Origin of the sequence: Caballeronia sp. dw_19 (assembly GCF_018449515.1) — a bacterium.
Classification (GTDB): domain Bacteria; phylum Pseudomonadota; class Gammaproteobacteria; order Burkholderiales; family Burkholderiaceae; genus Caballeronia.
Genome location: NZ_JAAVUQ010000006.1, coordinates 228,640 through 343,982, shown reverse-complemented (window position 1 = coordinate 343,982; position 115,343 = coordinate 228,640). Strand labels below are relative to the sequence as shown.

96 protein-coding genes and 3 pseudogenes (2 of these 99 only partly in view) are annotated in these 115,343 nt (G+C 60.3%); 54 read left to right on the top strand and 45 right to left on the bottom strand.

Annotated features, from left to right (window positions below):
* The 4 genes in view from HB376_RS11705 to HB376_RS11690 are tightly spaced (at most 52 nt apart) and all read right to left on the bottom strand, a layout consistent with a single transcriptional unit that may run on beyond the window.
* Positions 1 to 1,342, bottom strand: partial view of an ABC transporter ATP-binding protein gene (locus HB376_RS11705; protein ID WP_213763810.1) — the 5' portion only. 392 nt of this gene lie to the left of the window's left edge; the window shows 1,342 of its 1,734 coding nt (coding positions 1-1,342); it begins with the start codon at positions 1,340 to 1,342; its stop codon lies beyond the left edge, outside the window.
* Between the two features lie 52 nt (positions 1,343 to 1,394).
* The gene (locus HB376_RS11700) at positions 1,395 to 2,303 is read right to left on the bottom strand and encodes an ABC transporter permease (RefSeq protein ID WP_213763809.1); all 909 of its coding nucleotides are present in this window, start codon (positions 2,301 to 2,303) and stop codon (positions 1,395 to 1,397) included.
* A gap of 26 nt (positions 2,304 to 2,329) precedes the next feature.
* Positions 2,330 to 3,277, bottom strand: a complete 948-nt coding sequence (locus tag HB376_RS11695; RefSeq protein WP_213763808.1) for an ABC transporter permease — start codon at positions 3,275 to 3,277, stop codon at positions 2,330 to 2,332.
* The gene (locus HB376_RS11690; RefSeq protein ID WP_213763807.1) at positions 3,274 to 4,950 is read right to left on the bottom strand and encodes an ABC transporter substrate-binding protein; all 1,677 of its coding nucleotides are present in this window, start codon (positions 4,948 to 4,950) and stop codon (positions 3,274 to 3,276) included. The genes HB376_RS11695 and HB376_RS11690 overlap by 4 nt, the downstream gene beginning before the upstream one ends.
* A gap of 309 nt (positions 4,951 to 5,259) precedes the next feature.
* On the opposite strand from HB376_RS11690, the gene HB376_RS11685 reads away from it, so the two are divergent.
* The 14 genes from HB376_RS11685 to HB376_RS11620 all read left to right on the top strand — a co-directional run bounded on the left by HB376_RS11685 (position 5,260) and on the right by HB376_RS11620 (position 19,941).
* Entirely contained in the window at positions 5,260 to 6,036 is a 777-nt protein-coding gene (locus HB376_RS11685; protein WP_213763806.1) for a GntR family transcriptional regulator, read from the top strand.
* Positions 6,033 to 7,784 (top strand): fumarate reductase/succinate dehydrogenase flavoprotein subunit, encoded by a 1,752-nt coding sequence (locus HB376_RS11680; RefSeq protein ID WP_213763805.1) that lies wholly within the window; start codon positions 6,033 to 6,035, stop codon positions 7,782 to 7,784. The genes HB376_RS11685 and HB376_RS11680 overlap by 4 nt, the downstream gene beginning before the upstream one ends.
* An 11-nt stretch (positions 7,785 to 7,795) precedes the next feature.
* Complete coding sequence (locus tag HB376_RS11675; protein WP_213763804.1) at positions 7,796 to 8,041, top strand: ferredoxin family protein; 246 nt, start codon at positions 7,796 to 7,798, stop codon at positions 8,039 to 8,041.
* Between the two features lie 49 nt (positions 8,042 to 8,090).
* Entirely contained in the window at positions 8,091 to 9,527 is a 1,437-nt protein-coding gene (locus tag HB376_RS11670) for an ABC transporter substrate-binding protein (protein ID WP_213763803.1), read from the top strand.
* Between the two features lie 38 nt (positions 9,528 to 9,565).
* Positions 9,566 to 10,426: an ABC transporter permease gene (locus HB376_RS11665; RefSeq protein WP_213763802.1), complete on the top strand. Its 861-nt coding sequence runs from the start codon at positions 9,566 to 9,568 to the stop codon at positions 10,424 to 10,426.
* Positions 10,423 to 11,220 (top strand): ABC transporter ATP-binding protein, encoded by a 798-nt coding sequence (locus tag HB376_RS11660; protein ID WP_213763801.1) that lies wholly within the window; start codon positions 10,423 to 10,425, stop codon positions 11,218 to 11,220. Before HB376_RS11665 ends, HB376_RS11660 begins: the two co-directional genes overlap by 4 nt.
* Positions 11,221 to 11,285: 65 nt before the next feature.
* Positions 11,286 to 12,281 carry a HEAT repeat domain-containing protein gene (locus HB376_RS11655; RefSeq protein ID WP_213763800.1) on the top strand — a complete coding sequence of 332 codons (996 nt, stop codon included), beginning with the start codon at positions 11,286 to 11,288 and terminating at the stop codon, positions 12,279 to 12,281.
* Entirely contained in the window at positions 12,278 to 12,568 is a 291-nt protein-coding gene (locus HB376_RS11650) for a gamma-butyrobetaine hydroxylase-like domain-containing protein (RefSeq protein WP_213763799.1), read from the top strand. Before HB376_RS11655 ends, HB376_RS11650 begins: the two co-directional genes overlap by 4 nt.
* Entirely contained in the window at positions 12,565 to 13,464 is a 900-nt protein-coding gene (locus tag HB376_RS11645; RefSeq protein ID WP_213763798.1) for an ABC transporter ATP-binding protein, read from the top strand. Before HB376_RS11650 ends, HB376_RS11645 begins: the two co-directional genes overlap by 4 nt.
* A 91-nt stretch (positions 13,465 to 13,555) precedes the next feature.
* Positions 13,556 to 14,539 carry an NrtA/SsuA/CpmA family ABC transporter substrate-binding protein gene (locus HB376_RS11640; RefSeq protein ID WP_255631282.1) on the top strand — a complete coding sequence of 328 codons (984 nt, stop codon included), beginning with the start codon at positions 13,556 to 13,558 and terminating at the stop codon, positions 14,537 to 14,539.
* A gap of 16 nt (positions 14,540 to 14,555) precedes the next feature.
* A complete protein-coding gene (locus tag HB376_RS11635; RefSeq protein WP_213763797.1) occupies positions 14,556 to 15,305 on the top strand; it encodes an ABC transporter permease in 750 nt (249 codons plus the stop codon).
* Positions 15,306 to 15,326: 21 nt separating this feature from the next.
* Entirely contained in the window at positions 15,327 to 16,724 is a 1,398-nt protein-coding gene (locus HB376_RS11630; RefSeq protein WP_213763796.1) for an allophanate hydrolase, read from the top strand.
* A gap of 282 nt (positions 16,725 to 17,006) precedes the next feature.
* A complete protein-coding gene (locus tag HB376_RS11625) occupies positions 17,007 to 17,933 on the top strand; it encodes a family 2A encapsulin nanocompartment shell protein (protein ID WP_213763795.1) in 927 nt (308 codons plus the stop codon).
* Positions 17,908 to 19,941: a family 2A encapsulin nanocompartment cargo protein cysteine desulfurase gene (locus HB376_RS11620; protein ID WP_213763794.1), complete on the top strand. Its 2,034-nt coding sequence runs from the start codon at positions 17,908 to 17,910 to the stop codon at positions 19,939 to 19,941. Before HB376_RS11625 ends, HB376_RS11620 begins: the two co-directional genes overlap by 26 nt.
* An 84-nt stretch (positions 19,942 to 20,025) precedes the next feature.
* On the opposite strand, the gene HB376_RS11615 is transcribed toward HB376_RS11620, so the two are convergent.
* From HB376_RS11615 to HB376_RS11605, 3 genes are all read right to left on the bottom strand, one after another.
* The gene (locus tag HB376_RS11615) at positions 20,026 to 20,814 is read right to left on the bottom strand and encodes a MetQ/NlpA family ABC transporter substrate-binding protein (RefSeq protein WP_255631295.1); all 789 of its coding nucleotides are present in this window, start codon (positions 20,812 to 20,814) and stop codon (positions 20,026 to 20,028) included.
* A gap of 186 nt (positions 20,815 to 21,000) precedes the next feature.
* Positions 21,001 to 21,210: a dodecin gene (locus tag HB376_RS11610; RefSeq protein ID WP_213763793.1), complete on the bottom strand. Its 210-nt coding sequence runs from the start codon at positions 21,208 to 21,210 to the stop codon at positions 21,001 to 21,003.
* Between the two features lie 35 nt (positions 21,211 to 21,245).
* Positions 21,246 to 21,842 (bottom strand): nitroreductase family protein, encoded by a 597-nt coding sequence (locus HB376_RS11605; RefSeq protein WP_213763792.1) that lies wholly within the window; start codon positions 21,840 to 21,842, stop codon positions 21,246 to 21,248.
* A gap of 386 nt (positions 21,843 to 22,228) precedes the next feature.
* Between HB376_RS11605 and HB376_RS11600 the strand changes: the two genes are divergently transcribed.
* Positions 22,229 to 23,293, top strand: a complete 1,065-nt coding sequence (locus HB376_RS11600) for an LLM class flavin-dependent oxidoreductase (protein WP_213763791.1) — start codon at positions 22,229 to 22,231, stop codon at positions 23,291 to 23,293.
* A gap of 53 nt (positions 23,294 to 23,346) precedes the next feature.
* Here the strand turns inward: HB376_RS11600 and HB376_RS11595 are convergent, their stop codons facing one another.
* The 4 genes from HB376_RS11595 to HB376_RS11580 are packed head-to-tail and all read right to left on the bottom strand — an operon-like array spanning position 23,347 to position 27,748.
* Positions 23,347 to 23,991 (bottom strand): DUF2894 domain-containing protein, encoded by a 645-nt coding sequence (locus HB376_RS11595; protein WP_213763790.1) that lies wholly within the window; start codon positions 23,989 to 23,991, stop codon positions 23,347 to 23,349.
* A complete protein-coding gene (locus HB376_RS11590) occupies positions 23,984 to 24,631 on the bottom strand; it encodes an OmpA family protein (protein ID WP_213763789.1) in 648 nt (215 codons plus the stop codon). Before HB376_RS11590 ends, HB376_RS11595 begins: the two co-directional genes overlap by 8 nt.
* On the bottom strand, positions 24,628 to 26,994 hold the full coding sequence (locus HB376_RS11585) for a DUF802 domain-containing protein (RefSeq protein ID WP_213763788.1): 2,367 nt from the start codon (positions 26,992 to 26,994) through the stop codon (positions 24,628 to 24,630). The genes HB376_RS11590 and HB376_RS11585 overlap by 4 nt, the downstream gene beginning before the upstream one ends.
* A gap of 10 nt (positions 26,995 to 27,004) precedes the next feature.
* A complete protein-coding gene (locus HB376_RS11580) occupies positions 27,005 to 27,748 on the bottom strand; it encodes a DUF3348 domain-containing protein (RefSeq protein ID WP_213763787.1) in 744 nt (247 codons plus the stop codon).
* A gap of 296 nt (positions 27,749 to 28,044) precedes the next feature.
* Between HB376_RS11580 and HB376_RS11575 the strand changes: the two genes are divergently transcribed.
* Positions 28,045 to 29,967 (top strand): PAS domain-containing sensor histidine kinase, encoded by a 1,923-nt coding sequence (locus HB376_RS11575; RefSeq protein ID WP_213763786.1) that lies wholly within the window; start codon positions 28,045 to 28,047, stop codon positions 29,965 to 29,967.
* A 63-nt stretch (positions 29,968 to 30,030) separates the two neighbouring features.
* On the opposite strand, the gene HB376_RS11570 is transcribed toward HB376_RS11575, so the two are convergent.
* From HB376_RS11570 to HB376_RS11560, 3 genes are all read right to left on the bottom strand, one after another.
* Entirely contained in the window at positions 30,031 to 31,779 is a 1,749-nt protein-coding gene (locus HB376_RS11570; protein ID WP_213763865.1) for a PQQ-binding-like beta-propeller repeat protein, read from the bottom strand.
* A gap of 645 nt (positions 31,780 to 32,424) precedes the next feature.
* Positions 32,425 to 33,288 (bottom strand): hypothetical protein, encoded by an 864-nt coding sequence (locus HB376_RS11565; RefSeq protein WP_255631281.1) that lies wholly within the window; start codon positions 33,286 to 33,288, stop codon positions 32,425 to 32,427.
* A gap of 55 nt (positions 33,289 to 33,343) precedes the next feature.
* On the bottom strand, positions 33,344 to 35,617 hold the full coding sequence (locus tag HB376_RS11560; RefSeq protein ID WP_213763785.1) for an alpha/beta hydrolase domain-containing protein: 2,274 nt from the start codon (positions 35,615 to 35,617) through the stop codon (positions 33,344 to 33,346).
* A 349-nt stretch (positions 35,618 to 35,966) separates the two neighbouring features.
* On the opposite strand from HB376_RS11560, the gene HB376_RS11555 reads away from it, so the two are divergent.
* Positions 35,967 to 36,632 (top strand): GntR family transcriptional regulator, encoded by a 666-nt coding sequence (locus HB376_RS11555; RefSeq protein ID WP_213763784.1) that lies wholly within the window; start codon positions 35,967 to 35,969, stop codon positions 36,630 to 36,632.
* 315 nt (positions 36,633 to 36,947) lie between these two features.
* On the opposite strand, the gene HB376_RS11550 is transcribed toward HB376_RS11555, so the two are convergent.
* The 3 genes from HB376_RS11550 to HB376_RS11540 all read right to left on the bottom strand — a co-directional run bounded on the left by HB376_RS11550 (position 36,948) and on the right by HB376_RS11540 (position 39,408).
* Complete coding sequence (locus HB376_RS11550; RefSeq protein WP_213763783.1) at positions 36,948 to 37,889, bottom strand: alpha/beta hydrolase; 942 nt, start codon at positions 37,887 to 37,889, stop codon at positions 36,948 to 36,950.
* A gap of 139 nt (positions 37,890 to 38,028) precedes the next feature.
* Positions 38,029 to 38,586, bottom strand: a complete 558-nt coding sequence (locus HB376_RS11545) for a TetR/AcrR family transcriptional regulator (RefSeq protein WP_213763782.1) — start codon at positions 38,584 to 38,586, stop codon at positions 38,029 to 38,031.
* Positions 38,587 to 38,808: 222 nt separating this feature from the next.
* Entirely contained in the window at positions 38,809 to 39,408 is a 600-nt protein-coding gene (locus HB376_RS11540) for a LysE family transporter (RefSeq protein WP_213763781.1), read from the bottom strand.
* Positions 39,409 to 40,271: 863 nt separating this feature from the next.
* Here HB376_RS11540 and HB376_RS11535 point away from each other — a divergent pair.
* Both HB376_RS11535 and HB376_RS11530 read left to right on the top strand, forming a co-directional pair.
* Positions 40,272 to 42,335, top strand: a complete 2,064-nt coding sequence (locus HB376_RS11535; protein ID WP_255631280.1) for a TonB-dependent siderophore receptor — start codon at positions 40,272 to 40,274, stop codon at positions 42,333 to 42,335.
* 38 nt (positions 42,336 to 42,373) lie between these two features.
* A complete protein-coding gene (locus HB376_RS11530) occupies positions 42,374 to 43,063 on the top strand; it encodes a PepSY-associated TM helix domain-containing protein (RefSeq protein ID WP_213763779.1) in 690 nt (229 codons plus the stop codon).
* A gap of 17 nt (positions 43,064 to 43,080) precedes the next feature.
* Here the strand turns inward: HB376_RS11530 and HB376_RS11525 are convergent, their stop codons facing one another.
* On the bottom strand, positions 43,081 to 43,764 hold the full coding sequence (locus HB376_RS11525) for a methyltransferase domain-containing protein (RefSeq protein WP_218627226.1): 684 nt from the start codon (positions 43,762 to 43,764) through the stop codon (positions 43,081 to 43,083).
* 259 nt (positions 43,765 to 44,023) lie between these two features.
* On the opposite strand from HB376_RS11525, the gene HB376_RS11520 reads away from it, so the two are divergent.
* From HB376_RS11520 to HB376_RS11455, 14 genes are all read left to right on the top strand, one after another.
* Positions 44,024 to 45,001 carry a sugar-binding transcriptional regulator gene (locus HB376_RS11520; RefSeq protein WP_213763778.1) on the top strand — a complete coding sequence of 326 codons (978 nt, stop codon included), beginning with the start codon at positions 44,024 to 44,026 and terminating at the stop codon, positions 44,999 to 45,001.
* Positions 45,001 to 46,629, top strand: a complete 1,629-nt coding sequence (locus tag HB376_RS11515) for an FGGY-family carbohydrate kinase (RefSeq protein WP_213763777.1) — start codon at positions 45,001 to 45,003, stop codon at positions 46,627 to 46,629. Before HB376_RS11520 ends, HB376_RS11515 begins: the two co-directional genes overlap by 1 nt.
* Entirely contained in the window at positions 46,626 to 48,137 is a 1,512-nt protein-coding gene (locus HB376_RS11510) for a glycerol-3-phosphate dehydrogenase (RefSeq protein ID WP_213763776.1), read from the top strand. The genes HB376_RS11515 and HB376_RS11510 overlap by 4 nt, the downstream gene beginning before the upstream one ends.
* Positions 48,138 to 48,186: 49 nt before the next feature.
* A complete protein-coding gene (locus tag HB376_RS11505; protein WP_213763775.1) occupies positions 48,187 to 49,119 on the top strand; it encodes a TIM barrel protein in 933 nt (310 codons plus the stop codon).
* A 26-nt stretch (positions 49,120 to 49,145) separates the two neighbouring features.
* The gene (locus tag HB376_RS11500; protein WP_213763774.1) at positions 49,146 to 50,171 is read left to right on the top strand and encodes a dihydroxyacetone kinase subunit DhaK; all 1,026 of its coding nucleotides are present in this window, start codon (positions 49,146 to 49,148) and stop codon (positions 50,169 to 50,171) included.
* The gene (dhaL, locus tag HB376_RS11495) at positions 50,155 to 50,799 is read left to right on the top strand and encodes a dihydroxyacetone kinase subunit DhaL (protein ID WP_213763773.1); all 645 of its coding nucleotides are present in this window, start codon (positions 50,155 to 50,157) and stop codon (positions 50,797 to 50,799) included. Before HB376_RS11500 ends, dhaL begins: the two co-directional genes overlap by 17 nt.
* Positions 50,800 to 50,916: 117 nt before the next feature.
* Positions 50,917 to 51,573 (top strand): DUF2291 domain-containing protein, encoded by a 657-nt coding sequence (locus HB376_RS11490; RefSeq protein WP_213763772.1) that lies wholly within the window; start codon positions 50,917 to 50,919, stop codon positions 51,571 to 51,573.
* Complete coding sequence (locus HB376_RS11485) at positions 51,570 to 53,120, top strand: sugar ABC transporter ATP-binding protein (RefSeq protein ID WP_213763771.1); 1,551 nt, start codon at positions 51,570 to 51,572, stop codon at positions 53,118 to 53,120. Before HB376_RS11490 ends, HB376_RS11485 begins: the two co-directional genes overlap by 4 nt.
* A 26-nt stretch (positions 53,121 to 53,146) precedes the next feature.
* On the top strand, positions 53,147 to 54,244 hold the full coding sequence (locus HB376_RS11480; protein ID WP_213763770.1) for an ABC transporter permease: 1,098 nt from the start codon (positions 53,147 to 53,149) through the stop codon (positions 54,242 to 54,244).
* A 25-nt stretch (positions 54,245 to 54,269) separates the two neighbouring features.
* Positions 54,270 to 55,271, top strand: coding sequence for a D-ribose ABC transporter substrate-binding protein (locus HB376_RS11475; protein WP_255631279.1), 1,002 nt, complete (start codon positions 54,270 to 54,272; stop codon positions 55,269 to 55,271).
* Between the two features lie 130 nt (positions 55,272 to 55,401).
* Entirely contained in the window at positions 55,402 to 56,163 is a 762-nt protein-coding gene (locus HB376_RS11470; protein ID WP_213763769.1) for a triose-phosphate isomerase, read from the top strand.
* A gap of 41 nt (positions 56,164 to 56,204) precedes the next feature.
* A complete protein-coding gene (locus tag HB376_RS11465) occupies positions 56,205 to 56,657 on the top strand; it encodes an RpiB/LacA/LacB family sugar-phosphate isomerase (RefSeq protein WP_213763768.1) in 453 nt (150 codons plus the stop codon).
* A gap of 1,202 nt (positions 56,658 to 57,859) precedes the next feature.
* Entirely contained in the window at positions 57,860 to 59,383 is a 1,524-nt protein-coding gene (locus HB376_RS11460; RefSeq protein WP_213763767.1) for an FGGY-family carbohydrate kinase, read from the top strand.
* 26 nt (positions 59,384 to 59,409) lie between these two features.
* Positions 59,410 to 61,137 (top strand): glycerol-3-phosphate dehydrogenase/oxidase, encoded by a 1,728-nt coding sequence (locus HB376_RS11455; RefSeq protein WP_213763766.1) that lies wholly within the window; start codon positions 59,410 to 59,412, stop codon positions 61,135 to 61,137.
* A gap of 151 nt (positions 61,138 to 61,288) precedes the next feature.
* On the opposite strand, the gene HB376_RS11450 is transcribed toward HB376_RS11455, so the two are convergent.
* On the bottom strand, positions 61,289 to 61,975 hold the full coding sequence (locus tag HB376_RS11450) for a PQQ-binding-like beta-propeller repeat protein (RefSeq protein ID WP_213763765.1): 687 nt from the start codon (positions 61,973 to 61,975) through the stop codon (positions 61,289 to 61,291).
* Positions 61,976 to 61,984: 9 nt separating this feature from the next.
* A complete protein-coding gene (locus HB376_RS11445; protein ID WP_213763764.1) occupies positions 61,985 to 63,205 on the bottom strand; it encodes a helix-turn-helix domain-containing protein in 1,221 nt (406 codons plus the stop codon).
* A 162-nt stretch (positions 63,206 to 63,367) separates the two neighbouring features.
* On the opposite strand from HB376_RS11445, the pseudogene HB376_RS11440 reads away from it, so the two are divergent.
* A pseudogene (locus HB376_RS11440) lies at positions 63,368 to 63,460 on the top strand (DUF899 domain-containing protein); the annotation flags it as partial.
* A 62-nt stretch (positions 63,461 to 63,522) separates the two neighbouring features.
* Entirely contained in the window at positions 63,523 to 64,335 is an 813-nt protein-coding gene (locus tag HB376_RS11435; RefSeq protein WP_213763763.1) for a DUF2182 domain-containing protein, read from the top strand.
* 50 nt (positions 64,336 to 64,385) lie between these two features.
* On the opposite strand, the gene HB376_RS11430 is transcribed toward HB376_RS11435, so the two are convergent.
* Together HB376_RS11430 and HB376_RS11425 are read right to left on the bottom strand one after the other, a co-directional pair.
* Complete coding sequence (locus tag HB376_RS11430) at positions 64,386 to 65,009, bottom strand: ATP-binding cassette domain-containing protein (RefSeq protein ID WP_213763762.1); 624 nt, start codon at positions 65,007 to 65,009, stop codon at positions 64,386 to 64,388.
* 181 nt (positions 65,010 to 65,190) lie between these two features.
* Positions 65,191 to 65,943 (bottom strand): SDR family oxidoreductase, encoded by a 753-nt coding sequence (locus tag HB376_RS11425; RefSeq protein ID WP_213763761.1) that lies wholly within the window; start codon positions 65,941 to 65,943, stop codon positions 65,191 to 65,193.
* A gap of 150 nt (positions 65,944 to 66,093) precedes the next feature.
* Here HB376_RS11425 and HB376_RS11420 point away from each other — a divergent pair, with 150 nt between their 5' ends.
* Positions 66,094 to 67,020 carry a LysR substrate-binding domain-containing protein gene (locus HB376_RS11420; protein WP_213763760.1) on the top strand — a complete coding sequence of 309 codons (927 nt, stop codon included), beginning with the start codon at positions 66,094 to 66,096 and terminating at the stop codon, positions 67,018 to 67,020.
* 131 nt (positions 67,021 to 67,151) lie between these two features.
* On the opposite strand, the gene HB376_RS11415 is transcribed toward HB376_RS11420, so the two are convergent.
* Positions 67,152 to 67,865, bottom strand: coding sequence for a ProQ/FinO family protein (locus HB376_RS11415; protein ID WP_255631278.1), 714 nt, complete (start codon positions 67,863 to 67,865; stop codon positions 67,152 to 67,154).
* 169 nt (positions 67,866 to 68,034) lie between these two features.
* Complete coding sequence (locus HB376_RS11410) at positions 68,035 to 68,616, bottom strand: DJ-1/PfpI family protein (RefSeq protein ID WP_213763759.1); 582 nt, start codon at positions 68,614 to 68,616, stop codon at positions 68,035 to 68,037.
* Between the two features lie 286 nt (positions 68,617 to 68,902).
* On the opposite strand from HB376_RS11410, the pseudogene mnmD reads away from it, so the two are divergent.
* The 3 genes and pseudogenes from mnmD to HB376_RS11395 all read left to right on the top strand — a co-directional run.
* A pseudogene (gene mnmD / locus HB376_RS11405) lies at positions 68,903 to 69,607 on the top strand (tRNA (5-methylaminomethyl-2-thiouridine)(34)-methyltransferase MnmD); the annotation flags it as partial.
* Positions 69,608 to 69,670: 63 nt separating this feature from the next.
* Positions 69,671 to 69,856, top strand: coding sequence for a hypothetical protein (locus tag HB376_RS11400; protein ID WP_213763757.1), 186 nt, complete (start codon positions 69,671 to 69,673; stop codon positions 69,854 to 69,856).
* A gap of 157 nt (positions 69,857 to 70,013) precedes the next feature.
* Positions 70,014 to 71,741: an IlvD/Edd family dehydratase gene (locus HB376_RS11395; RefSeq protein WP_213763860.1), complete on the top strand. Its 1,728-nt coding sequence runs from the start codon at positions 70,014 to 70,016 to the stop codon at positions 71,739 to 71,741.
* Here HB376_RS11395 and HB376_RS40920 read toward each other — a convergent pair.
* From HB376_RS40920 to HB376_RS11385, 3 genes and pseudogenes are all read right to left on the bottom strand, one after another.
* Positions 71,704 to 71,820 (bottom strand): annotated as a pseudogene (locus HB376_RS40920) (LysR family transcriptional regulator); the annotation flags it as partial. The gene HB376_RS11395 and the pseudogene HB376_RS40920 overlap by 38 nt on opposite strands.
* Positions 71,821 to 71,930: 110 nt before the next feature.
* Positions 71,931 to 73,313, bottom strand: coding sequence for a sigma-54 dependent transcriptional regulator (locus HB376_RS11390; RefSeq protein WP_213763756.1), 1,383 nt, complete (start codon positions 73,311 to 73,313; stop codon positions 71,931 to 71,933).
* Between the two features lie 729 nt (positions 73,314 to 74,042).
* Entirely contained in the window at positions 74,043 to 74,966 is a 924-nt protein-coding gene (locus tag HB376_RS11385) for a LysR family transcriptional regulator (protein WP_213763755.1), read from the bottom strand.
* 138 nt (positions 74,967 to 75,104) lie between these two features.
* Between HB376_RS11385 and HB376_RS11380 the strand changes: the two genes are divergently transcribed.
* A complete protein-coding gene (locus HB376_RS11380; protein WP_213763754.1) occupies positions 75,105 to 75,860 on the top strand; it encodes an SDR family oxidoreductase in 756 nt (251 codons plus the stop codon).
* A gap of 82 nt (positions 75,861 to 75,942) precedes the next feature.
* Here the strand turns inward: HB376_RS11380 and HB376_RS11375 are convergent, their stop codons facing one another.
* The 4 genes from HB376_RS11375 to HB376_RS11360 form a co-directional block, all read right to left on the bottom strand.
* Entirely contained in the window at positions 75,943 to 77,208 is a 1,266-nt protein-coding gene (locus HB376_RS11375) for an FAD-binding oxidoreductase (RefSeq protein ID WP_213763753.1), read from the bottom strand.
* 32 nt (positions 77,209 to 77,240) lie between these two features.
* Entirely contained in the window at positions 77,241 to 78,539 is a 1,299-nt protein-coding gene (locus HB376_RS11370) for an MFS transporter (RefSeq protein WP_213763752.1), read from the bottom strand.
* Between the two features lie 96 nt (positions 78,540 to 78,635).
* Complete coding sequence (locus HB376_RS11365; protein WP_213763751.1) at positions 78,636 to 79,247, bottom strand: XRE family transcriptional regulator; 612 nt, start codon at positions 79,245 to 79,247, stop codon at positions 78,636 to 78,638.
* Between the two features lie 479 nt (positions 79,248 to 79,726).
* Complete coding sequence (locus HB376_RS11360; protein ID WP_213763750.1) at positions 79,727 to 80,872, bottom strand: porin; 1,146 nt, start codon at positions 80,870 to 80,872, stop codon at positions 79,727 to 79,729.
* Between the two features lie 733 nt (positions 80,873 to 81,605).
* Between HB376_RS11360 and HB376_RS11355 the strand changes: the two genes are divergently transcribed.
* The 5 genes from HB376_RS11355 (at position 81,606) to HB376_RS11335 (ending at position 85,427) form a co-directional block, all read left to right on the top strand.
* Positions 81,606 to 81,917 (top strand): DUF4148 domain-containing protein, encoded by a 312-nt coding sequence (locus HB376_RS11355; RefSeq protein ID WP_213763749.1) that lies wholly within the window; start codon positions 81,606 to 81,608, stop codon positions 81,915 to 81,917.
* Between the two features lie 249 nt (positions 81,918 to 82,166).
* Positions 82,167 to 82,379: a DUF4148 domain-containing protein gene (locus HB376_RS11350; RefSeq protein ID WP_213763748.1), complete on the top strand. Its 213-nt coding sequence runs from the start codon at positions 82,167 to 82,169 to the stop codon at positions 82,377 to 82,379.
* A 134-nt stretch (positions 82,380 to 82,513) separates the two neighbouring features.
* The gene (locus HB376_RS11345; protein ID WP_213763747.1) at positions 82,514 to 83,194 is read left to right on the top strand and encodes a response regulator transcription factor; all 681 of its coding nucleotides are present in this window, start codon (positions 82,514 to 82,516) and stop codon (positions 83,192 to 83,194) included.
* Positions 83,195 to 83,251: 57 nt separating this feature from the next.
* Complete coding sequence (locus HB376_RS11340) at positions 83,252 to 84,631, top strand: HAMP domain-containing sensor histidine kinase (protein WP_213763859.1); 1,380 nt, start codon at positions 83,252 to 83,254, stop codon at positions 84,629 to 84,631.
* A 64-nt stretch (positions 84,632 to 84,695) separates the two neighbouring features.
* The gene (locus tag HB376_RS11335) at positions 84,696 to 85,427 is read left to right on the top strand and encodes a response regulator transcription factor (protein WP_213763746.1); all 732 of its coding nucleotides are present in this window, start codon (positions 84,696 to 84,698) and stop codon (positions 85,425 to 85,427) included.
* A 412-nt stretch (positions 85,428 to 85,839) separates the two neighbouring features.
* On the opposite strand, the gene HB376_RS11330 is transcribed toward HB376_RS11335, so the two are convergent.
* Positions 85,840 to 86,097, bottom strand: coding sequence for a DUF4148 domain-containing protein (locus tag HB376_RS11330; protein WP_213763745.1), 258 nt, complete (start codon positions 86,095 to 86,097; stop codon positions 85,840 to 85,842).
* A 372-nt stretch (positions 86,098 to 86,469) separates the two neighbouring features.
* Between HB376_RS11330 and HB376_RS11325 the strand changes: the two genes are divergently transcribed.
* Entirely contained in the window at positions 86,470 to 87,648 is a 1,179-nt protein-coding gene (locus tag HB376_RS11325; protein WP_213763744.1) for a porin, read from the top strand.
* A gap of 89 nt (positions 87,649 to 87,737) precedes the next feature.
* Here the strand turns inward: HB376_RS11325 and HB376_RS11320 are convergent, their stop codons facing one another.
* The 5 genes from HB376_RS11320 to HB376_RS11300 all read right to left on the bottom strand — a co-directional run bounded on the left by HB376_RS11320 (position 87,738) and on the right by HB376_RS11300 (position 95,447).
* A complete protein-coding gene (locus tag HB376_RS11320; RefSeq protein ID WP_213763743.1) occupies positions 87,738 to 89,153 on the bottom strand; it encodes an efflux transporter outer membrane subunit in 1,416 nt (471 codons plus the stop codon).
* Positions 89,146 to 90,345, bottom strand: a complete 1,200-nt coding sequence (locus HB376_RS11315; RefSeq protein ID WP_213763742.1) for an efflux RND transporter periplasmic adaptor subunit — start codon at positions 90,343 to 90,345, stop codon at positions 89,146 to 89,148. The genes HB376_RS11320 and HB376_RS11315 overlap by 8 nt, the downstream gene beginning before the upstream one ends.
* Positions 90,335 to 93,565 carry an efflux RND transporter permease subunit gene (locus HB376_RS11310; protein ID WP_213763741.1) on the bottom strand — a complete coding sequence of 1,077 codons (3,231 nt, stop codon included), beginning with the start codon at positions 93,563 to 93,565 and terminating at the stop codon, positions 90,335 to 90,337. The genes HB376_RS11315 and HB376_RS11310 overlap by 11 nt, the downstream gene beginning before the upstream one ends.
* 253 nt (positions 93,566 to 93,818) lie before the next feature.
* Complete coding sequence (locus HB376_RS11305) at positions 93,819 to 94,493, bottom strand: response regulator transcription factor (RefSeq protein ID WP_213763740.1); 675 nt, start codon at positions 94,491 to 94,493, stop codon at positions 93,819 to 93,821.
* A gap of 30 nt (positions 94,494 to 94,523) precedes the next feature.
* Positions 94,524 to 95,447, bottom strand: a complete 924-nt coding sequence (locus HB376_RS11300; RefSeq protein ID WP_213763739.1) for a LysR family transcriptional regulator — start codon at positions 95,445 to 95,447, stop codon at positions 94,524 to 94,526.
* 446 nt (positions 95,448 to 95,893) lie between these two features.
* On the opposite strand from HB376_RS11300, the gene HB376_RS11295 reads away from it, so the two are divergent.
* Positions 95,894 to 97,060, top strand: a complete 1,167-nt coding sequence (locus tag HB376_RS11295; protein ID WP_213763738.1) for a porin — start codon at positions 95,894 to 95,896, stop codon at positions 97,058 to 97,060.
* A gap of 440 nt (positions 97,061 to 97,500) precedes the next feature.
* Here HB376_RS11295 and HB376_RS11285 read toward each other — a convergent pair whose 3' ends face one another.
* On the bottom strand, positions 97,501 to 97,875 hold the full coding sequence (locus HB376_RS11285; RefSeq protein WP_213763736.1) for a hypothetical protein: 375 nt from the start codon (positions 97,873 to 97,875) through the stop codon (positions 97,501 to 97,503).
* 746 nt (positions 97,876 to 98,621) lie between these two features.
* On the opposite strand from HB376_RS11285, the gene HB376_RS11280 reads away from it, so the two are divergent.
* Positions 98,622 to 100,184 carry an NADH-quinone oxidoreductase subunit M gene (locus HB376_RS11280; protein WP_213763735.1) on the top strand — a complete coding sequence of 521 codons (1,563 nt, stop codon included), beginning with the start codon at positions 98,622 to 98,624 and terminating at the stop codon, positions 100,182 to 100,184.
* A 139-nt stretch (positions 100,185 to 100,323) separates the two neighbouring features.
* Here the strand turns inward: HB376_RS11280 and HB376_RS11275 are convergent, their stop codons facing one another.
* From HB376_RS11275 to HB376_RS11265, 3 genes are all read right to left on the bottom strand, one after another.
* Positions 100,324 to 102,201 carry an ABC transporter ATP-binding protein gene (locus HB376_RS11275; RefSeq protein ID WP_213763734.1) on the bottom strand — a complete coding sequence of 626 codons (1,878 nt, stop codon included), beginning with the start codon at positions 102,199 to 102,201 and terminating at the stop codon, positions 100,324 to 100,326.
* A gap of 452 nt (positions 102,202 to 102,653) precedes the next feature.
* On the bottom strand, positions 102,654 to 103,475 hold the full coding sequence (locus tag HB376_RS11270) for an isocitrate lyase/phosphoenolpyruvate mutase family protein (RefSeq protein ID WP_213763733.1): 822 nt from the start codon (positions 103,473 to 103,475) through the stop codon (positions 102,654 to 102,656).
* 289 nt (positions 103,476 to 103,764) lie between these two features.
* A complete protein-coding gene (locus HB376_RS11265) occupies positions 103,765 to 104,610 on the bottom strand; it encodes an oxidoreductase (protein WP_213763732.1) in 846 nt (281 codons plus the stop codon).
* A 276-nt stretch (positions 104,611 to 104,886) separates the two neighbouring features.
* Between HB376_RS11265 and HB376_RS11260 the strand changes: the two genes are divergently transcribed.
* Both HB376_RS11260 and HB376_RS11255 read left to right on the top strand, forming a co-directional pair.
* Positions 104,887 to 105,795, top strand: coding sequence for an AraC family transcriptional regulator (locus tag HB376_RS11260; RefSeq protein WP_213763858.1), 909 nt, complete (start codon positions 104,887 to 104,889; stop codon positions 105,793 to 105,795).
* A gap of 539 nt (positions 105,796 to 106,334) precedes the next feature.
* Complete coding sequence (locus HB376_RS11255) at positions 106,335 to 107,396, top strand: NAD(P)-dependent alcohol dehydrogenase (RefSeq protein WP_213763731.1); 1,062 nt, start codon at positions 106,335 to 106,337, stop codon at positions 107,394 to 107,396.
* A 281-nt stretch (positions 107,397 to 107,677) separates the two neighbouring features.
* Here the strand turns inward: HB376_RS11255 and HB376_RS11250 are convergent, their stop codons facing one another.
* The gene (locus HB376_RS11250) at positions 107,678 to 109,459 is read right to left on the bottom strand and encodes an NAD(P)/FAD-dependent oxidoreductase (protein ID WP_213763730.1); all 1,782 of its coding nucleotides are present in this window, start codon (positions 109,457 to 109,459) and stop codon (positions 107,678 to 107,680) included.
* Between the two features lie 313 nt (positions 109,460 to 109,772).
* Here HB376_RS11250 and HB376_RS11245 point away from each other — a divergent pair, with 313 nt between their 5' ends.
* Complete coding sequence (locus HB376_RS11245) at positions 109,773 to 110,537, top strand: LuxR C-terminal-related transcriptional regulator (RefSeq protein WP_213763729.1); 765 nt, start codon at positions 109,773 to 109,775, stop codon at positions 110,535 to 110,537.
* 395 nt (positions 110,538 to 110,932) lie between these two features.
* Positions 110,933 to 111,166, top strand: a complete 234-nt coding sequence (locus HB376_RS11240) for a hypothetical protein (RefSeq protein ID WP_213763728.1) — start codon at positions 110,933 to 110,935, stop codon at positions 111,164 to 111,166.
* A 596-nt stretch (positions 111,167 to 111,762) separates the two neighbouring features.
* Here the strand turns inward: HB376_RS11240 and HB376_RS11235 are convergent.
* Together HB376_RS11235 and HB376_RS11230 are read right to left on the bottom strand one after the other, a co-directional pair.
* Positions 111,763 to 111,942: a hypothetical protein gene (locus HB376_RS11235; protein ID WP_213763727.1), complete on the bottom strand. Its 180-nt coding sequence runs from the start codon at positions 111,940 to 111,942 to the stop codon at positions 111,763 to 111,765.
* A 64-nt stretch (positions 111,943 to 112,006) separates the two neighbouring features.
* Positions 112,007 to 112,918 (bottom strand): LysR family transcriptional regulator, encoded by a 912-nt coding sequence (locus tag HB376_RS11230; RefSeq protein WP_213763726.1) that lies wholly within the window; start codon positions 112,916 to 112,918, stop codon positions 112,007 to 112,009.
* Between the two features lie 135 nt (positions 112,919 to 113,053).
* Here HB376_RS11230 and HB376_RS11225 point away from each other — a divergent pair, with 135 nt between their 5' ends.
* Complete coding sequence (locus HB376_RS11225) at positions 113,054 to 113,989, top strand: alpha/beta hydrolase (RefSeq protein WP_213763725.1); 936 nt, start codon at positions 113,054 to 113,056, stop codon at positions 113,987 to 113,989.
* A 116-nt stretch (positions 113,990 to 114,105) separates the two neighbouring features.
* Here HB376_RS11225 and HB376_RS11220 read toward each other — a convergent pair whose 3' ends face one another.
* Entirely contained in the window at positions 114,106 to 114,972 is an 867-nt protein-coding gene (locus tag HB376_RS11220) for a LysR family transcriptional regulator (protein ID WP_213763724.1), read from the bottom strand.
* Between the two features lie 215 nt (positions 114,973 to 115,187).
* On the opposite strand from HB376_RS11220, the gene HB376_RS11215 reads away from it, so the two are divergent.
* Positions 115,188 to 115,343 carry the beginning of a VOC family protein gene (locus tag HB376_RS11215; protein WP_213763723.1) on the top strand. Its footprint extends 279 nt past the window's final position, so 156 of the gene's 435 nt are visible here — the first part of the coding sequence; its start codon is at positions 115,188 to 115,190; its stop codon lies off the right edge, out of view.

Sequence of the window (115,343 nt, the reverse complement as noted above, 5' to 3'; positions counted from 1 at the left end):
CGGAAAACGCGTGGGGAAAGCGCCGGAGATGCTCGGCTTTCAGGCCGACGCGCTCAATGGCTTCAACGGCAAGTTCGTAAGCGTGAGCCTGGTCGCGGGCCGCGCCGAGCCGCAGCGCCGGGTCGCAAAGTTGCTCGCCGATCGTGCGGCGCGGATTGAGCGATGACGTACTGTCCTGGAACACGAACTGAAAGCGTTGACGGAAGCGCCGTAGTGCGACGGCGTCGAACTGTGCCAGGTCAGCGCCCGCAAAGTGCACGCTGCCGCCAGTCGATGCAAGCAGGTGCGCGACCAGGCGCGCCAGTGTCGACTTGCCGGAACCCGATGTCCCGATCAGGCCAAAGATCTCGCCACGGCGGACTTCGAAATGGACGTCGCTTACAGCATCGAGTGTGCGCACACGCGAACGCAGCCATGATTTTTCAATAACAAATGTTTTGGACAATCCCTCGACTCTCAGCAACGTCTCAGAGGTGCGTGGTTTCGAAACAGTCGATGCCGAGGCTTCGCTACCAGCGCTTTCCCCAAGCCGTCGTGTAGGCGATGGGTCCAGGCGCCGCAGCCCCAGTTCCGGCACCGCTGCAATAAGTTTTGCCGTATACGGATGGCGAGGCGCTGTCAGCACTTGCGCAGTTGGCCCATGTTCAACGATGCGCCCGGCCTTCATTACGGCCACCCGATCGCTCAGGTATGACACCACACCGAAGTCATGCGTGATGATAAGAATGGCCATTCCGAACTCACGGTTCAGGCTCTTCAGCAGCGCGAGGATTTCCTTCTGAAGCGTGGCGTCGAGCGCGGTAGTCGGTTCGTCGGCAATCAGCAGGCGGGGTTGACCCATCGCCGCCATCGCGATCATCACGCGCTGCCGCATCCCGCCGCTCAGCTCATGGGGCCATGCGTGCAAGACCCGTTTTGTATCGGCGATACCCACGCGCTGGAGCCACGTGGCCGCTTGCTCAAGCGCCTCAGCCTGGCTGACATGGCGACGATGCCGTGCGACCTCCTGAAGCTGCGCGCCCACCCTGAACGACGGATCGAGCGAACTGAGCGGGTTTTGAAAGACCATCGCGATGCCGTTGCCACGAACTTGTTCGAGTGCGGCTTCCGGCATGCCCAACAGCGCGCTCCCTTCGAACTCAACCGTTCCGCGCACGCTCGCCTCACGCGGTAACAGGCCGGCAATGGCTGCCGCCGTGACGCTCTTGCCCGAACCGGATTCCCCGACCAGCGCGACGATTTCTCCCGCTTCGATACTCAGGTCCAGACCGCGTACGGCGCTTTCAAGGCCGCGTCGTCCAGTAAAATCCACCTTCAGTTGTTCAATCTTCAGCAGTGGCACATGGATCTCCGCAAGGGCGTGTGACGGTTAAGCGGGGTCGTTCAAGGACCGGTCAATCGCGTGGATCGAGCACATCGCGCAGACCGTCCCCGAACCAGTTGAACGCAAGCGCGAAGGCGACGATCACCAGCGCGGGCAGAGTGGCCACATGACCGCCGCCGAGCAGCATCACCCGGGCGCCTTCGCCAACCATGCGGCCCCAATCGGCCGTAGGCGGCTGTACGCCAAGCCCTAGAAAGCTCAGGCCCGCGAGGAACACGATCATTCCGCCGATCAGCGTCGTGCCATACACCACTACCGACGTCAGCACGTTCGGCAGGATCTCTCGCGAGACGATCTCGAAGGACGATGCACCCAGCGCACGCGCAGCCTCCACATACTCCTTATCCCGCTCTGCCCGGACCTCGGCATAGACCACCCGCGTGACGTAGGGCAGTGCGCAGAACAGCACGGTCGCGGTCACCGTAAAGATGCCCGGTCCGAACGTCGTGGCGAGATTGATCGCAAACAGGATCATCGGAAACGCAAACAGGATGTCGATGAAGCGCATGACGACCGCACTCGCACGGCTTCGTGAATAGCCGGCGTACAGACCAAGCAGGAGACTGAGCACGCAGGCTCCGAGCACGGCGGGGATCACCACGACGAGCGACGTCCTGCCGCCCCAGATCAGGCGGCTCAGCATGTCGCGTCCTTGAGCGTCGAGGCCAAGGAGGTGCCCCGGTGTGCCGATGCCGCCAAGGCGCAGCACCGGGTCGGCGGCGTTCGGGTCATAGGGCGCGAGCCAGGGTGCAGCTGCCGAAACGGCGAAGACCAGCAGGATGAAAATCAGTCCACCGAACGCAAGTCCATTCGATGCCAGTCGCGTGGCGGCTTCGCTCATGCGCGACGGCGCGAGCCGCTCGCACGCGCTGCAGCTCTCGGCGTATGCTTTTTCCCGAACCAGTTCTGACGGTGGCATCGAGGAGTTCCTATGGAAGAGCTGCGTTAAGCGCCAAGGCGCGGGTTGAGCAGGTCGAGCGCGATGTCGGTCACAAGATTCACGCCCACAAAACATGCTGCGATCAGCATCACGCCAGCTTGCGTCATTGGATAGTCCCGGCCGGCTGCTGCCACATAGAGTTGTGAACCCAGGCCGGGCCACGCGAACACGTTTTCCACGAGAATCACGCCGCTCAGCAAATAGCCTATCTGCAGGCCAGTGACGTTGATCACCGGACTAAGCAGGTTGCGTCCCATGTGACGCCGCAGAATTTGGGCGCGTGAAAATCCCAGCGATCGATAGGTCCTGATGTAATCCGCCCCTGCGATGTCGATCACGCTCGCCCTGACTAGCCGCGCAAGAATGAGCATCGAAATGAGCGCCGCCGAAAACGCCGGCAGGAGGAGATGGCGCAGCAAGTCCGGCAGGCCGCCGTCGCCACGCATGTCCGCAATGCCGGATGACGGCAGCCAGTGAAGCTTGAGCGCGAACAGCCACATCAGCACGAGTCCGAGCCAGAATACCGGCATGTTGTGGCCAATCTGAATCACGAACATGGAGACCGAATCGCCCTTTGATCCTCGATTCAAACCGGACACCACGCCCACGGCGACACCGAACACGACGCAGATCAGCGTTGCTGCGGCGGTGAGGATCGCGGTATTGATGAACGCGCGGCCGAGTACGTCCATGACCGGCACCTTGAGGACGATGGAGTCGCCCCAATGGCCGCTCAGCAAATGCGACAGCCAGATGAAGTACTGCGTAACCAGCGGCCGGTCGAAGCCGTATTCATGCCGAAGGGCGTCAATGGATGATTGCGGCATCTGCCCCGTGAGCGCGTTCGAGATCGGATCGCCCGGGGCCAGATGCGCCGAAAGAAACACCAGCACCGAGATGGTCAGGAAGACCGGAATGGCCTGCGCCAGGCGACTGATGATGGTGCGCGTCATGTTGACAGCCACACGTGGCTCAGGTCGTACCAATTCTGCGCCGGCACGTTAAAGCCCCTGACCTTGGGGCTGGTAGAAAAGTAACGGGTGAACGAAAGCAGCGGCACGACACCGGCCTGCTTCTGCAGCAAGCCATTGGCGCTCTTCCATAGAGGGATCGCGCGGGCCTCGTCGGGCTCTACTGACGCCACGTCGATCGATGCCGCCAGTTCCGGCCCAAGCAGGTCCTTGCCGCCGCGCGCCACAACATACCCTTGATACACAATACGCAGCCACAGAGGCGTGACGAAGCCCCATTCCATGCTGGCGAGCGCGATGTCGTCCGACAGGTGCGGGAGATTGGACGTATAGGTCAGCCACTCCTGCGAGAGGATCTTCACGTTGATGCCGACCTTCGCGAGATCGCGCTGTATCCATTCGATGGACGGTTGATTCGCCTCGTCGGTCGCAATGGTGAAGCTGATGTCGCCATCCTTGAAGCCCGCTTCGCTCAACAGCCGGCGCGCAGCATCGGGATCGTAGGCGAAGTCCTTCTGGGCAGGATCGTAGGCGGTGTTGCCGGGGTTAAGAATGTTGTACGACGCAATGGCGTGACCTTTGAAGAGCGTTTTGGCGAGCCCTTCGCGATCGATCGACTGAATGATCGCCTGCCGGACGCGCACATCTTGTGCGAACTTGTTCTTGAAATTCCAGCCTAGATAAAGCAACCCCGCGCCCGTGCCCTCGGGCACGGCATAGCCGTTGGAGGACAACGGCCGAACCGCGTCGGTCGGCGTGCGGGTAAGGATGTCGATCTCGCCCGCCTGGAGCGCGGCGAGGCGCGTGGAGTCGTCAATGATGGGCCGGAATACAATTTTGTCGAGGTAGGGACGTGGTCCCCAGTACTGTTCGTGACGCGCCAGTTCGGTCTTTTCCCCGTGAACTCGTGTGACCAGCTTGAACGGCCCTGTGCCCGAAGCATGTTCGGCAAGACCATCCTGGCCCCAAGTCTTCAGCGCTTCAGGACTAAAGATTCCCGACACGTAATTGCCTTGCGGCAGCATGCGCGGAAAGTCGCGAAACGGTTTGTTAAAGACGTAGCGCACGGTGTAATCATCGACCACGTCAAAGGACTTCAGATCGCCGTACACCGCTTTCATGAAGGCGTTAGCCTTGACGTCGTAGTACTCGAAGCTCCTGTCATGGAAGCGGCGCACGTTGAACTCCACGGCGTGCGCATCGAACTGGGCGCCATCGTGGAATTTCACGCCGCGGCGCAGCTTGAACGTGAACGTGGTCGCGTCATCGCTGACCTGCCAGCTTTCAGCCAGCGCTGGAATCAGAGGCGGCGGCCCCTCGGAGGAGGGTCTGCTGAGATCTTCGCCTATCAGCGACTCGTAGATATGCCGGTCTACCCGGTACGTTTCCCAGGAGTATTGATGATTGGGATCAAAGACGGTCGGCTCCTGATACTCGCCCACGACAAGTGTGCCGCCCACCCGAGGCGTGCCGTCCGATGCAGCATGAATGAGCGCCGCCGGATTGACTGAACCTTGCGTACCATGCCTGCTGATCAGCCCATAGCCGATCGCACCGACACCCAGCAACGCGCCGCCAACAATGAAGCTCCGACGTCCTGCCGATTTTCGTTTTTGGTCCGGTGGCGGCGAATCCTTGGGATGACTATCTGACATCTGCTGATTCCTTCTATTTTTTTTGATGGAGCGCGGACACGCCGTGCCGGTGTCTGCTTGAAAGGCGGTTCCGTCAACGTGACGATGCGCAACGATGCGCGACGGATGACAAACGTAAACCCTACGGTTCACATGGACGTATCGCAACGAAGGATTCGTGCGAAAGATATGACGTTCGTGGCGCGACCGCTGTGCTGAAAGCTCCTGCTGAAAATCAGCGACTCTGCTTTGATCGATATCAGAAAATCTTCGTTGGTCGGATTTATCGGCGTGTTTAGACTCCGTTTCATCTTGTCATAACAAGTTGAAATGACTGCTCCCACTGCCACCTTGTTGCCGCTGTCCGCCGCCCCGCTCTATGCCCGGTTAAAGGAAGTGCTGCGCGCTCGCATCCTCGATGGGACGTACGCGCCGCATGGGCAGATGCCATCCGAGCACGAGCTCTGCGCAATGTTCGAGGTCAGCCGCATCACCGTGCGTCAGGCGCTTGGCGACCTGCAGAAAGAGGGCTTGCTGTTCAAGATCCATGGAAAGGGAACTTTCGTTTCCAAGCCGAAAGCCTTTCAGAATGTAACGTCGCTACAAGGCTTTGCAGAGGCGATGTCATCGATGGGATATGAAATCGTCAACCAGTTGCGCACGTTCAGAGTGATCAAGGCTGACCGCCACGTTGCAAGCCGCCTGAATGTCGCCGAGGGCTCGGGGGTAGTCGAAATCCATCGGGTACGGCTGCTCAACCGGGCGCCCGTTTCTCTGGAAATTACCTACGTTCCGGAGGCCCTCGAAAAGCGTCTGGCCAATGCCGACCTCGTGACCCGCGACATCTTTTTGATCCTTGAGAACGACTGCGGACTCTCGCTCGGCCACGCCGATGTATCGATCGACGCGATTCTCGCCGATGACGAAATCGGCGCCGCGCTGCAGGTAGAGGAGGGCAGTCCGGTGCTGCGGATCGAACGCCTCACGCACTGCGCTGACGGCACGCCTGTCGACTATGAATACCTTTATTTTCGCGGTGATGCATTCCAGTACCGGATGCGTATCGACCGGGAAAAGAAACGCAGGAATGCGAGGAAAGCGCGATGAATACACATGTTCTCGAATATGACGTCGTGGTGGTGGGAGGCGGAACGGCCGGACCCATGGCCGCGGTCAAAGCGAAGGAACGCGATCCCTCGCTCAGGGTGTTGCTGCTGGAGAAAGCAAACGTCAAGCGTAGTGGCGCAATTTCCATGGGCATGGACGGTCTCAACAACGCGATTGTTCCCGGGCACGCAACGCCTGAGCAATATACGCGGGAGATCACGATCGCGAACGACGGCATTGTCGACCAGTCGGCGGTGTACGCCTATGCGCGACATAGCTTCAAGACGATCGAGGAACTGGATCGCTGGGGTGTGAAATTCGAGAAGGACAGTACTGGCGACTACGCTGTCAAGAAGGTGCATCACATGGGTTCCTATGTGCTGCCCATGCCGGAAGGGCACAGCATCAAGAAGGTACTTTATCGCCAGCTCAAGCGTTCCCGTGTCGCCATCACTAATCGCATTGTCGCGACACGCCTCCTGACCGACGCAACCGGACGCGTCTGCGGCGTAATGGGTTTCGACTGCCGCACCGCCGACTTTTATATCGTGCGCGCGAAGGCCGTGATCCTGAGTTGTGGTGCCGCAGGCCGGCTGGGGTTGCCGGCGTCGGGCTACCTGATGGGCACCTACGAAAATCCGACCAACGCGGGTGACGGCTACGCCATGGCCTATCACGCCGGCGCCGCGCTTTCTAACCTTGAGTGTTTCCAGATCAACCCTTTAATCAAGGACTATAACGGTCCGGCTTGCGCTTACGTGACCGGACCGCTTGGCGGCTTCACGGCAAATGGCAAGGGCGAACGCTTTATTGAATGCGACTACTGGAGCGGTCAGATGATGTGGGAGTTCTACCAGGAACTGCAAAGCGGCAATGGGCCGGTGTTCCTGAAACTCGATCATCTGGCGGAGGAAACGATCAAGACGATCGAAGACATCCTGCATACCAACGAGCGCCCGAGCCGCGGACGTTTTCATGCAGGGCGAGGCACCGATTACCGGCAGCAGATGGTGGAGATGCACATCTCGGAGATCGGCTTTTGCAGCGGCCACAGCGCGTCGGGCGTGTACGTCAACGAGCGCGCGGAGACCACGGTGGCGGGTTTATATGCAGCGGGCGACATGGCTGCGGTGCCGCACAACTACATGCTTGGCGCGTTCACTTATGGCTGGTTCGCGGGATGGAACGCGGCCGGCGATGTCGCGGGCCGCGAGTTTTCACCGCTCGATGACGAACAGATAGCGGCAGAGCGTCAACGCATCTACGCGCCGCTCGAACGCGAATCCGGGCTTGCCCCGGCACAGGTCGAATACAAGTTGCGGCGCATGGTGAACGACTATCTTCAGCCGCCCAAGGTCACACGAAAGATGGAGATCGGGCTGCAGCGGTTCGAGGAGATCAGCGCCGATATCGACGAAATGAAAGCCGATAACCCGCACGAACTGATGCGCGCCGCCGAGGTGCGAGCTATCAGGGACTGCGCGGAAATGGCCGCACGTGCGTCGCTCTTCAGGACCGAGAGTCGCTGGGGGCTTTATCACCACCGGGTGGATTATCCGCAGCGTAACGACAGCGAGTGGTTCTGCCATACGCACCTCTTCAAGGATCAGTTCGGCAGGATGACGAGCGCGAAACGCGCGGTCGAGCCCTATGTGCTTCCGCTCGACAACGACGAAAGCGATGCCTATCAAAAGTTGCGCATTGGCGAGCGTGTGTCCGCGCCTGCAGCCGTGCCGGAATCTGCCTGAACGGAGCCTCCATGTCCTATACGTCTCATGAAATTTTCCAGCGAAGCTCGGCGCCTGTCACCGTCGACGAAGACAAATGTATCGCTGACAAGGGCTGCACCGTCTGTGTGGATGTCTGTCCGCTCGACTTGCTGGCTATCGACCTCTCCAAGGGCAAGGCCTTCATGAAGTTCGATGAATGCTGGTACTGCATGCCGTGCGAACAGGATTGCCCGACTGGTGCGGTCAAGGTAGAGATTCCTTATTTGCTGCGCTGACGCAGCGTTCAGATTCGCGGCGTAGTCACTATCTACTCGGGGTTGAGTAATGAACATTCGGAATATTCGAAAACTGCTTCGGGCTTCCACGGCGTTAGGCATCGTCATGGCGTCATTGAGCGCCGCGCAGGCGGAAACGATCCGCGTGGCTATCGGCACGCAGGACACCACGATCAACTGCGCAACGGGCGGTCTCATGATCCGGGAGCTGCATCTGCTCGATAAATATCTTCCGCACGACGGCAAATACAAGGACGTCCAGTACGACATCCAGTGGAAGGACTTCACATCCGGCGCGCCGCTGACTAATGAAATGGTCGCGGGAAAACTCGATTTCGGCGCGATGGCGGATTTTCCCGGCACGCTCAACGCGGCGGCATTCAAGAAAGCCGGCAAGCGGAGTGAGTTCATCACGGTTCTGTCGGGGAGCATCGAGGGCAGCGGCAATGGCATTGTCGTCCCGATCGGGTCCCCGATTCATTCCTTGGCCGACCTGAAGGGCAAGACAATCTCGGTGCCGTTCGCATCGACCGCGCATAGCATGTTGCTGCGCGCTATCAAGGCGCAAGGCTGGGATCCTGAGACCGACGTCAACATCATCACGCAAGCGCCGGAAGTGGCGGGCAGTGCGCTCAAGGCGCACAAGATTGACGCGCATGCCGACTTTGTGCCGTTCGCCGACCTGTTTCCGTATCGCGGCTTCGCGACCAAGATCTATGACGGTTCGCAAAGCCACGCACCGACTTTTCATGGTGCGCTCGTCGACGCGGACTACGCAAAGAAGTACCCGGAAATTGTCGTTGCCTATTTGCGCGCGACCATTGAGGCGAATCGCCTGATGGCGCAGGACCCGGAAAAGTACAGCCTGCTGATAGAGAAAGTGACGGGCATTGAAGCGCCGGTCGATTACCTGTATCACGGGCCGCTCGGCTTGCAGACCCGCGACCTGACCTGGAAGCCGGAGTATCGGGAGGCCGTGGCGAGCGCGATCGACACACTCAAGCTGCTGAAAAAGACGGACGTCGAGCTCGATGCGAACAGCATCATTGACGACCACTTTATCCGCGAGGCGTTCAAGCAGTCCGGCCTCGACTATGACGCCGCGCTCAAGAACTACGCGAAGCAGCCGTTGACGGCCAATGACGCGCAAACGGGCAGGAGAATCACCCATTTCAACGACGTCGCTCAAGTGTGGGTCGAAGGTGAAGACGCCGTTCGCAGTTACGCGCAACCGCAAGAAGCTCTCAGTGCGCAGGAAGCGTTGACGAAACAGGGCAAGACCGTGCGCGCGGTGTTTGTGCAGGATCACACGAGCGGGCTGAAGCTGTTGGCGGCCCAAGCCTGGTATGTCCGCTCAGGCACCGGGCAGATCGCGGCTTTCCTGCTGCGCGCCAGTGCGGATGATTACGCGAAAAAGGTCAGTGGCCAAGTCTCGGACTATGCATCGGTTCGCGCTGGTGCGGCTCAGGCCGTGGCCGCACGCTGACGCGCAGCAGGTTCGACGCCTTCTACAGGAAATCGATAATGGCCACTTCGCTCGAAAGCATCGAAAGCCGCGACTTGCCGGCGCTTGACGGACAACGTTCGTCGGCGGTGTTGACGCGCACGCCTGTCAGCCGTTCGATCCGGCGTTGCGCGTCACTTGTCGCCTGCCTCGGCCTGTGGCAGATCGCTACGCAGTACAAGGTCTCGCTCGGCTTCGTGACAATGGCGAATGTGCCCGCACCGACGGAGGTCGCACAGGCGTTCTGGCACCTGCTGCATTCACCCAAGCTGCCGATGCACCTCTTCGCCAGCATCATGCGGGTGCTGGTCGGATTCAGCGCGGCGGCTTTGGTTGGGATCGGCTTTGGACTTGCGATCGGGCGGTATCGCGCGTTCGAAGACACAGTGCTGCCGTCGCTGGAAGTGCTGCGGCCCATTCCCGCTGTTGCATGGATTCCGCTGGCGATCCTGATGTTTCCGTCGTCGGAGGTGAGCATGATGTTCATCACGTTCATCGGCGCGCTGTTCCCTATTCTGCTCAATACCATTCACGGCGTGGAAGGCGTCGATCCACGCCTGGTCGCCACCGCGCGAAGTCTTGGCACGCGCCGGCTCGCCCTATTCAGCGAAGTGATCCTGCCCGGCGCGGCGCCGGCGATCCTGACCGGTTTGTCGATCGGCATGGGCACTGCGTGGTTTTGCCTGATCACGGCCGAGATGATCGCGGGGCAGTACGGGATCGGTTATTTTACGTGGGAGTCGTACACCTTGCAGAACTACGCCGATATCGTCGTCGGCATGCTGCTGATCGGCGCGCTTGGCATGGGCAGCAGCGTGCTTGTCAAAAGGCTCGGACTGATGCTGATGCCGTGGCATCGGCTGAGCGAGGCGCGTCGATGAGTATCGCGTTAACTGAGGTGCTGACCGAGGCGACCCTGGGCCGTGTGGACGTGCGTTCGCTGAGCGTTGAGGTGGGGTTGCCGAGCGAACGATTGACGGCGCTCGATCGCCTCGATTTCACCGTCGAGCCGGGTGAATTCGTCTGCGTGCTCGGACCGTCAGGTTGTGGCAAGTCCACGTTGCTGGGCGCTATTGCGGGACATGTGGTGTCCACTCGTGGCGAGATCGCCGTGGATGGCGAACGGGTCGAAGGGCCGCATCGAAACCGTGGCCTTGTGTTTCAGCAGCACACGTTGTTTCCGTGGAAGCGGGTGATCGACAACGTTGCGTTCGGACTGAAGATGAGCGGGCTCGGTCTCGCGGAACGGCATCGCGAGGCGCGTGCGCTGCTCGAACTCGTCGGCTTGCAGGGATTCGAAGCGCGTTATCCGGCGCAACTGTCGGGCGGCATGCAACAGCGGGTGGAAATTGCACGCGCGCTGATCAACCGGCCGCGCATCCTGCTGATGGACGAACCGTTCGGTGCACTCGACGCACAGACGCGCCGGATGATGCAGAGCCTGCTGCTTGATGTGTGGGCGCGTATGCGCACGACCGTGATGTTCGTGACTCACGATATAGACGAGGCATTGTTCCTGGCCGATCGCATTCTCGTGCTGTCGCGACGGCCGGCGAGAATCGTCGCCGATATCGTGGTGCCACTTTCCCGTCCACGCGATGACGAAAGCACGGTGGCGGTGGAGTTCGTCGACATCAAGCGCCGTTGCCTTGCACTGCTGCGCGAGACGACATGAAATTGCGCGCCACGCCATTCTGAATATTCATTGCTTCAATCGCTCATTTGACAACCCATCCACTCATGACTGTTTTCTCTCCGCTGACTTTCGACCCGGACGCGCTCGACCCCGAAGCAGCGGCCGTGCTGCCGCGCCTGTCCAGCGCCGACCCCGTGGTTCGCCGCATCGCGCTCCTTGAACTCGCGGATCTGGAGGACGAGAACCTGTTGCCGCCGATCGTCCATGCGCTGCGTCATGACGATTCGGCTGATGTCCGCCGGGAGGCCGCGCGCGTGCTGGCGGCCTGGGAAGGGGCGGAGGTTGTCGACGCGCTGTGCCGTTCCCTTCTCGACGCCGATGAAACGGTGCGCCTTGCTGCCGCTCAAAGCCTCTCGGAACTCAAGGAAGCAACGTCCGGCCACGTATTGCTTGAATGGGTCGCCAATCCCGACCCGTTCGTGCAGGCCGCGATACTCCGCGCATTGCGTGAATTGCGCCTGTCCGACGCACTGGACCCCGCCATGCGAGCACTCTCGCATCCGCTTGCGTCGGTGCGCCTGGAGGCCGTCGGCGTCGCAGGCTGGCTCAAGGACGAGCGCGCGCTTGCGCAGCTCGCACAAGTGGCCGCAGGCGATACCGATCCCGATGTGCGCCGGGCCGCAGTGGGGTCGTTAGGACTGGGCTCGGAGCCGGCGCAAGCCATTGTCGACGCGTTGCTCAGTGCGTTGCGCGACGACGCTTGGCAAGTGCGTGAGGAAGCCGCCGCGACGCTGGGCAAGCTGCGCGCGGGCCAGGCCCGCGACGCGTTGATCGCGTCGCTTGACGATCCTTACTGGCAGGTCAGGTTGAAGTCCGCACGAGCGCTCGGCCGGTTGCGTGACCCGGGCGCGGGAGCGGCGCTTGCACGGCTGCTGTCGCATTCCATCAGCAATCTGCGTAAGGAAGCGGCGCTTGCGCTCGGCGAGCTCGGCGACCGCGGTTTGCTGCCGGCCCTGCAAGCTGCCCAAGGCGACCCGGACCCGGAAGTCCGCAAGGCCGTTCGCATCGCGTTGCAACAGATCGAAGGTCTTCCCGCATGAACGTACCCGAACGCATCGACCTGGACTCGCGCGCCCATACCCTGACGCTGCACTGGCCCGGCGCGCGGGCCCAGTGCGTCAGTCACGCGGCCTTGCGCCGTGCATGCCCATGCGCCGCGTGCCGCCGTATTCGCCTCGCGGCGAGTTCCGTGCAGGCAGCCGAGGACGTCGCAATCGTGGACATTTATTCGATGGCGTATGGCGTGCAGATCATCTTCAGCGACGGTCACGCGCAGGGAATTTTTCCGTGGCCGTTTCTCGAAGCGCTTGGGGCGGTTGCGGCATGACACAGGCCCTCGGACACCTTAGGGTCGACCGGCTCTCGGTCGAATTCGCGCAACGCGCGGGACGCTGGCCGTGGCAGCGCGCAGGCGTAGCAACGCGAGTGCTCGACGACGTTTCGATCGAAGTCGCACCCGGCGAATTCGTCGTCGTGGTGGGGCCCTCAGGGTGCGGCAAATCTTCGCTGCTCAACGCGGTCGCGGGATTTCAGGCGCCAGCATCAGGCAGCGTCACGATCGACGGTCAGCGGGTGATATCGCCGGGAGCCGACCGGGGCGTCGTGTTCCAGCAATATTCGCTGTTCCCCTGGATGACCGCGCGTTCGAATGTCGAGTACGGCCTCAAGCTGAAAGGCGTGCCGTCGGCGCAACGCCGTGACCGCGCCCGCTCGTTACTGGCGATGGCCGGGTTGTCGAACATCGAAACGTATTTCCCCGAGCAGCTTTCGGGCGGCATGAAGCAGCGCGTGGGCATCCTGCGCGCGCTGGCGACCACACCACGCATCCTGTTGATGGACGAGCCGTTCGGCGCCCTCGACGCGCAGACCCGCACGATCATGCAGCAGTTGCTGACGACCATGTGGCGCAGCCTGAACTTGTCGGTGCTGTTCATCACGCACGATATTGACGAAGCGGTGTTTCTGGCCGATCGCATTTATGTCATGACGGCTCGTCCCGGACGCATCAAGGAGATCGTGCCGGTGCCGCTTGCCCGCCCACGCAGCGAAGCTACGATGGAGTCGATGGAGTTCTTTTCGATCCGGTCCCGGCTTCTTTCGCTGATTCGGGAGGAGAGTCAGAAAGCATTCGATACAGAAGCTCAGGTATTGCCGCCAGGAAGGGCGGCCGGCGAGGTTGGTGAGGCAAGTCCGCCGTCTATCCTGACAACGACGCTTGACTGAAGCGCCATTTTTTGGCGGCAAGTGCTTACAGTTCCGCTTTAAAGCAACGACACCTTGACACGTTTGCCAATGCCATCGGGAAATTATAATTATGCTTAGTATCACAAAACAATTGTTCGTTTCGGGGATTATGATCACCGCGTTGCAGGCAACGGGCAACGCGGCCGAAACCGTTCGGCTTGCGCAAAATCTGGCCCCCATATCCGGCCTCGTGATTATCGCGCAGGAACAACATTTCTTCGAAAAGAACGGACTTGATGTTCAGGTCAGCAACTTCAGCAGCGGCCGGCAGGCACTGGAAACCGTGCTTGGAAATGGCGCAGATGTGGCCACCACTGCCGAAGCGCCGATTACGGCGGCGGCACTCGCCGACCAGAAGATCGCACTGCTCGCAAGGATGGAATACTCCGACGACAAGACACTCACTCGCAGCGCCGCGCGGATCACAACGCCGGCCGATCTCAAGGGCAAGCGCATCGGGTTTTCGGCCGGTACGGGCAGCGAAATCTATACGGGCATGTTGCTCAAGCGCGCAGGACTGACCCCTGCGCAGGTTCAGCTGGTGAACTTGCGCCCGCAGGACATGCCGGCCGCGCTCGCCAGCGGAAGTATTGACGCTTACAACAGTTGGGAGCCGTTCATCGCGAACGGCAAGAAAGCGCTCGGCGACGACGCCAGGGAGCTTCCGGCCAAAGGCGTTTATGCCGAGACGTTCAACCTTGTTGTCCAGCAAACTTATCTGCGGGCACATCCCGCAACTGTGGTCGCGTTTTTGCGCTCGGTCGTCGAGGCCGAAACGTGGCTGAAGGCGCATCCCGACGACGCCATCACTACTATCGCGCAGGCGACCCATATGGAGCGTGCCGATCTTGCCTCGATCTGGCATGACTATGTGTTTGATGTGGTGCTCGACCAGCGTACGCTCGACACGCTCACGCAACACGCGCAATGGCGCTTGGCGAGCGGCAACGCGCCGGCCGCGGCGACGCTCCCGGATTTCCGCCGCATTATTTTCAGTGCGCCGCTGGCTCAGGTGGACAAGGCACGGGTACGGTTGCCCGCAGCGTCGGACTAGGCCGCGGATAACCAGCATGAAACACGCTCCATTTGTCGCGAAACTGCTTTCGCTGCCGTTATTCCTGCTGTTATGGCAGGCGTTGTGCCAGGCGCATCTCGTCAATCCTCTGCTGTTTCCTCCGCCTACGCGCGTGATCGCCGCGTTATACCGCTATCTCGGCGCAAAGGAAGGATGGGTTGATATTGGTGCGAGCGTCGAGCGGGCAGTTATCGGCTACGCGGCCGGCGCCCTGGTCGGCATCGCAATCGGATTACTTAGTGGTTCGAACCGTGTTGCGGCGGGTTTGCTCACGCCCGTGTTCCAATTGCTGCGCCCGATCCCGCCAATCGCATTCGTGCCGATCGTGATCGTCTGGTTCGGACTGAGCGAACTGGGCAAGTGGTTCCTCGTATTCTGGGGCGTGTTTTTCACCGTGTGGCTTGCCACGCATCTCGGTTTGCAACGGGCAAATCCTACGTATGTGCGCGCGGCGCAGGCGCTGGGTGCGACTCGCCGCCAGTTGTTGTGGACCGTGCAGTTGCCCGACGCGCTGCCGTTTGTGTTCGTCGGGTTACGCACCGCGATCACGATCGCTTTTTATGCGCTGGTATCGGCGGAACTGGCGGGCGCGTACGCGGGCGTCGCCTACCGTCTTGAGATCACACAACAGAACCTGCAGATCGCCACGATGATGGCGGGGTTGCTGGTCTTGGGCTTTTTATCATCGCTGGCGGATCGTCTGTTCGAGATGATTTCGCGCCGTGTCGTTCACTGGTCCTCCTGACTCTTCCCGATCCAAGCCTTTATGCACTCTTCGCCACTGAGCCTCGATTTCAACAGCCTGAAGCGCGCCTATGCCGATGGTTCCTGGACGCCGTCGAGCGTAATCGATGAGGTCTATCGACGGCTGGCGCATCGTACCGGCGATCACGTCTGGACCCATGTCGTGCCGCGCGAGGTCGCATTGGCCGCGGCGGCCCGGCTCGAACGATTGGGGCGCGGCGGTTCGAGCTTGCCGTTGTATGGCATCCCGTTCGGGCTGAAAGACAACATCGATGCAGCCGGATTGCCGACGACCGCGGGATGCCCCGCGTTCGGCTACGAAGCCACGCAGTCGGCGGCTGTTGTTGAGCGCCTGGAGGCCGCCGGCGCCATCCTGATCGGCAAGCAGAACATGGATCAGTTCGCCACGGGTTTGGTCGGCATCCGCTCATTGTCGGGCTACTGCCGCAATCCATTCGACTCCCGCTACATTCCGGGCGGATCGAGTTCAGGCTCGGCGGTCGCGGTCAGCACGGGCCAGGTCTCGTTTTCGATCGGGTCGGACACGGGTGGCTCGGGGCGCGTTCCAGCGGCGCTGAATAACATCGTCGGGTTGAAGCCGACACCGGGGCTCGTCAGCATGCGCGGATTTGTCTATTGCAACCGTAGTTTCGATGTCGCGCCGGTATTCGCGCTCACCGTGCAGGACGCCTCCGATGTGCTCGACGTCATTGCCGGATACGATCCGACGGACCCGTTCTCGGTCGACCATCCAACAACCATATTGCATCGTAGAACACCGCCCTTGCGCTTCGGTGTGCCACACGATGAAGACCTGAAATTCTTCGGCAATGATGCGGCCCGTTCGTCGTATCTTGCGTCGCTCGACGTGCTTCGCTCGCTGGGGGCGCAAGAAGTCCGGATTGACTACAAACCGTTCGTCGACGCTGGCCGGCTTGTGTTCGGGAGCGCGTTCATCGCTGAGCGCTGGCTTACCTATCACGATGTGATTTCGCGCTATCCCGACGCGGTTCACCCGGCGGTGCGCGCGTCGATCGACGCGGCGAAAAACTACAACGCCGCCGATGCATTCCAGGCGCTCTACACGCAACGAACGCTGACGCGCTACGCAGCGCAGCTTTTTCAAACTGTCGATTTTCTTGCGCTGCCTACTGTCCCCACCATTTACCGTTGCGATGACGTTGAACGCGATCCACAACGCCTGAATGCGAACATGGGGTATTACACGTACTTCGCGAATCCGCTCAACCTGGCGGCACTGAGCGTGCCGTCCGGTTTTACGCCGGACGGCTTGCCTTTCGGCTTGTCCCTGGTTGGCCCCGCATTTAGCGAACGCGCGCTGGTATCGACTGGGCGTGAAATCGAAATGGCCATCGCGGGCTCGCTTGGAGCGACCGGTTTGCGCGTGACGCCCGATTAATGCGATCCTCACACGCTTCTTTTCCAGAGAATGTCAGCCCGAATTTCCCCTCGCATCCGTCTCGCGATAAAACCCATTAGCTCACTGACAATCCTCATATCTATCGATCCTGCTCGATGCGCTAGGCGCATTCCGCCCAATATTTTCCATCGAACGCAGAGCCGGCGTTTATCGCCACGTAATCCTTGCCGGATCAAAAAAGACGAAGTACCTTTGCTACTCGTTCCAGATCAATTTTGCCTATAAGCATTCCCGCATTTCTTACAGAAAGGGGGTTTGAAAATGGCAACACCCGGTCACAGCGCACTCGGCGACCATGCCGCACGGCAGTTGGCGAACGCCACCAAAACTGTCCCGCAGCTTGCAACCATTACACCTCGCTGGCTCACGCATCTGCTGCAATGGGTGCCGGTCGAGGCAGGCATCTATCGTCTGAATCAGGTGAAGAATCCGGAAGCCGTGACTGCCACATGCACCGCGCGCGAAGACGAAAGCCAATTGCCGACCACCTTTGTGCCTTACGAAGAGGAGCCGCGCGAATATTTCCTGAACGCCGTGAGCACGATTGTCGAAGTGCATACGCGCATCTCCGATCTTTACAGCAGCCCGCACGACCAGATCAAGGAACAACTGCGCCTGACGATCGAGACGATCAAGGAGTTGCAGGAGAGCCAGTTGATCAACAACCCTGACTACGGGTTGATTGCGAATGTCGCGGAAGAGCAGCGCGTGCTGCCGCTGACCGGCGCGCCGACTCCCGATGATCTCGACGAACTGTTGACCAAGGTATGGAAGGAACCAGCGTTTTTCCTGACCCATCCGCTGGCGATCGCCGCCTTCGGCCGCGAGTGTACGCGCCGTGGCGTGCCGCCTCCAACCATCAGCCTGTTCGGTTCGCAATTCCTCACGTGGCGTGGCATCCCGCTGATTCCGTCAGACAAGGTAACCGTGGACGACGGCAAGACCAAGATCCTGCTGCTGCGAGTCGGCGACAAGCGCCAGGGTGTGGTCGGTCTTTATCAGCCGGGCGTGGCAGGCGAGCAGGGGCCGGGGTTATCGGTGCGTTTCATGGGGATCAACAATCAGGCAATCGCTTCCTACCTGGTGTCGCTGTATTGCTCGCTTGCAGTGCACACGCCGGACGCGTTGGCGGTCCTCGAGGACGTTGAGGTTGGCAAGTACCATGACTATGCCCACACCTACCAGTAATTCGCCGACAGCTTATCCCGACCCAACGTCAGCGCTTCCTGCCGGTTTGCCCGATCCAGCGATGCTGGCGCGTCTTGCAAACGCGTTTTTTGCTGCGCTGCCGGGCAGCACGCTTGGCGGCAACGGTGTGCCTGGCAGTGCGCCCTCCGAGCTTGCCGCGGCGGCGCCCGCTTTGCCGGCTTCGACGAATCCGGTGCCGCCGGGCTCTCCGATGGCGGGACCGTCCGGCGCAGGCAGCGGCATACCGGGCGCAGCCATACCGCAAGGCAAGGTGCCGGGTGCCAACCTTGCGCCTTCAGCGCCGACCCACGTTCTATCGCTCGGCAATCGTGCGCCTGCCTTGTTGCCGCATGCCGCTGCGCAGAACGGTTTGCCCGACAATCTGGTGACGATCGCACCCGCGCTTGACAGTCGCTACGGGGGTACCGCGCTCGGTGTGCCGGAAGCCGCAGCGGCGAATCTGCCGGCCGATGGCGGAGCCGGTCGCAGCAGCGCATCACCTTACTATTTCATCGATATCGCCAGGCCTCCGTCGTATGGCGTTGAGGACGGACCATTGCCCACGGCATCGCTGCTCGATCCGTTGGGTGTTCCGTCACTGCTGCCTGCTGGAGAGTCCGCGAACGCTGGCCCGCCGCAAGGGTCGTCGTTTGGATTGCCGCGCGGTTTTGCGGAGTCGGCTCCCGCCCGGCCGGACGTCACCGAGCGTTATTTTCTCGAGGATATCCGCTCGCCCGGGACGCTGGCATCGGGCCGCACATCGGACCCTGCAGCGCAGGCGCAGTCCGGCCATCCCCAGTTCGATGTAAACGCGATCCGACGCGACTTCCCGATCCTGCAGGAGCGTGTGAACGGCCGGCAGCTTGTATGGTTCGATAACGCGGCCACTACACAAAAGCCGCAGACCGTCATCGATCGTCTCGCCTATTTCTATCTGCACGAGAACTCGAACATTCATCGTGCGGCACATGCGTTGGCGGGTCGCGCGACTGATGCCTATGAGGGAGCCCGCAGCAGGGTTCAGCGCTTCATCGGCGCCTCGCAGCCCGAGGAGATCGTGTTTGTGCGCGGCACGACCGAGGCGATCAACCTGGTTGCAAAGTCGTGGGGAGTGCAGAACGTCGGGGCGGGCGACGAGATCGTCGTGTCGCATCTTGAACATCACGCGAACATCGTGCCGTGGCAGCAACTGGCTTCGCTGACTGGCGCGACGCTGCGGGTGATTCCGGTTGACGATTCGGGCCAGGTGCTGCTCGAAGAGTACAGCCGGTTGTTGAACGACAAGACGAAGATCGTCGCGGTGACGCAGGTGTCGAATGCGCTCGGCACTGTCGTACCGGTCAAGGAAATGGTGGAGATGGCGCACCGCGTCGGCGCGGTTGCATTGATCGACGGCGCGCAGTCGGTGTCGCATATGCGCGTGGATGTGCAGGCACTCGATGCGGACTTCTTCGTCTTCTCCGGGCACAAGGTGTTCGGGCCGACCGGAATAGGTGCGGTCTATGGCAAGCGGGCGCTGCTCGATGCAATGCCGCCGTGGCAGGGCGGCGGCAACATGATCTCGGACGTGACATTTGAGCGGACGGTGTTTCAACCGGCGCCACATCGCTTCGAGGCGGGCACCGGGAACATCGCAGATGCAGTCGGCCTGGGCGCTGCTATCGACTATGTGACGCGCGTCGGCATAGAAAACATCGCGCGTTACGAGCACGAGTTGCTCGACTATGCCACCGCGTTGATGAAGCCGATTCCGGGCGTGCGCCTGATCGGCACGGCGCAGGACAAAGCAAGCGTGCTGTCATTCGTTCTGAATGGCTACACGCCCGAGGAGGTGGGGCGTGCGCTCAGCGAAGAGGGTATTGCCGTACGGGCCGGGCATCATTGCGCACAACCTATCTTGCGGCGCTTCGGCCTGGAGGCGACCGTGCGACCGTCGCTCGCGTTCTACAACACGCCGGAAGAGGTCGACCGGATGATCGCCGTGGTGAAACGGCTGGCCAGGCACTGAGCGGCGAGATTGCCCTTGCGGCATGACGCATGTGCGTATGCGCATGAAGGCTTGGACCGCCGCCGCAGCCTGATCTGCCGGGTATTAAAACGCCGGTATGATCGCGCCTTTATAGCGCGTGAGAATGAAGTTGCGCACTTCGTCGGATTGATATGCCTTGACGATCTGCTGAACCCACGGCTTGCCGGCATCCTGCTCCCGAACGGCAATCAAGCAGGCATACGGCCCGTCCGCGTCCTCTACCAGGATGGTGTCGTGACCGGGATTCAGACCGGCCTTGATCGCATAGTCGGCGTTTATCGTGGTTGCGTCGAAATCGTCGAGTGTGCGCGGCAGTTGCGCAGCGTCGATCTCAGTGAACTTGAAATGCTTCGGATTACTAGTGATATCGCGAGGCGTCGCGTTGATGCCCGTGACGGGATCGATCCCGGAGCGCAGTTTGATCGCGCCTGCTTTCTGCAACAGCAGCAGCGTTCGGCTCTCATTTGCCGGATCGTTCGGAATGCCGATGCTGGCACCATCGGGAAGCGCTGAGAACTGCTTGTACTTTTTTGAGTAGATGCCAATAGGGCCGATCCACGTACGCCCGACGCCTACCAGCTTATAGCCACGCGCACGAATCTGGGAGGCGAGAAAAGGACGATGCTGATAACTGTTGGCGTCAAGATCGCCCGCATCGAGCGCGGCGTCCGGCTGTATGTAGTCGCTGAAGGCCACAATCCGGATATGCAGGCCGTAATCGCGTTCCGCCACCTTTTTGACGGCTTCGAAAATCTCTTCGTGGGGGCCCGTCGTCACACCGATCTTCAGAACTTGCTCTTCCGCGTTCGCATTCGAGCTGCCTGCCAAGACGAGGCAGGCGAGTGAAAACAGGGCGATACGTCGGGAGAAGCGCAGCAAAAAGGCCACCTTATATTCCTTCACTTTGTACTTGGTTGTTGAACTCGCAATTTAACGCCGCCTCGCACGCGCGCGAACCAAGTATTTCGGCTATGGAAAGCATCGTCCTCTTGAGCCAAGGTTCCTATAACGTGCGCCGACGCGGCCACCGCGACTAGTCTAGTCGTCGAGACGAATTCCGACCTTTAGCGTCACTTGCCAGTGCGCAACTTTGCCGCCCTCGACATGACCACGCGTTTCAATGACCTGAAACCAGTCAATGTTGTGCAAGGTTTTGTTAGCCCTTGCCAGGGCGACCGACACCGCGTCGTCACTCGATTGCGTTGACGAGCCGGTCAGTTCAATTTGCTTGTAGACGTGATGGGACATTGGTGTGTTTCCTTGAATAGGTCAGGTTGCATAAGTCAGGCGGTAAATCGACCTTCGGTGGCGATTTCGCCAAGGGGTTTGCGCGGACTGGGCGTTTCTCGCGCCTGTAGCGCCTCCGACAGCGAAGCCTTGTCGCCGAGACGGCCTATCGCGATCCCCGCTTCAATCGAGTAGATATCCGGGATTTTCAACTCTGTCCGGATTCTGTCTCGCTCGATTCCGGCCAGCCCGTGCGCATGCCATCCGGCCAGACTTGCTTGCAGCGCAAGATAGCCCCACGCGGCACCCGTATCGAACGAATGACTGATGGTCGGCACCTCGCCTGTTCCGCCCGGGGGGACAAACGTACTCTTTGAAAGGACGATGACCAACGCCGCTGCGTGATTTGCCCAGGTGCGATTGAAGTCGTTCAGGAAACCCAGAAATTGCGGCCAGTGCTCACTGTCGCGCGTCGCGTAGACGAACCGCCACGGCTGCGAGTTATACGAGGACGGCGCCCAACGGGCGGCCTCGAGAAACGTCAGCAGCGTTGCATTATCTATAGGTTCCTGGCTAAAGGCGCGGGGCGACCAGCGATTGACGAATTGCGGATCGATAGGGTGATCTGCGCTGCGAGGGTTCGGCGTTGTCATGATGGGTAGTCGCTCGCTGGGTAGTCGTTCACAAGGGAGCCGCGAAGGAAACGGCACGGTGAAGCGGTTGAGTGGCTCGGTTCGAATCAAGCAGTTACGTGAGCGAGTATAAGAACCGGGCACGATTTGATCTAACAATAAATCGGCTGAACCTTATCGCCATAACGCAGCAACGTGATTTCGTGTTCGGATATAAGGAACTGAGAAGATGCGGAGAGACGGAAACTCTCACCAGGAATGGCCGTATTGCAGACGAATTGTCATTCCGGTTTTCCTTCTATCGATATGCGAACAAACTGGAAGCGTCGCATTGACCTGCGCGATGTGGTCGACGCATGCTTGCAGGTTCTGATTCTTGTTTTTCTCAATCCACATTAGGTCGACTGATGCCTTCGTCAACTCCCCGCTTCGGCATTTGGGCGCTGGTGCACGGTAGCCGTGCCGCGCTGCAGGATCCTGACGAGCCCTACGATGCGTCATGGGCTCGCAACCGCGACCTCATCCTGGAAGCCGAGCGGCTCGGTTTCGACTCGACGCTGGTCGCGCAGCATACGATCAATCCCCATGACGAAAAGCTTGATCAACTGGAGGCGTGGACTGCGTCGGCAGCGTTGGCTGCTTTAACTACGCGCATCGAGATCATCACGGCGATCAAGCCCTATCTCTATCATCCCGTCACCCTGGCCAAAATGGCCATGCAGATTGAAGACATCAGCGGTGGGCGATTCGCGATCAATCTGGTCAACGCATGGAATCGTCCTGAGCTGGCCAAGGCCGGTATCGGTTTTGCTGAGCATGACGAACGATATGCATACGGCCGTGAATGGATCACGGTTGTGAATGACCTGATGCTTGGAAAGCGTACCAATTTCAAGGGGCGGTTCTTCGACGTGGAAGACTATGTCTTGCGCCCGGCCGACCGCTTTCGGGAGAGACCGCGCATCTATGTCGGCGGCGAGTCGGAGCCGGCGAGGGCACTCGTGGCTGAACGCGGCGATTTCTGGTTCATCAACGGCCAACCGTTGCCCGATGTGCGCCGGCTGATCGAAGACGTGGGAGGGCGTGCCCGTACCGGTGCGCCATTGCGCTTCGGGCTTTCCGCGTTCGTGATTGCGCGGCCGACGGACGGCCAGGCGCAGGAGCATCTCGATCACCTGTTCGCGCTTGCTGCGAAGGATGCTCCCTTGCGTGCATCGCAGAAGGAAAACATCGATCCGAAGGCGGTCATGCACCAGACGTTCGCCAAGTCAGCGCGCGTTGGATCGAATGGCGGGACCGCAGCGGGGCTGGTTGGCAGCTACGAGACGGTAGCGCGGCGTATTGTCGAGTTTCATCGAGCGGGAATCGAATTGTTCATGCTGCAGTTTCAGCCGTTTGAAGCGGATATGAAACGGTTCGCACAAGAGGTCATACCGCTCGTCCGCGAACTGACAGCGCGGGACGATGAGTGAGACACGGGCAGTACCCAAGCGTCGTCGCAACCCTTTGACTTCTACTCGTGGCGCTAGCGCTGTTTGCCGCGCGTGCTTTTCCGAGGGCTCCCGGAGCGAGGCGCATCTTTATCCGGCAAGGCGCCGCCGCCGTTCATCTGCTCCACCCACGACAAGGCGTCGAGGTACGACAAGAACTGCTGCAGATACCCAGGTGACAACTCGCGCATTAGCGAGAGCGAGCGATGCACTAGGCTACTCGAGTTGAGCGGCCCGGCATTCCCGGGCACTTGTGCAAGCGACTGCCGGAACTGTCTCTCGGCACTGATCTTGGTCCAGGTTTTTCGGAAGTAATCGAGCACCTCCATTTCTGGATAGGAGGCGCGGGGCAAGGTGTGACCCGTGGTGGGGCCGTCGCCATCCACCGGCGCGCGGTGGCTCATGTACTCGATCAGCCCGGCAAGCGCCCCGCGAGCGGGCTCGCCGGCATGGGCGGTTTGGGACGCGGCGTTCTCGAGATCGCGAGCATAGGCCGCGAGCAGTGTGGACAGCCTGTCATCCAGAATCCGTCGCGCCTCGCCGCTGTGGCTGGCCGCTCGCCGATGCAGCGCTTCGATAAAATGAAAGCGGACGGGATCCAGCCGATCGGCGCCGCGCTCGCGCCATGCATCGAGCGTCGAGCGGATGCTAACCGTCACATCACTCGCTTCGCTATTCACCGGGCTTCACCGTTGCGTTCGACAGCCTGGGGACCGGCGCAATTTCCACTCGCCGGTTCCTCGCCCGTCCCTCGTTGTCGGCATTCGAGCTGACGGGCTGCTGTGAGCCGAAGGCGGCCGCGAATACGGAGGAGGAGGGGACGCCTGCGTCGATCAACGCACGGGTTACCGTCAACGCGCGCTGCGCTGACAGCTCCCAGTTGTCGGCAAAGCGGCGGTTACTCTCCCGCAATTGCCGGTCATCGGTAAAACCACTCACCATCAGGATCTGGTCGTTGGCCTGGAGATAAGCGGTCAGCGGCCCGGCCAGGCTCTTCAATACGTCCCGGCCCTCGGGCTGCAATTGATCGGAGTTGAGCGCGAACAACACGCTGCCGTTGATGCCAATACGCCCGTTGACCAGCGTCACCCGCCCCGCTGCCAGCGGCCCGGCCAGCGCCTGCTCCAGGGTCTTGCGGCGCTGCGTTTCCATCTGCCGTTGCTTGACCTCATGCTCAAGCTTGGAAGACAGCTCCAGTTGCATGCCGATGACACCCACCATGATCAGCATGAACGCGCCCAGCAGCACCGACATCAGATCGGCGAAGGCAGGCCATACAGGCGCGATCGTCTCCACACCGCCGTCGATATCCTCGCTCATGCGACCGTGGCTCCATCCCCGGCTTCGGCGGACGCACGCCGGCCGGCGAGCTGTTGCAGGTCCTCAACAATCTGCTTCTGCGACATCATGCTCAGGTCGATGACTTCCCGAGCCTGCGCCACGTAATAGGCAAGCTGTTCGTCACTGCGCGCGAGTGACTTGTCCAGCGCGACTTCAATACGTTGAAGGTGAGTCACCAGCTTCTCGTTCGAATCGCCGAACAACTGCACCGCCATGCCGAATGCTTCACCCAGGCTCGCCACCTCGACGGCGCTGCCGGTGACCTGTGCGGCAACGGCGCCGAGCTTGCCGGTTTCGGTTTCGACCTTGTCGGCGAACTGGCTGCCCACACGTTCCAGCAGACCCGCCGATGTCGCGACCAGCGCGTCCACGGCCGAGCGCTGCTCGGTGGACGCATGGTTCACGGCATCGAGCAGGGTTTCCAGCGTTGCCAGCAGACGGGTGCGTTCGTCCAGCATCGCGGTGTCGCGGACCATGCTGTCGGAGAGCTTCTGGCGCAGTTCGGCGACGACTTCGGCGGCGGCCTTGGGGGCTTCCGATGCCGCTTGCACGAGCCGGGAGATCTCGGCGATCGTGTCGCTTGCGTGCGCCTGCGTCCGGGCCGATATGTCGTGCGCGGTCCGCTCCAGCGTGTCGCAAATTTCCTGCTGCCGGGTCGCGGTGCGCGTGCCCGCCTGTTCCCATTCGCGGCTCAACGTAGCGGCCATCGAAGCAAGCGTTTCGGTCCATGCCGCGAGCCGCTGCTGATCCCGCGATGCCAATTCCGCCTGCAGGTTCGCCGCGGCCTTGGGCGCTTCCGACGCAGCTTGTACCAGCCGGTCGATCTCAGCGATCGTGTTGCTGGCGTGCGCTTGCGTCTGGGCCGATATATCGCGTGCAGTTTGCGCCAGCGTGTCGCACATCTCCTGCTGCCGGGTCGCGGTGCGCGTTCCAGCCTGCTCCCACTCGCGGCTCAACGTAGCGGCCATCGAACCGAGCGTCTCGGTCCACACCGCGAGCCGTTGCTCGTCCCGCGATACCAATTCACCCTGCAAGTCCGCCTGCGACTGGCCCACGGCGCGCAACAACAAAGTCGAATGCTGCTCGAACGTCGCTGCGGCCTCGGTCAAGGCTTGCCGGTTGTGACTCGCCAGCGTCTCGCCAGCGCGTTCTTGCCGTGACAGCGCTTCGTTCCACGCCGCAGACACACTGCCGGCCGTAGCGTCCAGGCGCGCGGCGACGCCTTCCAGCAGGCCGGCCGAACGTTGCTCGAAGGTGTCGGTGAATCGATCCAGTGAGGTGCTTAGCTGCTGGACCAGCGCCTCGCTCGATCGCTGATGTCCCTCTAGCGCCTGATTCCAGATACCGGCCACGGTGGTAGTACTCGCCTCGAATCCACTCGACAGCCCGTCCAACTGCCGCTCTACGGCCTGCGTGACGGTCGCATGCAACGAAGCCGTCTCGCGGGCAAGGCCTGCCATGGTGGCTTCCATGACCGGCTGCAGCGCTGCGCCGGCGGCGCGGGTGCTGTCGGCGACGCTCTCCTTCAACGACCGCTCCACCGACGAAGCGAGGCGGGCGTAAGTTGCCTCGGCCTTGCCGTGGAAAGCCTCCTGGCTGGCGATCTGCTGCGCGCTGACGGCAAGGTTCTGTTGTTCGATGGCCGCCATCATCATCTGCAGCCGATCGACCAGTTCAGGCATCCCCTCGGCCTGCCGCTGCAGGAGCTTGAAGGTTTCCTCGCGCTGATGGGTCTGCGAGTAGATGCGTAATGTGGTCGCGATCTTCACGTCGAGCATCTGCCCGGCCTCGATCCGCTCGCGCCGGCACAGCGCGGAAAGCAGCCCGAGCATGGCGGATGTGGCTACGCCTGCAATCGAGGTGCCGAACGCAAATCCCAATCCTTTGACCGGTGCGGCCAGCGAGTCGCGTATAGCCTGCAGGTCCGTCGCGCTTTCCAGCGCCATGCCTGTGCCCCTCAGGGTCGCCACCATGCCCAGGAGCGTGCCCAGCATGCCCAGCAACACGAGCAAGCCAACCAGATAGGGTGCAAGCGCCGGCCCCGGCAACGCTGCCCGCTCGCCTTCGATGCGCAGGCGCACCGCATTACGCAAGCTGGGATGCAATCGGTCGAGCCAGGCGGCGAGGCTTGGCGGAGGTTTGGACAGGTCCGCCAGGGCACGCGCCAGGGTGGAAGTGGCTTGGCTGTAGCGTTGCAATTCGAGCGCGCCCGCCAGATAGCAGGCCCCCACGAGCACGGTGACGGCCAGCGCCAGCGCGTTCGAGCCAACGTAACCGGCGCCGATCCAGCACACAGCGGCCAGACCCACCAAAAAAACGACAAGATTCAGATATCTGGACATAGCGTCCCAGTTAGCGGGTGCGAAGGGCCGCGAGCAACCCTTCGACCGGTTGAAAACGAAGATCCAGTTCGGCCAGCAACACGCTCTGCATATCTTTGCGGAACACGTTCAGCCACGCGCCCGGCGCGATCGTCGGGGCGTCCTCCGACGCCTGAGCGTCGGCCAGCGTTTCCCGCTCGGTCTTGCGCAACCGTTCGAAATGCGCGCCGAGCAACGCCGGTACGGTGGCCAGCAGACTCCGCTCGCGCGGACCCAGTGCACGCTCCATGACGGCATCCACCTCCGCGAGCCGGCTCATGCCGGGTGTTCTGGCAGCCAGCTTTGCCCGCAAGCGGCTACGCAAGTTGCCGATGCCCGTTTCCATCGTCTGCTGCATGGATAGATACATCTGACGAAAAGCCGGATAGTCGACGGCAGCGTCCAGGGAAGCTCCATGAGAAGCCGTTTGCGCGGACCCATGGCGCTTGGCGGCGGCAGGCGCACTACCGCTAACGATGGCATTCACCAACGTGCTGCGCACGCGGGCGCACTCGGTCTCCTCCGCGCTGCCGAGGGCTTGCGCGCCGGGGGCTACGGCAGGCGGATTACCGTTGAGCGCCGTGGACAGCGCGATGGCGTCTGTCCAGTGGAGCCATTGGCTCAGCCTGTCCGAGAGCGGTTGTCTGGATTCGGTCACATCGACATCCGCCAGGCGAGCCAGCAAGCGAATGAGCGTCGGTCCGTTGAAAGCTGTGCGCTGAGGGGCTTGCACCATACCACCAGAGTCAAAAAGTTCGCTAGTTTACACGCGGACGCGGTGGGAGCCGCCGTGTCCTGATCAACGGGGCTGCCGAGCGCGGAATTTCAGGCGATCCGACACGCCGCCTGCGACGTCGACTGACCAGACCGCGCCTCTTCCTTTTCGCCTTGCTCGTCACCTGCCGATACGTTTCCGTAAGACGTGTCGATAAATGAATCAATCCAGTACTATCATCGGTGAACAAGCATCGCGTGATGCGATACAGCCTTCTTGGACGACAACTAAAATTACGACACGTGGAAGTCTGAACAATGAAAACCGACGACCGTGCGAAGTTGTGTGGCGTGAGCGAAGAAAAGCGCTTTGAATTGCTCGTCACGAGCATCAGCGATTACGCCATCTACATGCTGAACCCCGAGGGGATTGTCAATAGCTGGAACGCCGGGGCGGAACGGTTCAAAGGCTATGCCGCCCACGAGATTATCGGCCAGCATTTTTCCGTTTTTTATACGGAGGAGGACCGGCGCTCAGGCAAGCCGACGCGGGCGTTACAAACCGCCCGCGAACAAGGAAAGTTCGAAGATGAAGGTTGGCGGGTGCGAAGAGACGGCACGCGATTCTGGGCAAGCGTCGTGGTCGATCCGATCCGCGCTCCCTCAGGCGAGCTGATCGGCTTTGCCAAAATCACGCGCGACATTACCGAGCGCAAAGCGACCGAAGAGGCGCTGCGTGAAAGTGAGGACAGGTTCCGCCTGCTCGTTCAGAGCGTGACAGATTATGCGATCTACATGATCTCCCCAACGGGGGTGATCACGAACTGGAACGCCGGCGCCGAACGCATCAAGGGCTACAAGCAAGAGGAAATTGTCGGTTCGAATTTCGCGGTCTTCTACACGGAAGATGACCGTGCTAAAGGCATGCCCGCCAAGACGCTGGCAACGGCCGCGACCGAAGGCCGGTTTGAACAGGAGAGCTGGCGTGTGCGCCGAGACGGAACACGATTCTGGGCGCACGTGGTGGTCGATTCTATCCGCGACGAAGCGGGGAAACTGCTGGGATTCGCCAAGGTCACGCGAGATATAACAGAACGAAAGCAGGCAGCGGAGGCGCTTGAGCGAGCCAATGCGGCGCTTTTCCAGTCGCAGAAAATGGAAGCGATTGGCCAGCTCACGGGGGGCATTGCCCACGACTTCAATAACCTGCTGGCGATCGTTTCAAGCAGCGTGGATGTACTGGCCTCGCGCGCGCAGAATTATGCCGATACAAAGATACTGGACGCCATGCGACGCGCCGTCGAGCGCGGGGCGCTCCTGACCCAGCAACTGCTTTCGTTCGCCCGTCGGCAACCGCTCAAGGTTGAAAAATATGACGTGAACGCTGTGATCAGCAATTTCGAACCCGTGCTGCGCCGCGCGGGAAATTCCGCTATCGAAATGGACATCCGGTTGGCACGCCACGCCCGGACCATTTTGCTGGATGCCGCCCGCTTCGAGGCGGCGTTGCTGAACCTGGTCGTCAATGCCCGCGACGCCATGCCCACTGGCGGAAAGCTGGTAATCGCCGTCGACAACGTAGAGCTGGGTGCCGTGGAGGTCGGGAGTCTGGCGCCGGGTGCTTACGTCCGGGTCTCTGTCTCCGATACAGGCTCGGGCATGCCGCCGGCGGTTGTTGCACGCGCGTTCGAGCCGTTCTTCACGACCAAGGAGGTGGGCAAGGGCACGGGACTTGGCTTAAGCCAGGTCTATGGATTCATCGCGCAGTCCGGCGGCGACGTCGTGATCGACAGCGAAGAGGGCAAGGGTACGACCATCAGCATGTACTTGCCCGTGATTGAAGGGGCGCCAGACGACAGGATTGCCGCGGCCGGCGACAGCGTGGATACGGTTCTTATCGTGGAAGATGAGCCCGACGTGCTCGACGCGGCGGGGCAGCTTTTTCGCAGCATAGGCTACGAGGTTGCGACAGCGGCCAACGGCGTCGAAGCCATGGCGATCCTTGAACGCCGTTCCGACATCGACCTGCTGTTCACCGACGTAGTCATGCCGAAGGGCATGAGCGGTATTCAACTGGCACGCCTGGCGCGCGAGCTTCGGCCCGGTCTCAAGGTGATAGTGGCCTCGGGATATCCCATTCCGGCATTACGCGAGCGGTACGGGCGTATCGAGGATTTTGCCTTCGTCAACAAGCCCTATCGCCTGGCTGAACTTGTAAAAGCGCTAAGAGCGGTGACATAGACCGGGCGGTTTGCACAATTGACGCGAAGGGATATCCGCATCCAGCCCCCTCGTATCTCAGCATTACTGTAGCAAGCCGAACACCGCAACGCCGTTCGTCGCTCCTACATACACCTTCCCCTCCGCGATCATCGGCGTGATGAACTTGTTGCCCGCGCCGAACTGGTCTCGCGTACCGGCCTGATTGCTGTTGTACAACTCGTGCGCAAGATTGGTCGAGTCGTATGCGTGAAGCGCCCCAATCGTGCCGTTTTCCGCCGCCCACACAATGCCGTTGCTCGTGCCGTTCGCCGAAACGGCCGGCGTCGCGCCGGGATAAGGAAACTGTAACGCGGTCTGCGAAGACGGTGCGGTGGCGAGCAGTGCGTTGGTGACAGGCAGCGCCTTGAGCGTATCGGTCTGACCTCCGTAATAGACGACATGGTTGAAGTACGCCGGCGAGCCCCAGATACCGTCAGCCAGGACGCCGATCAGCTCCTGCCAGATGTTGTTGGACGTCGGGCTGAACTTGCCCATGTTGTCGCGATCGACGACGTAGATATTGGTGTCCTTGCCCGCTCCTAGAGCCAGATGCTTGACCGTGCCGTCCGACGCGGTTTGATCGGGCAGCAGCATTGGTCCGCCGGAGCCGAAATCGCCGTCCACGTCGGATTCGGCTACGGTGTTATACATCGCGAAGTAGTCGGTTACGACCGGCGTCGGAAGAGCGGACAGCTTGACGAACGTGTCGCCAAAATCGCCATCGGATGGAAATCCCTGCGCGTTGAGCGTCGTGCCGAAGGTGCCGTTGCCGTCGATAAAATAGATCGATGTCCCGTCCGACGCCATGCCCGAGCCCGCCATCCAGATCGATCCCTTGGTGCCGTTTGGCGTAACCGGAAGCGCGCCGGTTTGCTTCAACGTATCGGCGCTATAGGCCATCAGCCAGCCGTTATAGTTGCCGGACATGCAGTGAGCGGTCCATCCCATGTAGATAGTGCCGTTGACCAGCGTCAGCGCTGAGCGTACGGTGTGCAGCGCCGGATTGAAGGTAAGGACGCCGTTCGCACCTTCCGAACCGCTGCCTGGATAGGTAGCGGCAATTTCGGTCGGGCCGCCGAACAGTTCAGCTCCTGTCGCAAGATCGATCGCGTGCAGGCGGTGATGGACGTTCCCGCTGCCGTCCGTGGTCATGGCGACGGCATATAGCGTCCCATTCGGACCGCGCGAGCGGTCGATGACCGGCGTCGACGTGATACCTATTTCTGGCGTGATGTCCGTGCAGCCGACGTCAGCGCTCGAAGATTCGCCCGCAGGCGCCAGCGATATTTGCCACAACGCGGCACCGCTGTCGGCGTCGTAGGCGTAGATGCTGTCGTGCTCCGTCACAACATAGACGACGTTATGCGCGACCGTGCCCATCGTGAGATTCGTCACGAATAGCGGCTGCCCGTCGACTTTGCCGTCGGCAGGAAGGAAGCGCAGCTTCCCGAACGTTGTGGAGTTGACATTGGTCAGCGTGAGCGTCGTTTCGGAGAGCATCTGGCCGGTTCGTGCGAGGTCGTTGTGGTGCATCAGCACGTCTGTCGCGTAGGCTGCCACAGCCGTTGGCGTCGAGCCGGTAGTCGTTCCGGCGGGTGTGGTCGTGCTCGGCGCGGGAGTGGCGGCAGGGGTTGTCGAGGCCGGCGTGGGTGTCGTGCTGTTTGGCGTGGTCGTGGACGGCGCGGGTGTCGTGCTTGGGCTCGCGGGCGTACTGCTGGCGCCACCTGCACTGGTGGTCGTGGTGGTGGTCGGGCTGTTGCTTGAGCCGCCGCCGCATGACCCGAGGCACACCGCTATCAGCAATTGCGTACATGTTTTGAACAGGTGACGCCGGGATGCTGGGCAAAAAGCGGATTTGCGTTGCAGAGATTTCATGGCGATTCTCCAGCGGCTGTCGAGCGGTCCAAAACACGTCATATCCACAGCGTGCAAGCGCGAATCGCTCGCTGCAGCCCAGCGTAACAACGCGAGGTACGGCGTCCTGCATCAGCAAGAAAAGCGCCTGAGGAGGCGGGACGTTCTCCTCGCTCTCTTGCATTGAACGGTTTTGTATTGAACTGCTGACGCAGTATGGGTTGCAGCGCCGAGGTCAGATGAATACCCAGTCCAAAGAGGCGTCTGAATTCAAAAGGTCAAATATCTGAACAATAAGGTCGAGCAAGATCTGCTGGAATGTCTGCCATTTAATATGATAAGTAATGCTTTGTATATTCGACATTCTCGTCGAAAAAGAAACCACCGACGACAAATTTAGCGCCTGGATTGATGGAGGTTCGTGACCTTTCCGCTTGGGGGATGGATGTGAAGGAGAGGTAAATAGCGCTGCGCGAGCGGCGTTGAAACACGCCAACTGCCACGCGTGGTGGTATCGGATAGAAGATGGAAAGGGTTCTCGGCGGCCTTCGTTGTGAACCTGCAGTCCGTTGTCGATCGGTCTTACCGCTGAAAATAGATCGCAACAAAACCAGGATTTGCGCTGGTCGCGCCGCTGGCCGGAATGCCTTGCTCAACGAGAAGTGTCTGCTTGGCAGCGTTCTGGAATACCTTCAGGCGAATGGTCTGCGGATTGTCAGCCTGGCTCGCATCGAGATAACCGGCGTCCGAGAGCATCGACCCGGCCTGTGTCGAACTGAAGCTTTGATCGACGATGGTAACTGTCGTGGAGGGGTTGCCGTCGAATACGTTATCGGAGAAGCTGCCGTCCGCATTGATCGTCAAGGTGGACGACGGCGACGGACTGCCTTCCGCTTTGGCTCCGCAGTTTTCCCAGCCATCAAACACTGCGGCGCTGGCGCCAAGAGCACTCCAGTTTGCATCGGGGATGGTCGATGCTGTCCAGGAGCCATCCAGCATCACAGCAACACTCTTGATGTTCACGCCGGCGTTGACGCCTGTCACCGTGCCAATACTGTTCGTTGGCGCAGAGATACAGGCTATGCCCGCGCCGGGAACAGTGCCCGGAAAATAGCTCGATACAAGCGGGGTGTTGCCGGCGGCAACAAGCGGCGCGGCCGCAGGACTCACGATCATGGCGTTCACGGTCGTTGTTGCCGGAACGAAAGACAATGATTGCGGAGTGACGCTGCCGAGCATCAAGCTGTCCTGATAGACGATTACGCTCGGCGTGGCCGGTGCGGGCGCACCGGGGTTCGCTGTGTCAGAACTGCCTCCGCCCCCGCCGCAGCCATTGAGCGCCATCATTGCGGCAGCGATAAACCCGGCGGCTGTGCGTCTTCTCGTTCCGGTCATCGCTCCATCCTGTTCATCGTGCGTGGTGGTCAGGAAGTGAGGAATCGGCATGAGGAGTCAGCCGTGACGCCGGGCGGCGCCACGATCCGGCTCCCTCATTTTCGCTTCAGGGCAAGGGCAACAAGGTAGGCGAAATGCTTGCGGCGTTGGCAACGAAGACGTTGTCGGCGTCGGCCTGCAACAGATAGCCCTGGCTCACGAGCGCATCGGCCGCCGCCGATACGGCAGCCTGGTACTTCGACCTGCTGGCGCCATAGAGCGTCGTAAGTGTGGCGCGGGAATCCGTCCCGCCTGCTTCTGCGGCAGCGTTCGTGGCTAACGGAATTGCCGCGCCGTTCGAGATGCAGCCGTCGCCTATTGCGTGGCCCAACCCGCGGTAATTCCAGCCGGTGTAGGTGGCGAGCGGCACGCTGACATCAGGTACGAGCACGCCGGTTGTCTCGTTGCCGTTGGCATCGACTTTCGGCACAAGAATGGTGTACTGCTGCGCGGTATTGACCACCGGCACGGCGTTGCTGTAGTCGGTCACGAACAGCTGGTTGTACTCACCGTTAAAGGTCAGTTGCAACTGGACTGGGGTGGCCGCCGGTCCGCTCGGTACAAAGACGTTCGTCAGGCTCGGAAACCCGGTAGCGGTCTGGGTTGGCGCTACAAGCGTGCCGGCTGCAACGGTCGGATACTGCGACGCCGGCGGCGGGGTGCCATTGGCGACCCAGTTCACAAGCGCGGGAATAAGCGCTCGCTCGATAGGCGTCTCTTCGACCGGTGAAGCCGGGAACTGGCACTGACTGCCGGTCGCAGGTACGACAAAGTTGCCCGTGGTTACCCCACTGCCGCCGCCGTGTTGCGTTCCTGGCACGAAGTAGTAACGAACATTGGGCGGGAGCTGGATGTCGTTGCCGCGCCCGTCGGTGACCACCAGCGACGCCGCGCCACCCCACCATTCGAACGCGCCGTCGAGTTGCATGATCTTCGGGCAGGTGTTGGTCGCCGAGCATTGCTTGAGCAGGCCATCCGTCGCGCCGCTGACGGGGTCGGTGAGTGTCGCGTAGGTGAATGGAAACTGGAAGCCGGGCATGAAATGGTCTTCATGCTGCTTTGACCAGCGGCCGGGCTGCGCGAATGCCGCGTTGGTCCACGTGCGGCGGGCAGCGGAGATGATCGGGAACATGCCGTCGAAAACGATCTTGCCGTTCTTGTCTACATTGAAACCCTCGTACAGAAAGTCCTTCATGAATCGGCCCGATTGCGAGATGCCTTCTCCAATAGCGATGTCGAAGTTGGTGTTCTGCGAGCAAGAGGCCGCGGCGCAAGGGGCAGTCTTCAGATCGTTGAGCGGATTGGCGACGCCCTGAGCATCCGTTGAGTCGTATCGAAGGAACGACACCAGGTCGCGCAATGCCGCGAAACCAATACCGTCGACGGTGGGCGCGGCCGCCATATAGACAAAGCTGTAGATGGTGCCTGCGTCAGGCGCGACACTCGAGCCGTTGGGTCCGGGCACGGTGGTCGGTGGCGTAAACGTCACTGAGTAATTACCCTCGTAGACATTGTTTGGTGTACTGACATAACTCCAGGTGGGTACGGATACCGATGGCGCCGTGTACGTCTGGAATCCACCGGGAATGCTGCCATAAGCTGTCAGCCACGACTGCCGCGCCGTAAACGTCACGGAAGTCTTGTCGTTCAGATTGGCGGGTGCATAGGTCAACGGGATGGTGGTGGCGGGGCCGCCCGCGTAGTCAGGGATAAACTCCTCGCGGCTCAGCGCCGTCATTAGCGTGCCATCCTTGTTGGTCGCAACCGGAAAGCTGGTGCCCAGGAGCCCGGCGCCGGCGAGCGTACTGTTGCCGGTGAGTGGAACATCGCCTTGCCAGCCGCTCCACAGGATGGTGTAGTTATTGCGCAATAGCGAGGGGAAACTGGACGTGGGGGCCGCGCCGGTATCGAGTGCGCCACCGCCAACGAACGAAGCGTCGCCAATTTTGCTGCCGCGGTTGACGACGTCATAGAACAGAACGCGGTTTGCGGTCGATGCGCTCTGGGGCCGCAGGATCACGACATCGGTCGCGTAGGCCACGTACCCGTCGGAGCCGACCGGCGCGTTCTTGATGTTCACGATACCGGCGTTGAGCGGATTGTTCGGATCAAGCTCGCCGTGCACGACGGCTGTAATGACCTGATAAGGGCCGGCTGCTCCGGCCGGCGTGGCGCCCCCGAAAGCGGGCGCGCTAGAGATGATCTGGAAGCTGTTGATAAAGCCCGCGCCCTTGTTGGTATTCGCCGAACCATTGTCGCTGTGCCCGCAACCACCGATCAACGCTACGCCCACACCTATCACACTCATTCCCAGTAGTACACCTACTGATTTTACTTTCATGATCAGTTTCTCCGAACATGGCCAGCTTCATGGAACAAAGATCTCGAATCGGATTGCGCTTAAGGACGCCCCACGTCCGCAAACGGAAAGGGATAAGCGACGCCGGTTTCGCATAGGCAAACGGGCGCCCGTTTCTGGCGAGCGCGAGCAAACTTGAAGGACACAATGAACCTCGGGAAGAGGACCATTGAAACCGTCGCAAAAGCTTTGTAAGCTGTGTGACGTTTAGAAATATATTTAAAGGAACCTTGTGTATTTATAATTCTCCCTACCGCATTCTCAACTATCGTTTACGCGTACTGTCTGGCCTTGAGTGCTCCGGCCAACCCGCAACCGTAAAAGGTCGATCATGACGAACAAGCTCACTCGCGCCGATCAGCTTCGCGAATCCATCGAGGAAGACATCGCAACCGGGGTCCTTCCGCCGGGCGCCTCGCTGGATGAATCCGAACTTACCGCGCGTTTCCAGGTGTCTCGTACGCCGGTTCGCGAAGCGCTTTTGCAGCTTGTTGCAGCCGGCATGGTAGAAATGCGGCCACGACATGGCGCGGTGGTGGCAAAGATCAGCTTGCATCGGCTGATCGAGATGTTCGAAGTGATGGCCGAGCTTGAGGCAATGTGTGGCCGGCTTGCCGCAAGGCGGATGAGCGCCGGGCAGCTTGAGGCGCTTGGTGCGGCGCATCTTGCCTGTCTGGAAGCGCGCGATTCGGACGATCCCGACGACTACTACCATTTGAACGAGCGTTTCCATTGCCTGATCTATGAGGGCAGCCATAACAGCTTCCTTCATGACCAGGCGAAGGCATTGCATAAGCTGCTAAGACCGTATAGACGGCTGCAGCTACGGGTGAAGGGGCGCATGACCTCGTCCTTCGACGAACATCAGGCAGTGGTGGACGCTCTCGCCAAAGGCGACGGCGAAGCAGCCGCTGTCGCGTTGCGCGGGCACATTGTGGTTCAGGGTGAACGCTTTGGTGACTTGATTGCGGCGCTTTCGCAGGTCAGCCATGAGTAGGAGGGGGTACACAGGGGGTTTTCCCGGGGCGCTGATACAGGCATACGGGTGAGATACATAGGTATTTTGTTCGCGGTTGTTTATTCGGTATACGAAGATAACGAGAGGCGACCTGCTTGAGTGGCGAACCTTGGTGCGATTCTCGGCGCCCTCTATATTGCGGTTGGCATCGCCGCTATCGCAGCGGTAGCGTCGGTGGATTGCTGTTTGATATTTACCAAAACTACAGCTTGTTCATCATGATTGCCGGAGGGCGGAAGGCCGCGCATCCCGTGTTAAGGCGCTCGTCGGGGGCTGTGGGGTGACTGGCTGGGATCAACGAAAGAAGGCGGTCAGTTCGGCGGCGACCGCTGCCGGTTGTTCTTCCGGAAGAAAGTGGCCGCAGAACGCGATCGTTCCGTCGTGAACGTCTTCGGCAAAAGCTCTGAGCGGAGCAGCCATGTCCGGAATGGACCCTTGGTCGGAGCCTAGCGCCAGCACAGGCATTTTCAATTTTCCCTTGGCGCATAGTGCGCGGTTCTGTTGCGCAGACAGGGCTGCGGCGCGGTAATAGGCGAGCCCTGCACGTAAGCCGCCATCTTTCTTGAAGATGCGCAGATATTCTTCCACGTCGGCGTCTGAGAACGACTCAGGGTTCGCGGTCTTTCGGCGTAAAAACCAGTCCAGATATTCGCGCTCCCGGCCGGCTATCAGTATCTCGGGAAGGTCGGGTAAGGCATGAAAAGCGAAGTGCCAGGTGCGCCATGCCCGCTCCGGGGCAATAGGCAAGGCGTCCGGCAAGGTGATGCCCGGAATTCCCGCATCCAGCAACGCGAGCCACCGGACTTCGTTGCCAAAAAGCGCTGCATAAGGATAGGCGACCCATGCGCCTACGTCATGGGCGGCCAGGAAATACTCGCTAATACCGAGCTGCTGAAGCAGGCCGTGAACCTTGTCTGCGAGACTCTGTGTGTCGTATCCGTGCGCAGGGCGGTCGGAGTCGCCCTGCCCGGGGAGGTCCAGGGCAACGATCTTATAGCGCTCGGCAAGCAGCGGCATGACCTTACGCCATGCGTACCAACTCTCCGGGAAACCTGCGAGCAGAACGACGGTGTTGCCGTCGGTTTTTCCGCCAGAAACATAATGCAATCTCACGCCGTTGACGGTTTCGAAACGATGCTCGAAGCCAGTCAACCTGGTGTCAGGCCGGGACGCCGGTAAAGCTTCGATCGTGCGGCGTGCAGGTTGTAATGCTGATTCTGTTTGCGGTTGCGTCATGAGTGATACTCCTTTTTTAAAGTGAGATCGGTTGCCGCTGCCACGAAGACCGATAGTGAGTGGCTGTCGGGTCCTCTAACGAGTGCGGGTTACAGTTCTATCTATATGGAAATAATCATTTCCTAAATCAGGAAATTTTTTAAGCAAGCAATCGCATGGCTTGATCGACTGCTGCGATCATGTCGGCGCGCGTGCGCCCGGTCTTGCCGATAACGCGAAAACCTTGCAACAGGCAGAGCAAGACCCGGGCGGTGGCTTCCACGTCTATGTCAGAAGGGATCGAGCCGTCGGATTGGCCAAGCTGGATGAGGGTGCGCAACGACGTCTCGACGCGCCGCAACGCCGTTGTCACCCGTGCGGCCATTTCCGAGTCGAAGGTTGCAAGCTCTGTTGCGCTACCTGCCACAAGGCAGCCGCGCCGCCCTTCAACGCCATGCGACGACTCCGCGTAAAAGGCGAGCGCGGCCCTGATCTTGTTGAGCCCGCTCACTTCGACTTCGAGCAATTGCTGCAGGCGAGCGTTGCGTCGGCTGGTGTAGCGGTCGAAGGCAGCGAGAAAAATCGCGCGCTTGTCGCTGAATGCCTTATAGATACTGCCGGCGGTGAGATCCATCGCCGAGCTGAGATCGGCGATGGACGCGGCGTGGAAGCCTCGTTCACGGAACGTCAGGAGCGCCCCATCCAATGCTTTCTCCATGTCGAACTCGCGAGGGCGGCCCGGACCGCGGGGGTGTTTTGGCGACTGGAGCAATGTCATATTGGACTTTAATAGGAAACGATCACTTCCCATATTAGGAAGTGATCGTTTCCTTGTCAATGGCTGACCTTCTATTTAAGCGCCGTTTTCGAACTGCCCGATGCTGGGATCGTGTCAATTGAGACGGCAAAGCGACGTGCGCCGGGCCTGAATTCGTGCCACTTAGTGCAATGCCGCCCACGCAAGAGACAAGGAAAAGGCAGCCAAGATGATCGACGCACAACGTTGCGCATGCACCGGACTGATCCGCATCAGGCGGCCGCTACCGAGTTCCGCGCCAAATGCGATCCACGCCAGACCGATTGGAATCAGCAGGATCGTGAAGATTGCCATCGCTTCCAGGTAGGCCGCCAAACCTTCGAACGCGGCCGCAGGAAAAATCGTGCCAGCGAACAGGATTGCTTTCGGATTGAGCAAGGTAGCGATGAACAACACGCGCAGGCCGATCGTCCCTTGCGCCGGCGAAGGAAACGAGTTCGCCGTGTGCCACATGCGGACCGAGAGGTAGGCAAGATATAGACCGCTCGCAATACGCAAGAGCGTTGGTAGCCCGGTTAGCGAGGTAGCCGCATGCGAAAGGAAATATCCCCAGGCTGAAATCGACACGAGATAGCCGGCGAATTCGGCGCCAGTCAGATGAGCCGAGCGCCGGACACCCGACCTCAGACCTGCGGTGGCGAGCAACGTGTTTGTTGGACCCGGCATGACCAGCACGATAACGCTACCTAACGTCATCAATGTGGCGCTTGAAGTTGAAAGCATGGATTGGCGGTAGGAGGGCTGGATTCAGGTTATCGGAAACATTGCGCCTTTCAGTACTGTGATAGCTGTGCGGAAAGTCTTCCTTCGGTTTGTATGTGCATTGTTTTGTGCAAAGCGGATCGAGAGGCTTTGGATATGTGGTCGCCGGGAAGCACCCTATTTGTGATTGTCGGCGATCTGGACCGCAATGTCGAACGGTCGAACTGAGCCGCCAGGGCCGCGATGACTCCGTGAAGAACAGGGGCGCGACCTTGGTCGAAGCCCCGCATGGCGCTGGGCGGGCAGCACGGTTCGGGCGGCTAAAGTACTTCAAGCCGATGACGGGCCGTACGCGCATGAGCGGGCTGTTCCAAAGCGTCAGGTATAAGCCATTAGATTCGGATTCCTATTTATTACTTTCCGGCATGGTGAATTGCGGACGCGACGGCCGCCGGGCTCAGCCAGCCATTTAAACAAGGCAATGGCACGGCACCGTCGGGAAGTTTCGAGAGCTACGGTGTGGGAGACATTGACATGCTGGTGCTCGCTTTCGACCTTTTCCCTGACTGCGGGCCATTGCTCGATGAACACATTGCACGCATCCAGTCTTGTGACGCAAAAGTATCACTTGATTTTTTAAATAAATACTAATATAAACGCGAATCATTCGTATTTGTTAAATGAATGGGAATGCGCATGTCGGCATGTTGGCTTGAACCGCCGGCATTCGGGATCGCGCTCACACGCTCATTCGGGGGTTTGTATATATGTGTCGCAGAAAAGGGGCGGGCAGGTGCTTGCCGCTTGGTAGAAAAAATAGAAGAGCTCCGCTCGTCAGTGCTTTGCTCGCGGTGGGCTTGTTTGGTATCTCAGCACGGCCTGCGATGGCCGATATAACCGGCAGCGCAGCAGTTCCCACGACTGATGAGTCCAACGCTCCGCAGCTTCCTCAGGTAACGGTCACCAGCCAGCGGGCACACGGTTTTGCGCCCGCATCCGTCGAAACGGGCCCGTATCGTGGAATGGATGTGCTGGACGTGCCCGCAACCGTGAATGTCGTGACGCGCAGCGTGATGGATGCTCAAGGCGACACCGGTCTTTACGACGCGTTGCGCAACGTGGCGGGCGTGACCCGCCAGCAACTCAGCGGTCTTGCTTACGATAACCTTTCCATTCGCGGCGTCCCGCTCGATAACCGCGCAAGCTTCTATTTCAACGGGATCCTTCCGATCGACAACAACATCTGGATGCCGATGGAGGACAAGGAGCGCGTCGAAGTACTGAAAGCGGCGTCCGCGCTCTACTACGGCTTTGCCGCGCCGGCCGGCATCGTGAACATGGTGACCAAGCGTGCCGGCACCGAGCCGGTCACGAGCGTGTCGCTGCTCGGTGATTCGCGAGGGTCGTACGGCACGCATGTCGACATTGCCCGGCGGTTCGGCACGGACGACCAGTTCGGCGTGCGCGTCAATGCGATGGATGAGCATGTCGAGACTCCGATCGAGGGTGATCACGGCTATCGAAAGTTCATCAGCGCGGCGCTCGACTGGCGTGTGAACAGCCGCCTTACACTGCAGTACGATCTCGAACACATCGAGACGAGTGTTGTCGAGCAGGCGGGTATCGTGCCGCTCGCGGCGAACAAGCAGGGCGTCATCTCTCTGCCCGGTATTCCGAATCCGAACAAACTGCTGTCGGGTGCCGGCTATCCGACGCGTTCAAGCGCAGACACGAATCTGTTCCGCGCCAACTACGCTTTATCGGACAACTGGAGCGTGAACCTCGCCGTAGGCGAGTCGATCACACGGCGCGACCGCTGGAACTGGGTCTTCCAGAAATACAACGTGACAACGGGTGCCGGCACCGTGCAGGCCACCCAGCAGAATGGCCAGCGGTATCAGAACGAGACGGTCCGCCTTGAGACGAATGGCGTGTTCAAGACCGGCTCGATCAGTCACGACCTGACGATGGGTGTCTCGCAGGACTGGATGTATCAGCCGAATTTCACGTCCTACACATTCACTGCACCGCAAAACCTTTACAACCCCGTCGACATCGCCGCGCTGACGCCAAGCGGCACGCCAAAGCAATTCTTCGCGCAGCATGTCCGCAACGGTGGCGCCTATGTGTTCGATCGGATCGACCTGACTTCGCGGCTGCAATTCATCCCGGGGCTGCGGCAATCCGAATACATCACGTCGCAGGCGGGAACGCCCAACTCGGACATCAGCAGGACGACACCCTCTGCAAGCCTGAGCTTCAGGGTGACGCCAAACACCAGCGTCTATGCGAGCTACGTTGAAGCGTTGGAGTCCGAAGGAAGCGCACCCGCGACCGCCGAAAATGCCAACCAGATCCTGCCTGCCGGCGTCAGCAAACAGGAAGAAATCGGCGTGCGGACCCGGGTCACGAACAACATGCTTGCGTCGCTGGCGTTGTTCAACCTGCGTCAGCCATCGGCCGATACCAATGCCGACAACGTCTTCGTGACGAACGGCAATGCGCGGTATCGAGGCGTCGAATTTTCACTGCAAGGGGATCTGACGCGCGATCTGTCGGTCATCGCTTCCGCGGTCTATCTTGATGCGACGCAGGTCGATTCGCCCGATCCGACGCTGGTAGGCAAGACACCTGAAAACGCTGCTCACGTCACAGCGAGCCTGTTTGCCGACTACCGCATACCAGCCGTCGCTGGACTCTCGATCAACGGCGGCCTGTACTACATCGGGCCTCGCGCCGTGAACGATCTCGACCAGGCCTCGATCGGCGGCTATACGTTGTTGACCGCCGGCATGCGCTACACGACGCGCATTTTCGGCAAGCGGGCGACGATCCAGGCGAACCTCGAAAACGCGACCAACAAGCGTTACTGGAGCGCAGTCGGATCGAACCAGATCGGCGTCGGCCTTGGGCGCACGCTCGAGCTTAGTTCGACATTCGATTTCTAGCGCTTCGCGCCTTCCCCCAAGCAAACCCGGACGAAACCATGCACGCAAGCACACTGAAAACCAACGTCGAACCGGCGGCGGGACCCCAAGACAGGGCGCAGAAATCGCGCTCTCGCCGCAGCACCTTCCTTAAGTGGCTGCGCCGCGTCCACGGCTGGATTGGATTGTGGGGCGCGGTACTTGGCCTGCTCTTTGGTGTGACAGGGATTCTCCAGAATCATCGCGCGACGATGAAGATCAAGGTCGGCGGTCCCAGCGTATCGACGATCCAGGTCGCCATTCCAACGCCGCCGCCGAAATCGCCTAACGAGCTTGCGCAGTATCTACAGGCCGAATTGAAGCTCGACCGGCCTGCCGAGCGAGTGACGCGTGAAAAGGCTAAACCCGTTACGTGGGGCGACCAATCCGTGATCCAGCCCGAACACTGGGTGGTCCGCTTCATCGCGCCGCATTATCTGGTAACGGCGGATATGTGGAAAGGTAGCAACCTTGTCAGCGTCGAACGCCGTGATCAGGGTTTGATAAGCACTCTTGAAGGCTTGCACCGCTCCGAAGGAGCCGGTGTCGGCTGGATCCTGTTTGCGGATTCGATCGCGGGCAGCCTCATCCTGCTGTCGCTCACCGGCGTGCTGCTCTGGACCGAGCTCACTCGACGCAAAACGATTGGCGCCTCGATCTTTGTCGTGTCTCTCATGACCATGATCGTATTGGCGTTGCAGTCCGTGTAGCGCGTAGTTGAGGTCAGTCATCCAATCCGATGCGCACGAAACACAACGGATGCTGGCCTCCGAGTTCGCGGGTCTATCGGTTCTTGCAGTGCGCGAAGCGTCAGTCCGCTAGTCCCTATGAGTTCGAGCCACGTGCCCAATGTCCTGAAGTACCAGGGCGGGGCATCGCTGAATTCGGGACCAAACCCTGCCCATGAACCTGTCCGCCAGCCGTCGACGTACGGCAGATCACCGCACGAAATAAGCGGATGCAGCGTTTGTACGATCAAGGCCCCATCCGGCGTGAGCAACATTGGAATGGTCCGCAGCAGACCCTCTACCGATTCCTTGCCGAGCAATGAGAAATTGCAGACCACGACATCGGCGCCAAGTTTGAGCCGCCCTTCTGCAATCTCTTCGTAAGACATCACGCGGCTGTCGATCACGCCCGCCTGCTTCGCGGCAAGGGCTAATGCCGGCACGCCATCTATTGCCGTTACCTCGATCCCATTCTGCTGGAGCGCAAGGGCAAGCCAGCCTTCGCCACAACCGATATCTATAACGGTCTGCGGTCTGCACGCGAGGACCGCGTCCAGGATTGCGCGATCGGTCACCAATCGGCGGCTCTCGATTTCGCCGACACGTACCGCATTCGTCCAGGGCGAAGCGTTCCGCTTCCATGACTCGATTATCTTGCCGTCGCTCAAAGGGTCGATGTTCATCGCTCGTCCATCCGTCATGTCGAGCGCAAATCATCCCACGCAGCCGGCCTGTTCAAACGGCCATCAAAAAAATCCCTAAACCGCGCCATTGCAGCCTGGACCCTCGATCCAGGCGGCCAAGCTTTCGGGAACATGACGCATATCGAGTAAGGGTTATAGCGGATGGCAACCGAGCATTTGCTTGCTATCCTTGGCAAAGATGAAATAAATTACAGCAGACGAAAAAAAAATCACTTTTCGTTTTGCACGTGGAGAAGACATGACGAAATCCGCCGACAGGCGTGATGCCGAAGACAGTCTCGCTATCAGAGCGGCGTGGTTGCATTACGCCGCGGGGCAGACGCAGGCCGATGTCGCCATGCGCCTTGGGGTAAGCAACGTCAAGGCGCATCGGCTTATCACGCGCGCCAACCAGAGCGGCGCGGTGAAGGTCACGATCGACGGCGACGTGGCGGAATGCGTCGTGCTGGAAGCGGAAATTGCCGATCGCTACGGGCTTGCGTATTGCGAGGTGGTGCCGGATCTGCACGAGGTTGGCCTGCCGCTGCGTGCTCTTGGTGTTGCCGGAGCGCACTTCCTGCAACGCGAGATCGCGGCTCGCCAAGGGGGGGTGATCGGCATGGGGCATGGCCGTACGCTTGCGGCTGTCGTGGCCGACATGCCGCGCATGGATGCCGGCAAGGTGCGGTTCGTGTCGCTGCTGGGCGGGGTCACGCGCAACTACACGGCGAATCCGTACGACGTGATCCACCGTCTGGCGGAAAAAACCGGCGCCGTGTCTTATGTGCTGCCGCTGCCATTTTTCGCTAATACGGCTGAAGACCGGGAGGTATTGCTGTCGCAGCGCGGCGTGCGCGAGGTGTTCGATCTGGCCGCGCATGCGGACCTGATGATCGTCGGTATCGGCACCGCACAGCCCGACGCGCAACTCGTTGCGTCGCAGATGATCGAGCCAGCAGAAATTCACGAAGTGCGCGACATGGGTGGCCTGGGCGAGGTGCTCGGTCACTTTTTCGATCACGCCGGAAAATCCGTTGAAACATCGTTGGCTGCGCGCACGGTGGCCCCCAATCTCGCTGATCTGACCGGCCGGCGAATCGTCGCCATCGCGGGTGGCGCTGAAAAAATAGAGGCGATCCGTGCCGTTCTGAACAGCGGCCTTCTCAGCGGGTTGATCACCGATGAAGCCACTGCCCTGGCGCTGAATGATGGAACACTCAGCGAGGAGGCAGCGTGATGGCTAGCGTCGGACGCGATCTCCTGGTCGGTATCGACGCCGGCACCTCGGTCATCAAGGCGGTGGCCTTCGATCTGGCAGGGCGGCAGATCGCCGTTGCATCGGTTCCTAACCGCTATACCACGAGTGCCGATGGCGCAGCCTTTCAGTCGCTGGACCAGACCTGGGCGGATTGCGCGCAGACGCTGCGTGATCTTGGCGCCAAGGTCGAGGGCCTGGCACGGCGCACCGCGGCGGTGGCGGTGACGGGGCAGGGCGACGGTACCTGGCTGGTCGGCGCGGACAACAGGCCCGCGAGCGACGCCTGGCTATGGCTGGACGCGCGTGCCGCGGATACCGTGCTGCGGCTACAGGGCAGCGCGGCAAGCCGTGCTCGATTCGAGGCCACCGGTACCGGGCTGGCGGCGTGCAGTCAGGGCGCGCAGATCGCGCATATGGCGGCAACGACGCCCGACGTGCTCGACCGCTCCGAAGTCGCGCTGCATTGCAAGGACTGGCTGTATCTCAATCTCACCGGGGTGCGCGCAACGGATCCGTCGGAGGCGAGCTTCACTTATGGCAACTTCCGCACCCGGCGCTATGACGACTCGGTGATCGACGCCCTCGGGCTGACGGCGCGGCGTGGCTTGTTGCCCGAGATTGTCGATGGCACCGAGCTCACCCATGCGCTGTCGCCTGAAGCCGCGGCGGCAACGGGCCTGCTGGCTGGCACGCCGGTGTGCCTGGGGTTCGTCGACATCGTGCTGACGGCGTTGGGCGCGGGCATCCATACCGCTGGTGCCGTCGGCGCCACCTGCTCGATCATCGGGTCGACGGGAATGCATATGCGTGCAGTGCAGAACAGCGACGTGTACCTGAACGACGAGAGCACCGGGTACGTCATCGCGCTGCCAATACCAGGTATGTCGGCGCAGGTTCAGTCGAACATGGCTGCGACCCTGAACGTCGACTGGGTTTTGAATCTGGCATGCGACCTGCTCGCGGAATTCGGCACGCAGCTATCGCAAGTTGATCGGGTGAAACGCATCGATGGATGGCTGCAAGCCGGCCGTCCGGGCGCGCACCTTTACCACCCCTATATCTCCGACGCGGGCGAGCGCGGCCCGTTCGTCAACGCCAACGCGCGCGCCAACTTCATAGGACTCACAAGCGAAAGCCGTTTCCCGGATTTGTTGCTTGCCGTAGTCGAGGGGCTCGGGATGGCCGCGCGCGACTGCTACGCGGCAATGGGCGGCGCGATGCCGGCGGAGTTGCGCCTGACCGGCGGTGCGACCCGGTCGCGTGCGGTGCGTGCGGTGCTCGGCGCGGTGGTCGGCGCTCCGGTGCGAACGTCCACGCGCGAAGAGGCGGGCGCGGCCGGTGCGGCCATGATGGCAGCGGTCGCGCTTGGCGTTTATCCCGACATGCAGGCGTGCATCGCCGATTGGGTCACGCCGCTGTTGGGACCGGTCGAGACGCCCGATCAGGACCTTGTGATGACCTACTCGCAGGCGTTCCCTGTGTACCGGGAGGCGCGACGCGCTTTGGAACCCGTGTGGGATGCAATGGCACGGCAGGCGAGGGGCAGGAGTCATCTCGACGCCCTTGGCGCGGTCAGGCAAGAAGTCGAACGGAGGGTGGTGAGATGAGCGACAGCCAGATGGTCGACCTGTTCGTCATTGGCGGCGGCATCAACGGCGCGGGCATTGCGCGCGATGCCGCGGGCCGCGGGCTGTCGGTGATCCTGTGCGAGAAGGATGACCTGGCGCAGGGTACCTCGTCGCGCTCGGGTAAGCTGGTGCATGGCGGGCTGCGCTACCTTGAGTACTACGAATTTCGGCTCGTGCGCGAGGCGTTGATCGAGCGCGAAGTGCTGCTCAACGCCGCGCCGCACATCATCTGGCCGATGCGTTTCGTGCTTCCGCATAGTCCGGACGATCGCCCGGCGTGGCTGGTTCGGCTAGGCTTGTTTTTATACGATCACCTTGGCGGGCGCAAGAAGCTGCCGGGCACGCGAACCCTCGACCTGCTGCGCAGTCCCGAAGGCGCGCCGATCAAGGACCAGTACCGCAGGGGTTTCGAATATTCCGACTGCTGGGTCGATGACGCGCGCCTCGTGGTGCTCAACGCGGTGGATGCGGCGCAGCGCGGCGCGCAGGTGTTCACGCGCACAGCGTGTACCTCGGCGCGGCGCGAAGGTGGCGCGTGGCGCATCGAGTTGCGTAACACGCGCACCGGCGCCACACGTGTGGTCACCGCCCGGGCCCTGGTCAATGCCGCGGGGCCTTGGGTGGCCGATGTCATCGAGCGCGTGGCAGGCGGTCATTCGACCCGCAAGGTGCGGCTGGTCAAGGGCAGCCATATCGTCACGCCGAAGTTCTGGGACGGTCCGCATTCCTACCTGGTGCAGAACCATGACAAGCGCGTGATTTTCATCAATCCCTACGAAGGGGACAAGGCGCTCATCGGCACCACGGATATCCCCTGGAACGGTGCGCCGGAAAACGTGGCGATCGATGAAGCGGAAGTCGACTACCTGCTGGCGGCGGTGAATCGTTACTTCAAGCAGCCGCTGCGGCGCCAGGACGTGGTGCAGACCTTCTCGGGCGTGCGCCCGCTTTACGACGACGGCAAAGGCAATCCTTCAGCGGTGACGCGCGACTATGTGTTCGATCTCGATACCACTGGCGGCGCGCCTCTGCTCAACGTCTTCGGCGGCAAGATCACGACTTTTCGCAAGCTCTCCGAGCACGCGTTGCAACACCTGCGGTCGACTTTTCCCGACATGGGGAAAGACTGGACGGCCACGGCGACGCTGCCCGGCGGTGAGATCGAGAACGCCGACGTGCCGCAATTCATTGCGCGTTTGCAGCGCGAGTTTGCCTGGCTGCCGCGGGCTTTGATGCTTCATTACGCGCGAACCTACGGTGCACGCACGGCGCAGGTGATCGACTCCGCCAACTCGGTTGCCGATCTCGGTCGACAGTTCGGACCGAATTTCTACGAGGCGGAAGTGCGCTACCTCATGACGAATGAGTGGGCCGAGACGGTGCCGGACATCCTGACGCGGCGCACCAAGCACGGACTGCACATGAGTACTGAGCAAACGGCTGCGTTCGGTGCCTGGTTCGACGGCCTCGACAGAAAATCCGCCTGAGCCGAGCCACGATCGATCCACCTACAACACGAGACAACACGAGACGAAAATGGCTTTCACGCTCGCACTCAACACCAACCCATTGGTGAATCGCTTCGCCGAGCCGGATGATCTCATCGACGCCATCGCGTACAAGATGAAGATCCGCGACGTGCAGCTCACGCACGAGTTCATCAACCCGTCGTGGCCCGCTGCAGTGACGCGACGTCTGACGCGCCAGATGCGCGCGGCGATGGCGCGAACCGGCGTGCGGATCACCTCGGGCATGACCGGCCCCTACGGGCGGCTCAACCATTTCGGGCATCCGGATGCCGACGTGCGGCGCTATTACGTCGACTGGTTCAAGACATTCGCTGACATCACCGCCGATCTGGGTGGCAATTCAATCGGCACCCAGTTCGCCATCTTTACCTACCGCGACTACGACGATATCAACCGGCGCGAGGCGCTGATGCAGACCGCCATCGATTGCTGGGCCGAGGTCGCCGAACACGCCAAGGCCGCCGGGTTGCAATACGTGTTCTGGGAGCCGATGTCGGTCGGGCGCGAGTTCGGCGAGACGATCGCTGCGTGTTTGGCGCTGCAAAAACGGCTGAGCGCTGCAAACATGGCGGTGCCAATGCGGATGATGGCCGACATAGATCACGGCGACATTACCAGCGCGAACCCCGATGACTTCGATCCCTATGCCTGGGCACGCGCGGTGCCGCGCGTCTCGCCGATCATCCATATCAAGCAGTCGTTGATGGACAAGGGGGGGCACCATCCGTTCACTGCCGAGTTCAACGCGCGTGGCCGTATCCAGCCCGCTCCGCTGATCTCAGCGCTTCAGGAAGGCGGTGGAAAGGATAACGAAATATGTCTGGAGTTGTCGTTCAAGGAACGCGAACCGAAGGATCGACAGGTCGTCGAGCAGATCGCTGAATCGGTGGCGTTCTGGGCTCCGCATTTCGATACCGGCGTTTCCGACCTGAACATTTGAAGGACGTGACTGCGATGCAAGGCGCGATGACACAGAAACTGATCAACGACGGCAATGCCGCCGTCGACGAGATGCTGGACGGCGTGATGGCCGCTCACGGCGGCTTGCTGCAGCGCCTCGACGGTGCGCCGCGTGCGATCGTCGCGCGCCACGGACCGCGCCCCGGAAAAGTGGCGCTGGTGATCGGCGGCGGGTCGGGGCACGAGCCGACTTTTTTGGGTTTTGTCGGCAAGGGATTGGCCGACGCAGCGGCGGTCGGCAATGTTTTCGCCTCGCCGCCGCCGCAACCGGCTGTTGATGCTGCGCTAGCCACGCACGGAGGTGCCGGGGTGCTGTTCATGTACGGCAACTATGCCGGCGATGTGATGAATTTCGACATGGCCACCGAGTTGCTCGAGTTGGAGGGCGTCGAGGCGCGCACGGTGCTGACCACCGATGACATTGCCTCCGCGCTGCGCGATCAGCGCGAACAACGACGCGGCGTGGCAGGCAACGTGTTCATTTTCAAAGCTGCCGGTGCGGCGGCCGATCTGATGATGTCACTGGACGAGGTGGAGCGGGTGGCGCGTCACGCCAACGCCCGCACCTTCACGTTAGGCGTAGCGCTTGCGCCGTGTTCGTTGCCTCAGACGCGGCGCGCGAATTTTGACATCGCCGCGGGCGAGATGGAAATCGGCATGGGCATTCACGGCGAGCCGGGGATGCGCCGCGAGGCGCTACGTCCAGCCGATGCCGTGGTTGACGAGATCATGGACGCCATCCTGGCTGAGATGGGCGCGGCGAAGGGAGACCGCGTGGCGGTGCTGGTGAACTCGCTTGGCGCAACGCCGCTGATGGAGCTGTACATCATGAACCGCCGCGTCTCGCAGCGATTGGCCGAGGCTGGGTTGATCGTGCATCGCACGCTGGTCGGGCCGCTGTGTACATCGCTCGAAATGGCCGGCGCCTCGATCACCCTGATGCATCTTGACGAGGAACTGCAGCGCTTGCTGGATCATCCGTGCAAGTGCGCGATGTACCAACAGGAGGCTGGCGATGCTGACGACCGGTGACATTGCGCGCTTGTTCCGCCAGCTCGCGGAAACCATTGGCGCGGCGCGAGATGAGCTGTGCCGGCTCGACGGTGTGATCGGCGATGCTGACCACGGTATCGCGATGGCGGACGGATTTGCTGCGGCATCCTCTGCGATTGATGCGCTGTCTGAGGAAGCCACGCTTGCCGATCAATTCAACGCGGCGGCGAAGGGATTCCTGAACGCGGTCGGCGCGTCGTCGGGGCCACTTTACGCCACCGCGTTCATGCGTGCGGCCAAGGCGGCTGGAGCACGCGCAGAAATGCCGATGATCGAAGCGCCGACGCTGATCATAGCGATGGCCGAAGGCATCCGGTCGCGTGGCAAGGCGGAGCAGGGCGAAAAGACCATGGTCGACGTCTGGACGCCTGCCGCCGCAGCGGCGGAGCAAGGCATGGCGAGCGGGCTGCCGCTGCGCGAGATCATGACGCGGATACGCGACGCAGCAACGGAAGGCGCTGAGTCCACCAAATCGATGGTAGCGACCAAGGGGCGATCGGCGCGGCTCGGCGAGCGCAGTCTTGGACATATCGATCCGGGGGCGGCGTCCGCGACGATAGTACTCAATGTGATCGCTGAAGATTGGGGGCAACGTGGCACAGCATGAACTGACAGACGACAGGCGTGACCGGGACAGTAAGCCCTTATGCGCGGTGGACGCGGAAGGATTCAGCACCACGCCCGCTTTGCATTTCCGTAGTTCAGAAGGTCAGGAGGTGTTCTCATGAGCACAATTAGCCCAACGATAAATCGTCGCTCCCGGCGCGGCGTTCGCGCAGCAATCGCCGCAGTGCTGGCGGTGATTCTGATCGTAGCGATGGCCTTGAGCACCAAGGCCGTGAAGATCGGGTCTGCCAGCGATACGCAAGTCAAGACTTTCGATCCCGCTGCCTACGGCGAGGCGCAATTTCCAAAAACACAGGCGGCCATCGAGAGTCGCGCGGTCAGCGCCGACACACTGGCCGCGGCAATCGCCAAGGACCAGGACGCCGCCGGCAAGCAGTACGGCGTGGCAGGCGGTGGCATCGGCCCTGAAATCTCGGTCAAGTTCGACGGCGTGGCAGGTAGTGAGGACAGCGGGATCTATACCGTGAAGGTGCCGAACGTGCCTGACTCGGTGATCATCCGCGTGCAGACCGGCCCGGCGATCAACGGCACCGACTTGCGCGACGCAACCGGCACCATCAGCTTTGAGCAATTCACCAACCAGATCGACTATCAGAACGCCGGATACGCGATCAACACGGCGATGAAAAAGGCGGTGCTGTCGAAGGTCGATGCGGCCAAGCTGACGGGCAAAACCATCTCCGTTGTGGGCGTCTTCCAGTTGATCAATCCGAATGGCTGGCTGGTGACGCCGGTGAAGCTGGACGTGAAATGAGCACCCTGAACCAACCCTCCCAAACCCAATCTGCGGCCGGCGAAGTCCTGCTGTCGGCACGCGACATCGTCAAGTCGTATGGCGGCGTGCATGCGCTGAAGGGTGTGAACTTCGACATCCATCGCGGCAAGGTCACCACTTTGTTCGGCGAGAACGGCGCGGGCAAATCGACCTTGATGAAGATTCTCGCCGGAGTGGAGAGGCCCACATCGGGACATATCGAACTCGATGGTCAGCGCGTCGCTTTTGCTTCGTCAAACGATGCGCGCGATCACGGTATCTCGATCATCCATCAGGAGTTGAGCCTCGCGCCCAACCTCAGCGTGCGCGACAACATCTTCATGGGCCGGGAACTGCGCTCGGCGACCGGCGTGAACTTCGCTGAAGAAGCACGGCAGGCGCGGGCCCTGATGGCCGATCTCGAGGAGGAAATCGACCCGTTGACGCGCGTGCAGGATTTGCGCCTGGGCCAGCAGCAGGTCGTCGAAATTGCTCGCGCGCTTTCCGTGCAATCGCGCATCCTCATCATGGATGAACCGACTTCAGCGCTGAGCGCGTCCGAGGTCGAGGTGCTGTTCAAGGTGATCCGCGACCTGACCAGCCGCGGCGTGTCGATTGTCTACATCTCGCATCATCTCGAAGAGGCGCTGCAAATCACCGACTACGCGGTGGTGTTGCGCGACGGCAGGATGACGGCAACGGCCGAAGCCCGCGATATCGACCTCGCATGGATCGTGCGCAACATGGTGGGAGAGAACTTCGACCTCGGCTCGCCGCCGACAGGCTACGCGTTCGGCAACGTAGCACTGGCTATCGAAGATGTCAGCGTTGCCGATGACGCCGGGTCCGGCATTTCCGTGGTCGATCATTTGTCACTCGACGTGCGTGCGGGCGAGATCGTGTGCATCTACGGATTGATGGGGGCAGGGCGCACGGAACTGCTTGAGGCTGTGGCCGGCCGTTCAGCGGTGACCGGTGGAAAGGTCCTTCTCGAAGGCGAGGACATTGCCCCCTTGAGCATCGCCGGGCGTATTGGCAGGGGCCTTGTGCTGGTGCCGGAGGATCGCCAGCGCGATGGCCTGGTGCCGACCATGAACGTCGGCGCCAACCTGTCGCTCGCGAGCATCGGCACCTTCGTCAGAGGGTTGCTGCTGTCCTTCTCCCGCGAGCGGGCGCTCGTCGATCAGTCGATCCGGAACGTTCACGTCAAGACGGCGGGCCCGGGCGCACCTATCGGCTCGTTGTCGGGCGGCAACCAGCAAAAGGTTGTCATCGGCAAGATGCTCGCCACGCGTCCAAAAGTCATTCTGCTAGACGAACCCAGCCGTGGCATTGATATCGGCGCCAAGGCAGAAGTCTTTCGCCTGCTCAGCGAGAGTGCCACGAAAGGCCTGGCCGTGGTGTTCTCCACGTCCGAAGTGGGTGAATGCTTGAGCATCGCACATCGCATCGTCGTCATGCGCCGCGGCAAGATTTCCGCCGAATTCGGCACCGATGCCACCAAAGACCAGATCATGGCCGCCTCCGGCGAAGCCGTGGTGATCTGATCATAGAAATGCCTGGAGACCTGAACATGAACGACTCCGCCAAAACTTCCACGTCAACTCGCGCCAGCCGGTTCGGCGACGGTTTCGACATCGGCAAGATGCTGCTCGAAGGACGTGCATTCTTTGCGCTGATCGTGATCATCATCGTATTTTCGTTTCTCTCGCCGTATTACTTCGCAGTCGAAAACTTCCTGACGATGGCCTCGCATGTGGCCATCTACGGTATCCTCGCGATCGGCATGCTGCTGGTGATCATCAACGGCGGAATCGACCTGTCGGTCGGGTCCACGCTCGGCCTGTCCGGCGTGGTCGCGGGGTTCTTCCTGCAGGGTGTGACGCTGAACCTGTTTGGCGTCGTGCTGTATCCGGCGGTCTGGGTCGTGGTGGTGCTGTGCTGTCTGCTTGGCGCCTTCATCGGCCTGGTTAACGGCGTGCTCATCGCGCGCTTCAAAGTGCCGGCGTTCGTCGCCACGCTCGGGGTGATGTATGTGGTACGGGGACTTGCTCTCCTGATGACCAACGGCCTGACCTACAACAACCTGGGCGGCCACGCGGATCTGGGTAATGTCGGATTCAACGGGCTCGGCTTTGACCGTCTGTTCAATGTCCCCGTCGGCGTCCTGATCCTCGCGGTCATCGGGATCTTGGGCAGCGTCATGCTTACCCGTACGGCCTTCGGTCGCTGGCTCTACGCCTCCGGCGGCAACGAGCGCGCAGCCCAACTCTCCGGCGTTCCCGTGAAAAGAGTGCAGATCAGCGTGTACATGATGTCCGGCGTCTGTGCCGCCATCGCCGGGTTGATCCTGTCCTCGCAGCTCACGTCCGCAGGTCCGACGGCCGGCACGACCTATGAACTGACGGCCATCGCCGCCGTGGTGATCGGAGGCGCGTCGTTGATGGGCGGCACCGGCAACATCCGCGGAACGCTGCTCGGCGCCTTCGTGATCGGTTTCCTGTCCGACGGTCTCGTGATCATCGGCATTTCCTCCTACTGGCAAACGGTGTTCACCGGTGCGGTCATCGTGCTCGCGGTGTTGCTCAACGCCATTCAATATCGCCGCCGTGTCAAGCGTCCTGCGCCGACCGCCGGTCAACCCACTTCTCCACAAGGCGGCAAGGCCTGAGCCGCGCCACCGGACCCCGAGAAGAATGTCTTATCCCGACGCCATCACTAATCAAAAAAGGAGACTTACCATGACAACCAAGAGAAGAACCCTGCTGCTCACCGCCGCCGTCGCCTTGGCTGCGCCTTTGTTCGCAAGCCAGGCTCATGCAGCGGGAGGGCTCGTGACCATCATCGTCAACGATCCCTCGAACCCCTACTGGCTCACCGAAGGCAACGTTGCCGCCGCCGAAGCGAAACGGCTCGGATACACCGCGAACGTCGCGGCTTCGAAGGGCGACACCAACGCCGAGAGTCAACTGATCGACACCGCCATCACCAACAAATCGGTCGCGATCATTCTTGATCCCGCGAACGCCAGCGGGTCCGTTGGTGCGGTGAAAAAAGCGGTGGCCGCCAATATTCCGGTTTTCCTCGTCAATGCCGAGATCAACCAGGAGGGCCTGGCCAAGGCGCAGCTCGTTTCCAACAACGCACAGGGTGCGGCGCTGGGCGCGCAGCAATGGGTGAAGGACGTCGGGTCGAAGGGCAACTACGTCGAGCTGCTCGGCTCGCCGTCCGACAACAATGCCGCCACGCGTTCCAACGGCTACACGTCCGTGCTCAGTCAGTATCCCGATCTGAAGAAGGTCGGATCGCAAGTGGCTGACTGGGATCGCACCAAGGGCTTTAACGCCATGCAGAGCCTGTTGCAAGCGCACCCGGACATCATTGGTGTGATCAGCGGCAACGACGAGATGGCGCTGGGTGGGATTGCCGCGCTGAAGCAAGCGGGCAAACTTTCGAGCATCAAGGTAGGTGGTTTTGACGGTTCGCCGACGGCGGTTGCAGCGGTCAAGGCCGGCGAGTTGCAGTACACGGTACTGCAGCCGGTTGCCACGTTTTCGGTCAAGGCGGTGCAGGAGGCCGATCAGTTTCTGAAGACCGGCAAGACGGGCGCCAAGACTGAAAAGCAGCTCTTCGATTGCATTCTTATCACCAAGGCCAATGTGGATAAGTACACCTCTGCATTTACGCTTTCGAAGTGATGCTACGGCTTGAACCCGCAGCGCGCCGAAGGGCGCTTGCGGTTTTTCACCCTGCGCGCCGGGGTAGTCCGACTTACCCCGGCGCGGCGTGCAGCAGCACCAGTTCGTGCATCTGATTGACGACATCATCATGACCCATTCCCCTTTCTGGATCGGTACCAGCTGGAAAATGAACAAGACCCTGGCGGAGGCGCGCGCTTTCGCCGAGGGTCTGCTTACCGGCACCGCCGACCCGCGGATGCAGCGCTTCGTGATTCCGCCCTTCACCGCGATCCGCGAAGTCAAGGCAATACTCGCGGATACCACGGTGAAGGTCGGTGCGCAGAACATGCACTGGGCCGATCATGGCGCCTGGACCGGTGAAATCTCACCGTCGATGCTGGTCGATTGCGCCATGGATCTGGTCGAACTCGGTCATTCCGAGCGTCGCGAACATTTTGGCGAGGCCGATGCCACGGTAGGACTGAAGGTCGAGGCGGCGGTGCGCCACGGGTTGACGCCGCTGATCTGCATTGGCGAGACGCTTGCCGATCGCGAAGGCGGGCGAGCAGCCGACGTTCTGGCTGCCGAAGTACGCGGCGCGCTGGCTCGATTGAAGCCGGAACAACACACGGCCCCGATCCTGCTCGCGTACGAGCCGGTTTGGGCTATCGGCGAGGGCGGCATACCGGCCAGTGCCGACTATGCCGATGCTCGGCAGGCGGAGATCATCGCGGTGGCGCGAGACATTCTTGGCCGCCGTGTACCGTGCCTTTATGGCGGCTCGGTCAACCCCGGCAACTGTGCTGAACTCGCTGCTTGCGAACATATTGACGGACTGTTCATTGGGCGCTCTGCCTGGGACGTGAATGGGTATCTGGACATCCTGGAGCGTGTCAGGGCGGTGCTCTGAGCTGTCCGCATGCGTGGAACTTCAAACTGAAGGAGATCATCATGAAACTTGCAATTGCCGGAGATAGCGCGGGGGCCGGACTAGCTCATGTGCTGGCTGAACACCTTAAGGACCGCTTTGAGGTTTTTGAGGTTTCGACCAACGAGGCAGATCCGAAGGAGTTCTATGCGAATTTGTCTGACCGTGTGGCTTCGGGCGTGATACGCGGTGATTACGACCGGGCTATTCTGGTCTGTGGCACGGGGATCGGTGTCAGTATTTCGGCTAACAAGATACCGGGAATCCGTGCTGCGTTGTGTCACGATACCTATTCGGCGGAACGTGCGGCGCTGTCGAATAATGCGCAGATCATCACGATGGGTTCGCGGGTGATTGGGACGGAGGTGGCCAAGAGCATTGCCGATGCTTTTCTGGCGCAGGCCTTCGATGAGAATGGCCGTAGCGCTGGCAATGTGGCGGCGATTAATGAGGTTGATTCCAAGTACCATCGGTGAGGGGCCCGGGCGCGGGCGCTGTCGCCGGAGGGGTTTTGTGGTGGGGGGATGGGATGTTGGGGTTAGGGGTTAGGGGTATGCGCCGGGGTGGTGGTTTCAGTGTTAGCGGTCAGGGGTTGATGCCGGGGTGGTCGGTTCTGGGGTTAGCGGTCGAGGTTAATGCCGGGTTGCTGCTTTCGGCCGTGGTGGCCTGCGAGAGTCGGATTTTCTCTTTATCACTATTAGCCACTGTGCGTGGCGGCACGTCATTTCTTTGTCCAAAGCGACAAAGAAACGAAGCAAAGAAAACGCTTTCAACCACGCTACCCTAAGTGTCCACAGCGTGCAGTTTCTATTCATAGGTGCCCCAAAAGCACGGTGCTCGCCAGAGCGACGGATGTGTGAACCCCTCCTTCTCGCGAATCCTGACACGAACACGCTTCGCCCCGCACGCTCTCGGGCAAGCACGATTGCTAAGGAACCCGCACGGCCCTACAGGTATTTACGGCTGCGGTTTTTTGACAGGGTTAGCTACCCGGTCTGTGCGGCCGTATTCATAGGCCACAGCTTCATGCGTGTTTGTGTTTACTGCTTCAGTTTTTTGTGAATTGGCTGCGCGTTCTGTACAGCTATTTTCGTCGGTTACGGCCACCCGCATCTTCACGACCTCGTTTCCTGGCGGGTTGGCGACGTGGTTCGAGGCGCGTACATATTTGGAGGGAGGTTATCCGCGGATAGCGCGGGGTGCTCCTTGGGCAGGTTCAATCACTGGTGGCGAAGCGTGTGGTTCCTTGGCAATTGTGCTTGCCCGAGAGCGTACGGGGCGAAGCGTGTTCGTGTCAGGATTCGCGAGAAGGAGGGGTTCACACATCCGTCGCTCTGGCGAGCACCGTGCTTTTGGGGCACCTATGAATCAAAACTGCACGCTGTGGACACTTAGGGTAGAGCGGTTAAAGCGTTTTCTTTGCTTCGTTTCTTTGTCGCTTTGGACAAAGAAATGACGTGCCGCCACGCACAGTGGCTAACAGTGATAAAGAGAAAATCCGACTCTCGCAGACCACCACGGCCGAAAGCACCAACCCGGCATTGACTCCGACCGCTAACACCGAAAGCACCAACCCGGCACATACCCCTAACACCGAAACCACGACCCCCAACCCTAGCAACCTGCCCCCCAACCCCGAGTGCGAACGGAAAAAAACCTCTAATGGATCGGACACACAATGGCGACATATCTGCTGGGCCTAGACAGCGGCTCGACCGCGACCAAGGCCGTTATCTTCGACACCACCGGTCGCACCGTGGCCGTAGGCTCCCGGCGTGTGGAGCAGCGGCAGCCGCGTCCCCGCCACGTCGAACGCGACATGGAAGAAACCTGGGCAGCGGCAAGCGGCGCCATTCGCGATGCGCTCGCGCTTAGCCAAGTGCCCGCCGAGGCGATCGCCGCTATCGGCGTAACCGGACACGGCGACGGCCTCTACCTGGTCGACCACGCCGGTGCTCCGCTCGGCCCCGGCATTCTGTCGCTCGACAGCCGGGCCTTCGACGTTCGCGATCAATGGCGCGAAGCCGGCGTGCTGCAACAGGCACTGGAATTGACCGGGCAGCAGCCGTATCCCTACGCCGCCGTCAGCCTGCTCAAATGGATCCAGGTCAACGAACCCGAGCGGTACGCAAAAATCGGCCATGTGCTCTTCTGCAAGGACTGGCTTCGTCTCTGTCTGACTGACGTCCCGGCAACGGACCCAACGGAAGCCAGTTCATCCTTTACCGATGTCCGCACGCAACAGTACAGCGGCGATGTCCTCGATCTATACGGCCTCGCGTCTATTGGCCACGCGTTACCGCAAATCGTGTCGTCCACGGCACTCGCAGGCCGGGTCACCGCACAAGCCGCCGCGCTAACCGGTCTGAAGGAGGGCACGCCGGTCGCGTGTGGATTGCACGATGTCACCTCCAGTGCCGTGGGACTAGGCAACACCGAGCCGGGTATCTTGTCGATTACGGCGGGGACGTTCAGCATCAACGAGATCCTGTCGGACCGTCCGCAACTGGATCCGCGCTGGTCGTGCCGCAACGGCACACGTCCCGGTCAATGGATGAACATGTCGATTTCACCGGCCTCATCGAGCAATGTCGACTGGTTCCTGCGTGAATTTTTTGCCCACGAAGCGCAACAGGCTTCGCAACGCGGATGCTCGCTGTTCGACCTGATCGGAGACGAATTACAGGCGGCATTCGCCGAGCCGAGTTCCGTCATGTTCCATCCATTCCTGTTCGGCTCCCCCTTCGAGCAGCCCGCGAGCGCCTCGTTTTTTGGCATCCGCGGCTGGCACCGTCGCGCCCATCTGGCGCGGGCCGTGCTCGAAGGCATGGTCTTCAATCACCGATACCATGTCGAAGCTCTGACCAGCGTGCTTCCGGCGCAGCGGGCGGGGCTGACCGGTGGAGGATCATCAAGCCCCATGCTTGCCCAGTTGTTTGCCGATACCATCGGGATTCCTATCGATATTCCGGAAAGTCAGGAAGCGAGTGCACTTGGCGCAGCGCTCTGTGCCAGCGTGAGCGCAGGAGTGTTCGCATCCCTGGCGGAGGCCGCCACGCGCGCATGCCGCATCCAGCGGACACACCAGCCGGACGCGGAACGTCACGGCCAGCTCACCGAGGCGTATACCCTGTACATGCAGCTCATTTCAGGCATGAACCCATTGTGGCCGGCGCTCGACCGCGCAGCCACTACGCATTGACGACGACATTGATCACGAGACAAGCAATGACCGAACGATCCCGCGAATTCTTTCTCGACCGGCTTACGCAACAGCGCCGTGTCAGCGTGCTAATTGTTGGTGGCGGAATTAATGGAGCAGGACTATTCCGCGACCTGTCGTTGCAACAGGTCGACTGCCTGCTGATCGATAAAGCGGACTTCGCCTCAGGTGCAAGTTCGGCGCCATCGAGGCTCATTCACGGCGGCCTCAAGTATCTTGAAACCGGTGAATTTGGCCTCGTTGCCGAATCCACACTGGAACGCAATCTCTTGCTGAAAAACGCACCGCATTTTGTACGGCCACTGGAGACGGTACTGCCGATTCATTCGTACTTTGGCGGCATTGTTGCGTCTACGCTGCGATTTTTCGGTGTCAAGTCGAAGCTCGCCGACCGCGGCGCGATCATTTCAAAACTCGGTCTCACGATCTACGATTTTCTCGGTCGCCATCACCGGACGATCCCGCGTCACCACGTCGCGCTCAGAAGACGTTCTCTTCAAAGTCTGCCATTACTCGATCCCGCCATCAAGGCAACCGCCACGTATTTCGATGCACAGGTGACACAGGCCGAACGACTGAACTACGAACTGGTAGCAGACGGACTGACCGCTTGCGAGGAAGCCGCGGCGGCGAACTACGTTACGGTTGATCACGTGGAAGGCGACACGGTCTGGCTGCGGGATCTCGTGTCAGAGCGGCTTTTTCCTGTGACACCGACCCTCATCGTCAACGCCGGTGGGGCCTGGATCGACAGCGTGAACCAGGCGCTCGGTATCAAGCGAAAGTATATCGGTGGAGCAAAGGGGTCGCACCTGATCGTGACGCATGCTGAGCTCCATGCGCAACTGCGGGGCCGCATGGTGTACTTCGGCTCGAAGGACGGTCGCATTTGTCTTGTCTATCCGTTTATGGACCGGCTTCTGGTCGGTTCGACCGATATCCGCGTAAGCGATCCTGACCAGGTTCGCTGCGAGGACAGTGAGGTCGACTATATGCTCGGCGTATTGCGGGAGATTTTTCCTCGCCTGGAACTGGATGCATCGAACATCACGTTTCGCTATAGCGGCGTGCGGCCGTTGCCCTATTCCGATGCCACGAATCCGGGCGACGTGAGTCGCGATCACGTGGTGCACGTCGATCATCTGCCTGACACTCAAACTGCTGTGCTTTCGCTGGTGGGCGGCAAATGGACAACCTTCCGGGGATTTGCCGAATCCGTCGCCGACGATACGCTCAAGCGTCTCGGACGTTCGCGCAGGGTCAGCACTCGCGACGAAGCTATCGGTGGAGGCCGTGATTTTCCACTGACCTCAGGGGATCGGACTGCGTGGATCAACGAGCTTGCCGCGCGTTGCGGCGTTCCGGTTGAACGAGCTGAAACCTTATTCTCGCGTTACGGTACAAGTGCATCCGTCATCGCAGCGTTCTGCTCGTCGATACACGACGGGCTCCCTGACCGCCCGCTCGCAAGCGAGCCGAGTTATACAGTGCGAGAGGTTCAGTACCTATGCGAGCACGAAGCAGTGACGCATCTTGCAGATCTGCTTTTCCGTCGCACGACGATCGCCATCTCCGGTCAATTGACCGGCGCCGTGCTGGCTGAAACTGCGGCGATCGCGGCGAGTTCGCTGGGATGGGATGCTATCCGCATGCGGCGGGAAATCGAATCGTCCCGCGACATCGCCGAGCAGCGCCATGGAATGGTGATTAGGGATACTGAGCTTACGCATTAGTTCAGTAGTTGGCAGCCTGAACTTAGACGAATCCCGGTGCGGACCTACGCTGAAATGCGGCAGCGGGAGTTGATTGCACCAGGCGGTGATGTCCGCCCGATGCTTGCGGATCGCGTGAGGTCTTTCCGCGCAGCGCGCCGGGTCGCTTGGACTATTCGCTAGTAGAGTCGACGGGAATCCCGGCGTCGCTGCTGGCCGAGGAGTCTCGCCTGGGGCGGCGAACAGCTCTTACCTTCCCGCTGTTTCCACCGCCGCAGAAGAATTGCTCGCCGCCATCGGATTCAAGTCCCGACACGCCGGCTCCGGGCGGCATCTCAAGGCTCTCCAGGACCTCTCCCGTTTGCGAATCGACATGTCTCAGCTCGCTCGCGTCGTCTTCCCAGGTGCCGTGCCAGAGCTCGCCGTCAACCCAGGTGACACCGGTGACGAAGCGGTTGGATTCTATGGCGCGAAGAATCGCCCCCGTTTCAGGATCGACCTGATGGATCTTCCGGCTCCGATACTGCCCCACCCAGAGCGTCCCTTCGGCCCACGCGAGCCCCGAGTTACCGCCGCCACCGGGTGCCGGGATCGTGGCGAGCACCCGGCCGGTTTCAGGATCGATCTTCTGGATAAGATCCCCGGCAATCTGGAACAAGTGTTGGCCGTCAAAGGCCGTTCCTGCATCGGCGGCGACATCAAGCGAGTGCAGCGGGTTTCCGCTCGCCGGGTCGAAGGCGTTCAGCTTGTCTCCGGATCCGAACCAGACATGCTGACCGTCAAACGTGACCCCAGACACGCTGTCGACACCCGGAAAGGGTCCATATTCACGGATGATTTCGGCTTCTGATCGTTTCATGTTGCCATCCTAATCACTGGGTAGTGAAGTGGGGAGTAACAAGCTTGTCGCGAATCCCGGCACGGGCGGTGTCATCCAGCGACGTGCCCGTCCGCGGCCAAACGACTGCACCTTGCCTGCTGCAGCAAGCGAGTCCAATGAACGCTGTACGGTACGCTGGCTGGCTCCCAGCACAAGCGCGAGAGCTGAGCTCGTCCACGACTCACCGTCGGCGAGGAAGACAAGCACCGCCGCATGCTTGTCTTCAACGGGCCGCGCCATCACGACCACTTCGCGCGCAATACGCGGCACCAGCACGAACCCTCGCTTCGTCGCGCTCACACCGGCCAGCGTTCCAAGCACGGTACGAAGCCGTCCGACTTCGACACGCAAGCGCGCGCGATGCGATTCATCGGCGTGTTTCGCCCGGAATGCCCGCGCGATGAGCGTGTCCCTGGGCACGTCTTCGGGCCACGCTTCGCCCAGCGCGCGTGCGAGCGCGAACAAGATTGGACGCCTCGCGAGCGAGACCACGGCGCTTGCGTCGCGTACGAGCTGGCGGCATGCATCTACAACAAGCGCCTTCGACGCCAGTAATACTTCGATATCCTCAAGGAATAGGAGCCGCTCCTCACCATTCGAAATCAAGCGTGCGGCGGGCGTATTCAGTATGAGGGATGCACTTTCGACCTCCGCGATGAGCGCAGGAATACCCGCATGGTGCGCAGCGCGTTCGGCCCGGGCAAGCGCCGCGCGCGCTGTCTTGGTCTTGAGGCGCCGCATCGCGATCCCCGCAACGACCAGTTCGTGGACGGCCTTCAACGCGGGCGGGAAGGGCGTGGGGTCTAGCTCGGCGAGCGTCCGCTCAGCTTCGTCGAGACGTCCGATCAGGAGGAGGCGCCGGACTTCGAGATACCGCGCATGCGCGGCGTTGACGCGGTCGCCGTGTGCTTCGAGTGTCGCCCGCGCTGCGTCGAGCGTCTTCGCAGACCAGCCCAGGTCTCTTGAGGCGAGCGCGATCTCGACCTCGGCGACGACACACCTCGCGCGCGCCGCGGCTTCTTTTGGACCGAATGCCCGCGCGGCACTTCGCATGAGAGCCTTCGCTCGGACAAGCTCGCCGAGCTGCGCCATTGCGATGCCCCGGAGCGCGAGCGCGGGCGCGTCGTCGCGCAAGGCGATCCGGTTAAGTGCGCCGAGAGGGTCACCCGAGGCGAGCGCACGCGCCGCGACCGCAATTAGTGGGTCCATGGTCTATCTGAATCCCGCCACACTTGTCACTCCCATCGTTCGATGCCCGGTACTAATCTATCACCAACCTGCATGTCGGATCGGAAGTTGAACGAACGACGAAGAACACCTGACGGAGGGAAGATGATGACGACACGCATAGCCGGGACACGTGAAGAATAGTTGTCAGCGTGACTCGAGTTGCTCGAGGCGGAGAAGGAATTCACACGACGTGAGGACGAGTTGGCACGGCAACGTCAGGCGCTGCGGTGGGTCTGAGTCGACAAAAACTACCGGTTCGAGACCAGGGTCTCGCTCGCACAAACGGGAGGCGGAAGATGCCACAAAGCATGGTTTCCGAACGAGTTTCCCAGAGAGCTTTCTTTGGCGTCTCGGCGCTGCTTTTCCTCGCCAGTGCAGCGGTGACAATCGTCTGGTGTGCGTCCATGTCGGCGATGGGCGAGATGCCAATGCCCGGCGGCTGGACCATGTCCATGGCATGGATGCCGATGTGCGGACAGACGTGGCCCGGCACTGCGGCCTCGTTCATCGGCATGTGGGTCGCGATGATGATTGCGATGATGCTGCCATCCCTCGCGCCCATGTTGTGGCGCTACCGTCAGGCCATCGGCAGGACTGGCGAGACAGGGCTGGATCGGCTGACCGCGCTGGTGGGCGCCGGGTACTTCTCCGTGTGGGCCGTGTCTGGAATGGCCACCTTTGCGCTGGGGGGCACGCTGGCGGCGGTCGAGATGCAGTCGCCATCACTCGCGCGCGCCGTTCCGATCGCGTCCGGCGTGGTCGTCCTGATCGCCGGCGCGCTCCAGTTCACACCGTGGAAGGCGCATCATCTGGCGTGCTGCCGGGCTATGCCGGGGCAGGGTTGTATGTTGAAGGCGTTGCAGGCGGACGCCCGCACGGCCTGGCGACATGGCCTGCGCCTTGGTCTTCACTGCAGCACCTGCTGTGCCGGCCTGACGGCTATCCTTCTGGTGATTGGTGTCATGGATCTGCGCGTGATGGCCGCCGTGACGGCAGCTACCGCTGCAGAACGTCTTGCACCGGCCGGTGAGCGCGTGGCGAGGGTTATCGGAGCTGTGGTCGTTCTGACGGGGTTGGTCCTGATCCTGCGAGCAATGCGGCTTGGATGAAGCATCGCGCAACCGCGACCATCGTGGGAGCATGTGCTTCGAGCATCCGCCTACATCCCCGCGCCAAGCTCAGCAAAACTGATCATTTTCGCGCTACAAGCCTGCGTAAAATCCACGTCATAGCTCGAAAAGAAAACCGTCCGGTCTTGGCCCAATGTCTTGAACAAATCGATCAGAACAGCGCGCGCGGGGGCATCGAGGCCAGCGACTGGCTCATCCGCGATAACGACCTTCACATCGCCGAGTACCGCCGCCGTCAGGAAGATTTTCTTGCGTGTACCAAACGACATTTGCTCGAAACGCTTCTCGAGATGTGGTGTCAAGCCAAAGCGGTCGGCCAAGTCGAGCGCCTGACTGTCGACGGTGGTTTGTCGGTCCGATGCCACCCGTTCCAGATACTCGCGACCCGTCTGCAGCGAGTACGGCATGCAGTCGTCGGGCACGTACGCGAGTAGCGACTTTGCCTCGATCGGGGCGCTATGCATCGAGTGTTTGTCTATCCATACCTCACCTTCGTCAGGTTCGATCTCACCGGCGAGGATACCGAGCAAGATGGATTTTCCGCTGCCGGTTTCATCGTTCAGCGCCACGCATCCAGTGCCGGCGCCATAACGCAGTCCCTGGAAAATAATGCGCTCGTCGTAACGTTTGCAGAGGTTCTCGAATCTAAGCATGGGTTGCAGACTTTGTCAGAAGAAGAATGGCTGCGCGACTCAGGCGGATGCCGGTTGGCATCGTGCTGGGCGGCAAGGATTGCGCGGAAATTGACACTGCGGCAAGTGTAGCAGCGCACGCAGGCGCGCTTGGACGGACAGGCCAGCGCGCCTGTGAACCACCTGCGCTGGCCACCCGCCATCAACCGTTTAGCATCCGTCCGCCATCCACCACGATTTCTGCACCGATCGTCCACGCGGACTCATCCGACGCCAGATAAACCACGGCCTTGGCCACTTCCTCAGGTGTTCCGAACCGTCCGGCAGGAATGGTATTGATGATCTGTTGAGTAACCTGCTCGCGGTAGGCGTCGGGAATGTTGAGCTTGTCGTATAGCGGAGTATCGACGGGCCCGGGACTGACCGCATTGACGCGGATACCACGCGGCAGCAGTTCGCTTGACAGGGTTCGGGACAGGCTGAGCAGGGCTGCCTTGGTCGCTGCATAGACGCTCGACTGCGCGGCGCCGACGTGCGCATTGATCGACGTGTTCAACACCACCGAGGCGGGTTTGCTGAAGACAGGCAGTAGAGCCTGAGTCAGGAAGTACGGCCCCTTGACGTTGATAGCGAAGGAGCGATCGAACAGCGCTTCCGTCCATTCCTCGATCGGTACCCATACCGATACACCGGCATTGAGGAAAGCGACATCGAGTTGACCATAGTGGTCCTTGACCGCTTGCGCGAGTGCGTTCTGGGCCTCGACACTGGCGGAGTCGGCGCACAGTACGGGCACTTCCTGGCCGAGTATATTGCGGGCGTTCTCGATAGAGTCCGGGTTGACGCCGGTGACAATGACGCGTGCGCCTTCGGTCAGAAACTGCTTCGCAGTTTCCAAACCAATGCCGCTGGTACCGCCGGTAATGAGGGTGCGTTTGCCTTGAAGACGAGGCATGGGAATCTCCGGTAAATGAATGAACAGTCGACGGTGCTTAGCTGGCGCCGCCTCGCTGTACAGGCAGAATGGAGTCATTTGCGCACGGGGATAAGTGGGTCGAAAGGTATATCATTCATGCCCTCATTGCATAAATGATCAGGACGCACCGTGGATCGTTTCCTCTTGATGAAATGCTTTGCCCGGGCGGTCGAGACCGGGAGTTTTTCTGCGGCCGCCAGGGAACTGGGCATTGGCCAGCCTAACGTCAGCCGCTATGTCGCTGCGCTGGAACAGCACCTTGAAACACGACTGATGCAGCGATCCACGCGCAGGCTGACCCTCACCCCCGAAGGTGAGCGCTACTACGCCGAGGCCCGACGGATACTGGACGCTGTCACCGAGGCCGAATCGACCGCCCGTGGTGACGATCAGCCTTCAGGCCTGCTACGCGTAGCATGTCCCACGACGCTTGGGAGGATCCACTTGCTGCCGTTGGTGCGTCCGCTTCTGGAGCGTCATCCCAAACTTGAGCTCGAATTGCAGATCAGCGATCGCTACGTCGATCTGGTCAATGAAGCGGTCGAATTGGCCATTCGCATCGGCAATCTTGAGGACAGTACGCTGCGTGCTCGGCGTATCGGGATGTTCCAAAGGGTTTGCGTCGCAAGCGTCGATTACCTTGCGCGGCGCGGCATGCCGCGCACGCCGGGTGACTTGCGCGATCACGATTGCATCGTCTATACATTGTTGTCGTCGGCCGGAACATGGCACTTCCGCGATACCGAGGTCTCCGTTACGGGGCGTCTGCGCGTCAATTCACCGGACGCTGTCCGCGAGGCGGTGCTGCAAGGCATCGGCGTTGGATATGGACCTCTTTGGCTGTTTGAAGACGCGCTGCGAACTGGGTCCGCACGTTTGATACTGCGCGACTACATTGGGCCGCCGGTGCCGCTGCAGATTGTCTACGCGGCAAGTCGGCTGTTGCCACGACGCGCGGTGGTTTTCATGGATTTCATAGCGGAGGCTTTCGCCGCCATTCCCGCGCTCAACGAAAACGGTCTGGCTGCGATCGATGCGCCGGCAGCCGACGCGTGACATCGTGTGCGCTTGGAACCGGGCATTGAATCATCCGGTCCGAATACGGAATTTATCAGGACACCGTCGTTAACTGAGCGCGCGGGGGAGAGGCTGCGGCGGCGCCGCAAACCTCCCGCTCCCACCCGTTTTTATCCGGCAACCTTCTCAGAATCCGCAACGGCTGCTTTTTCAGCAACCACTGCATTCTCAACAACCGCCGCCTTTTCAGGAGCCGCGGCCTTCGACGCGACTCTTGCCAAACGGCCTTCTTCCAGCTTCGTCGCGCGGACGCCATCTTCAGGCGATACCCGTCCGGCTTCCTCGCCCGAGAGGTCGACCCGAATTGCGCCTTCAACCATCGACGTCCAGTAACGGCTGCCACGGCACCAGATCTTGATCGCCGCCCGCAACTCGGTCTCGGTCAGCGCCAACTCTGCGGCGTGCGCGAGAAGATCTTCGAAAATTCCGATCTTCAGCGGCACCTTGGGCGATGGATTTTTCGGGAACGCTTTAGGAAACCGTTTTTGCAGCTTCCCGATGGTCAATACCACAGGGTCCACGGGTTTCGACCTGACCGCGACGGGAGCGGCAGGCCGGGCTGGCCGAGGAGGGCGCGGCGGCTTGGTGACGGGCTTCGAGACCGGTGTGGGGGCGGGCTGCTTAGAGGCATGCTTGGGGGCAGGCTTATGCGCAGGCTTCGCCACGGGCTTCGATTGCGCGCGTTTCGCCTGTTGCTCTTTCTCGAGTTGTTGTTTCAATACAGCGAGCTGTTCAAAGCCCATAGCACATGACCAGGCAAGTAAAAGGTCAATTCTAGCAGCCCGCCACTCCCGGTGTTCTACTTGTCCGGGCAGGCGGAACAATCCTCAGTCAATTGCAGCACCCGTCGACGCCGCCAACGGCCCGAAAGCGGCCGCCATACGCCGATGAATAGCAGGGTGGACGCGACCTGCATCCACCTTCCATGAACGCTCTCAGGGCCCTCTAATGGTGCCCCGGGCGTGTCGGCCGCCGCCGCAATCGCCATATCGCTCAGAGCGAGATTTCGGTCCCAAGCCGTGCGAGGAACTGACCTAGCCATTGCGGATGAGCGGGCCACGCCGGCGCCGTGACGAAATTGCCGTCAGTGACGGCGCTGTCCACTTCGATGTCCGCGTAGTCGGCGCCGGCCAACCGGACTTCCGGCGCACAAGCGGGGTAGGCGGAAATCCGCTTGCCGCGAATGACGTCGGCTGCCGCCAGCACCTGTGCGCCGTGACAGACCGCTGCGATCGGTTTTTCGGCCGCAGCGAATTGCCGTACGATTTCGATTACCCGTTTGTTCAGCCGCAGGTATTCCGGCGCACGGCCACCGGCGATCATCAGCGCGTCGTAACGGGTGACATCGACATCATCGAAATTCGCATTCAGCGCGAACAGATGACCCGGCTTTTCAGTGTAGGTCTGGTCGCCCTCGAAGTCGTGAATCGCGGTCTTGATCTTGTCTCCGCTTTTCTTCCCAGGGCACACGGCGTGCACCGTATGGCCGACCATTTGCAGCGCCTGGAAAGGCACCATCGTTTCATAATCTTCCGCAAAATCGCCGGTCAGAAATAAGATCTTCTTGGCTGCCATGTTGTTCTCCTGTCAAAGAAAATCACGCGCGAACGCGGCCCGGTCAAACCGGAACCACTCGATTTATCTTAGCTCGTCTTCATGGCAAAACGGGGATACTTTGCCGCTTGCCGGATAAATCGCGATTGAGCATCGCGCCATGGGGAGGCTTTCTTCGGTGCATTTTTTGCCGAAGGCCGGCCGTTTTTGCTAACGTGCTGAACCTTTACCGGACCGCGCGACAATGACGCGGCCGTGGCCCGTCAAACATGATTCCCCCGCAGTCCCTCCCTGACAACCGACCCGCATGACCGATCCGCTGATTCCCGCCACGCTTGCGTTCCGCCCTAACGGGTCGCCGTATTCACCTGAATACGGCGATATCTATCACAGCATCGTGGGCAGTCTTGCCCAGTCGCAGTATGTATTCTTGCAGGGCAACGGCTTGCCTGGACGATGGCAGGAGCGTCAAGCGTTTACCGTGCTTGAAACCGGTTTCGGCATGGGCATCAATTTCCTGACGACATGGGCCGCGTGGCGCGCCGATCCCGCGCGCAGCGAACGGCTCCATTTCGTGTCGATCGAAAAGCACCCGTTTTCGGCGGACGATCTGCTTCGCGCCTACGCGGTGACCGTGGACGATGCATCGGTTCTCGCCCTGGCCGACACGCTTGCCGCGGCGTGGCCCGCGCTGAAACCCGGTACGCACCAGCTCGATTTCGACGATGGCAGCGTCACGTTGACGCTTATTTTCGGCGACGCCGTGGATATCCTGCCCACGCTGCGGTTGCGCGCGGATGCGTTTTATCTCGACGGTTTTGCGCCGGCGAAAAATCCTGAACTCTGGACGCCCGCGATCTTCAATTCACTCGCTGCGCTGGCAAGTGACGACGCGACGTTTTCCACCTACACCAGCGCCGGCGATGTGAAACGCGCGCTGCTGCAAGCGGGTTTTGAATATCGGAAAGTGGCGGGATTTGGGTGGAAACGCGCGATGCTCGTGGGCCACTTTGTGCGGCGCTAAGAGGCCGGCGGAAAGCTGTATAACGCGTGCGCATTGCGGGAACGCGCCACGGTGATCCGCGCGATATTCCAGGCGTTGCCGATCATCACCGCCATGAAACATGCGATCGCGCATTGGCTAAACAATGAGCAATGGCGCACAGTACGTCCAACGCTCAAGCGATCGGAGCGGGTGGCGGCACGCCCGGTCGAACAGTTGACGGCGGTAGGCTTCACTATGCCGGGGGCGTCGCAATAGTCTCTATATACGCTCCCGCGGCCGGGCAAACTGGAATCCAACCGGCGCCCAGGCGCGAACCATCATTTACTTCATAGGGAATTCCCCAGTGACCGATCAATCCGACAAGCCGGCTGACAGACCGGACGACAAGCAAGCCCCGGTCCGCGCGACCGGCATGAAGCGAGGACTTACGTCGTACGGCGACCAGGACTTTTCGCTGTTCTTGCGCAAGGCGTTCATCAAGGGCGCCGGTTATACCGACAAGGCCTTGAACCGGCCGGTAATCGGTATCGTCAATACGGGGAGTGCGTACAACCCTTGTCACGGCAACATGCCGCAACTGATTGAAGCGGTGAAGCGCGGCGTGATGCTCGCCGGCGGTTTGCCGATGGACTTCCCGACCATCTCCATTCACGAAAGCTTTGCGTCGCCGACATCGATGTACCTGCGCAATCTGATGTCGATGGATACCGAGGAAATGATTCGCGCGCAGCCCATGGACGCGGTCGTTCTCATAGGCGGTTGCGACAAGACCGTGCCCGCGCAATTGATGGGCGCGGCGTCCGCGGGCACGCCTGCCATCCAGCTCATCACTGGGTCCATGCTGACCGGCTCGCATCGTGGCGGACGCGTGGGTGCATGTACCGATTGCCGTCGCTATTGGGCCAGGTTTCGTGCGGCCGAGATTGACGAGGAAGAGGTCGCCGACGTCAACAACCAGTTGGTCGCGAGCGTGGGAACATGTTCGGTGATGGGCACCGCTAGCACCATGGCCTGTGTCGCGGAAGCATTGGGCATGACGGTTCCCGGCGGCGCGTCGCCTCCTGCCGTCACAGCCGACCGGATTCGCGTGGCGGAAGAAACGGGCGCACGGGCAGTTCAGATGGCAGTCGACGGTCTCACCATCGACAAGATACTTACCGTAAAAGCCTTTGAAAATGCGATGCGCGTGCTGCTGGCAATCGGAGGCTCGACCAACGCGATTGTTCATCTGACGGCTATTGCCGGACGGCTGGGGCATCGGATCGATCTGGACACGCTCGACCGGATGGGCAAGGAAACGCCGGTGCTGCTGGATCTGAAACCAACCGGCCAGCACTACATGGAAGACTTCCACAAGGCGGGCGGCATGGCTACGCTGCTGCGCGAACTCAAGCCGTTGCTCCATCTGGACGCGCTGACCGTCACCGGGCGCACGCTGGGGGAGGAGATCGAGCTTGGCGGACCCGGGTACCAGCAGGACGTCGTACGATCATTTAGTCATCCGATCTATCCGGAAGGCGGACTTGCCGTACTGCGTGGCAATCTTGCGCCAGGCGGCGCGATCATCAAGCAATCGGCGGCTGATCCGGCGTTGATGGAGCATGAAGGTCGTGCGGTCGTCTTCGACGATCTCGAGGACATGGCCAGCCGGATCGACGACGAAGCGCTGGACGTCACCGCGCAGGACATTCTTGTGCTGAAGAACATTGGCCCGGTCGGTGCGCCGGGGATGCCCGAAGCGGGTTATATCCCCATTCCACGCAAGCTGGCGCGAACGGGTGTCAAGGACATGGTGCGGATCTCCGATGGCCGCATGAGCGGCACCGCGTTCGGCACGATTGTTCTGCACGTCACGCCGGAAGCGGCCATTGGCGGCCCGCTTGCCCATGTCCGCAATGGGGACCGGATTCGCTTGAGCGTGATCAACCGGGAGATTGCGCTGCTCGTACCGGAAGCTGAATTACATCAGCGTGCGCTCGACAATCCCGTCGTTCGTCCGACCGCAGGACGTGGTTACCGGAAGTTGTTTTTGCAGACGGTGACGCAAGCGGATGAGGGCGTGGACTTCGATTTCCTGCAGAGCGAAAGTCTGCAGCAGGAGAAAGAGAATGAGCGCGCGCGGCGACCGCCGCGGCGGTAAGGTCAAGCCGGCGTGCGGCTTCGGCAATCGAGCCGCACTTGAGAACCGCTACGAAACCCTGGATGTATCGGATGTTAATGAAAGCGATTCCAGCACTCCGGACTCTGTTTGGCTCACGGGCAGGGCGGGCCGGGTGGGCAGGAGCACTAGCGTCGCAGACGTTCCAACGGCCGTTGCCGCAGGAATGAACTAGTCCAGGCCAAGACCCGACGGCGTCTCTACATTGCGCATGTTGTAGGCGGACAGGATCCGGTACAGGGTCACACGGGACACGCCGAGTTCGCGCGCCGCGTCGCCGACGCGCCCGCGATTCCTCAGCAGGGCCATTTCGATAGCCTGCCGTTCTCCCACTTCGCGCGCCTGCGCAAGCGACATGGGCACGCATTCCGCAAACTCGCCGAGTTCGAGATCATGCGCGCCGATCAAGCGGCCTTCGGCCATCACGATCGCGCGCCGTACGCGGTTGATCAGCTCACGCACATTACCGGGCCAGCCATAGTTATGGATCGCGGCGATAGCGTCAGGGGCGAAACCGCGCAGACGCCGGTTGGCATCTTTCTCGAATCGATCCAGCATGTGCCGGGCCAGCAATTCAATGTCCTTGCCACGCGAGCGTAACGGCGGCTCCTCGATCTGCAGCACGCACAACCGGTGGTAAAGGTCAGAGCGAAACCGGCCTTCAATCATTGCAGTCTGCATGTCCACGTGCGTAGCCGAGACAATGCGCACATCGACGGAAGTGGACTCATGACCGCCGAGGCGCTCGATCTTGCGTTCCTGAAGGAAACGCAACAGGCTCGCCTGGCTCTCCAGCGGCAAGTCGCCTATCTCATCGAGGAACAGCGTGCCGCCGTTGGCCGCTTCAACACGCCCGATCTTGCGCTGATTCGCACCGGTGAACGCGCCGCGTTCATAACCGAATAACTCGGATTGCAAAAGATGCGCGGGAATGGCCCCACAGTTGATCGCGACAAACGGCTCGTTGCGCCGTACCGACCGCGCGTGAATGGCTACCGCCGTCAATTCCTTACCTGTTCCCGATTCGCCGGAGATAAACACGGGCGCGTCGGTCATGGCCACTTTGCGGATCGCGCGGAAGAGCGCAAGCATGGCGTCGCATGAGCCGATCATGTCGCCTTCGGCGTTGCTGTCGTTCTTCGCGTTAGCGGGGTCGCGCGTCCCTCCGTCATGCAAGGCGGCGATTCCGTAAGCATGGCCCAGCGCGTTCAAAATCCGCTCGCCCGATGCGGGGAGCGTTACATAATCAAAGCAAAAATCCCGGACGAGACGCCGAATAGTTGAATCTTCAAGTTGCGCGGGCGACAAGAGCGCTAACCAGCCCACTGTTTTTACCGATAGCCAGGTTTCAGCCAGCCGCAGATTGGCCAGAACGTTTCGCGCCGAGAAATCGAGCAAACCGCCGCTGGGCTTCGACGAGAAATTCCCCGGCTCACGGTCCAGTTCCAGGGATTTGACTGTCCAGCCGCGCGCATCCAGGAGCGAGCGAAGTTCGAGCGTCAAAGGATCGCCTACGTAAAACAAATGCCTGGGAAGCGATGAAGAAGCAGCCATGAAAGTCATACCGGTTAGTTATAGCGACCGCCGCTATCAAGTCGCTGCGGGGTCAGCACATTTTGGGCACGTGGCGATAAGTTGCAGTTGCCGGCCTCACGAAAACTGCACGCGCTTTAGTTATATCGACTCAGTACGCGGAAACTTGAAGGAATCGAAGGTTGATCGGCTGCGTTGGTCATGCCATAAAACCCCGTTTGAAGTTCGCGTCCCGTTTTCGGAGGAGCATCAAGTAAGAATCAAGTAACAAGTCTCCTGATTCTCGCCGGCAAGCATTTTTTTGCGGCAATAAGCTTTTTACGGCTCTTATTCGCACATGTTATCTGCGCGTGTAGCCGGCTGTTTACCTTTTGCCGCCACGATTCATTATTTCACGTTATTTCACGTTCGCCCATGCGGGTATCGAGCAGACGCGATTGTTATGAGAACGCGACACGGCCGGCGAGTTCGAATCAGGCGCCGTTTAACGGACTTTCGTGATCGGCAATGGAAGCAAATACCAATCTAGGATGAAAACAGCGCTTTAGCTTGATTATTTGTATGAACATAGCAAAGCCCAGACGCAGCAGGGCCGGGTTCCTATCCGGTCTATGGGGTTATCCCTAGCTAGCGATCATTCCAACATCAGCCGGCACCTTAGAGCGCGCATAGCGAATTCCAAGCGCCGGCAGGGCTTGGTCGATGGTTCGCATGTTCGCACGGCGTTTTTTTCGTCCTCGGAGCGTGAAGTCAGCCCGACACATAAGGCCCATGCTGCAGCTCTGATTTCTCCAGCGCTGCCAGCACGGCGTCGAACACGAGCCGGATGCGTGCGGGCACGGGTCCCCGCTGCGGCCTGTACACGTAGACCGGCCACGGCTCCGGCGCGACATCGTCGAGTACGCTTATCACCTTGCCCGCGCGCAGCAACGGCAGTGCGAGATAACTCACGATCTGCCCAAACCCCATTCCCGCCACCACGGCGCGGCACTCGCACTCGCCGTCGTCGGTCTGGAACGCAAGGTTTGTCGGCGTCATTTGCTGCCCATTGGAAAACTGCCAGGGCCACACTCGCCCGGTGTTCCTGTCGATGAATCCTGTCGACGGCAGCAGCGCAAGCTCAGCCAGGTCCGTGGGATGGCCCACGCGTGCGACAAGCTTTGGACTGGCAATCACGGAGAAGCCCACGTGAGATGCAGGACGCACCACGAAGCGACTATCCCGCATGAAGCCGATCCGCACGCCAATATCGATCTGCTCCGCGATGGGGTCGCTGATCGCATCGGATAAACGCAGGTCAAGCGTGATGCGGGGATGCTTCTCGGCGAGCCGCACAAGCGCGGGCATGAGAAAACGTTCGCCGATGGACCTGGGCGCGGTCAGCCGGACCAGGCCGGCAATCTCGGCATCGATCTCGCTGTCCTTCGGTCTTAAGAGATCATCCATCTGCTGCACGAGTTTGCGCGCCCGCTGCGCAAACGCTTCTCCTGCTTGCGTGGCGCGCACGCGCCGGGTGTTGCGATGGAACAGGATTTCGCCCACCAGCGCTTCCGCTTCCTGAACGGCTCGCGTGATTGCCTGAGGCGAGGTGCCCAGCCGGGTAGCCGCTTCCTTAAAGCTCTGTGCTTCAACGGCCGCACAACAGATGCGCAACATTTCAAGGCGATTCTGCATGATGGGTTCTCGGTTTTGCTTCCATAAAATGGAATTATGAAATCGTATCATTTCCATTGAATGGCGGGCTTGAGATTCCCATACTGTGTTCTGTCGCGGGGGCATTCGCCCTCTCAGGAACACAGGAGCCTGTCAATAATGAGCAATCACGCAAGCAATGGAATTGAAGGCAAGGTCGTTGTCATCACCGGCGCGAGCAGCGGGCTTGGTGAAGCCACGGCACGTCATTTGTCGGCGAAAGGCGCGTCGCTTGTATTGGGTGCGCGTCGCTTGGAGCGGCTTGAGAGCATCGCCGCCGAGTTGCGCGAAGCCGGCGGCAAGGTCGAGGTACTGGCCGCCGATGTCACGCGCCGCGCCGACGTGCAGGCGCTGGTCGATCAGGCAGTGAGCGCCTACGGACGCGTGGATGTCATGATCAATAACGCAGGGCTCATGGCAATCGCGCCGATGTCGGAGATGAAGGTCGACGAGTGGGAACGCATGATCGACATCAACATCAAGGGCGTGCTGTACGGGATCGCCGCCGCGTTACCGGTATTCCAGAAGCAGGACAGCGGCCACTTCATCAACATTTCATCGGTGGCGGGCATCAAGGTCTTTAGCCCCGGCGGCACCGTCTATAGCGGCACCAAGTTTGCCGTACGCGCGATTTCCGAAGGACTGCGTCACGAAGTCGGCGCGTCGATCCGCACGACGATCATCCTGCCGGGCGCGGTCGACTCCGAACTGAAGTTCGGCAGTTCCCATGAAGAGAGCGCGAAGGTGGTGGGGCAGTTTTATCAGCAGGCGATTCCCGCGGATTCGGTGGCGCGCGCGATTGCTTACGCGATCGAGCAACCCGGCGATGTCGATATCAACGAGATCGTGCTTCGTCCGACCATGCAGGAATTCTGATCGGCGGGCTCCGGCAGCGCGAGTGCGCGTCGCCGGAGTGGGTGCTGGACGTTGTTATTGTCGATTCGTATCCGGTCCAGTCTCAGGCATTGAACCTGTCCAGACGGAACGCCTTCGGGTCCACTCTTGGCGTGTTTCCGGTCACCAGATCTGCCATCAACGCGCCGGCTGCCGGGCCAATGCCGAAACCATGCCCTGAAAATCCCGCTGCCAGAAAGAATCCTGGAATTTTGCCGACCTCCGAGATAACCGGCACCGCATCTGGCGTCACATCGATAAACCCGGCCCAGGCTTCGGCGACCGTCGCATTCTTGAACGCTGGGAACGCATGCTTTAACTTGTCGAGTGCGCCGTCGACCATCTTCATGGTCGGCGGCGGATCGAGCGTCCGGCAAGCTTCGAATGGCGTGGGGGTATCGAGGCGAAAGTGGCGCGGAATGCTCATCTCTTCTATAAAACGCCTGCCTACGCGAAGCTTTAAGTACTTGCGCTCTGCCATCCACGCCGGCAGGAATTGACGGCACAAACGGATGCTGTCCGGTGTGAGGTCTGCTATCGACGCACCGAGTTGCGACACCGTATACCCCCCGTCAGCGCGCTTGCGGCACGTAAAATCCGACCCATTGATCGCCATCTCCAAGCCGGTCTCTAATGGCCCCGTTCGCAGCACTGACGCGTGTACCTTCAACTGCGGAAAGTCGATCGCGTTGTTGCCGCAAAAAAGCCGTGACCATGCGCCGCCTGCCAGTACCACTGACGCACACTTCACCACGCCAAGCTCGGTGACAACCGCCGACGTTCTTCCCGCGCTGGTCTCTAGCCCGCGAACCGCGCACCGTTCGAACACCATTGCACCGGCTTCGGTCGCCAGTCTGGCGATTGCGGCGGTGGCTAGCGTGGGTTCGGCAACGCCGTCGCCCGCACTGTACAAAGCGCCGATCCACAGGCGGTTCGAGGTGGGAATAAGACGCGCAAGTTCATCGCGTCCCAACAGGCTTCCTTCTGTGCCCGTGTCTTTAGCCGAGTTGAGCCACGCCTGATGGCGGCCCATCTCCTTGTCCGTCTCCGCCAGATAGGCGAGGCCGGTGCGCCGGTAGCCTACGTTGACGCGCGCCTGGATGCCCGCCCACATATCGTTCGCTACGGCGGATAGCGGCAACTCCTTTGGATCGCGCCCGACCGTGCGAATCCATCCCCAGTTGCGCGACGACTGTTCGCCCGCGATCATGCCTTTTTCGAATACAGCGACACGTACCCGCTCGCGTGCCAACGCGAGTGCAGTGCTGATGCCGATAATTCCGCCCCCGACGATCGCAACGTCGATCTCCGCAGGCAATGTCGAACGCATGTTATGTCCTTGAAGAAAAGCGGTCGTTCATGTCAGTGAGCACGGCTTCGGCTAGCCGACAAGCCCACTAGCGCGACCACGCCGATCACGATCACGTAATAAGCCGGCGACATGATGCTGCCCGTCTGCGCGACAAGGAAGCCGACCACGAGCGGCGTGACGCCACCAAAAAATGTCTGCGACGCAACGTAGGCGATCGACACGCCCGTTGTCCGGCACGACGTTGGAAAGAGCTGCGACAACAGCGAACCGACCGGTGCGTAATAGAAGCTGTAGAACACCAGCGACATCGCGCATTGGAACAAGATAAGTGACTGGAACGAGGGCGTATGCGTCAGCATGAAGAACATGGGAAAGACCATGATCAGGCCCGCGATCAACGCAATCCGCATGACCTTGATGGTCCCGAAACGGTCGGCAGCCAGTCCGCCGAAGATCGGGAAGATCGTGCTGACGAGGCCACTGAAGATGGATGCAATGAAAGCGGAGTCCTTAGCTATGCCAAGATTATTGATGGCGAACGTCGGCATGTAGATATTAAGAAAACTGGCTACATTGCCCGCCGCCACGACTGCCGCGCCAATCAGCAGGAAACGCTTGTGAAAGGTAAAGACTTCCGCAAGCGGCCGATGCGGTTTGTCCGCGACTTCTTCGAACTCGCGCGTCTCGTTGATCTTGGTGCGGATATACAGCCCAACGGGACCGATCAGGCAGCCGAAGATGAACGGCGTGCGCCATCCCCACGAATCGACTTGCTCTTGCGAAAGATAGTGATTGATCAGGTAAGCAAATAGCGAGGCGGTCAACACCGCGAGGCCGGAGGTCGAGAACTGCAGGCTGGCGAAGAACGCTTTCGTGCGCGAGTTTTGCTCGGTCAGGTAAGAGTTCGCGCAGCCGAATTCACCGCCGACCGAGAACCCTTGCAGCAGGCGTCCGAACACGAGCAGGGCGGGTGCCCATGCACCAATCATCCGATACGTCGGAATCACCGCCATCAGGACGGTGCCGCAGAGCATCAGGAACGCAGCGATGGTCAGCGCGGCGCGGCGGCCGCGTTTATCGGCATAGATGCCCAGTACGACCGCGCCAACGGGCCGTACGACATACGCACTCGCGAAGGTCAGCAGGCTGTATAACAAGGCCGACTGCGGATTTCCAGTGGGGAAAAACAGGTGCGAGATGGTGATCGCGAACATCGCATAGACGAGCAGGTCGAACCACTCGAAGAATGTGCCCACGTTTGCCGCCACCACGTCACGAATCTTGTGCGTGGATGCCTGCGAGGATGATGGAATGCCGTCCGAGCCGATACTGCCGATCGCCTGCTTCATCTTTGCGTCCTGTGTGGTGAGCACCGGCCGGTCAGGGCGCGGTGTGTCCAGTACAGCTAAGTAGGCGCACAAGACTGGCCGCGCCCGGGCGAAAACCTAAACGTAGAAATGATTGCTGTTGATGACGAGAATGGTGGTGGGCGACTCCCAGCCGTTCTCCCATCTATACCGGTGGCCTGACGGAAACCCATATATGTCCCCGGCTTCCAGCAACATTTCCTGGTCGTCGACGAACAGGCGCAGCTTGCCGCGCACGATATAACCAATCTTGTCGCCGGTCTGCAAGACGAAGTTCACGTCGGACACAGCGCCCGCGCCAATCTCCATGAGGAACCCTTCCATGACCGAGCAGCCCGCGGGTGTCACCCGATATTTAGTGACGCCGCCGACGCTCACTGGCTTGCGGTCCGCGAGCCGCACGACAAAGTCCGCGCCTGCGCCGTCTTGCGGAGCGGGCGTGTTGCTCTCATCGAACAACGCGGCGCCATCGACGCCCAGCGCATGGCAGATGTTGCGAAGCACGCGAATGGACGGGGAACTGATGCCGCGCTCGATCTGGCTGAGCATGCTGACGGACAGGCCGGCTTGCTCTGCCACGTGTTTGAGGCGTAGGTCCTGCGCCTTGCGCATGGCGCGCAAGCGGCCGCCGATGACCACGTCTTGCTCGTGCACAGGGGCATTCGTCAACGGCAAGGAGTCTTCGGACACGGTGTCGCCTTGTGGAGGCAGATGGGAAAATTACACTGTGATGAAGTTTCTGCCAAAAAATTATTGTTTTCAAGCAAACAATAAGGATTGGGTGAAAATTTTGGCTAAGTTAGCCAGACGACGCGTGTCCCGGCTGGCGACGAATGAGTGGGATTAATCGGTCGATTCGCCGAGGCGAGGCGCAGGCAAAATTCGATGAACCGCAGGCGCTGATCGATCCGCTCAGCGGGCTTGCGATGCTGCATAGTTATCTCGGTGACCTGTCCGCCTACGATGTGGACGGTCCTGTCCCGGAGGTTGTGATTAGTGGCAAGGAGGTGCGCAGCATCGCTGAAAACCTGTTGAATCTGTCTTGGTTTGAAGCGTGTGGTTTTCGGGGCTTAGCGATGCGATGGTTTTGTGCAGCCTGTTGCGCGGACCTCTTGCAACAAGCTGCACGCGCAAGTGTTACCAGCGCCGCCCCCTTTCTATGCGAACGATCAGAACCTGTGTGTCATCGCGAGCCGGGCCATCAACTGATTCCCGGTTGAAGAAATCCCCGATGAACCCGGAATATCCGCATTGTCGAACTGCGTTCCCGTGTTGCCATTCACGTGTTGATAGGCTCCTTGAATGTAGACCGACGTACGCGTGCTAAGGTCATAGTCAAGCATCAACGAGAACTGATTGTACTTAGGCATCGAGCGCCCGGTCGTAGCGGAAATGTGAGCGAACGTATAAGTGTAGGCAGCCGCCATCCAGAAATCAGGCTTGAAGAAGTACTGGCCATTGACCTCAAAGTTGTCGAACTTCCACGAGTTCTGAGTACCCGCCACCGGCTGATCCGTAAAGTACGCATTGCCAGTCGGGTTGTACACATCTATATGCGAATACGCGAACGCCAACATCGCCTTGTTCGAGAACGTGTATGACACGCCCGCGTCAATATTCTGTTGCGAGTCAGCCGTAAAGACCGTTGTATCGTTCGACACGGCGCCCGACGCATTGGCTCCGCCACTATTGGTCTTCATGTACGCGAGAGCCGCAGCAAAGCCTCCCATCTTGTAGGTACCCGCGGCACTGTACATGCGGTTCGTCGCGAACCCGCCCGCCTGGTTGCTGAAGCCATACATGGCTTCGCCAGTAAAGCCGCTATAGGTCGGCGACACATACTTGACCGAGTTCTGGATACGATAATCCCAGTCCGAGTTGTCGTTGTCGAACGGATGGGCCGCCAGATCGCCAATGGTGTTGCCCGCTGCCGTGAAGCCGCTCCACATGTCGATGGTGGGATCGTACTGGCGACCCATCGTGAACATACCATACTGATCTGACGATAAGCCAACGTAAGCTTGACGCCCAAACTCAAGACCGCCTTGGCCCAGTTGCCCGTTGTTCGTGTTGAAGCCATTCTCCAACAGGAAGATTCCCTTCAGTCCATTGCCCAGGTCCTCACTGCCTTTCAGGCCCCAGCGGCTACCCACGGTGTCGCCGCTGACCATTTCGTAGCCGCGATGGCCTTGACCGTTACTCGTAAAGTCAAACCCTTCGTCGATCAGGCCATAGAGCGTGACGCTGCTTTGCGCATGTGCAACGGTGCTCAGAAAAATTGCCGGAATCGCAGCGGCTAGCAAGGTTTTCTTCATGATTTTCCAATCCCAATGGTTATAGATTCAGACGCGTGTGTGTCGCTTGATGTCGGTTCTTGCAGCCCGAACGTAATGACGAACTTAAGACTTCATGAAAGCGCCCACGAAGGTTAATGAGCCGTTATTCATAGCTGCGGCGAGTAACTGAAATTCAGACTTTCAGGCGCCGGAAGAGACGCGGCAAAAGAGCGTTGCGGCTTGCTGGCGAGGGGACGGAGTACAGCGTGGAGCATCAGGCAGGGAGGAACGAGAACGATGCGTGTCGTGAATCCGATACAGCCAACTTCCAAACAATTTGAATTGATGTATTGGGACCTTGCCCAATGCTTCACAGAGTCCGTATACGCATCGCCAAAAAGGGACGGCGTGAAAGTACGGCCTCTCCAAACAGGCAGGGAAGTGTGATGGGTGAAATGTGGTTTGTAAGCGAAACGAGCCTTCACGCAAGCAGGGTGTCAACTCCACGCCATCATCGAAAGCCCGGTGCTTCTGAATCAAACGCACTTGCCGGTTCGTTCAATGCGCACCCGGCAGCAGACGATCCTGACGTTCGGCCGGCCCTTGCATAGAGGCTCTGCGCTGACCTTAACAAATCTTAAATTACTCTTCATGTTACAGCGGACTTTCCGTCGTAATCAGTTCGCTATCCTGAATCTCGTCACCCGTCGCTAGACAAAACCAGCGAGGCGCAGGCGACTACTCAAGACCGATATCTTTACGGAGAACACCCATGAAACGCCTTTCCGCTGCATTGATTACGTTTTCACTCGCCCTTACCAGCGCATCGGCCTTTGCCGCCCCAAGCCTCACGCAGGCTGAATGTCATGACTATCCGTTCACGCAACTCAAGCACACCGTTACGCACAAACAACTGATGCAGGAGTTAAGCGAACTGGAAGCGGTCGGATATCAGCCGACCTCCGACGACAACGAATATCCGGATGATCTACAAACCGCCGAAGTCAAGCTGCATCAGGAGTTCCGTCACGACTGCATGCCGGCGCAGGTCGCAGGCGATCCCGCCAGTCCGTCCACGAACTAAGTCCTGAGCGTTGCCTCTGGACAACCGGCCGTGGACGAAGCAAGCCGGCAATTCGACCTGTCGCACCAAGCAATGGTTCGCAAACATTTCAATGTTGTCTTAGAGGCTTTCCCCTAAGCGAATTTCAGTAAATATCTTTTCATGAAGCAGATGACGGACCGTTAAGGGTCACCGCGTAGTCTCAACATCGTCGCAACGCCATTAGCGGACAGCGACGCTTAATTCACCCGATTTCCCAGGAGTAGCGACATGAAAAAATTTTTTTTCGCAGCCAGTCTTCTCTCATGCGCAGTGTGTTCTTCGGCATTTGCCCAGTCACCGGCGAAACCTGCTCAAGACCAATCGTGGAAGCCGCCGGTCTCGACGCTCACCCGCGCGCAGGTTGAGCGCTCGCTTGTTCACGCTGAAAAAGACGGTCAGCTTAATTACCTCGATTCGGTGGTTTATCGCGGCGGCCACTAAGGTCAGGCACCTTTCTGATGCCTGTCCGTCAATTCCATTCGCCGATCTCATCGAGTCGGTTGTGGCATCATTTACCCTCTGGTAGTGCAGACGGCACCCGGTTTTTCGCCGGTGCCGACTTTGGATTGGGAACAATGACGACACGAGTGCTCACGGTAGAGGACGATCCGCTAGCAGCGAATGAGATCGTGGCAGAGCTTGAAAAATGCGGGTTCGAGGTGGACTGGGTGGATAACGGACCCGACGGTCTTGCCCGTGCGATGAGCGGCGACTATGACGTGATCATGCTCGATCGCATGCTCCCGGGACTCGACGGCCTGACTATTCTCACCACTTTACGAACGGTTGGCATACAGGCACCGGTGTTGATGCTAAGCGCGCTTGGCGACGTAGATGAGCGTATTCGCGGCCTGCGCGCAGGCGGTGACGACTACCTGACCAAGCCGTTTAATTCAGACGAACTCACAGCACGTCTCGAAGTACTGCTGCGACGCCGGCGCGAGACGCCCACACGCAATGAAACAACGCTGAATGCAGGACCGCTCCTCATCGATCTGATTTTGCGCAAGGTGACGCGCGACGGCATTGAAGTGTCGTTGCTGCCAACCGAGTATCGGATCCTGGAGTTCATGATGCGGCACGCCGGTCAAACCATCACTCGCACCATGCTGTTCGAAGCGGTGTGGGGTTATCACTTCGATCCCGGCACCAATCTGATTGACGTTCACATGGGACGCTTGCGCAAGAAGATCGATCCCCCCGGTGCCAAAGCAACGATTCAGACCGTGCGCGGTTCGGGCTACATCCTGACGTGATCCCTCTCCTATAAGAACACCTTGGCTGACTCAACGAATCGAACGCATCCCGTAGAAATGGGGCGCCGCTGGCATAACACGACCTTCAGGTGGCTTTCGGTCTACGCCGTCATCTTCGCGCTGTCGGTCATGGTGCTGATCGGATTTATCGGCTGGTCCGCAACCACTCGCATGGAGTTCGATGCGGACTCGGTGTTGCATTGGCAGATCTTCTACTTCGGGTCCATTGAGGACCAGGCACTTCCGGCGACCATTTATCGGCGCACGGAAGGCGAACACCTGAATACCAATTACTTTGGGCTGTTTGCCCCCGACGGCACCCATCTCGCCGGCGATATCCGCGTGCTGCCGCCGGACCTGCCGCTCGATCGTCAAGGTCATACGCTCAACGATAGCCTGATCGTCGCCAACCAGGCGAAGTCGCCGGTCGTTCGAGCCGTGGGCGTGCGTCGGCACAGCGGCGAACAGATCGTGGTGGCCCGCGATCTCACGCACGTGCTGGCTGTTCGCGAGACAATGATCAACGCATTGGTTGGCGGTGGCCTGTTCTGCTTGCTGGTGAGCATAGCCAGTGGCTTGTTGCTCAACCTGCGGCAGATGCGGCGTGTGCGCGATATTCGTAACGTAACCTTGCGGATCGCAGAGGGTGACCTGAACCGGCGTTTGCCGATCGGCGGCCGAGACGAGTTGGACATGCTCGCGCATCTGGTGAATCACATGCTCGAGGAAATCGAACGGCTGATGACGGAGGTCAAGAGCGCGTGCGACGGAATAGCCCATGACTTGCGTACCCCGGCCGCGCATATCCGCACCTTGCTCGCCAACGTGGCCGAACGCATGCACGTGATCCAGGACGACGGCGTCGCGCAAATGCTCGATCGTGCGCGAGTCGAGGCCGATATGCTGCTCGACCGTTTCGGTGCGATGCTCCGCATTTCGGAGATTGGCGCCTTGAAGCGGCGTGGCGGATTCTCTTCAGTGGATCTCACTACGCTGGTTCATGAATTAAGCGAACTGTATAACCCGCTCGCCGAGGACCGGGGAATTAGCTGGGCGGTTGTGGTCGAACAGGTTCCCGCTGTCCATGGCGATCGCGCGTTGCTATTCGAAGCATTCAGTAACTTGCTCGACAACGCGATCAAGTTCGCGCCGGACAACGGGGCCGTGCGTATTGAACTGACGGATCATCCGCAGGGCGCCCTACTGGTCATTTCGGATAATGGTCCAGGTATCCCGGAGCGCGAGCGGGAAGCGGTGTTGCAGCGCTTCTACCGAGCCGATCAGACGCGTCATCTGGCAGGCTCGGGACTCGGTCTCAGCATTGTGTCGGCCGTGATGCGGCTGCACGATTTCGCGCTTCGTGTGGGCGCCAATGGGACCGGTACCACCCCCGGCACGACGATGACGGTTGAATGCTGGCCCCACGCGCTCGAATGATGCGCGTGCTGATTGCCGGCCCTGATTACCCGATCAACCGATTAACCGAGTAAGAGCCACCCCTATGCGCGTTCTGCTCATTTCCACCGTCTGCACTGAAGGCGCTTATTTGCATAAGGCTTTACGCGAAAGCGCGCACAGCCTGCAAATGACCGACGATCTACGCGACGGGCTTCATCTCGCGTCGCAAGACACCTTTGACGCGGTGCTGATCGTAGCCGTCGATACTGAATCCATCTGCAACCTGGCTACGCTGTTGTCCGAGTTCGCGCGTTTGCCGGGTTCGCCCGCGATCCTGGTCGTGCTCGGACGCGCGACGCCTGTAGAGAGAGCGCGCATGCTGCGCGCGGGTGCGGACGCGTGCTTCGTGCAGCCGTATTCGTTTATCGAAATGCAGGAACGTATGCTGGCGTTGCATCGATCGTCGGTGCAGGGCGTGGGCGACCCCACGCTTGACCTTTCGCTGAGGCTGGATCCACTTACGCGGGAGCTGGTGGAAGGAGACAAGCGTTTCCCCCTGACCAAGCGCGAGTTCCTGTTGGTTGAGTCGCTGCTGCGCCAGCCCGATGCCCCCGTCGCGCGCGACCAGTTGATTCGGTATGCGTGGCCCGACAAGGACGTCGTGGATCCGTCGAGCGTTAACCTGGTTGTCTCGCGGCTGCGCCGCAAGCTTGAGTTGCATACCTTCGGTGCGCGTCTTGAAACCGTCAGCCGCTTCGGTTATCAGATCATCACGACCCAACCGCCGCCGGTTCTCGCCTTGTCCGTTTCTCGATCGAACCTTGGAAATGCGTAAGCGCGATGCTCCCGTGTAGGGAGTTCGCGCTTTCACGCTTTCATTGCGCTAGTGTCAGACGAGATCAGGAACCGAAGAAGGGTTGGCAGTAATCCACCGGTCCCACACAAGCATTAGGATCGGTCGATGCGCCTTGCATCGACGCGCAACCCGCCAATGAAAAGCCCAACGCCAGCGCGCAAAGCGGCAATCGTAAGGAAGCGAGTATGCGTCTTAAGCGGCTCATGACATCACCTTGGCGAACACGCCTGTCATTCGAATCTATGGTTTGAACGTTCGCATTGCGGCGAACCAGGATGTGGGCCGGCAGTGCGTGACGGAAGGCGTGAAGCTGCGGCGGCGGAACCGGAAACGGTCGTCACACACAAGCTCATTCCATCCGTCACGGCAAGTGGCAATCGACGCTCCATGCCTAGTGATGCCAGTACAACGTGCGGTTCAGGTAATCGAGTTGGCCATCCTGCTCAGACTTCACGAGGTCCTGATAAACCTCCGCGCGTGTTTTAGGCGCAATGGTCTGTCCATCCGGTGGTACCCATTGACCTGCTTGTGCGACGATGACAGGGGCGGGTGCTTGAGCAGGGGCTTGAGCCGGCGTCGTGCTCTGGGCAAAGGCTGAGCCCGTGGTGGCCAGGCCGGCAAAAGCGAGGGCGATCATCATGGTCTTCATGGTGCTTTCCTAAAAGTCCGTTTAACGAGTGACCGGGCTTCGATGCAGAGGTGTGATCGTTGTCCGGTGAATGCAGATTAACGAAGCAGCCCTATCGGGAAAGACGCTCAAACGTGAAGAGTTGTTCATGTAGAGAAGCTCATGAAACGCGCAAAAAAACAACTAAATAACATCGGATAGCTAAGTTAAATATTTTGTGTCGGCTTTATAAATTATTCTTCATGAAGTAACGCGATTCCGACACGGCCACGTCATGCCCGCCGCCTAAATTTGCCCCGGTCCGCATGGCGAGTCGGGCGGCTGCACTTCGCCATCCTGTCTCCGCCCTGCCGGGGAGCGGAACAGCAGCCGCATCATTCTGGAATTGCACACATGAACAAAGCGTTGATCGCCTCCTTGAGCCTGATCGCGGCCGCGGTCTCTCAAGCCGCGAACGCACAAAGCAGCGTTACCCTGTACGGCACACTTGATACGGGTATCGACTATATTTCCAACCAGAAATCCTCAACGGGTGGCAATGCCGCGTGGGGCATGCAGAGCGGTAACGTGAGTACGGATCGGTGGGGCCTGAAAGGCACAGAAGATCTTGGCGGTGGTCTGGCGGCCGTGTTCGACCTCGAGAACGGTTTTAACATTGACAGCGGCAAGTTCTCGAACGGCGGCGACGAGTTCGGCCGTCAGGCATGGGTCGGTATTTCAAGCTCCGTTTACGGAACCGTTACGCTGGGGCGCCAGTACGACTCCATGGTGGACTTCGTGGCGCCGCTGTCGGCAACCGGTTCGGGCTTTGGCGGGAACATAGCCGATCACCCGTTCGACAACGACAACCTGAACAACGATTTCCGCATGAACAATGCGGTGAAGTTTCGCAGCGTGAACTACGCCGGGCTCGTGTTCGGCGGTGCGTACGCGTTCAGCAATTCATCGAATGGCTTCAGCAACAACAACGCCTATACGGCGGGCGCGTCGTATAACAACGGTCCTTTGAGTCTGGCTGCAGCATACTTCCAGGCCAACGATCCGGGCGGTGTCACGGCACCGGCTAACACCGGTGGCGCGCTCTCGAGCGGCGACGGCGACGCAACGCTGGTCGGCGGTCGCCAGCGCATCATGGGCGCCGGCGCGCGTTACGTGATTGGTGCCGTGACCATCGGCGCGGTGTTCACGCGCACGACACTCGACGACCCAAGCGAGATCTCACAGGGCGGCTCATACACGGCGCTATCGGGCAACAAGCTCACGTTCAACAACTATGAGTTGAATGCCCGCTATGCACTGACGCCGGCATTGACCCTGGGCGGCTCGTACACGTTCACCGACGGCAAGTTCGACGCCGCCACGTCGAGCCTCTCGCCGAAGTGGAATGCGTTCATGCTGCAAGCGGACTACGCGCTGAGCCGCCGTACCGACGTCTATCTCGAAGGTGTCTACCAGCATGCGACCGGCGCAACGGGGGTGAATGCGTTGGGCAATGCGTCGATCTACAACCTGGCTGCGTCGTCGAACGGCAAACAAGCAGTGGTCGCAGCGGGTGTGCGTCTCCACTTCTGATCCTGTCCGACCAGAGCTTGATGTAAATACGCCGCCGAGGGCCATGAAATACCCCCGGCGGCGTTTTAACTTCTACGGCTGAATATGCCTCAGGCGGGCTTCCCGGTCCATCCACCACCGAGAGCCCGGATCAGGGACACCGAAGCCGTCAGCTGTCGCGTACGCAGGTCCAGCGACGAAATCTGCGCAGTCAGTTCTGTGGTTTGGGCCGTGACGACATCCAGATAGCTCACCACACCGTCGCGATACTGCGACGTCGCCAGCGCGAGCGTCTGCTGCGCGGCGCTCAACGCCTGATCTTCGTTGACTGATTCGTCGCCGAGATGATGCAGCAGCGCCAAGCCGTCCTCGACCTGCTGGAAAGCCACAAGCACGGTCTGCCGGTACTTCGCACCGTTCTCGGCGAGTTCCGCCCGCGAATTCGCCACGGCCGCGCTGCGCTTGCCGCCATCGAAGATCGTGAACAGCAATTGCGGTCCCACCGACCAGATTTCGTTGGGTGCCGCGAGCCAGGGCGAGAAGGTATCGCTTTGATATCCGCCGTCCAGGCCGAGTGAAATGTCGGGGTAGAACGCAGCCTTCGCTACACCGATATTCGCGTTCGCCGCCGCCACGCGCCGTTCCGCCGCCGCAACATCGGGCCTGCGTTGCAAGAGTGTTGAAGGCAGCCCAAGGGGCACGCGGGGCAGATAGTTGAACGCAACGTCCGGCGGCAGGGAGAACGACGATGCCGGCGTTCCGGTGAGCGTCGCGATCGCATGTTCGAGCAGCGCACGGCTCGCCTGGGTATCGTCGGCGGCGGCACGGGCGGATGCAAGTTGCGTCTGCGCCCGCGAGACATCCATGCCGGAGGCGAGGCCGCCGTTGTGACGGCTGACGGTCAGCTTCAGTGCACGCTTATACGTATCGATGGTGTCGTTGAGCAGCTTGGCGCGCTGATCGAGGCCGCGCAGTTCGAAATAGGTCGATGCGAGGCTTGACTGAAGGCTAAGGCGCAGCGACTCGAGATCGTCCGCACTGGCCTCTTCTTGCGAGCGGCCCGCGCTGACCTGATTGCGCACCTTGCCCCACAAATCAAGGTCATAGCCTATACCGACACCCGCCGTCGCCGAGTTGTAAGTCGACGGCTGACCTGTGCCGCGCAACGGCCGGTTATCCGATTGCCGTTGCCGCGAGACATCGGATTCGGCACCAATAGTCGGAAACAGCCCGGAACGCGCTTCCTGAAGGTACGCGCTGGCTTCGTCATGCCGGGCGACTGCTGCCGCCACATTCGGATTGGCTGTCGCGATCTTTGCTTCGAGCCTGCTCAATACCGGATCGCGATACATGGTCCACCAGCCATCACGCGGGATGCGGTCCGCGGGTTTTGCCGGTTGCCAAGGGCCGGCTTCCTTGAAGGTGGTAGGAATCGCCGTGGCGGGCACGGTGTAGGTGGGCGCGAACGAACACGCGTTCAGCGCGACAGCGCAGGCTGCCGCTGCCAGGAGACGGCGCTTAACCATGCTCATGCTCCGGCTGCCCGGTCGCTGCGGTGGCCACGGCAGTCGCGGCGCCGCGCACGAGTTCGCCTTCCGCAAGCGAGTCCGGCGGGTTGTCGATGATCCGGTCGCTCGCTGACAATCCCGATTCAATCAGGACATGGGTACCGAGGTCGGTCGCGATCTTCACGTCTTTCAGATGCACGTGGTTGTTTGGGTCGATGACCGCGACCTGCATGTTGTCAGTACGGAAGATCAGCGTGCTCGCCGGAACCAGCAACGCGCTGCCGGCGTTAGGCAGCGCGAAGTGAACCTGTGTGTATTCCCCGGGCAGCAGCAAGCCCGATGCATTGTCCACCGACAACTGCACGAGCAACGTGCCGGATGCAGGCGTGATGGCGTCGTCCGTGTCGACAAGTTTCGCGTCGAAGGTCATGCCCGGCCGCTCCGGCACAGTCAGCTTGGCAGTGAGTCCGGGCTTGATCGCCGCTGCGTCGCTTTGCGGCACGTTCACATAGAGCCGGAGGCGGCGCGCGTCGGAGACAGCGAACAATTCCGGGCCGGTGCCGCCGCCCGCATCGATCAACGCGCCGATATCGGTTTTGCGCGCCGTGACGATACCGTCAAACGGGGCCGTGATGCGCTTGAACGATTCAAGCGCTTCGAGGCGCGCGACGTTGGCGCGGCTGGCGTCGACCGTGGCCTGCTTCGCGATCAGGTCGCTGGTCTTTTCATCGGCGTCCTGCTGCGAGACCGAGTCCTGCTTCAGCATCTGCGTCCAGCGTTTTGCGGTGGTCGCCGCGAGGTTTTCGTTCGCCACCGTATTGGCGAGGTCGGCCCGTGCCTGTTTCAGTTGCTGATCGAGATCGGGCGTATCGATCAGGCCGAGCAACTGGCCGGCCTTCACGTGCGTGCCGATGTCGGCGGACCACGTTTGCAGATAGCCGGACACGCGGGCATAGATCGGTGCATTGACGAAGGCGGCGAGCTGCCCCGGCAATTCCAGCGACTGCTCGGCCGCAGGCAATTGGGGCGCGACAGTTGCCACGGTCGGTATCGCTTGCGCGTCGGTCCAGGTCGTCAGTTCACGCTCCGCGTGCGAGCGGCTGATGATGCCGTCGGTCACCACGCCCGCGGTAATCAACGCGATGATCACGCTGACCAGCTTCAGATGACGCAAGCGCTTAGGGGAATTGATTTCAATTTCAGTGGACATGCGATTCTCCTGATCCGGAAAGTGGGTGATCCTCTTGAGCCTTTTCATTGCGATGCACGAGGCTGAACACAACAGGCACGAACAGCAGCGTGGCGATGGTGGCGCACATCAGGCCGCCGATCACAGCACGGCCGAGCGGGGCGTTCTGTTCGCCGCCGTCGCCGAGACCCAGTGCCATCGGCAACATGCCGATGATCATCGCGAGTGCGGTCATCAGCACCGGGCGAAACCGCGTGAATCCTGCTTCCATCGCGGCGACCAACGCGTTGCCGGTAATGACCAGCCGTTCGCGGGCGAAGGTGACGACCAGGATGGAGTTCGCCGTGGCCACCCCCATGCAGAGGATCGCGCCCGTTAGCGCCGGGACCGACAATGGCGTGTGCGTAATGAACAGCATCCACACGATGCCCGCGAGCGCCGCCGGCAACGCGGTCACGATCACGAACGCATCACTCCACGAATGGAAGTTCACCACGATCAGCAGGTAGATCAGCACGATTGCCGCGATCAGGCCGAGGCCTAGTCCCATGAATGCGCTGTTCATGGTTTGAAGCTGGCCTCGCACGGTCACTTGCGAACCCTTCGGTACTTCCTTCGCGGTCTGGTGCACGATTGTGTTGATCTGTGCGGCAACGGCGCCGAGATCCCGGCCTTGCGTGGTCGCATAGATGTCGAACAGGGGTTCAATGTTGTAGTGCGAAACAACGGCGTTTCCCACGCCGCGCTTGATCGTCGCAATGCCGCCCAGAATCTGCGCTTCGCCGGTCTTGCCGGTGACCATCAGGTTGCCGAGATCGTTGAGCGACGTCATTCGATATTGCGGCGTTTGCGCGACGACCGCATACGACACACCATTGCGCGGGTTGAGCCAGTAGGTTGGGGCAACCTGACTCGTGCCCGAGAGATTGGCCACTACCGAGTTGGTCACGTCGCCCTCGGTAATGCCCAGTTCGGCGGCACGGGTCCGGTCAACCGAGACGGTGAATTGCGGGTAGGTCGTCGCCTGCTGAATGCGCGTGTCGGCAATGCCCGGGATTAGTTGTACCTTGCGCAGCAGTTGCTGGGCATACGCATAGTTGCCGGCCTGATTCGGACCGGCCACCTGGATATCGATCGGGGCCGGTGAACCGAAGTTAAGAATTTGCGAAATGGTGTCGGCAGGCAGGAACGAGAAGGTCATGCCCGGATATGCACGCGGCAGCAGCCTGCGTAATTTCTTGACATACTCAGCCGTTGGCGCGTGGTCCTCGCCGAGCGAGATGAGGATGTCACCGTCCGACGGTCCCATCGTGCCGCTGTTGTTATACGTCAGGTTGATACCGCTGTTCGGTAAGCCGATATTGTCGATCACAGCACGCAACTGGTTCGGTGGAATAGTCCGGCGAACAGTGGCCTCGACATGATCGAAGAGGTCCGCGGTCTGCTCGATCCGCAAGCCAACCGGACCCCGCACATGCAACGCGATTTCACCCGAGTCGATATTCGGAAAGAAGTTGCGCCCAAGGAATGGCGACAGTAAAAAGGACGCCGCGACCACCGCGAGGAAGCCGATGATGAACAGCTTGCGGCTGCTGAGCGCCATCCCCAGCAGAATGCGGTACATGCCGCGAAAGCGCCCGAACAGTTGTTCAAAGCCGCGCTGGAATCGGACCAGCGGATTTTTCGAAGGCGCATGCTGCATGATGCCGTGCGGGTCCATGCTCGCGGCAAGCTCACCGGATGCATGCCCCCCTGACGCGTGCGGCCGCAGCAGGTACTGCGCCATCATCGGCACGAAGGTTCGTGAGAGCACGAATGAGGCGATCATCGCGAAGATCACGGCCTCGGCCATGGGCACGAACAGGAAACGTGCAATACCGTCGAGCAGCAGCATGGGCACGAACACAATACAGATGCACAGCAGCGAGACGAGGGCAGGCGTCACGATCTGCGCGGCGCCGTCGAGAATAGCGTCCCTGACGGGCTTGCCCTGTTCCAGGTGCCAGTTGATATTTTCGATGGTGACAGTTGCATCATCGACGAGAATACCCACTGCAAGCGCGAGTCCTCCGAGCGTCATGACGTTGAGCGTCTCGCCCATCGCCGACAGCGCCGCAATCGCGGCCAGAACCGCAAGCGGGATGGACGACGCAATGATCAGCGTGGAGCGCCAGCTTCCCAGGAACAACAGGATCATGAGCGAGGTCAGCGCGGCAGCAATGATGCCTTCACGCGCCACGCCGCTCACCGCGCCCTTCACGAATACGGACTGATCGCCCATCGTCACGAGCTTGAGGCCAGGCGGCAGGGTTTCGCGAATCAGCGGTAGCTTCGCCTTGACGCCCGCGATGATGTCGAGCGTCGAGGCCGAACCGTTTTTCAGAATACTCATCAGCACGGCGCGATGGCCGTCGAGACGCACAATATTGCTCTGCGGCGGATTGCCGTCGCGAACGTGTGCGATATCGCGGATATAGATGGTTGCGCCGTTGATCGTCTTGACGGGCAGGTTGTTGAGTTGGTCGAGCGCAAGCGGGCTGTTGTTCAGCTTGATGTTGTATTCGAAGTCGCCGATCTTCTCGGTCCCCGCCGGCACGATCTGGTTCTGCTGCGCCAATGCGTTCGCTACGTCCGTAGCGGACAGCCGGTCCGCCTGCAATGCGTGCGGATCCAGGTCGATCTGCACTTCGCGCGTCTTGCCGCCGTAAGGCGTCGGAATCGCCACTCCGGGTACGCTCAGCAGCGCGGGTCGAATGAAGTTGGTAGCGTAATCGGCAAGCTTCTGCTCATCGAGCGTGTTGCTGGTGAGCGCGATCTGCAGGACCGGAACCGTCGATGCGTTGTAGTTAAGGATCTGGGGTGGCGTAATGCCTGGCGGCATCTGCTTGAGTACCGTCTGCGAAACTGAAGTGACTTGAGCAGTCGCCGTCCGGATATCGACGGTCGGCTGGAAGAAGATCTTGACGATGCCATAACCCCGGAACGACTGCGATTCAATATGCTGGACGTCGTTGACGGTCGTGCCGAGCGTACGTTCGTAGTACGTGACAATCCGGCCCGACATGTCGTCCGGTTGAAGCCCTGCGTAGTTCCAGATGACACTGATGACGGGAATGCGGATATCGGGGAAGATGTCCGTCGGCGTACGGAGTGCCGCGAGCGGACCGATCAACACGATCAGCATCGCCAGCACGATGAACGTATAGGGCCGAGTCAAAGCTAATCGGACAATTTTCAACATTGAGAACGGCTCCGTTCAGGGTGCGCATGATTCGCGCTAACTTAGTGACTTGGTGACTTAACAACATCAGGACATCGGACTGATTGCGCAATGACAGCGCCGGTGTCAGTCATTCTGGAAGGATCGGGTTAACACCCACGCACGGGAAAAATGAAACTAGTTTTAGTTTCGAGAAGGCAAGGGGGACGTGACGAAAATCGAGCGCAGCCACAAGGTGCGGAACACCTTGTGGCTGCGCTCGACGATGAAGAAATTAGTCCAGCAAATAGCCGGAGCCGCGAATGGTGCGGATCGCCGGCCGGCCGCTGGCGTCATCCACTTTCTTTCTCAGGCGGCCGACGTGAACATCGATCAGATTAGTACCAGGATCGAAACGGCAGCCCCATACGCCTTCGAAAATCATGGTTCGCGTGAGCACCTGACCTACATGACGCATCATGAATTCGAGCACGCGAAACTCGGTCGGCTGCAGGTCGAGCACACGGCCGTGAAGCGTGGCGCGGCGGCGCACGAGATTGAGCTCCAGGCCATGCACGCGCAAGACCGTTTCGTCGGATGCGGGTCCCGCCTTGCGTCGAAGCAAGGCTTCCACGCGGGCGCGCATTTCATCGTGAGAGAAAGGCTTGGTGAGATAGTCGTCACCGCCTGCTCGCAGTCCGCGCACGCGGTCATCCACATGGCTCATTGAACTGACGATCAGCACAGGCGTGTCTATGCCGACGCCTCGCATGGTCGTCACAATCGTGAGGCCATCCAGGTCCGGCAACATGCGATCAAGCGTGACGATGTCATAACCGCCGCCAATGGCTTTCGCAATACCGTCGCGGCCCGTGCGGGCAACCTGGACCGTATAGCCCGGTGCGGACAATGCACGTGTCACTTCCTGCGCCATCAGTTCGTCATCTTCTATGGCAAGTACTTTCGGCATTACAACGCGCTCCAGAGTGGGGGATGCACGTCAGGCCGCGGCACGAAGTCCTACCGTGTTATCAGGGGCACGGTACTGGCTCACCGAGAAGTCGATGAAATGCCGGACCTTCGCCGAGAGATAGTTGCGACCCGTATAGAGAATGGACACCTGGCGTACGCCACCCGCAATCTGGAACTGGCCGAGGATGGGCAGCAGGAGGCCTTTCGCCAGATCGTCCTTGACCAGCGGTGCCGGCAACAACGCGATCCCCATGTCCGCCAGCGCTGCCGAACGCACCGTTGCACTGCTGGTTGCGTGCAGCGCATTTCCGGTCGCCACGCGATACACGCCGTTCTGATCCGAGAATTCCCAATTACGCGCGGAGCCGTCGGAGATCGACAGCAGATGATGATGCGCGAGCGCTGCGGGATTCACGGGCGTGCCGTTCTGGGAGAGATAACCGGGCGAAGCGACCGTGACCTCCTTGAACGCGGTGAGATGACGGCAGACCAGCGACGAGTTCGGCAGGTTGCGATCGGCAGAAAAACCGACATCGAAACCTCCCTCGATTAACTCGATCGGCGAGTCGTAGGTCGTCACATCAAAGCCAATGCGCGGATACGCTGCACGATACGCCGCGAGCAGATTGCTCAAGCCGCACGCGGCGTAGGTCGTCGACGCCGCCACGCGCAACGTTCCGCTGAGATCGCGGGTTGAGCGCACGAGGCTCTCTTCAATCGTATCGAGTTGCTGGATGATCGTGCGGCAACCGTCCACATAGGACTGTCCCGCTTCGGTCAACGAGAGCCGACGCGTGGAGCGATTCAGGAGGCGCATGTTCAGGTGCGCTTCCAGCATGCTGATGCTACGGGTGACTGCTGCGGCCGACATGCCGAGTTGCTTGGCGGCCAGACTGAAGCTGGTGAGATCGACCACGCGGGTGAACACGCGCATTGCTTGTAGCTGATTCATGACGGGCAGCCTGTATCGATTTGACTGACCGCATGATCTGCTACGTGACGTAACAAGGACGCGCCTGCTTTATTAAGTCTTTTTTAACTTTGTCGGCCGTTCTTAAGGCAACCATAAATCAATGGCGTGGCGCATTCGATACACGCAAACCCTCGATGATGGGAATGCCACAAAACAAGAACAGCGCTCAAACCTAGCGCACGTCTGCCTTCGCGCTGATCGCCCAAGCCTTGCTTTCGAAAACTGAAAATCTGTCATTCAGTTCGACCACGCTGCCTGGCGACGCTCGCTCCGTAGACTTCGATGCTCTGAGGTCAGGGCCGCACTCAACGCTGCATGTCCTCCCGCTCGAAGCATTGCCTGCTTCGCTTAAGCGTACGGCCGAAGTCACGCAGCGTTGCAAGCTGCCTCCTGACCCGGAACCCGTTATCTATGTGGAGTTCAAGATGAAGAAAGTTCTGTTGGCTGCAACTATTTCCAGCCTGTTCGCAGTAGCCGCTCACGCGCAAAGCAGCGTCACGCTGTATGGCGTGATCGATGCCGGGGTGGTGTATGCGAACAACTCGCACACGCCGGGTTCGGCCTCGTCGGGCCAATCGTGGGGTGTGGGTAGCGGCAACGTCAGCGACACGCTGTGGGGCTTGAAGGGCAGCGAAGACCTGGGTGGCGGCATGCACGCCATCTTCAAGTTGGAAGATGGCTTCAACGTGAACAACGGCGCGTTCTCGCAGTCGAATGAGATCTTCGGCCGTCAGGCATATGTTGGTTTGCAATCGAACCAGTACGGTACGGTGACGCTCGGCAAGCAATACGATTCCACGGTTGATTATCTGGCGCCGCTGTCGGAAGCCGGCCAGGGTCTGGGCAACAACCTTGCCGCCCACCCGTTCGATAACGACAATCTGGACAATAGCTTCAGCATCAGCAACTCGGTGAAGTTCGCGAGCATTGATTACGCCGGTTTCAAGTTCGGCGGTTTGTACGGCTTTTCGAACAAGGCGGGCGCATTCTCGGACAATCGCGCTTATAGCGCGGGCGCGTCTTACTCCAATGGCCCGTTGAGCTTCGCTGCGTCGTATTTGCAGATCAACAATCCCGGCCAGGGCGACAACGCGAATGGTGCAGTGTCGGGAGCGAATAACACATCAACGTTCGTCGCCGCGCGTCAACGCACGTTCGGCGGTGGTGTCAACTACGCTTTCGGCCCGGCCACGGTGGGATTCGTGTACACGCACACGAAGCTTGACGGCCTCGATGCGATCAACATGAACGACGGTTATACGGCCTTGTCGGGTAACAGTCTGCGTCTGGACAACTACGAAGTGAATACGCGTTACGCGTTGACACCGGCGATGAGTCTCGAAGGCGCTTACACGTTCACGAACGGCTCGTTCAACACGGCGGCCGGCGATGCTAAGCCGAAGTATCACCAGTTCTCGCTGCTTGCAGACTATGACTTGAGCAAACGCACCGACGTATATGCGGAAGGCGTGTTTCAACACGCGTCGGGTGGCGACGGCACGGCGTTGGGTGATGCAGCGATCAACGGCCTGAGCCCGTCTACAACGGACAAGCAAGTGGCCGTAACGGTCGGCATGCGTCACCGGTTCTAAGTCGCTGGGCGTGAGTGAGTAAATGATCGACGCCGCGTGGTTTCATGCGGCGTCGTTTTTTTGCTTGTAGATGGGTATGCGGGGCGGATAAAAAAACTAAAGGCTAGCCGACAAGGAAATCGGCTAGCCTTAAAGTTCTTAGCGGCTTGTTGCATCGAAGTTTAAAGATTTTCGATCGTCCAGCATTGCAGTTAGCGATGTCTCGGCAATGCTGCACTCCCGATTCAGCGGACGTGATGAACCTGCGGGCCTGAAGACCCACGCACCTGCCTTGAAGGACACGAACGAAAGGGCGCATTGCCCCGGACCTTCGGCGCGCGCCCGTCTCCATTTCTGCTCCTGATAGCAGTAGCGGGCTGTTTCGCGCCACATCACAGCCAACGTGTTGGCAGTGGGGTGACTCAGCACACGTACGACAAACGTGCCGGCGGCACGCGTGTTCAACTCGGTATCTGGCTCACTTCAAACGACTGTGGCACCGGCTTGACGATAGCGTCCTGCAGGCGCTCGAGGCTCGACTGAGGAATCGCAAAGCCAGCCCAACCGAGCCCGGTATGACGCAGCAGCAGCACGACCCCGTCGAACAACGGATTCTTGTCCAGATACCAGCACGGATCAATTTCGATCACATAGTTATGCGTGCGCGACGGTTCGTGCGGCAAGGCCGGCGACAGCCCCGAGCGAATCTGGCCAAGACGTTCTATCAGCAGGTCGACGTCATCGACATCGAGGATTGCCGCGTTCGATCCAATATCGAAGCGTACTGCCTGACGCCCGGAATCGTGGACCGCCTCGACTAATAGTGTTTGGTACATCGCGAAACTCCCAATGTGTAATCGGTCCATTCATTATGTAATTTCGCGACTTGCGAAATCTGAAACAACGCTATCGGAGAATGAAGTTTTTTTTAGATTTGACCGGATCGTGGGCGCTGCTGCGGTCGCTGCAGGCCGCTTGCCGGCCAACAATGGGTGAGTGGTTCGGCGAAATACATAGTCATACGAAGTAAATGACACTGAAGATCTGGAACGAAATGACGATTCCCGGGCCGACTCGGCCCGGCGTTTTCGCGGTACGTCCGAATCCCGTCTAGCAGCGTAGAGGTGCTTCACCTATACCGACGCTGAACGGATCTGATTTTCCGTGACAGTGAAACGAAAGCACGACTGTAAGAAACGTTCGAGATAGCCCCACGGGTTTTCAACCCGCCGGATGCTCGTCGAGACGTCCCATATTGCGGGTCATGCTTCCGAAAAATATTGTGCGTTCGCACATTTTTATGGTCCATCGGACGTCATGAAACACTTTTAAATCAAGCCACAAGCCTGCATCACGAAAAATTCATCACTGTTGCGCTGCAAAATATTTGTGACTGAATTATGCTCGTTAACCCTTACGCAGGATGCTCGTACTCGCTGGCGAGCTTTCGTTTCCTTACGTCCACGGTTTAACGACAGACCGGGGGAAACAGGCTAACGATTGACTTTCATTCTTTCACACTTAGTAGCGGATTTGCCCCAGGCAGTGCCGATTAGCGCTCAAACAAGGTCTTATCTCAGCGATGTCATCCTTACCGCTTCTCAGTCTTGCCATTTGGCTTCCAATCATCTTTGGCGTCGCGATCCTCAGGATCGGGTCCGACCGCAACCCGATGCCTGCGCGCTGGCTCGCGCTTGCCGGGTCGGCCGTCTGCTTCGTCGTCACGCTGCCGCTGGTCAGCGGATTTGAAACCCATTCTGCTGCGATGCAGTTCGTCGAACGCGTGAACTGGCTGCCGGCTTTCGATATCTCGTATCACCTCGGTGTCGATGGCATCTCGATGTGGCTCACGGTGCTCACCGCGTTCACGACGCTGATCGTGACCATTGCTTCGTGGAACGTGATCACGGTGCGCGTTGCGCAATATCTCGCGTCGTTCATGTTTCTGTCGGGCCTGATGATCGGGACCTTCGCCTCGCTCGACGGCATGCTGTTCTTCGTCTTTTTCGAAGCGACGCTGATTCCCATGTATTTGCTGATTGGCTCCTGGGGCGGAACCGGACGCGTGCTTGCGGCCGTCAAGTTCTTCTTCTTTTCGCTGGTTGGCTCGCTGATGATGCTGATGGCGATGTTGAATCTGTATCAGCAATCGCATACCTTCGACCTCGCCAGCTGGCAGGCGCTGCCCATGAGCTTCACGCCGCAGGTGCTGGTGTTCATCGCGTTCTTTGCGGCCTTTGCCGTCAAGGTTCCGATGTGGCCGATCCATACATGGCTGCCACAGGTCCACCTTGAAGCGCCCACGGGCGCTTCGGTCGTGCTCGGCATGTTGAAGCTCGGCGCATACGGCTTCCTCCGGTTCGCGTTGCCTGTCACGCCGGACGTGGCGCATTTCTTTTCGCCGGTGATCATCGTGCTGTCGTTGATTGCGGTGATCTATGCAAGCCTGGTCGCGCTGGCGCAAACGGACATGAGCAAGCTGCTCGCGTACTCGGCCATCGCGCACATGGGGCTCGTCACGTTGGGGCTGTTCCTGTTCAACGACATCGGCTTGGACGGCGCCATCGTGCAGATGATTTCGTATGGCTTTGTCTCGGGCGCGATGTTTCTGTGCATCGGCATTCTGTGGGAGCGGATGCACACGCGTTCAATGGATGCCTACGGCGGCGTCGCCAACGTGATGCCGCGTTTCGCGGTCTTCGCCATGCTGTTTTCGATGGCTAATGTAGGCTTGCCCGGCACCTCGGGTTTTGTCGGCGAATTCATGGTCATCATGGGTGCGGTCAAGTTCAATTTCTGGATCGGAGCGCTGGCTTGCACGACGCTGATCCTGAGCGCTTCGTACACGCTGTGGATGTACAAGCGAACCATCTACGGACCGGTCGGCAATGCGGGCGTAGCCGGTCTCGGCGATCTCGGCAAACGCGAGTTTGGGATGCTGGGTGCGCTCGCGGTGCTGGTGCTGGCGATCGGCGTTTATCCGAAACCGCTGACCGATTCTATCGATGCATCCGCTGCCAATCTGCTCAAGCAAGCTGATGAGTCGAAGCAACCGCACACGGACTATCTCCCCGGGCCAGACACAGGACTGCACGCGTCGATTCACTCGCCGGCACCGTTTCTGGTTCGTGCAAAAGGGTTTTAGTGCTTGAGGAACGTGAGGCGCATCGCGCTGGATTCGGCGAAGGCCTTACGTAATTCAAAGATCAAGAGTGAACGAGATCACGCGTTTGCAATGCCCCGGACTTTGATACAACGGTCCGGGGTCTACCCGGACCGTCGCATCATCTCCCGGTCGTCATCGGATCGGTGGCATAACCACCTGCTGGATGGCCGGTTTTTACTGCACCGGCCGGTTCCGCGCGATCGGTCGTCAAGCCGAGCGCCTGCCGTTCGAACAACCGCCGGTACAAGCCGTTATTGAGCTGGATCAGCTTCTCGTGGCTGCCTTCCTCAGCAATCCTGCCTTTGTCGAGCACCAGCAGCCTGTCCAGCGCCCGCACCGTTGAAAGCCGGTGAGCAATCACCAGCGTGGTACGGCCGACCATCAGCCGCTCCATTGCCTGCTGGATCAGCACTTCGCTCTCGCTGTCGAGGCTCGACGTTGCTTCGTCCAGGATCAGGACGGGCGCATCCGCGAGGAACGCCCGGGCAATCGCCACACGCTGGCGTTCGCCGCCCGACAACTTGATGCCGCGCTCACCCACGAGCGTTTCGTAACCCTGAGGCAGCGCCGCGATAAAGTCGTGGGCGCTGGCCTGCCGTGCGGCCCGCTCGATTTCCGCACGCGTAGCACCGGGCCGGGCGTACGCAATGTTCTCCGCGAGCGAGCGATGGAACAGCACCGGCTCCTGCTGGACGATCGCTATCTGGCCGCGCAGCGACGCTTGGCTGACATCGGCAATGTTCTGCCTGTCGATCATGATCCTGCCGCCCGAGACGTCGTACAGCCGCTGGATAAGCTTGATCAATGTGGTCTTGCCGGACCCCGAATGCCCGATCAACCCTACGCGCTCTCCCGGCGCAATCCGCACCGAGAAGTCCTCATAAAGCGGCTTCGTGTGGCCGTCGTAGCTGAAGGTCACATGCTCGAAGCGGATCTCGCCTTCACGGATCGCGATCGGCCCGGCGTCGGGCTTGTCTTCCACGCCGAGCGGCTGACCTTCAAGCGATACCAGCTCTTCCATGTCGTTGACCGAGCGCTGCAGATTGCGCACGTGCATGCCGACTTCGCGCAGATAACCCTGCAACATGAAGAACATGGTCAGCGTGAACGTGATGTCGCCCACGCTGGCCTTGCCGGCTTCCCACAGCAACAGCGCAGCACCCAGGATTGCCGCCTGCATGACCACCAGCATGCCGCCCTGCACACCGCCGTTGATCGTGCCACGCGCCCATGTGCGCCGCGTCCGGTGACGCCACTTGCCGATCACGCGGGCAAGCCGCGCTTCCTCGCGCGTTTCCGCACCGAAGGCCTTGACGACCGTGTTGCAGCTCACCGCATCTGCCAGCGCACCACCCATGCGGGTGTCCCACGCGTTGCCTAAACGAGCGGCCGGTGCGACAAAGCCAAGCGACAGGCCGACCGTCACCGCGATGTAGAGCAGCGACCCGAGGCCCACGACCACGCCCATGACGGCCCAGTGCATGCCGAGCAGCACGGTCGCGCCGACCAGCATGACGAGTGACGGGAGCAGGGCGATGAGCAACGTGTCGTTGAGCAGGTCGAGCGCCCACATGCCGCGCGTGATCTTGCGCACGGTCGAACCGGCGAAGCTGTTGCCGTGCCAGTCAGAGGAAAACCGTTGCACGCGATGAAACGCGTTGGCGGCAATCTCGCTCATCATCCTGAGCGTCAACACGATGATGTTCATGAAAACGAGCTGACGCAGCAGCGTGGCTGCCAGCCCAAGGCAAGCCAGGATGCCGAACGCCGTCGTGGCCGCGCGCCATGCCAGCTCCTTGCCAGCCGCGCCGGCGGCGAGTGCATCCACGAGCCGGCCTGCGAAGAGCGGCGTGAGGACGTCGGCCAGTGCCGACAGCAGCGCGAGCACGACAATGGCTACGATGCGCCACGGTTGTTTGCCCCAGTGAACCACAGTGAAACCAAGAACGTCTTTGAACGCCCGTCCGCCGAAGTCGAGTTTTTTTGTGTAAGCCATTTGCCACAGCCCGTAGCGCCCAAGCGCGACGAGGCTATCCGGTCGAAAGAAAATGAGAGCGACAGCCACAGTTCGCCCGCATGTGCGGGCGAACTGACAACGGACTGTCTGGAAATGGCGCGGGCTGCTGTGCCCGCGCGGACGGCGGCTTAAACTGGCCGGCGCGCCATGTAAGGGACGACGGTATTGAATGCGAGCATCTTTTCGCCTCCCTTTGAGAAATGAAAGTTGATTGACATGGAGCCGGGCGGCTATCCATGTCCCAATATTATCAGGCGCTTATAGCGCTTGCCAACCACTTTCGGCCACACACATGTTGTCGAGCCGAAACAGCGCAAGGGACTGCTGCAGAGTCGCTGTACGATCGATCCCGATGCATGAATGTCCCTGCGCTGCAGGCACATTGACGAAAAGACCGGGCTCGCGCCGAGCGCTCAGGCTCAGGTTCAGACTCAGGCGAATCCGCCGAAGACATCGTTCAATTGCTTGCTGGATGCGGCGCCAGCGAGGCCATCGAAAGAGCCGGCCTTCATTTGCTCGGCGGCCGTCAGCATGGCCTGCCATGCAACCCGCGCCAACCCTCCGCCAACACTGATTCGCCGCACGCCAAGGTCGGCCAGTTCGGCGACGCTCATGCCGGGCCGCATCATCAGTACGTTGAGCGGCTTGGGCGCCACGGCACGAACCATGACCGCTATGTCGGCCTTATCGACCACGCCCGGCGCATACAAACAGTCCGCACCAGCGGCTGCGAAGGCCACGAGTTTGTCGATGGACTGGCTGAGCGCGGTTGGATCGCTTAGCAGGCCTTCCGTGCGCGCGACCAGGATGACGTCGTCGCCCGACCGGTCGATCGCCGCACGGGCCGCACGAACGCGCTCGACCGAGAGAGCGGTGTCGTAGAGTCCGAACGGTGCTTCCACGTCGCGATCTTCAATCGATAAACCCGCTACGCCCGTCTGGATCGCGAGGCTCACGTTGGCCGCGAGCGTGGCCGGGTCGGAGGCGAACCCGGACTCGAAATCGGCGTTGACCGGCAGGTCCACCGCCTCGCAGAGGGCGCCCAGATGCTGCAGGACATCGGCGCAGGTCACCGCGTAGTCGGGCCGGCCTGTAGACCACGCGAAGCCCGAACTGGTCGATGCCAGCGCGGCAAAGCCGAGATGCTGCAGCATCCGCGCGCTGCCTGCATCCCAAGGGTTGGGCAACACGAAACAACCTTGCTGGTGAAGCGCGCGAAAGGCGGCGCGTTTTTCGGCGACAGTACGGGTCATCGGAACCTCATCGTGTGTGGGCGAATAGTGTACGAATAAGCCGGGGTTGGAAATACGATTCCGCTCAACGAGCTTTGGTACGGGTAGCTTCCGGATTCATCGAATCGGCGCGCAAATCCGGCTCAAGCGCGGGCTATTGCAGCGTGCTCGCGGCATGGCGTTGCCTGTAACGCTCGGCTTGGCCGAGGGGCTCGACGTGAAGTCCATCGTACACGAGAGCGGCAGCCCGGTTTTCACAATCACAACGGGCTGCAGTAGGGGTTTTCGTGGCTATCGGATCATGAAGGCGTCACGAGAAGTCCGTCGAGCGCGATACCTTTTCCCACGTTTCAATCTCGCTGCCGAGGGCCGCCAATTTGTCCCTGACCAGGCTGAGCGCGTCGGTGCCGAGCAGCAGATGTACTGGCGGATGTTCTGCCGCAATCACCTCCAGCAGCACGCGGGCCGCCTTGACCGGGTCACCGGCCTGCTTGCCGCTTTTCGCCTCTCGCGCCTGACGGATCGGGGTGAACAGCGCATCGTAATCCGCGATGCTGCGGCCCGCGCGCACCATCGAGCGGCCAGCCCAGTCCGTGCGGAAAGAGCCGGGTGCAACGGCGGTTACCTTGATGCCGAAACCCGCGACTTCTTTCGCCAGCGTTTCAGAGATGCCTTCGAGCGCGAACTTGCTGCCGCAGTAGTAAGCAATCCCCGGCATGGTGACGAAGCCGCCCATCGACGTGATGTTGATGATGTGACCCGACCGGCGTTCGCGCATGGCGGGAAGCACGGCTTTGATCATCGCGACGGCGCCGAATACGTTGACGTCGAACTGACGGCGCAGGTCTTCCAGCGGCGACTCCTCAAGCACGCCCTCGTGGCCGTATCCTGCATTGTTGACCAGCACGTCGATAGAGCCGATTTTTTCCGTTATCGTCGCGACAGCCGGACCGATCGCCGCGAAATCGGTCACGTCGAGCACAATCGCGTGTGCACGGCCGGCTGCGAGCGCCTCGAATGTGTGTATGTCGGCTTCGCGGCGCATCGTACCCGCGACGACGTGGCCGGCATTCAACGCGGCTTCTGCGAACGCGCGGCCGAAACCCGAGCTCACGCCGGTAATGAGGAACGTCTTCTTGCCCTGGATGGGGTTCATGGTGCTGCACTCCTTGTCGGTGGTCGTGGACAGGCTGAGCGTCGCGATGCATCGCCAATGACACATGACACGCGCGACTTCAGCAATGGCCGCATGTTAGGAGCGCCGCGCCGGAACGCGAATGCCGGTTCATCTGTTGTGTTTGCCTAATCCTATGAGCCGGTGGATTTCGGCGCTGGCAAGTGGCACATTGCAAGCTGGCCGCAAAATCTGACGAGACCGGACGTGACCTCTGAACGCGATGAACCCGATGACCGGACAACAGCGCAGCAACGCATGGCCGCGTTGCTGGAGGTGTTGGCGCCTGCGGAGGGATACAACCTGACCGCGCTGCCCGACGTGCGGTTCCTGCGATCGAACCGTCCGTTGAGCCGGACCCCCGTGCTGTACGACCCGGGTATTGTGATCGTCTGCCAGGGCACCAAGCGCGGATTTCTGGGCGACGACGTCTATGTTTATGACGCGCAGCACTATCTTGCGGTATCGGTGCCGGTGCCGTTTTCGATGGAAACCGAGGCAAGCGAAGCCGAGCCCATGCTGGCCATCTACTTTCGCCTCGACTTCAACGTTGCGGCTGACTTGATGCTGCAGCTCGACGAACGGGCGGGCGGGGTTCCAGCGAAGCCGAAAGGGATGATGTCGACTCCGCTCGACGCCCGGCTGGCTGCATCGGTACTACGTTTTCTGGAGACGATGAGTTCGCCCCTGGAGGCTGGGATTCTCGGACCCGGCCTCGTGCGTGAAATCTACTATCGCGTGCTGACAGGCGAGCAGGGCGGGTCGATGCGCGCAGCACTCACGCGACAAGGGCATTTCGGCAAGATCGCCAAGGCGCTCCGAAAGATCCATATTTCATTTCGCGAACCGCTGGACGTCGAACGGCTTGCGTTGGAGGCGAGCATGAGCGTGCCGTCATTTCATTCGCACTTCAAAGCGGTGACCAATACCTCGCCGATGCAATATCTGAAGTCGACGCGGCTTCATCAGGCGCGCCTTTTAATGGTGAGAAACGACGTAACCGCGGCGGTTGCGTGCGCGCAGGTGGGCTATGAAAGTTCGTCGCAGTTCAGCCGCGAGTTCAAGCGCCTGTTCGGGCGTAGTCCGATAGAAGAAGCGGACCGGATGAAAAAGACCTTCGCTGTTCCTCAGGCCGGACCCAATTCCATTTATGTTGCGTCGCATTGATCCAGGCATGATGATGCGTGATCCGGTTTGATCACGATCAAGCGGTGCGCAAACAGGGGGCTCGCTTCTGCAAATAACGTCCTGATATCGATCCGCAAATTGCTGTAACTGCTGCAACACGACATTCCATTAATTGGAATTGTGAAATCGCAATATTTCCATTGAGCGGTTGGCCCAGAATTCGCATACTGTTCTGTGAAGGGGCGCTCGCATCTCCCGGGCGTTCGGATTCAGATTCAGATTCGCACACGAAGCCCGGCAACGCGCATTCAGGCGCATCTGCGATTGTGCAACCGCACAATCGCAGATGCCGATACACGTGAAGCTGGGTCAGGTTTTGACGCGGTTCCAGACGTCGTCAAGCCCAAGAAGCCTTCCTGCAAACTTGTTGCCTACCGATCGGCGTTGTGACGCAAGTTGCCAGGGTTGCCTGCCGACGCGGATGTTCGCGGTTTTTGAACGGACAGCGAGCGCCCCCGGTATCGACGAACAAGCAACGAACACACAACGAACCAACGAATCATTTCAAGGACCACACCATGTACAAGACCTATGGCTATGCCGCGCACTCAGCCAGTACGCCGTTTGCTCCTTTCGCCTTCGATCGCCGGGACACCGGTCCGCACGATGTCCGCATCGAGATCCTGTATTGCGGCGTGTGCCATTCGGACCTGCACACCGCGCGCGGCGAATGGGCGGGTACGGTGTACCCGAACGTGCCGGGACACGAAATTGTCGGCCGGGTGACTGAAGTCGGCTCTGAAGTCACGAAGTTCAAGGTGGGCACGCTGGCGGGTGTCGGCTGCATGGTGGATTCGTGCCGGACTTGCCCGTCTTGCAAGGAAGGCCTCGAGCAGTATTGTGAAGGCAGTGGTTTTGTCGGCACCTACAACGGGCCCGACAAACACACGGGCGGCGTGACGTACGGCGGTTATTCCAAGTCGATCGTCGTGGACGAAGCTTTTACGCTGCTTGTTCCCGAGAACCTTGAACTTGCCGCCGTTGCGCCGTTGTTGTGCGCGGGGATCACTACGTACTCGCCGCTGCGTCACTGGAATGTCCAGGCCGGGCAGAAGGTCGGCATTGTCGGGCTCGGCGGGCTCGGTCATATGGGCGTGAAGCTCGCGGCGGCGTTCGGCGCGCATGTGGTGCTGTTCACGACGTCGGCCGGTAAGGTCGAAGACGCGAAGCGGCTTGGCGCGCATGAAGTCGTGATCTCGAAAGATCAGGAACAGATGGCTGAACACGTCAACTCGTTCGACTTCATTCTCAACACCGTCGCCGCCTCGCACGACCTCGACCAGTTCACCGCGCTGCTCAAGCGTGACGGAACAATGACGCTCGTCGGCGTGCCGGAGCATGCGCATCCGTCGCCATCTGTCGGCAACCTGATTTTCAAGCGCCGTGCGCTGGCCGGTTCGTTGATCGGCGGTATCGCGGAAACGCAGGAAATGCTCGATTTTTGCGGCAAGCATGGCATCACGTCGGACATCGAGATGATTCGCATGGACGAGATCGACAAGGCGTACGAACGCATGGTCAAAAGCGATGTGAAATATCGCTTCGTGATCGACATGGCCTCGTTGAAAGAAGCCGCCTGAGTATCGGCGAACCTTGGGCGAACCCAGACCTAAACCCGGCCGGACCGGTGGCTGTCAATCCGCCGGTTCCGGCCGGGCCTTATCCTCAGAAATGAGGATGCGCGGCGCACTCTAATCAGTTAAGTTGTTACCCAGAGCCGGGGGGCTTCACGTCTACACCGCACTCCGATGGCAAAGCGAACGTGCCAAAGAATGCCCGCGCGTTCCGCCATACGAAACTGAGAGACTAAGACCCGCCTGGTGCGGGTCTTTTTTTGGGTCTTCGCTTCGTGAACGGCTGATTAACGCCAGCGGCCAGTCGCGCTTGGCTCGCTTGGCTCGCTTGCCGAAGCGCCGCTGTAATCATACGGAGGCGACATATTATCCAGCGGGTTGTTCCGCACCACACTCCCGCCGAGGCTGCGAATCACGGCGCACACCGCATTGATACCGGTCTGCAGCGCACCTTCCACCCATCCGCCGGTAAACGAGCAACTGTCTCCGGCCAGATAGATGAACGGATCCGTCGCGGGTTGCAGGCTGTCCTGGAACTGGAAGAACAACTGCTGGCTCTGGGCATCGCCACCGGCAAAATTCAGCTTGAACGCGCCGTAATACCCTTGCTCCAGATCCCAGTCGACGGTCTTCACATAGGTCTGGTAGTCGTTATTGATCGGCACGACGTACCGCGCGAACGCGGCATTAGTCTGTGCCAGGTCAGCCACGAGCCGCTGCACGCGCTGCTGATTGCCGCCAAGCGCGAGTTGCTTGATGGCGTCGTCTTCCCACGCGTAACTGAGCAGCACGACGCCCGCCGAATCGGGGTCCGCGGGCGCGTAATCAAGGCAATACACGCCCCGTACCAGCGTATCGGTCTGGATATTCGCGGGCAGGTTCTCGTCGAGCCAGAATTTGCGCTGCGTCATCACGAATACTTTCGACGAACTGGTCAGGTGCACGTCATTGACCGCCGAGCACTGCTGCGCGGAGAGCGCGGACGCCGGGGCGGTCAACGCCATGTCGATCTGCATCGCCCGCGTGCTGGCCGTCACGATCACACGGTCAGCGAACTGGACCGACCCATCCGCCAGCGTGAGCATCACACCCTCGCCATTACGAGTGACGCGTGACACCGCCGTGTTGACGACACGCTGCGCAATCGAGAGACCGCCAAATACTTGCGCACTAAAGGCGTCTGCCAGCGATTCAATGCCCGCCGGAATGAACAACTGGTCGGTTTCCAGTTCATCGACCATCAGGCGCACGATCTCCAGGAAAGCGACCGGGTACATCGGCCCGAGTCCGCCGGATCCGACACCGAGCGCACCAAACAGCTCGTAGTCGTCCGGGTTGCGCCATTGCTTGCCGCCGGGAGGATTCGCGCCGCTGAACAGCGTCTGCAGCGCGCTATAAAAGCTCTGGTTACCGAACATGTCGATATACGCCTGCCACGCGGCCCGCGCCGCCCCTAACTGTCCATTGCGCAACAGATTGGTGATGGCAACCGGCGCGAGCAGGGCCGGTCCGGAGGAGGGCGTGAAACCATCGCTGATGAACGCGCTCCAGCCCGCATGGACGGTCGCGAACATATCGGGCGGGTTGCCTTGCGCCGGCCACGTGTAGGTCTGTCCTTGATAACCGAGATTGGTCAGCACTTCGCCGGGATCGGGGAAATTCGAGTTTGCCTGGATACCGAAGCGGTTGAGGTAGTGGAACAGGCTGTATTCGCTGGGCGGGAAACGCATGGCGCCGAGTTCGGCCAGGAATGCGGGCGCCTGATCCGTAAAGGCAATGCTGTAGGCGCGGCCCCCAATGCGCCCGGACGCTTCGTACAGCACGACATTCGACGCGCCGGCGCGCAGAAGTTCATATGCCGACACGAGGCCGCTTATGCCTGCACCGATAATCGCTACTGTCCGGTTGCCGGCCGCAGGCAGTTTCCCCAGCGAATCCGGCGATTCAGCGAGCAAAGCGCCATAATCGAAGAGGGTATCGATATAACCAAAGCTCGGTTGTGAAGCTGGGGCGGTTTCACCGGCTGCAATAACGGGCTTGCGGCGACGTAGATTAGGAATGAAGGCCATGCATTTTCCCTGTTTGGTAAAAGTACTTCCGCGTTGGTAGAAGTCGGGATTGGGTGCCGGCGGCCTGATCCTGTTCCGCCGCCGCTTCGTGATGCGATGTGATGCGATGTGATGCGATGTGATGCGATGCGTTCAAGCAACTGGCCCGTCAGTTGAAACGACGGCAAACTATTTAACGGCACGAATAAAACAGACTTGAATCGGCAATATCGTCCGTGTAGTCTGCGGGGCAGCATCTTAAAATATGCAGGCTTGCGCGTGGAGAAAACGTACGCGAGCCATTGACCCGGGGACCGACCAGCATGTCCGTGAAATGTATTTGACGAGCCGGGAGACCGGCCTGGTTTCCGATATCTTCGCCGTGCTTGCTGATTCACTTCCTGAGCAGTTGATGCGTCAGGAGGTGGGCGTTCGCATGCTCAGCTTGCTGCGCGCTGACCATCTCGGGTCGTATGTCTGGGACGAGACGAAGAAAGAATTCGTCAATCGGGTCTCGTTCAACATGTCGGAAGATAATCTGTCCGAGTATGAGCAGTACTATCAGTACCGCGATACCGTGACCCCGCGGCTACAAAATTTCCGTGAAGCCGTTCGTGTGACCAACGTGATTCCGCAGGGCGAGCTGATGCGGACCGAACTGTTCAATGACTTTCTGCGTCGCGACGGTTTGCACTGGGGCATGAATGTCTATGCGTGGGCCGGCGATTCGAACATAGGTGACCTGCGTATCTGGCGCGGCAAACATCGGGAAGATTTCTCCGATCACGACCTTGCCATGGCCGAGTTCGTTCGCCCGGCTTTTACCGCGGCACTAGCGCGGGCGCGTGCCGCGGCGGGCATGACGCAGCCGTCCGGACCGCAAGCCAAGTTGATTTCAGAGGACGTGCTGAAGAACCTGACAGCGCGTGAGCGGGATGTAGTCGGGTTGGTGGTGGAAGGTCTGCTCGACAAGGAAATTGCATTCCGGCTGGGTATTTCTTATACGACGGTCCGTACGCATATTGACCGTTCTTTCCATAAGCTGGGCGTTGGAAGCCGCTCCAAACTGATTCGCGTGGTGCAGACGAACGGGCGGTAGCAGGGCGGCACACGGGTGAAAAGTATTTTTATAAATACCCGCTGCTCGGAAATAATCTTCTCTAAACACTGCGTTCGGCCAACGTGCGGTTCGAATTGGCGTGCGTAGACAGTTGAATACAGTGGAATAACTGCTTCAACAGAAGTCCGGCGAAAATGTCAGTCTGGCATGCCAATTGAATTGAAGTCGGTCTGGTTATCGCACGCTCTGGACAATATTCCCCTTTTATTTAATAACGGCCATTTGTCGCACTGGCATGGTGCGTCCGCGCTATTTATCGTTTTTGCCTGAGGCGATGACTAGACGTTACCGTCTAACGTAAATCCTCAGAATTGAGGATTCGCTGTCGGCAAAGTCGCGGTAATGTCGGCTGCCTTGTTACTGGAGCATGAGCCGTGAGCCTTGACCAGACCTTCGAAGCAGCCCCCCGACATCCATTATTGGTCGAGCAGGAAATTGCGCATCTGGAGCGGATCGTTCCGCGCTGGAGCGACGAGGGCAGCGGTTCGCTACTTGGCCAGGCTTATTGGCGCAAGCGTGTCATCGATCTGGCGCGTTATCCGGAACTGACGCCAACCCAGCACGCCACTATGCAGCGAATGCTCGAATGCGTGAACCCGGTAGTTTGATAGTGGCGCGGAGCGTTATGCAACGAATTGTGCGGTAAGGTGAATTAAAGGACCGTCGCACGCAACATTCAGTTATGCGGGTTTGAGTTTCACGTTTTTGACATATTGATTCCAAAACGTTGCGCATAGACGCATTGACAACTAAAACGTTTCTGGTTTTTTACTCTGGCTTCCATTGCATCAACCTATGAGAGAGGGCTGAATATGGAAATGCAATACCGAGGATCGACTATACGACCCGTGGTTGCCCCCGCCCGGGGCGCCTTTGATTCATTTGTGATCATCCGGGACGAGCATGGGAATCAACGCTCGCACGGCACACTTGGCCGTTTCGCTTCGCATAATGCCGCCACGAATTTTGCGGTCGTCTGGGCGATAGCCACTCTGGACGGAGATACAGTACCGAGAGCGCCGTTCCAGGTTCTTTGAGGACGGGGGCCGATACCGGGTGGGTAGCGGCCCGGTTCTATGAACCGGCAGCAACGCGCCGCGTGCGACGGCGCAAATTTTGAAGGTTGACGCACCGAACGTATAGATCACCCAGCACAGCGCGCCCACCACAATCAACGCGTTCGCCGAGTAATGCCGAGGCTCGTTCAGCAGGGCCGCATATCGCCTTTTGTCACGACCAGTGCGACCCCGGCAAACGGCACAGGATAAACAGAAACGAATACAGCGGCGGCGCAATCCTGCGCGATCGAATTCACAATCAGGCCCATCGTCGGCTGCGTTGCCATCATGATCGATGCAGTAAGCGTGCCGTCGCGTCCGGCCAATTGTTGTCCGAGAAAAACAAAAAGAACCGAAACCGGAGAAACGCCGACGCCGTTAAATGCCGACTCAACCCAGTTGCCCCGTCAGCGCCGGATTACCCGCCAGGGTCTCTACCAGGAAGTCGATGAACACCCGGACCTTGGTGGGCAGGCGGCGGCCGGCGGGGTGGACGGCGCTGATGGCCAGTGGGCCGGGAGCGTAGTCGGCCAGCACGACGCGGAGCGCGCCCGAGGCGATCTCGGGCGCGAACGCCCAGACCGGACCGTGGGCCAGGCCGAGGTCGGCGAGCGCCGCGGCCCGGATCTGCTCGGCGTCGGCGGTGCGGAAGTTCGACCTTGGATGATGCAGAACGGACTTCGACCCGTCCCGGAACTCCCACGGTAGCGGTTCGTGGAGCGGGGCAAAAATCAGGCAGGCGTGGGTGTCCAGGTCGGCGGGGGTTCGCGGCTCGCCGCGAACTGCGAGGTACGCCGGCGTGGCGACGGTCGCGAAAGGCGCCATGGCGATGCGGCGCACGATCATGCTCGAATCGGCGAGCTCGCCGTTGCGGATCGCCAAGTCGACGCCTTCCTCGATCAGGTTGATGTTGCGCCCGGAGCCGGTGAGCTCGACGGAGATGTCCGGATAGCGAGCAAAGAACTCGGGGAGGCGCGGCACTATGTAGAGTCGCCCGAACACCGGGGCGACGGTCACCCGGATCAGGCCGGACGGCGCCGACTGGCCGCGGCCAACCAGGGACTCCGCTGCATCGAATTCGTCGACCAGCCGCAAGGCGGATTCGTAGAAGATCTGGCCAGCGTCGGTGAGGGTCATGCTCCGCGAGGTGCGGCGCATCAGTTGCGCACCCAGGTGAGCTTCAAGGGCGGCGATCTGTTTGCTGACCGCCGACTGGCCGACCCCGGCTTCCCGGGCAACCGCCGAAAAGCTGCCGCGCTCGACCACACGAACGAAGAGGCGCATTGCGTCGAGCCGATCCATTGAAGGGTCCCAATAATTCCTATTGGGAATGGATTGTATTCCAGGGTCCGGGGTTCTACGCCAGATGGAAATGGATGATTCTGTCGGCAGATGAGGGCCGGTGGTTTCCGGCCTCAAAAACCTGAGGAATATCCCATGACCACGACCACTGTTGCCACGACAGCCTTCGTCGAGACCCGGCACGTTTTGTCCGACGACGAGCGCCAAATTGAGCAAACTGTGCTCGCCGAGATCCACCAGTTGTTCTCGAACCCGACCGGCGATCAGCGCGAGACGTATGACACGCTGATCGCCAGGACGCCGATCGCCGATGGCGTCACTCTGGAAGCCATCGACCGCGACGGCGTTAGCGGCTGGTGGGTGCGCCCGAGCGGTGCCCCGGCCGATCGGACGATCCTCTTCCTGCACGGCGGCGCTTATCTGCTGGGCTCGGCCAAAGCCTATCGTGGCATGGCCAGCCAGGTCGCGGTCCGCGCCGGAGTGGCGGTGTTCGTGGCCGACTATCCACTGGCTCCGGAGCACGTATTCCCGGCCGCGCCTGAGGCCGCCGCCGCTGTTCGCCGCTGGTTGGGCGGCCAGGGCCAGGGTGTTTCGCAGGTCGCGCTGGTCGGCGACTCCGCGGGCGGCGCGCTGGCCCTTAGCGTGCTCGGCGATCCGACGACTTCGCCTACGATAGCGGCCGTCGCGGTCTTTTCGCCCTGGCTCGATCTGGCGATGACCGGCGCGTCGTTCACTAGTCCCGACATCCACGACCCCATCTTCGAGCCGGAAATGCTTGCCGGGCCTGCAGGAACCTATCTTGCCGGCGCCGATCCGAAGGACGGCCGGGCGTCACCGCTCTACGCCGTGCCCGAGGTCCTGCCGCCGTTGCTCATCCAGGTGGGCGGCGACGAGATCCTGCTGGACGACGCGCGGCGCTATGCGAAGGCGGCCGCGGACAAGGGCGGCGAGGTGCGGCTCGATATCTTCGACGGGTTGCACCACGTATTCCAAGGCTCGACGAGAGACCTGCCGACCGCGCGCCGCGCGCTCGACGAGGTGGCGGCGTTCCTGAGCCGTCACTGGGCCTAGCGCGACGCGTTCAGGAGAGGAGCCAAGACCAACCAGATCCCGGCGCTCTTGCGAGAGCGCGGCTTAACCCGATTTTCCGTTCCCCTGCGCCTTGGACCCCAATGAAGCGGCATCCCTCACCGTGGCAGAACTGCACAGACAGACCCGGCGAATTGCACGGTGACGGTTTGCTCATTTCTCGTATGCCGCTGGACAAGGCCGATTTCACGCGTGAAGGTATCGTCTCCAAGAGACAACGCGCGCACGGTCTCCGGTATATGCAGCGCGGACGATTGCGGGATGAGCGCAATGCCTGCCCCGTGCGCCACGAGCCCGACGATTCCCTGCAATTCATCCAGTTCGACCACGTCCTGCACCGTCACGCGAATCCTTCTGAGAAAGCGGTCGACGAGGCGGCCTCCAAAGGAGCTCCGCTCGTATCGGATGAAGGGCTCTGACTTGAGCAGCGTGCGCCACGGCCGGTCCGCAAGCTCGCGCGGGACCAGCAGCACGAAGGTTTCGGTGAGCAGCGTGCGCCATTGCAATTCGGCCGGCAACGCGAAAGGGGGTTTGATGATCACCGCGACGTCGACCTCGCCGGAGTCCACCTGCGCGAGCAAGTTGAGCGACACGCCAGGAACCACGCGGATTCGCCACCCGGGCGAAGTCCGCCGGAACAATTCGATTGCGCTGACGAGAAACGAAGCCTGCGCCGAAGCAATAGCCCCCACCCGCAGCAGGCCGGACTGTTCCGCCGTGCCGCCACGCGCGGCGAGGCGTGCGTAAACCGACAACAATTCCTCGGCCGTGTCGACCGTCTGCTTGCCGGCGGCATTGAGCGTGGCCGAGCGTCCGGTCCGGTCGAATAGCAGGAAACCCAGATCTTCCTCCAGCCGCTGGATCTGCGCGCTGACAGCCGATTGCGTCAGTCCGATATGCGCTCCGGCGCTCGCGAACGTCCCGAAACGCACCACCGCCAGAAAGGTTTTCAGCTCTCGCATCATGGTTTTATCGACGGTTTTAGTGGATCTTTGGCAGATTTTTATTAATCGATTTTATTGATGCTGAGCTAAAAAAACTATCATTATTCAACTATTCTCGTTGCCCCTAAACTGTCCATCCATGGCGTGACATCCATTTTTCGCGCACCATGAACGCGGTGCGGACGGACCTCGTCCGCGTCGTCGAATACGTAATTCAACCGATATCCGAGCCTGCCATGAGCGACACCACTGCTGCCATTTCCCCATTTCATCTCGCCTTTCCGGTCCATGACATTGCGGCCGCCCGTGAATTTTATGGCGACCTGCTCGGTTGCCCGGAAGGCCGCAGCTCTGCCGACTGGGTGGACTTCAATTTCTACGGGCACCAGATC

What these genes read in the sequence shown, in the direction of transcription:
- HB376_RS11700 (WP_213763809.1), bottom strand. Translation starts at nt 2,303, where the DNA reads ATGCCACCGTCAGAACTGGTTCGGGAAAAAGCATACGCCGAGAGCTGC.
- HB376_RS11695 (WP_213763808.1), bottom strand. Translation starts at nt 3,277, where the DNA reads ATGACGCGCACCATCATCAGTCGCCTGGCGCAGGCCATTCCGGTCTTC.
- HB376_RS11690 (WP_213763807.1), bottom strand. Translation starts at nt 4,950, where the DNA reads ATGTCAGATAGTCATCCCAAGGATTCGCCGCCACCGGACCAAAAACGA.
- HB376_RS11685 (WP_213763806.1), top strand. Translation starts at nt 5,260, where the DNA reads ATGACTGCTCCCACTGCCACCTTGTTGCCGCTGTCCGCCGCCCCGCTC.
- HB376_RS11680 (WP_213763805.1), top strand. Translation starts at nt 6,033, where the DNA reads ATGAATACACATGTTCTCGAATATGACGTCGTGGTGGTGGGAGGCGGA.
- HB376_RS11675 (WP_213763804.1), top strand. Translation starts at nt 7,796, where the DNA reads ATGTCCTATACGTCTCATGAAATTTTCCAGCGAAGCTCGGCGCCTGTC.
- HB376_RS11670 (WP_213763803.1), top strand. Translation starts at nt 8,091, where the DNA reads ATGAACATTCGGAATATTCGAAAACTGCTTCGGGCTTCCACGGCGTTA.
- HB376_RS11665 (WP_213763802.1), top strand. Translation starts at nt 9,566, where the DNA reads ATGGCCACTTCGCTCGAAAGCATCGAAAGCCGCGACTTGCCGGCGCTT.
- HB376_RS11660 (WP_213763801.1), top strand. Translation starts at nt 10,423, where the DNA reads ATGAGTATCGCGTTAACTGAGGTGCTGACCGAGGCGACCCTGGGCCGT.
- HB376_RS11655 (WP_213763800.1), top strand. Translation starts at nt 11,286, where the DNA reads ATGACTGTTTTCTCTCCGCTGACTTTCGACCCGGACGCGCTCGACCCC.
- HB376_RS11650 (WP_213763799.1), top strand. Translation starts at nt 12,278, where the DNA reads ATGAACGTACCCGAACGCATCGACCTGGACTCGCGCGCCCATACCCTG.
- HB376_RS11645 (WP_213763798.1), top strand. Translation starts at nt 12,565, where the DNA reads ATGACACAGGCCCTCGGACACCTTAGGGTCGACCGGCTCTCGGTCGAA.
- HB376_RS11640 (WP_255631282.1), top strand. Translation starts at nt 13,556, where the DNA reads ATGCTTAGTATCACAAAACAATTGTTCGTTTCGGGGATTATGATCACC.
- HB376_RS11635 (WP_213763797.1), top strand. Translation starts at nt 14,556, where the DNA reads ATGAAACACGCTCCATTTGTCGCGAAACTGCTTTCGCTGCCGTTATTC.
- HB376_RS11630 (WP_213763796.1), top strand. Translation starts at nt 15,327, where the DNA reads ATGCACTCTTCGCCACTGAGCCTCGATTTCAACAGCCTGAAGCGCGCC.
- HB376_RS11625 (WP_213763795.1), top strand. Translation starts at nt 17,007, where the DNA reads ATGGCAACACCCGGTCACAGCGCACTCGGCGACCATGCCGCACGGCAG.
- HB376_RS11620 (WP_213763794.1), top strand. Translation starts at nt 17,908, where the DNA reads ATGACTATGCCCACACCTACCAGTAATTCGCCGACAGCTTATCCCGAC.
- HB376_RS11610 (WP_213763793.1), bottom strand. Translation starts at nt 21,210, where the DNA reads ATGTCCCATCACGTCTACAAGCAAATTGAACTGACCGGCTCGTCAACG.
- HB376_RS11605 (WP_213763792.1), bottom strand. Translation starts at nt 21,842, where the DNA reads ATGACAACGCCGAACCCTCGCAGCGCAGATCACCCTATCGATCCGCAA.
- HB376_RS11600 (WP_213763791.1), top strand. Translation starts at nt 22,229, where the DNA reads ATGCCTTCGTCAACTCCCCGCTTCGGCATTTGGGCGCTGGTGCACGGT.
- HB376_RS11590 (WP_213763789.1), bottom strand. Translation starts at nt 24,631, where the DNA reads ATGAGCGAGGATATCGACGGCGGTGTGGAGACGATCGCGCCTGTATGG.
- HB376_RS11585 (WP_213763788.1), bottom strand. Translation starts at nt 26,994, where the DNA reads ATGTCCAGATATCTGAATCTTGTCGTTTTTTTGGTGGGTCTGGCCGCT.
- HB376_RS11580 (WP_213763787.1), bottom strand. Translation starts at nt 27,748, where the DNA reads ATGGTGCAAGCCCCTCAGCGCACAGCTTTCAACGGACCGACGCTCATT.
- HB376_RS11575 (WP_213763786.1), top strand. Translation starts at nt 28,045, where the DNA reads ATGAAAACCGACGACCGTGCGAAGTTGTGTGGCGTGAGCGAAGAAAAG.
- HB376_RS11565 (WP_255631281.1), bottom strand. Translation starts at nt 33,288, where the DNA reads ATGCCGATTCCTCACTTCCTGACCACCACGCACGATGAACAGGATGGA.
- HB376_RS11560 (WP_213763785.1), bottom strand. Translation starts at nt 35,617, where the DNA reads ATGAAAGTAAAATCAGTAGGTGTACTACTGGGAATGAGTGTGATAGGT.
- HB376_RS11555 (WP_213763784.1), top strand. Translation starts at nt 35,967, where the DNA reads ATGACGAACAAGCTCACTCGCGCCGATCAGCTTCGCGAATCCATCGAG.
- HB376_RS11550 (WP_213763783.1), bottom strand. Translation starts at nt 37,889, where the DNA reads ATGACGCAACCGCAAACAGAATCAGCATTACAACCTGCACGCCGCACG.
- HB376_RS11545 (WP_213763782.1), bottom strand. Translation starts at nt 38,586, where the DNA reads ATGGAGAAAGCATTGGATGGGGCGCTCCTGACGTTCCGTGAACGAGGC.
- HB376_RS11540 (WP_213763781.1), bottom strand. Translation starts at nt 39,408, where the DNA reads ATGCTTTCAACTTCAAGCGCCACATTGATGACGTTAGGTAGCGTTATC.
- HB376_RS11535 (WP_255631280.1), top strand. Translation starts at nt 40,272, where the DNA reads ATGGCCGATATAACCGGCAGCGCAGCAGTTCCCACGACTGATGAGTCC.
- HB376_RS11530 (WP_213763779.1), top strand. Translation starts at nt 42,374, where the DNA reads ATGCACGCAAGCACACTGAAAACCAACGTCGAACCGGCGGCGGGACCC.
- HB376_RS11525 (WP_218627226.1), bottom strand. Translation starts at nt 43,764, where the DNA reads ATGAACATCGACCCTTTGAGCGACGGCAAGATAATCGAGTCATGGAAG.
- HB376_RS11520 (WP_213763778.1), top strand. Translation starts at nt 44,024, where the DNA reads ATGACGAAATCCGCCGACAGGCGTGATGCCGAAGACAGTCTCGCTATC.
- HB376_RS11515 (WP_213763777.1), top strand. Translation starts at nt 45,001, where the DNA reads ATGGCTAGCGTCGGACGCGATCTCCTGGTCGGTATCGACGCCGGCACC.
- HB376_RS11510 (WP_213763776.1), top strand. Translation starts at nt 46,626, where the DNA reads ATGAGCGACAGCCAGATGGTCGACCTGTTCGTCATTGGCGGCGGCATC.
- HB376_RS11505 (WP_213763775.1), top strand. Translation starts at nt 48,187, where the DNA reads ATGGCTTTCACGCTCGCACTCAACACCAACCCATTGGTGAATCGCTTC.
- HB376_RS11500 (WP_213763774.1), top strand. Translation starts at nt 49,146, where the DNA reads ATGACACAGAAACTGATCAACGACGGCAATGCCGCCGTCGACGAGATG.
- dhaL (WP_213763773.1), top strand. Translation starts at nt 50,155, where the DNA reads ATGCTGACGACCGGTGACATTGCGCGCTTGTTCCGCCAGCTCGCGGAA.
- HB376_RS11490 (WP_213763772.1), top strand. Translation starts at nt 50,917, where the DNA reads ATGAGCACAATTAGCCCAACGATAAATCGTCGCTCCCGGCGCGGCGTT.
- HB376_RS11485 (WP_213763771.1), top strand. Translation starts at nt 51,570, where the DNA reads ATGAGCACCCTGAACCAACCCTCCCAAACCCAATCTGCGGCCGGCGAA.
- HB376_RS11480 (WP_213763770.1), top strand. Translation starts at nt 53,147, where the DNA reads ATGAACGACTCCGCCAAAACTTCCACGTCAACTCGCGCCAGCCGGTTC.
- HB376_RS11475 (WP_255631279.1), top strand. Translation starts at nt 54,270, where the DNA reads ATGTCTTATCCCGACGCCATCACTAATCAAAAAAGGAGACTTACCATG.
- HB376_RS11470 (WP_213763769.1), top strand. Translation starts at nt 55,402, where the DNA reads ATGACCCATTCCCCTTTCTGGATCGGTACCAGCTGGAAAATGAACAAG.
- HB376_RS11465 (WP_213763768.1), top strand. Translation starts at nt 56,205, where the DNA reads ATGAAACTTGCAATTGCCGGAGATAGCGCGGGGGCCGGACTAGCTCAT.
- HB376_RS11460 (WP_213763767.1), top strand. Translation starts at nt 57,860, where the DNA reads ATGGCGACATATCTGCTGGGCCTAGACAGCGGCTCGACCGCGACCAAG.
- HB376_RS11455 (WP_213763766.1), top strand. Translation starts at nt 59,410, where the DNA reads ATGACCGAACGATCCCGCGAATTCTTTCTCGACCGGCTTACGCAACAG.
- HB376_RS11450 (WP_213763765.1), bottom strand. Translation starts at nt 61,975, where the DNA reads ATGAAACGATCAGAAGCCGAAATCATCCGTGAATATGGACCCTTTCCG.
- HB376_RS11445 (WP_213763764.1), bottom strand. Translation starts at nt 63,205, where the DNA reads ATGGACCCACTAATTGCGGTCGCGGCGCGTGCGCTCGCCTCGGGTGAC.
- HB376_RS11435 (WP_213763763.1), top strand. Translation starts at nt 63,523, where the DNA reads ATGCCACAAAGCATGGTTTCCGAACGAGTTTCCCAGAGAGCTTTCTTT.
- HB376_RS11430 (WP_213763762.1), bottom strand. Translation starts at nt 65,009, where the DNA reads ATGCTTAGATTCGAGAACCTCTGCAAACGTTACGACGAGCGCATTATT.
- HB376_RS11425 (WP_213763761.1), bottom strand. Translation starts at nt 65,943, where the DNA reads ATGCCTCGTCTTCAAGGCAAACGCACCCTCATTACCGGCGGTACCAGC.
- HB376_RS11410 (WP_213763759.1), bottom strand. Translation starts at nt 68,616, where the DNA reads ATGGCAGCCAAGAAGATCTTATTTCTGACCGGCGATTTTGCGGAAGAT.
- HB376_RS11395 (WP_213763860.1), top strand. Translation starts at nt 70,014, where the DNA reads ATGAAGCGAGGACTTACGTCGTACGGCGACCAGGACTTTTCGCTGTTC.
- HB376_RS11390 (WP_213763756.1), bottom strand. Translation starts at nt 73,313, where the DNA reads ATGGCTGCTTCTTCATCGCTTCCCAGGCATTTGTTTTACGTAGGCGAT.
- HB376_RS11385 (WP_213763755.1), bottom strand. Translation starts at nt 74,966, where the DNA reads ATGCAGAATCGCCTTGAAATGTTGCGCATCTGTTGTGCGGCCGTTGAA.
- HB376_RS11380 (WP_213763754.1), top strand. Translation starts at nt 75,105, where the DNA reads ATGAGCAATCACGCAAGCAATGGAATTGAAGGCAAGGTCGTTGTCATC.
- HB376_RS11375 (WP_213763753.1), bottom strand. Translation starts at nt 77,208, where the DNA reads ATGCGTTCGACATTGCCTGCGGAGATCGACGTTGCGATCGTCGGGGGC.
- HB376_RS11370 (WP_213763752.1), bottom strand. Translation starts at nt 78,539, where the DNA reads ATGAAGCAGGCGATCGGCAGTATCGGCTCGGACGGCATTCCATCATCC.
- HB376_RS11360 (WP_213763750.1), bottom strand. Translation starts at nt 80,872, where the DNA reads ATGAAGAAAACCTTGCTAGCCGCTGCGATTCCGGCAATTTTTCTGAGC.
- HB376_RS11355 (WP_213763749.1), top strand. Translation starts at nt 81,606, where the DNA reads ATGAAACGCCTTTCCGCTGCATTGATTACGTTTTCACTCGCCCTTACC.
- HB376_RS11350 (WP_213763748.1), top strand. Translation starts at nt 82,167, where the DNA reads ATGAAAAAATTTTTTTTCGCAGCCAGTCTTCTCTCATGCGCAGTGTGT.
- HB376_RS11345 (WP_213763747.1), top strand. Translation starts at nt 82,514, where the DNA reads ATGACGACACGAGTGCTCACGGTAGAGGACGATCCGCTAGCAGCGAAT.
- HB376_RS11340 (WP_213763859.1), top strand. Translation starts at nt 83,252, where the DNA reads ATGGGGCGCCGCTGGCATAACACGACCTTCAGGTGGCTTTCGGTCTAC.
- HB376_RS11335 (WP_213763746.1), top strand. Translation starts at nt 84,696, where the DNA reads ATGCGCGTTCTGCTCATTTCCACCGTCTGCACTGAAGGCGCTTATTTG.
- HB376_RS11330 (WP_213763745.1), bottom strand. Translation starts at nt 86,097, where the DNA reads ATGAAGACCATGATGATCGCCCTCGCTTTTGCCGGCCTGGCCACCACG.
- HB376_RS11325 (WP_213763744.1), top strand. Translation starts at nt 86,470, where the DNA reads ATGAACAAAGCGTTGATCGCCTCCTTGAGCCTGATCGCGGCCGCGGTC.
- HB376_RS11320 (WP_213763743.1), bottom strand. Translation starts at nt 89,153, where the DNA reads ATGGTTAAGCGCCGTCTCCTGGCAGCGGCAGCCTGCGCTGTCGCGCTG.
- HB376_RS11315 (WP_213763742.1), bottom strand. Translation starts at nt 90,345, where the DNA reads ATGTCCACTGAAATTGAAATCAATTCCCCTAAGCGCTTGCGTCATCTG.
- HB376_RS11310 (WP_213763741.1), bottom strand. Translation starts at nt 93,565, where the DNA reads ATGTTGAAAATTGTCCGATTAGCTTTGACTCGGCCCTATACGTTCATC.
- HB376_RS11305 (WP_213763740.1), bottom strand. Translation starts at nt 94,493, where the DNA reads ATGCCGAAAGTACTTGCCATAGAAGATGACGAACTGATGGCGCAGGAA.
- HB376_RS11300 (WP_213763739.1), bottom strand. Translation starts at nt 95,447, where the DNA reads ATGAATCAGCTACAAGCAATGCGCGTGTTCACCCGCGTGGTCGATCTC.
- HB376_RS11295 (WP_213763738.1), top strand. Translation starts at nt 95,894, where the DNA reads ATGAAGAAAGTTCTGTTGGCTGCAACTATTTCCAGCCTGTTCGCAGTA.
- HB376_RS11285 (WP_213763736.1), bottom strand. Translation starts at nt 97,875, where the DNA reads ATGTACCAAACACTATTAGTCGAGGCGGTCCACGATTCCGGGCGTCAG.
- HB376_RS11280 (WP_213763735.1), top strand. Translation starts at nt 98,622, where the DNA reads ATGTCATCCTTACCGCTTCTCAGTCTTGCCATTTGGCTTCCAATCATC.
- HB376_RS11275 (WP_213763734.1), bottom strand. Translation starts at nt 102,201, where the DNA reads ATGGCTTACACAAAAAAACTCGACTTCGGCGGACGGGCGTTCAAAGAC.
- HB376_RS11270 (WP_213763733.1), bottom strand. Translation starts at nt 103,475, where the DNA reads ATGACCCGTACTGTCGCCGAAAAACGCGCCGCCTTTCGCGCGCTTCAC.
- HB376_RS11265 (WP_213763732.1), bottom strand. Translation starts at nt 104,610, where the DNA reads ATGAACCCCATCCAGGGCAAGAAGACGTTCCTCATTACCGGCGTGAGC.
- HB376_RS11260 (WP_213763858.1), top strand. Translation starts at nt 104,887, where the DNA reads ATGGCCGCGTTGCTGGAGGTGTTGGCGCCTGCGGAGGGATACAACCTG.
- HB376_RS11255 (WP_213763731.1), top strand. Translation starts at nt 106,335, where the DNA reads ATGTACAAGACCTATGGCTATGCCGCGCACTCAGCCAGTACGCCGTTT.
- HB376_RS11250 (WP_213763730.1), bottom strand. Translation starts at nt 109,459, where the DNA reads ATGGCCTTCATTCCTAATCTACGTCGCCGCAAGCCCGTTATTGCAGCC.
- HB376_RS11245 (WP_213763729.1), top strand. Translation starts at nt 109,773, where the DNA reads ATGTATTTGACGAGCCGGGAGACCGGCCTGGTTTCCGATATCTTCGCC.
- HB376_RS11230 (WP_213763726.1), bottom strand. Translation starts at nt 112,918, where the DNA reads ATGGATCGGCTCGACGCAATGCGCCTCTTCGTTCGTGTGGTCGAGCGC.
- HB376_RS11225 (WP_213763725.1), top strand. Translation starts at nt 113,054, where the DNA reads ATGACCACGACCACTGTTGCCACGACAGCCTTCGTCGAGACCCGGCAC.
- HB376_RS11220 (WP_213763724.1), bottom strand. Translation starts at nt 114,972, where the DNA reads ATGATGCGAGAGCTGAAAACCTTTCTGGCGGTGGTGCGTTTCGGGACG.